Annotated in this window: 115 protein-coding genes, 5 pseudogenes and 1 riboswitch (1 of these 121 running past the window's edge); of the genes and pseudogenes, 73 read left to right on the top strand and 47 right to left on the bottom strand. The window is 32.5% G+C overall.

Annotation, left to right across the window (positions count from 1 at the left end):
- On the top strand, positions 1-45 hold the 3' end of the coding sequence (locus tag ACZDYH_RS15805) for a DUF4181 domain-containing protein (protein ID WP_000501285.1). 339 nt of this gene lie to the left of the window's left edge; only the last 45 of its 384 coding nucleotides appear in the window; its start codon lies beyond the left edge, outside the window; it ends in the stop codon at positions 43-45.
- A 76-nt stretch (positions 46-121) separates the two neighbouring features.
- On the opposite strand, the gene ACZDYH_RS15800 is transcribed toward ACZDYH_RS15805, so the two are convergent.
- Complete coding sequence (locus ACZDYH_RS15800) at positions 122-631, bottom strand: GrpB family protein (protein WP_000901214.1); 510 nt, start codon at positions 629-631, stop codon at positions 122-124.
- A gap of 40 nt (positions 632-671) precedes the next feature.
- Positions 672-1,517 carry an oxidoreductase gene (locus ACZDYH_RS15795; protein WP_025709460.1) on the bottom strand — a complete coding sequence of 282 codons (846 nt, stop codon included), beginning with the start codon at positions 1,515-1,517 and terminating at the stop codon, positions 672-674.
- Positions 1,518-1,682: 165 nt separating this feature from the next.
- On the opposite strand from ACZDYH_RS15795, the gene ACZDYH_RS15790 reads away from it, so the two are divergent.
- The 5 genes from ACZDYH_RS15790 to lpdA all read left to right on the top strand — a co-directional run bounded on the left by ACZDYH_RS15790 (position 1,683) and on the right by lpdA (position 7,003).
- Complete coding sequence (locus tag ACZDYH_RS15790) at positions 1,683-2,162, top strand: DinB family protein (RefSeq protein ID WP_000233792.1); 480 nt, start codon at positions 1,683-1,685, stop codon at positions 2,160-2,162.
- A 168-nt stretch (positions 2,163-2,330) separates the two neighbouring features.
- Positions 2,331-3,329 (top strand): acetoin:2,6-dichlorophenolindophenol oxidoreductase subunit alpha, encoded by a 999-nt coding sequence (gene acoA / locus ACZDYH_RS15785; protein WP_000921272.1) that lies wholly within the window; start codon positions 2,331-2,333, stop codon positions 3,327-3,329.
- A 17-nt stretch (positions 3,330-3,346) separates the two neighbouring features.
- On the top strand, positions 3,347-4,381 hold the full coding sequence (gene acoB, locus ACZDYH_RS15780; protein WP_006924310.1) for an acetoin:2,6-dichlorophenolindophenol oxidoreductase subunit beta: 1,035 nt from the start codon (positions 3,347-3,349) through the stop codon (positions 4,379-4,381).
- A gap of 27 nt (positions 4,382-4,408) precedes the next feature.
- On the top strand, positions 4,409-5,608 hold the full coding sequence (locus ACZDYH_RS15775; RefSeq protein WP_474886595.1) for a dihydrolipoamide acetyltransferase family protein: 1,200 nt from the start codon (positions 4,409-4,411) through the stop codon (positions 5,606-5,608).
- 15 nt (positions 5,609-5,623) lie between these two features.
- Positions 5,624-7,003, top strand: coding sequence for a dihydrolipoyl dehydrogenase (lpdA, locus tag ACZDYH_RS15770; protein WP_166695089.1), 1,380 nt, complete (start codon positions 5,624-5,626; stop codon positions 7,001-7,003).
- An 85-nt stretch (positions 7,004-7,088) separates the two neighbouring features.
- On the opposite strand, the gene ACZDYH_RS15765 is transcribed toward lpdA, so the two are convergent.
- Positions 7,089-7,682 (bottom strand): hypothetical protein, encoded by a 594-nt coding sequence (locus tag ACZDYH_RS15765; RefSeq protein WP_000914443.1) that lies wholly within the window; start codon positions 7,680-7,682, stop codon positions 7,089-7,091.
- A gap of 220 nt (positions 7,683-7,902) precedes the next feature.
- Here ACZDYH_RS15765 and ACZDYH_RS15760 point away from each other — a divergent pair, with 220 nt between their 5' ends.
- From ACZDYH_RS15760 to ACZDYH_RS15750, 3 genes are all read left to right on the top strand, one after another.
- Complete coding sequence (locus tag ACZDYH_RS15760; protein WP_048558523.1) at positions 7,903-8,526, top strand: DUF4085 domain-containing protein; 624 nt, start codon at positions 7,903-7,905, stop codon at positions 8,524-8,526.
- A gap of 85 nt (positions 8,527-8,611) precedes the next feature.
- Positions 8,612-9,013, top strand: a complete 402-nt coding sequence (locus tag ACZDYH_RS15755) for an Rrf2 family transcriptional regulator (RefSeq protein WP_000877650.1) — start codon at positions 8,612-8,614, stop codon at positions 9,011-9,013.
- Between the two features lie 89 nt (positions 9,014-9,102).
- Entirely contained in the window at positions 9,103-9,708 is a 606-nt protein-coding gene (locus tag ACZDYH_RS15750) for a class I SAM-dependent methyltransferase (protein WP_049108040.1), read from the top strand.
- A gap of 58 nt (positions 9,709-9,766) precedes the next feature.
- On the opposite strand, the gene ACZDYH_RS15745 is transcribed toward ACZDYH_RS15750, so the two are convergent.
- Positions 9,767-10,264, bottom strand: coding sequence for a hypothetical protein (locus tag ACZDYH_RS15745; protein ID WP_000838469.1), 498 nt, complete (start codon positions 10,262-10,264; stop codon positions 9,767-9,769).
- 251 nt (positions 10,265-10,515) lie between these two features.
- Between ACZDYH_RS15745 and ACZDYH_RS15740 the strand changes: the two genes are divergently transcribed.
- From ACZDYH_RS15740 to ACZDYH_RS15710, 7 genes are all read left to right on the top strand, one after another.
- Positions 10,516-11,301: a DeoR/GlpR family DNA-binding transcription regulator gene (locus ACZDYH_RS15740; protein ID WP_006924315.1), complete on the top strand. Its 786-nt coding sequence runs from the start codon at positions 10,516-10,518 to the stop codon at positions 11,299-11,301.
- The gene (locus tag ACZDYH_RS15735) at positions 11,298-11,894 is read left to right on the top strand and encodes a GNAT family N-acetyltransferase (RefSeq protein ID WP_166695088.1); all 597 of its coding nucleotides are present in this window, start codon (positions 11,298-11,300) and stop codon (positions 11,892-11,894) included. The genes ACZDYH_RS15740 and ACZDYH_RS15735 overlap by 4 nt, the downstream gene beginning before the upstream one ends.
- Positions 11,867-12,205, top strand: a complete 339-nt coding sequence (locus ACZDYH_RS15730) for an NIPSNAP family protein (RefSeq protein WP_000499992.1) — start codon at positions 11,867-11,869, stop codon at positions 12,203-12,205. The genes ACZDYH_RS15735 and ACZDYH_RS15730 overlap by 28 nt, the downstream gene beginning before the upstream one ends.
- Positions 12,206-12,511: 306 nt before the next feature.
- Entirely contained in the window at positions 12,512-14,362 is a 1,851-nt protein-coding gene (locus ACZDYH_RS15725) for a sigma-54-dependent Fis family transcriptional regulator (RefSeq protein WP_166695087.1), read from the top strand.
- Positions 14,363-14,474: 112 nt separating this feature from the next.
- Positions 14,475-14,732, top strand: a complete 258-nt coding sequence (locus tag ACZDYH_RS15720; RefSeq protein ID WP_000873828.1) for a DUF3977 family protein — start codon at positions 14,475-14,477, stop codon at positions 14,730-14,732.
- A gap of 136 nt (positions 14,733-14,868) precedes the next feature.
- Entirely contained in the window at positions 14,869-15,108 is a 240-nt protein-coding gene (locus ACZDYH_RS15715; protein WP_001080079.1) for a DUF3953 domain-containing protein, read from the top strand.
- Between the two features lie 148 nt (positions 15,109-15,256).
- A complete protein-coding gene (locus ACZDYH_RS15710) occupies positions 15,257-15,715 on the top strand; it encodes an SRPBCC family protein (protein ID WP_166695086.1) in 459 nt (152 codons plus the stop codon).
- Between the two features lie 27 nt (positions 15,716-15,742).
- On the opposite strand, the pseudogene ACZDYH_RS15705 reads toward ACZDYH_RS15710, so the two are convergent.
- Both ACZDYH_RS15705 and ACZDYH_RS15700 read right to left on the bottom strand, forming a co-directional pair.
- A pseudogene (locus ACZDYH_RS15705) lies at positions 15,743-15,970 on the bottom strand (hypothetical protein); the annotation flags it as partial.
- A 69-nt stretch (positions 15,971-16,039) separates the two neighbouring features.
- Entirely contained in the window at positions 16,040-16,651 is a 612-nt protein-coding gene (locus ACZDYH_RS15700) for a TetR/AcrR family transcriptional regulator (protein WP_078993734.1), read from the bottom strand.
- Positions 16,652-16,810: 159 nt separating this feature from the next.
- Here ACZDYH_RS15700 and kynU point away from each other — a divergent pair, with 159 nt between their 5' ends.
- The 5 genes from kynU (at position 16,811) to ACZDYH_RS15675 (ending at position 21,278) form a co-directional block, all read left to right on the top strand.
- A complete protein-coding gene (gene kynU, locus ACZDYH_RS15695; protein WP_000276298.1) occupies positions 16,811-18,097 on the top strand; it encodes a kynureninase in 1,287 nt (428 codons plus the stop codon).
- A 2-nt stretch (positions 18,098-18,099) separates the two neighbouring features.
- On the top strand, positions 18,100-18,729 hold the full coding sequence (gene kynB, locus ACZDYH_RS15690; RefSeq protein ID WP_000858074.1) for an arylformamidase: 630 nt from the start codon (positions 18,100-18,102) through the stop codon (positions 18,727-18,729).
- Positions 18,730-18,761: 32 nt separating this feature from the next.
- On the top strand, positions 18,762-19,601 hold the full coding sequence (gene kynA / locus ACZDYH_RS15685; protein ID WP_000661957.1) for a tryptophan 2,3-dioxygenase: 840 nt from the start codon (positions 18,762-18,764) through the stop codon (positions 19,599-19,601).
- 119 nt (positions 19,602-19,720) lie between these two features.
- Positions 19,721-20,638 carry a serine hydrolase domain-containing protein gene (locus tag ACZDYH_RS15680; protein WP_086388211.1) on the top strand — a complete coding sequence of 306 codons (918 nt, stop codon included), beginning with the start codon at positions 19,721-19,723 and terminating at the stop codon, positions 20,636-20,638.
- A 16-nt stretch (positions 20,639-20,654) separates the two neighbouring features.
- Entirely contained in the window at positions 20,655-21,278 is a 624-nt protein-coding gene (locus ACZDYH_RS15675) for a Pr6Pr family membrane protein (RefSeq protein WP_166695085.1), read from the top strand.
- Positions 21,279-21,330: 52 nt separating this feature from the next.
- On the opposite strand, the gene ACZDYH_RS15670 is transcribed toward ACZDYH_RS15675, so the two are convergent.
- Positions 21,331-21,663 carry a DUF3889 domain-containing protein gene (locus ACZDYH_RS15670; RefSeq protein WP_000749106.1) on the bottom strand — a complete coding sequence of 111 codons (333 nt, stop codon included), beginning with the start codon at positions 21,661-21,663 and terminating at the stop codon, positions 21,331-21,333.
- A gap of 145 nt (positions 21,664-21,808) precedes the next feature.
- Here ACZDYH_RS15670 and sleB point away from each other — a divergent pair, with 145 nt between their 5' ends.
- The 7 genes and pseudogenes from sleB to ACZDYH_RS15635 all read left to right on the top strand — a co-directional run bounded on the left by sleB (position 21,809) and on the right by ACZDYH_RS15635 (position 26,483).
- Complete coding sequence (sleB, locus tag ACZDYH_RS15665; protein ID WP_001249053.1) at positions 21,809-22,588, top strand: spore cortex-lytic enzyme; 780 nt, start codon at positions 21,809-21,811, stop codon at positions 22,586-22,588.
- A 15-nt stretch (positions 22,589-22,603) separates the two neighbouring features.
- Positions 22,604-23,944 (top strand): germination protein YpeB, encoded by a 1,341-nt coding sequence (gene ypeB, locus ACZDYH_RS15660; RefSeq protein ID WP_000943727.1) that lies wholly within the window; start codon positions 22,604-22,606, stop codon positions 23,942-23,944.
- 26 nt (positions 23,945-23,970) lie between these two features.
- Positions 23,971-24,567, top strand: coding sequence for a YhcN/YlaJ family sporulation lipoprotein (locus ACZDYH_RS15655; RefSeq protein ID WP_000854053.1), 597 nt, complete (start codon positions 23,971-23,973; stop codon positions 24,565-24,567).
- Between the two features lie 106 nt (positions 24,568-24,673).
- The gene (locus tag ACZDYH_RS15650) at positions 24,674-25,030 is read left to right on the top strand and encodes a hypothetical protein (RefSeq protein WP_000976446.1); all 357 of its coding nucleotides are present in this window, start codon (positions 24,674-24,676) and stop codon (positions 25,028-25,030) included.
- Between the two features lie 11 nt (positions 25,031-25,041).
- Positions 25,042-25,554, top strand: a complete 513-nt coding sequence (locus ACZDYH_RS15645) for a GNAT family N-acetyltransferase (RefSeq protein WP_116269174.1) — start codon at positions 25,042-25,044, stop codon at positions 25,552-25,554.
- A gap of 96 nt (positions 25,555-25,650) precedes the next feature.
- A pseudogene (locus tag ACZDYH_RS15640) lies at positions 25,651-25,722 on the top strand (hypothetical protein); the annotation flags it as partial.
- A gap of 224 nt (positions 25,723-25,946) precedes the next feature.
- Positions 25,947-26,483 (top strand): DUF1697 domain-containing protein, encoded by a 537-nt coding sequence (locus tag ACZDYH_RS15635; protein ID WP_016122631.1) that lies wholly within the window; start codon positions 25,947-25,949, stop codon positions 26,481-26,483.
- A gap of 44 nt (positions 26,484-26,527) precedes the next feature.
- On the opposite strand, the gene ACZDYH_RS15630 is transcribed toward ACZDYH_RS15635, so the two are convergent.
- The gene (locus ACZDYH_RS15630; protein ID WP_001093141.1) at positions 26,528-26,932 is read right to left on the bottom strand and encodes a hypothetical protein; all 405 of its coding nucleotides are present in this window, start codon (positions 26,930-26,932) and stop codon (positions 26,528-26,530) included.
- Between the two features lie 208 nt (positions 26,933-27,140).
- On the opposite strand from ACZDYH_RS15630, the gene ACZDYH_RS15625 reads away from it, so the two are divergent.
- Entirely contained in the window at positions 27,141-28,310 is a 1,170-nt protein-coding gene (locus tag ACZDYH_RS15625) for a ParM/StbA family protein (RefSeq protein ID WP_000025623.1), read from the top strand.
- 11 nt (positions 28,311-28,321) lie between these two features.
- Positions 28,322-28,657: a hypothetical protein gene (locus tag ACZDYH_RS15620; protein WP_001257761.1), complete on the top strand. Its 336-nt coding sequence runs from the start codon at positions 28,322-28,324 to the stop codon at positions 28,655-28,657.
- Between the two features lie 118 nt (positions 28,658-28,775).
- Here ACZDYH_RS15620 and mleBCA read toward each other — a convergent pair whose 3' ends face one another.
- A complete protein-coding gene (mleBCA, locus tag ACZDYH_RS15615; protein ID WP_166695084.1) occupies positions 28,776-29,630 on the bottom strand; it encodes a BCA family alpha/beta fold macrolide esterase in 855 nt (284 codons plus the stop codon).
- Positions 29,631-29,886: 256 nt separating this feature from the next.
- Here mleBCA and ACZDYH_RS15610 point away from each other — a divergent pair, with 256 nt between their 5' ends.
- Positions 29,887-30,813 carry an NADP-dependent oxidoreductase gene (locus ACZDYH_RS15610; protein WP_166695083.1) on the top strand — a complete coding sequence of 309 codons (927 nt, stop codon included), beginning with the start codon at positions 29,887-29,889 and terminating at the stop codon, positions 30,811-30,813.
- 121 nt (positions 30,814-30,934) lie between these two features.
- Here ACZDYH_RS15610 and pdxR read toward each other — a convergent pair whose 3' ends face one another.
- Entirely contained in the window at positions 30,935-32,368 is a 1,434-nt protein-coding gene (gene pdxR / locus ACZDYH_RS15605; protein WP_006922681.1) for a MocR-like pyridoxine biosynthesis transcription factor PdxR, read from the bottom strand.
- A 148-nt stretch (positions 32,369-32,516) separates the two neighbouring features.
- Here pdxR and ACZDYH_RS15600 point away from each other — a divergent pair, with 148 nt between their 5' ends.
- Positions 32,517-33,434, top strand: coding sequence for a DMT family transporter (locus tag ACZDYH_RS15600; RefSeq protein WP_000234337.1), 918 nt, complete (start codon positions 32,517-32,519; stop codon positions 33,432-33,434).
- 85 nt (positions 33,435-33,519) lie between these two features.
- Here the strand turns inward: ACZDYH_RS15600 and secY are convergent, their stop codons facing one another.
- Positions 33,520-34,824, bottom strand: a complete 1,305-nt coding sequence (secY, locus tag ACZDYH_RS15595; protein WP_000490135.1) for a preprotein translocase subunit SecY — start codon at positions 34,822-34,824, stop codon at positions 33,520-33,522.
- A 549-nt stretch (positions 34,825-35,373) separates the two neighbouring features.
- Between secY and ACZDYH_RS15590 the strand changes: the two genes are divergently transcribed.
- From ACZDYH_RS15590 to ACZDYH_RS15555, 8 genes are all read left to right on the top strand, one after another.
- On the top strand, positions 35,374-35,895 hold the full coding sequence (locus ACZDYH_RS15590; protein WP_166695082.1) for an AraC family transcriptional regulator: 522 nt from the start codon (positions 35,374-35,376) through the stop codon (positions 35,893-35,895).
- Between the two features lie 83 nt (positions 35,896-35,978).
- Positions 35,979-36,494 carry a DinB family protein gene (locus ACZDYH_RS15585; RefSeq protein ID WP_025709449.1) on the top strand — a complete coding sequence of 172 codons (516 nt, stop codon included), beginning with the start codon at positions 35,979-35,981 and terminating at the stop codon, positions 36,492-36,494.
- A gap of 542 nt (positions 36,495-37,036) precedes the next feature.
- Positions 37,037-38,989 carry a bifunctional metallophosphatase/5'-nucleotidase gene (locus tag ACZDYH_RS15580; RefSeq protein ID WP_001171052.1) on the top strand — a complete coding sequence of 651 codons (1,953 nt, stop codon included), beginning with the start codon at positions 37,037-37,039 and terminating at the stop codon, positions 38,987-38,989.
- A 341-nt stretch (positions 38,990-39,330) separates the two neighbouring features.
- Entirely contained in the window at positions 39,331-41,034 is a 1,704-nt protein-coding gene (locus ACZDYH_RS15575; protein ID WP_166695081.1) for a M4 family metallopeptidase, read from the top strand.
- A gap of 483 nt (positions 41,035-41,517) precedes the next feature.
- A complete protein-coding gene (gene pulA, locus ACZDYH_RS15570) occupies positions 41,518-44,076 on the top strand; it encodes a type I pullulanase (RefSeq protein WP_166695080.1) in 2,559 nt (852 codons plus the stop codon).
- Positions 44,077-44,947: 871 nt separating this feature from the next.
- Complete coding sequence (locus tag ACZDYH_RS15565; protein WP_016122625.1) at positions 44,948-45,925, top strand: SagB/ThcOx family dehydrogenase; 978 nt, start codon at positions 44,948-44,950, stop codon at positions 45,923-45,925.
- 32 nt (positions 45,926-45,957) lie between these two features.
- Positions 45,958-52,974 (top strand): amino acid adenylation domain-containing protein, encoded by a 7,017-nt coding sequence (locus ACZDYH_RS15560; RefSeq protein ID WP_474886582.1) that lies wholly within the window; start codon positions 45,958-45,960, stop codon positions 52,972-52,974.
- A gap of 55 nt (positions 52,975-53,029) precedes the next feature.
- Positions 53,030-54,484, top strand: a complete 1,455-nt coding sequence (locus ACZDYH_RS15555; RefSeq protein WP_102956049.1) for a pyridoxal phosphate-dependent decarboxylase family protein — start codon at positions 53,030-53,032, stop codon at positions 54,482-54,484.
- 111 nt (positions 54,485-54,595) lie between these two features.
- On the opposite strand, the gene ACZDYH_RS15550 is transcribed toward ACZDYH_RS15555, so the two are convergent.
- Complete coding sequence (locus tag ACZDYH_RS15550) at positions 54,596-55,552, bottom strand: alpha/beta hydrolase (RefSeq protein ID WP_000857943.1); 957 nt, start codon at positions 55,550-55,552, stop codon at positions 54,596-54,598.
- A 631-nt stretch (positions 55,553-56,183) separates the two neighbouring features.
- A complete protein-coding gene (locus tag ACZDYH_RS15545; RefSeq protein ID WP_102956050.1) occupies positions 56,184-57,185 on the bottom strand; it encodes an alpha/beta hydrolase in 1,002 nt (333 codons plus the stop codon).
- A gap of 570 nt (positions 57,186-57,755) precedes the next feature.
- Here ACZDYH_RS15545 and ACZDYH_RS15540 point away from each other — a divergent pair.
- On the top strand, positions 57,756-59,180 hold the full coding sequence (locus ACZDYH_RS15540) for an ABC transporter permease (protein ID WP_166695077.1): 1,425 nt from the start codon (positions 57,756-57,758) through the stop codon (positions 59,178-59,180).
- An 11-nt stretch (positions 59,181-59,191) separates the two neighbouring features.
- On the top strand, positions 59,192-59,869 hold the full coding sequence (locus ACZDYH_RS15535) for an ABC transporter ATP-binding protein (RefSeq protein ID WP_000447851.1): 678 nt from the start codon (positions 59,192-59,194) through the stop codon (positions 59,867-59,869).
- A gap of 295 nt (positions 59,870-60,164) precedes the next feature.
- Here ACZDYH_RS15535 and ACZDYH_RS15530 read toward each other — a convergent pair whose 3' ends face one another.
- The 3 genes from ACZDYH_RS15530 to ACZDYH_RS15520 all read right to left on the bottom strand — a co-directional run bounded on the left by ACZDYH_RS15530 (position 60,165) and on the right by ACZDYH_RS15520 (position 62,259).
- Entirely contained in the window at positions 60,165-60,347 is a 183-nt protein-coding gene (locus ACZDYH_RS15530) for a hypothetical protein (RefSeq protein WP_000273238.1), read from the bottom strand.
- A gap of 201 nt (positions 60,348-60,548) precedes the next feature.
- Positions 60,549-61,085, bottom strand: coding sequence for a DinB family protein (locus ACZDYH_RS15525; RefSeq protein WP_046392780.1), 537 nt, complete (start codon positions 61,083-61,085; stop codon positions 60,549-60,551).
- Positions 61,086-61,836: 751 nt separating this feature from the next.
- A complete protein-coding gene (locus tag ACZDYH_RS15520; RefSeq protein WP_000349584.1) occupies positions 61,837-62,259 on the bottom strand; it encodes an Lrp/AsnC family transcriptional regulator in 423 nt (140 codons plus the stop codon).
- Positions 62,260-62,416: 157 nt separating this feature from the next.
- On the opposite strand from ACZDYH_RS15520, the gene ACZDYH_RS15515 reads away from it, so the two are divergent.
- On the top strand, positions 62,417-62,617 hold the full coding sequence (locus ACZDYH_RS15515; protein ID WP_000522150.1) for a DUF1272 domain-containing protein: 201 nt from the start codon (positions 62,417-62,419) through the stop codon (positions 62,615-62,617).
- A gap of 403 nt (positions 62,618-63,020) precedes the next feature.
- On the top strand, positions 63,021-63,158 hold the full coding sequence (locus ACZDYH_RS15510) for a hypothetical protein (protein ID WP_003274441.1): 138 nt from the start codon (positions 63,021-63,023) through the stop codon (positions 63,156-63,158).
- Between the two features lie 68 nt (positions 63,159-63,226).
- Here ACZDYH_RS15510 and ACZDYH_RS15505 read toward each other — a convergent pair whose 3' ends face one another.
- Together ACZDYH_RS15505 and ACZDYH_RS15500 are read right to left on the bottom strand one after the other, a co-directional pair.
- On the bottom strand, positions 63,227-64,699 hold the full coding sequence (locus ACZDYH_RS15505; protein WP_166695076.1) for a sensor histidine kinase: 1,473 nt from the start codon (positions 64,697-64,699) through the stop codon (positions 63,227-63,229).
- A complete protein-coding gene (locus ACZDYH_RS15500) occupies positions 64,692-65,357 on the bottom strand; it encodes a response regulator transcription factor (RefSeq protein WP_000800727.1) in 666 nt (221 codons plus the stop codon). The genes ACZDYH_RS15505 and ACZDYH_RS15500 overlap by 8 nt, the downstream gene beginning before the upstream one ends.
- Positions 65,358-65,804: 447 nt before the next feature.
- Between ACZDYH_RS15500 and ACZDYH_RS15495 the strand changes: the two genes are divergently transcribed.
- The 4 genes from ACZDYH_RS15495 (at position 65,805) to ACZDYH_RS15480 (ending at position 68,626) form a co-directional block, all read left to right on the top strand.
- Positions 65,805-66,497 (top strand): HAD family hydrolase, encoded by a 693-nt coding sequence (locus ACZDYH_RS15495; RefSeq protein WP_434714535.1) that lies wholly within the window; start codon positions 65,805-65,807, stop codon positions 66,495-66,497.
- A gap of 203 nt (positions 66,498-66,700) precedes the next feature.
- Positions 66,701-67,069, top strand: coding sequence for a DUF4180 domain-containing protein (locus tag ACZDYH_RS15490; RefSeq protein WP_061457311.1), 369 nt, complete (start codon positions 66,701-66,703; stop codon positions 67,067-67,069).
- Between the two features lie 87 nt (positions 67,070-67,156).
- Positions 67,157-67,681 (top strand): MepB family protein, encoded by a 525-nt coding sequence (locus tag ACZDYH_RS15485; protein WP_080353311.1) that lies wholly within the window; start codon positions 67,157-67,159, stop codon positions 67,679-67,681.
- Positions 67,682-67,858: 177 nt separating this feature from the next.
- Positions 67,859-68,626: an arylamine N-acetyltransferase family protein gene (locus ACZDYH_RS15480; RefSeq protein ID WP_000202756.1), complete on the top strand. Its 768-nt coding sequence runs from the start codon at positions 67,859-67,861 to the stop codon at positions 68,624-68,626.
- A 19-nt stretch (positions 68,627-68,645) separates the two neighbouring features.
- Here the strand turns inward: ACZDYH_RS15480 and ACZDYH_RS15475 are convergent, their stop codons facing one another.
- Positions 68,646-68,828, bottom strand: a complete 183-nt coding sequence (locus ACZDYH_RS15475) for a hypothetical protein (RefSeq protein WP_001147159.1) — start codon at positions 68,826-68,828, stop codon at positions 68,646-68,648.
- Positions 68,829-68,971: 143 nt separating this feature from the next.
- Between ACZDYH_RS15475 and ACZDYH_RS15470 the strand changes: the two genes are divergently transcribed.
- From ACZDYH_RS15470 to ACZDYH_RS15455, 4 genes are all read left to right on the top strand, one after another.
- Positions 68,972-69,625: a YdeI/OmpD-associated family protein gene (locus ACZDYH_RS15470; protein WP_000110841.1), complete on the top strand. Its 654-nt coding sequence runs from the start codon at positions 68,972-68,974 to the stop codon at positions 69,623-69,625.
- A gap of 126 nt (positions 69,626-69,751) precedes the next feature.
- Positions 69,752-70,867 carry an NAD(P)/FAD-dependent oxidoreductase gene (locus tag ACZDYH_RS15465; protein WP_000844396.1) on the top strand — a complete coding sequence of 372 codons (1,116 nt, stop codon included), beginning with the start codon at positions 69,752-69,754 and terminating at the stop codon, positions 70,865-70,867.
- Positions 70,868-71,083: 216 nt separating this feature from the next.
- Entirely contained in the window at positions 71,084-71,524 is a 441-nt protein-coding gene (locus tag ACZDYH_RS15460; RefSeq protein WP_016122617.1) for an NUDIX hydrolase, read from the top strand.
- Between the two features lie 355 nt (positions 71,525-71,879).
- On the top strand, positions 71,880-72,542 hold the full coding sequence (locus ACZDYH_RS15455) for a protein kinase family protein (protein WP_006929730.1): 663 nt from the start codon (positions 71,880-71,882) through the stop codon (positions 72,540-72,542).
- Between the two features lie 189 nt (positions 72,543-72,731).
- On the opposite strand, the gene ACZDYH_RS15450 is transcribed toward ACZDYH_RS15455, so the two are convergent.
- Both ACZDYH_RS15450 and ACZDYH_RS15445 read right to left on the bottom strand, forming a co-directional pair.
- Entirely contained in the window at positions 72,732-72,911 is a 180-nt protein-coding gene (locus ACZDYH_RS15450; protein ID WP_000026325.1) for a hypothetical protein, read from the bottom strand.
- 91 nt (positions 72,912-73,002) lie between these two features.
- Entirely contained in the window at positions 73,003-73,260 is a 258-nt protein-coding gene (locus tag ACZDYH_RS15445; RefSeq protein WP_000587700.1) for a hypothetical protein, read from the bottom strand.
- Positions 73,261-73,395: 135 nt separating this feature from the next.
- Between ACZDYH_RS15445 and ACZDYH_RS15440 the strand changes: the two genes are divergently transcribed.
- From ACZDYH_RS15440 to ACZDYH_RS15425, 4 genes and pseudogenes are all read left to right on the top strand, one after another.
- The gene (locus ACZDYH_RS15440) at positions 73,396-74,826 is read left to right on the top strand and encodes a PQQ-dependent sugar dehydrogenase (RefSeq protein ID WP_166695073.1); all 1,431 of its coding nucleotides are present in this window, start codon (positions 73,396-73,398) and stop codon (positions 74,824-74,826) included.
- Between the two features lie 182 nt (positions 74,827-75,008).
- A pseudogene (locus ACZDYH_RS15435) lies at positions 75,009-75,597 on the top strand (hypothetical protein).
- Between the two features lie 32 nt (positions 75,598-75,629).
- Positions 75,630-76,193, top strand: coding sequence for a GNAT family N-acetyltransferase (locus ACZDYH_RS15430; RefSeq protein ID WP_006929726.1), 564 nt, complete (start codon positions 75,630-75,632; stop codon positions 76,191-76,193).
- A gap of 77 nt (positions 76,194-76,270) precedes the next feature.
- Positions 76,271-76,651: a nucleotide excision repair endonuclease gene (locus tag ACZDYH_RS15425; RefSeq protein WP_001048941.1), complete on the top strand. Its 381-nt coding sequence runs from the start codon at positions 76,271-76,273 to the stop codon at positions 76,649-76,651.
- 57 nt (positions 76,652-76,708) lie between these two features.
- Here ACZDYH_RS15425 and ACZDYH_RS15420 read toward each other — a convergent pair whose 3' ends face one another.
- Positions 76,709-76,915, bottom strand: a complete 207-nt coding sequence (locus ACZDYH_RS15420; RefSeq protein ID WP_000265477.1) for a hypothetical protein — start codon at positions 76,913-76,915, stop codon at positions 76,709-76,711.
- A 132-nt stretch (positions 76,916-77,047) separates the two neighbouring features.
- Between ACZDYH_RS15420 and ACZDYH_RS15415 the strand changes: the two genes are divergently transcribed.
- From ACZDYH_RS15415 to ACZDYH_RS15395, 5 genes are all read left to right on the top strand, one after another.
- Positions 77,048-77,827: an undecaprenyl-diphosphate phosphatase gene (locus tag ACZDYH_RS15415; protein ID WP_016122613.1), complete on the top strand. Its 780-nt coding sequence runs from the start codon at positions 77,048-77,050 to the stop codon at positions 77,825-77,827.
- A gap of 82 nt (positions 77,828-77,909) precedes the next feature.
- On the top strand, positions 77,910-79,232 hold the full coding sequence (locus tag ACZDYH_RS15410) for an FAD-dependent oxidoreductase (RefSeq protein ID WP_086388194.1): 1,323 nt from the start codon (positions 77,910-77,912) through the stop codon (positions 79,230-79,232).
- Positions 79,233-79,295: 63 nt separating this feature from the next.
- Entirely contained in the window at positions 79,296-79,823 is a 528-nt protein-coding gene (locus ACZDYH_RS15405; RefSeq protein ID WP_434714527.1) for a GNAT family N-acetyltransferase, read from the top strand.
- A gap of 16 nt (positions 79,824-79,839) precedes the next feature.
- Positions 79,840-80,361: a YfiT family bacillithiol transferase gene (locus ACZDYH_RS15400; RefSeq protein ID WP_006929720.1), complete on the top strand. Its 522-nt coding sequence runs from the start codon at positions 79,840-79,842 to the stop codon at positions 80,359-80,361.
- 1 nt (position 80,362) lies between these two features.
- Complete coding sequence (locus ACZDYH_RS15395; protein WP_000406651.1) at positions 80,363-80,836, top strand: GNAT family N-acetyltransferase; 474 nt, start codon at positions 80,363-80,365, stop codon at positions 80,834-80,836.
- 120 nt (positions 80,837-80,956) lie between these two features.
- On the opposite strand, the gene ACZDYH_RS15390 is transcribed toward ACZDYH_RS15395, so the two are convergent.
- Positions 80,957-81,334, bottom strand: a complete 378-nt coding sequence (locus ACZDYH_RS15390; RefSeq protein WP_000522476.1) for a PH domain-containing protein — start codon at positions 81,332-81,334, stop codon at positions 80,957-80,959.
- 179 nt (positions 81,335-81,513) lie between these two features.
- Between ACZDYH_RS15390 and ACZDYH_RS15385 the strand changes: the two genes are divergently transcribed.
- The 6 genes from ACZDYH_RS15385 to ACZDYH_RS15360 all read left to right on the top strand — a co-directional run bounded on the left by ACZDYH_RS15385 (position 81,514) and on the right by ACZDYH_RS15360 (position 85,989).
- A complete protein-coding gene (locus ACZDYH_RS15385) occupies positions 81,514-82,365 on the top strand; it encodes a patatin-like phospholipase family protein (RefSeq protein ID WP_016122609.1) in 852 nt (283 codons plus the stop codon).
- A 12-nt stretch (positions 82,366-82,377) separates the two neighbouring features.
- Entirely contained in the window at positions 82,378-82,749 is a 372-nt protein-coding gene (locus tag ACZDYH_RS15380) for a YxiJ-like family protein (protein WP_000765936.1), read from the top strand.
- Positions 82,750-83,030: 281 nt separating this feature from the next.
- A complete protein-coding gene (locus ACZDYH_RS15375) occupies positions 83,031-83,396 on the top strand; it encodes a hypothetical protein (protein ID WP_102956059.1) in 366 nt (121 codons plus the stop codon).
- 93 nt (positions 83,397-83,489) lie between these two features.
- On the top strand, positions 83,490-84,617 hold the full coding sequence (locus ACZDYH_RS15370; protein ID WP_434714523.1) for an alpha/beta hydrolase-fold protein: 1,128 nt from the start codon (positions 83,490-83,492) through the stop codon (positions 84,615-84,617).
- Between the two features lie 70 nt (positions 84,618-84,687).
- Complete coding sequence (locus tag ACZDYH_RS15365; protein WP_033687745.1) at positions 84,688-85,095, top strand: DnaJ family domain-containing protein; 408 nt, start codon at positions 84,688-84,690, stop codon at positions 85,093-85,095.
- Between the two features lie 78 nt (positions 85,096-85,173).
- Entirely contained in the window at positions 85,174-85,989 is an 816-nt protein-coding gene (locus ACZDYH_RS15360) for a YwqG family protein (RefSeq protein WP_434714521.1), read from the top strand.
- A 722-nt stretch (positions 85,990-86,711) separates the two neighbouring features.
- On the opposite strand, the gene ACZDYH_RS15355 is transcribed toward ACZDYH_RS15360, so the two are convergent.
- Positions 86,712-87,107 (bottom strand): RidA family protein, encoded by a 396-nt coding sequence (locus tag ACZDYH_RS15355; RefSeq protein ID WP_001169711.1) that lies wholly within the window; start codon positions 87,105-87,107, stop codon positions 86,712-86,714.
- Between the two features lie 152 nt (positions 87,108-87,259).
- Positions 87,260-88,255 (bottom strand): LAGLIDADG family homing endonuclease, encoded by a 996-nt coding sequence (locus ACZDYH_RS15350; RefSeq protein WP_434714518.1) that lies wholly within the window; start codon positions 88,253-88,255, stop codon positions 87,260-87,262.
- A gap of 293 nt (positions 88,256-88,548) precedes the next feature.
- Here ACZDYH_RS15350 and ACZDYH_RS15345 point away from each other — a divergent pair, with 293 nt between their 5' ends.
- Positions 88,549-89,511 (top strand): MBL fold metallo-hydrolase, encoded by a 963-nt coding sequence (locus ACZDYH_RS15345; RefSeq protein ID WP_326303762.1) that lies wholly within the window; start codon positions 88,549-88,551, stop codon positions 89,509-89,511.
- A 63-nt stretch (positions 89,512-89,574) separates the two neighbouring features.
- Here ACZDYH_RS15345 and ACZDYH_RS15340 read toward each other — a convergent pair whose 3' ends face one another.
- The 15 genes and pseudogenes from ACZDYH_RS15340 to ACZDYH_RS15270 form a co-directional block, all read right to left on the bottom strand.
- Positions 89,575-90,498, bottom strand: a complete 924-nt coding sequence (locus ACZDYH_RS15340) for a hypothetical protein (RefSeq protein WP_000721081.1) — start codon at positions 90,496-90,498, stop codon at positions 89,575-89,577.
- Positions 90,499-90,717: 219 nt separating this feature from the next.
- A pseudogene (gene dnaN / locus ACZDYH_RS15335) lies at positions 90,718-91,843 on the bottom strand (DNA polymerase III subunit beta).
- 30 nt (positions 91,844-91,873) lie between these two features.
- Positions 91,874-92,317, bottom strand: coding sequence for an NUDIX hydrolase (locus ACZDYH_RS15330; RefSeq protein ID WP_000757601.1), 444 nt, complete (start codon positions 92,315-92,317; stop codon positions 91,874-91,876).
- A gap of 279 nt (positions 92,318-92,596) precedes the next feature.
- Positions 92,597-93,022 carry a GNAT family N-acetyltransferase gene (locus ACZDYH_RS15325; RefSeq protein WP_000706904.1) on the bottom strand — a complete coding sequence of 142 codons (426 nt, stop codon included), beginning with the start codon at positions 93,020-93,022 and terminating at the stop codon, positions 92,597-92,599.
- A gap of 179 nt (positions 93,023-93,201) precedes the next feature.
- Positions 93,202-93,501 (bottom strand): annotated as a pseudogene (locus tag ACZDYH_RS15320) (cadmium resistance transporter); the annotation flags it as partial.
- A gap of 138 nt (positions 93,502-93,639) precedes the next feature.
- Positions 93,640-94,848 (bottom strand): L-lactate MFS transporter, encoded by a 1,209-nt coding sequence (locus tag ACZDYH_RS15315; RefSeq protein ID WP_006929696.1) that lies wholly within the window; start codon positions 94,846-94,848, stop codon positions 93,640-93,642.
- A gap of 279 nt (positions 94,849-95,127) precedes the next feature.
- A complete protein-coding gene (locus ACZDYH_RS15310) occupies positions 95,128-95,271 on the bottom strand; it encodes a hypothetical protein (protein ID WP_000653680.1) in 144 nt (47 codons plus the stop codon).
- A gap of 31 nt (positions 95,272-95,302) precedes the next feature.
- On the bottom strand, positions 95,303-96,319 hold the full coding sequence (locus tag ACZDYH_RS15305) for a serine hydrolase domain-containing protein (protein ID WP_006929688.1): 1,017 nt from the start codon (positions 96,317-96,319) through the stop codon (positions 95,303-95,305).
- 101 nt (positions 96,320-96,420) lie between these two features.
- Complete coding sequence (locus ACZDYH_RS15300) at positions 96,421-96,666, bottom strand: heterocycloanthracin/sonorensin family bacteriocin (RefSeq protein ID WP_001071385.1); 246 nt, start codon at positions 96,664-96,666, stop codon at positions 96,421-96,423.
- A gap of 199 nt (positions 96,667-96,865) precedes the next feature.
- The gene (locus tag ACZDYH_RS15295; RefSeq protein WP_000836823.1) at positions 96,866-97,312 is read right to left on the bottom strand and encodes an NUDIX domain-containing protein; all 447 of its coding nucleotides are present in this window, start codon (positions 97,310-97,312) and stop codon (positions 96,866-96,868) included.
- A gap of 16 nt (positions 97,313-97,328) precedes the next feature.
- On the bottom strand, positions 97,329-97,676 hold the full coding sequence (cutA, locus tag ACZDYH_RS15290; RefSeq protein WP_001160789.1) for a divalent cation tolerance protein CutA: 348 nt from the start codon (positions 97,674-97,676) through the stop codon (positions 97,329-97,331).
- Positions 97,677-97,706: 30 nt separating this feature from the next.
- Positions 97,707-98,165: a GNAT family N-acetyltransferase gene (locus ACZDYH_RS15285; RefSeq protein WP_139849368.1), complete on the bottom strand. Its 459-nt coding sequence runs from the start codon at positions 98,163-98,165 to the stop codon at positions 97,707-97,709.
- A 76-nt stretch (positions 98,166-98,241) separates the two neighbouring features.
- A complete protein-coding gene (locus ACZDYH_RS15280) occupies positions 98,242-99,165 on the bottom strand; it encodes a nucleoside hydrolase (protein WP_139849369.1) in 924 nt (307 codons plus the stop codon).
- 162 nt (positions 99,166-99,327) lie between these two features.
- Positions 99,328-100,689, bottom strand: a complete 1,362-nt coding sequence (locus ACZDYH_RS15275) for a family 8 glycosyl hydrolase (protein ID WP_006929679.1) — start codon at positions 100,687-100,689, stop codon at positions 99,328-99,330.
- A 138-nt stretch (positions 100,690-100,827) separates the two neighbouring features.
- Positions 100,828-101,742, bottom strand: coding sequence for a DMT family transporter (locus ACZDYH_RS15270; RefSeq protein ID WP_006929678.1), 915 nt, complete (start codon positions 101,740-101,742; stop codon positions 100,828-100,830).
- A gap of 152 nt (positions 101,743-101,894) precedes the next feature.
- On the opposite strand from ACZDYH_RS15270, the gene norG reads away from it, so the two are divergent.
- Positions 101,895-103,328 (top strand): efflux pump transcription regulator NorG, encoded by a 1,434-nt coding sequence (gene norG, locus ACZDYH_RS15265; protein WP_326304305.1) that lies wholly within the window; start codon positions 101,895-101,897, stop codon positions 103,326-103,328.
- Positions 103,329-103,373: 45 nt separating this feature from the next.
- On the opposite strand, the gene ACZDYH_RS15260 is transcribed toward norG, so the two are convergent.
- Positions 103,374-103,904 carry a DUF4269 domain-containing protein gene (locus ACZDYH_RS15260; protein WP_048656837.1) on the bottom strand — a complete coding sequence of 177 codons (531 nt, stop codon included), beginning with the start codon at positions 103,902-103,904 and terminating at the stop codon, positions 103,374-103,376.
- Between the two features lie 174 nt (positions 103,905-104,078).
- Here ACZDYH_RS15260 and ACZDYH_RS15255 point away from each other — a divergent pair, with 174 nt between their 5' ends.
- A complete protein-coding gene (locus tag ACZDYH_RS15255) occupies positions 104,079-104,540 on the top strand; it encodes a DUF2306 domain-containing protein (RefSeq protein ID WP_000021727.1) in 462 nt (153 codons plus the stop codon).
- A gap of 271 nt (positions 104,541-104,811) precedes the next feature.
- Here the strand turns inward: ACZDYH_RS15255 and ACZDYH_RS15250 are convergent, their stop codons facing one another.
- Both ACZDYH_RS15250 and ACZDYH_RS15245 read right to left on the bottom strand, forming a co-directional pair.
- The gene (locus ACZDYH_RS15250; protein WP_000725523.1) at positions 104,812-105,675 is read right to left on the bottom strand and encodes a glycerophosphodiester phosphodiesterase; all 864 of its coding nucleotides are present in this window, start codon (positions 105,673-105,675) and stop codon (positions 104,812-104,814) included.
- 45 nt (positions 105,676-105,720) lie between these two features.
- The gene (locus ACZDYH_RS15245) at positions 105,721-106,521 is read right to left on the bottom strand and encodes a GNAT family N-acetyltransferase (protein WP_474886565.1); all 801 of its coding nucleotides are present in this window, start codon (positions 106,519-106,521) and stop codon (positions 105,721-105,723) included.
- Between the two features lie 496 nt (positions 106,522-107,017).
- Here ACZDYH_RS15245 and ACZDYH_RS15240 point away from each other — a divergent pair, with 496 nt between their 5' ends.
- A complete protein-coding gene (locus ACZDYH_RS15240; RefSeq protein WP_058839778.1) occupies positions 107,018-107,731 on the top strand; it encodes a hypothetical protein in 714 nt (237 codons plus the stop codon).
- A gap of 39 nt (positions 107,732-107,770) precedes the next feature.
- Here ACZDYH_RS15240 and ACZDYH_RS15235 read toward each other — a convergent pair whose 3' ends face one another.
- Complete coding sequence (locus ACZDYH_RS15235; protein WP_152121957.1) at positions 107,771-109,066, bottom strand: MFS transporter; 1,296 nt, start codon at positions 109,064-109,066, stop codon at positions 107,771-107,773.
- Positions 109,067-109,313: 247 nt separating this feature from the next.
- Positions 109,314-109,413, top strand: a riboswitch (purine riboswitch).
- 58 nt (positions 109,414-109,471) lie between these two features.
- On the opposite strand from ACZDYH_RS15235, the gene ACZDYH_RS15230 reads away from it, so the two are divergent.
- Positions 109,472-110,656: an MFS transporter gene (locus tag ACZDYH_RS15230; RefSeq protein ID WP_001009821.1), complete on the top strand. Its 1,185-nt coding sequence runs from the start codon at positions 109,472-109,474 to the stop codon at positions 110,654-110,656.
- An 87-nt stretch (positions 110,657-110,743) separates the two neighbouring features.
- Here the strand turns inward: ACZDYH_RS15230 and ACZDYH_RS15225 are convergent, their stop codons facing one another.
- The 3 genes from ACZDYH_RS15225 to ACZDYH_RS15215 all read right to left on the bottom strand — a co-directional run bounded on the left by ACZDYH_RS15225 (position 110,744) and on the right by ACZDYH_RS15215 (position 114,013).
- A complete protein-coding gene (locus ACZDYH_RS15225; protein ID WP_326304358.1) occupies positions 110,744-111,967 on the bottom strand; it encodes a methyltransferase domain-containing protein in 1,224 nt (407 codons plus the stop codon).
- Positions 111,968-112,343: 376 nt separating this feature from the next.
- Positions 112,344-112,976 (bottom strand): type 1 glutamine amidotransferase family protein, encoded by a 633-nt coding sequence (locus tag ACZDYH_RS15220; protein WP_474886563.1) that lies wholly within the window; start codon positions 112,974-112,976, stop codon positions 112,344-112,346.
- A gap of 74 nt (positions 112,977-113,050) precedes the next feature.
- Positions 113,051-114,013, bottom strand: a complete 963-nt coding sequence (locus ACZDYH_RS15215; RefSeq protein ID WP_474886561.1) for a helix-turn-helix transcriptional regulator — start codon at positions 114,011-114,013, stop codon at positions 113,051-113,053.
- A gap of 723 nt (positions 114,014-114,736) precedes the next feature.
- Here ACZDYH_RS15215 and ACZDYH_RS15210 point away from each other — a divergent pair.
- Positions 114,737-115,309 (top strand): DJ-1/PfpI family protein, encoded by a 573-nt coding sequence (locus tag ACZDYH_RS15210; RefSeq protein ID WP_368935897.1) that lies wholly within the window; start codon positions 114,737-114,739, stop codon positions 115,307-115,309.
- The last annotated feature ends 34 nt before the right edge of the window (positions 115,310-115,343 follow it).

The raw sequence follows: 115,343 nt of genomic DNA, 5'->3' as shown, positions 1-115,343 counted from the left end.
TTTATGACTTCGATACTATTTTACTTCTTTCCACCTGCTGTATAATAAAAATTTGATAGTACAAATAATGAAATAACTAATAAACAAGAAACCATTTACTACTAAATGGTTTCTTGTTTATTTAAACATTTATTTTAGTTAATATAGATGTAATGAAATTAGTTTTATCCTCTGCATACTTATGTTTATCAGTAGGATTAGCTTGTGAAAGTTGAATTTTTAACTGTTCATACTGCATGCGTGCAGTTTTATTGTCTATTAAGTAATCACGAAATTGTAATTGTTCTATTAAATATGTATTCCCTTGTTCATACATATGAATTTGATGAGTTCTTGGTTCACCTTTATTAAAATAGTATCTTTCGGGTAATACTTCTTTTCTATATTTATAGTTTAGTAGTTCTAACTTTTTAATACAATGTATACCGTCCGTATAATTTTCTAATTCAATTGCTATATCAATAATGGGCTTTGCACTTAAATATGGAATAGAAGTACTACCAATATGGTGTATCGCTAAAATATGTTCGCCAATTTGTTCCTCAATGAGTTGTTTCTCTTTCATAAACTCAATTTCCCATTCTTCAGTCCACGGCACTAAAAACACTTTCCCATACGGTAAACCTAACATTTAATTAGCATCCCTTTCAAAATAGTTTTCAAAAAGTTGATTACATCTTCTTAAAGCTTCTCAAAACAAGGTATTCCCACAATTTCCAAGGAAGAATCTTCTTCGCAAAAATCATAAATTTCACACCTTTACCGATTGGGTATCGTAAATTTGTACGCTTAGATTCAGCAATTTCAACAATTTTATTAGCAACATCTATCGGATTACCAAATGTATTACTACCGCTATTAATATGTTTTTGTATTTTATCCATATACTCTTTGTAAGGAGATGTTGTATCAGATTGGTTTTCAGCTAGTTGTTTCCCAACCTCCCATATGTTTGTGTTATAAGAACCTGGTTCAATTAAAGCAACATCTATTCCGAAAGGTTTTACTTCTAAGCGAAGCGATTCACTCCAGCCTTCTAATGCATATTTTGAAGATACATAAGGAGATAAACCAGGGAATCCAACTTGACCGCTAATGCTGCTTATATTAATGATTTTTCCACTTCTTTGTTTTCTCATATACGGTAAGACAAGCTGGGTAATTGATATAGCTCCAAATAGGTTTGTTTCAAATTGTTTACGGTATTCCTCTACTGGAATTTCTTCTACAAAGCCGCCATTTGCATATCCTGCATTATTAACAAGAAGGTCTACTTTTTGTATTTCTTTTAAAAATAATTGGAAGTTATGTATAGAATTTTGATCGGTTACATCTAATTGTTGAACTTTTATATTTTGCTGTAAGTTAAGTTGAGTAACTTGAGATATTAAGCGCACTTGTTTTTCAAGGTTTCGCATTGTAGCGATAACTAAATAATTTTTTTTTGCGAGTTCGAGTGTAGTTAATAGTCCAAATCCACTTGAGGCTCCTGTAATTATTGCGATTTTTTTATTCATTTTTCGCCAGCTTTCTTTTTCTTTTATCATAACGAGTTATGATAAGAAAATCTATTATTCTTACATTCAGTATGAAATCAATTTGTATGCAAAAAAGGGGATTATAGGGAATGAGCGTATATAGAGTAGTGTATATTAATATGATAATGAAATGAGGGAAGAAAAATGGTCCATGTGAAAGATGTATTAGCAGATCAGTTATTAGCAAATGCGAATGATCCCAGTTGGTATATGCCATTTTCAGATGCAGTTAAGGATTTATCTGAGAGGGAAGCTTTCTGGAAACCGAATGAAGAGTGTAATAGTATAGCCGAAATCGTACAACATTTACTGTATTGGAACTCTACGTGGCAAACTAGGTATAAAGAATCACATGTTAATGCAGTACCCGCTATAGGAGATAATAATAAAAGTTTTATGCTTTCAGATAATCAAACTTTCGATGAATTACGGGAAAAACTACTAGAAAAACTGCTACAATGGCAAACTCTCATAAATGAAGAAAAGGTTGAAAGTGATGTAGTGGGATTTCCTGTTTCTGCAAAATGGTGGGAAGTGTTAGCGAATGTAACAACTCATAATGCATATCATATTGGGCAAATTATTTACATCCGAAAATTACAGCAGAGCTTTGATAATAAATAAGATAATAGTTCTCAAATTAGGTGAACAAAAGTGGACAAAACGAGACAAATGTCTCATTTTGTCCACTTTTTATTATGAAAGAAAAGCGAAAACCTATTAAAGCAAGGATTAGAATTTGGCACGGTACTTGCAATATAAAAGACGAACAAGAAAATAGGAGGGCTGGACATGTTAAAAACAACTGAAAGTAAAGGGAATGAAATTACGAAAGAACAAGCTCGTTGGATGTACGAAAAAATGTTAGAGATTCGTAAGTTTGAAGATAAGGTGCATGAATTGTTCGCGCAAGGCGTTTTGCCTGGTTTCGTTCATTTATACGCAGGTGAAGAAGCAGTAGCAGTTGGTGTATGTGCCCACTTAACGGATAGTGACAGTATTACAAGTACACATAGAGGTCATGGACATTGTATCGCAAAAGGTTGTGATTTAAATGGTATGATGGCTGAACTTTTCGGGAAAGCGACAGGATTATGTAAAGGAAAAGGCGGTTCCATGCATATTGCCGATTTAGATAAAGGAATGCTAGGTGCGAATGGCATTGTAGGCGGCGGTTTCCCACTTGCTTGCGGTTCAGCATTAACAGCTAAATATAAAGGAACAAAAGATGTAAGTGTTTGCTTCTTCGGTGACGGAGCAAATAATGAAGGGACATTTCATGAAGGGGTTAATTTAGCGGCGATTTGGAAGTTACCAGTTATTTTTATCGCAGAAAATAACGGTTACGGTGAAGCAACTACATTTGAATATGCTTCAAGTTGTGATTCTATTGCTGATCGTGCAAAAGCTTATAATATTCCAGGTGTTCAAGTAGATGGAAAAGATCTTCTAGCTGTATATAAAGCTGCTGCAGAAGCAGTGGAACGTGCGCGTAATGGTGATGGTCCAACAATTATTGAATGTATGACATATCGTAATTACGGTCATTTCGAAGGTGAAGCGCAAACATATAAAACATCAGAAGAAAAAGAAGAACATTTAAATGAAAAAGATGCAATTGTGAATTTTCGTAAGCATTTAATTCATGAAGCTTTATTAACTGAGTCTGAACTTGTGGATATGGAAAAGGCAGTAGATGAGGCAGTACAAAGATCAATTGAGTTTAGTGAAAATAGTCCGTATCCAGATGATGAAGAATTATTAAAAGATGTTTATGTTTCTTATAAATAAGAGGAGGGTGAAAAATTATGACTAGAACAGTAAGTATGTCAACTGCAATCAATGAAGCGATGAAAATATCAATGCGCCGTGATGAAAATGTAATTTTAATAGGAGAAGACGTTGCAGGTGGTGCACAAGTTGATCATTTGCAAGATGATGAAGCATGGGGCGGTGTTCTTGGTGTTACGAAAGGACTTGTACAAGAGTTTGGCCGAAATCGTATATTGGATACACCAATTTCTGAAGCGGGTTATATGGGAGCCGCGATGGCAGCTGCTGCAACTGGGTTACGTCCGATAGCTGAGTTAATGTTTAATGATTTTATCGGTAGTTGTCTTGACCAAGTATTAAACCAAGGTGCGAAATTCCGTTATATGTTTGGAGGTAAAGCAAAAGTACCTGTTACAGTACGTACGATGCATGGCGCTGGTTTTAGTGCAGCAGCTCAGCATTCACAAAGTTTGTACGCATTATTTACGAGCATACCAGGTATTAAAGTTGTTGTTCCTTCCACGCCGTATGATGCAAAAGGCTTATTATTAGCAGCAATTGAAGATGATGACCCAGTAATCTTCTTTGAAGATAAAACACTTTACAACATGAAAGGTGAAGTGCCAGAAGGATACTATACAATTCCATTAGGGAAAGCCGATATGAAACGTGAAGGTTCTGATGTAACAATCGTCGCAATTGGAAAACAAGTTCATACGGCGCTTGCAGCTGCTGAGCAATTATCGAAAAAGGGGCTTGAAGTAGAAGTAATCGATCCACGATCTTTATCACCACTTGATGAAGATACGATTTTAGCATCTGTTGAAAAAACAAATCGTCTTATCGTCATTGACGAAGCAAACCCAAGATGTAGTATCGCAACAGATATCGCGGCAATTGTAGCGGATAAAGGATTTGATTTGCTAGATGCACCTATTAAACGAATTACAGCACCACATACACCTGTTCCGTTTTCGCCACCACTTGAAAAGTTGTATTTGCCAACGCCAGAAAAAGTAATTGAAACTATATCAGAAATGATCGGAGACCAATCTTTATTACATGTGTAATGAAACGATGAGAAGGGAGAGAGCAGTATGGCTGTAGAAGTTGTAATGCCAAAGTTAGGTATGGCGATGAAAGAAGGTATTATTACGAACTGGAATATTAAAGCAGGCGATAATGTAGCAAAAGGAGAACTAATTGCTAGTATTAATTCAGAAAAAATTGAAACGGAAATTGAAGCGCCAGCTGATGGTACGGTGCTTGATATAGCTGTAAGTGAAGATGAAGGGGTGCCGCCTGGTACTGTAATTTGCTACATCGGTAAACCGAATGAAAAAGTAGAAATGCAGGAAAGCACACATGTGGTAGAAGAAAAAACATTTAATATAGAAGTACAAAATGTACAAAATCAAGAACCAAATGGGAAAGAAGTAGCCAAGCAAAGAATTAAAATTTCACCTGTAGCGAAGAAAATTGCAAAGTCTGAAAATTTGGATATCAAGGTATTAGTTGGTACAGGTCCTGGCGGAAGGATTACAAAGGCAGATGTATTAAAAGCACTTGAGGTAAGAGGAATCGTTCCGGAAATATCTGAACAAGAAGAAAGTAACGTGATTCCTGTTACTGGTATGCGTAAAGCGATCGCAAATCGTATGCACGCAAGCTTACAAAATAGCGCACAATTAACGTTAACGATGAAAGTAGATGTAACAGATTTAGTTGCTTTACATAAAGAAATAGCGAAAGTTGTACAAAAAAGATATGATAATAAATTAACCATTACGGATTTCGTCTCGCGTGCTGCTGTATTAGCACTTGGAGAGCATAAAGAAATGAACAGCGCTTATATAGATGATGCAATTCATCAATTTGAACATGTGCATTTAGGCATGGCAGTCGCATTAGAAAAAGGGTTAATCGTTCCAGCTATTCGCTTTGCAAATAATTTATCTTTAGTAGAATTGTCTAAAGAGATTAAGAATGTGGCACAAAAGGCGCGAGCAGGTAGCTTAAGTAGTGATGATATGCACGGAACGACATTTACAATTAGTAATTTAGGTAGCTTTGGTATTGAATATTTCACACCTGTATTAAATACATCTGAGACTGGCATTTTAGGTATTGGCGCAATTGAACATGTTCCTGTATATAAAGGGAAAAAATTAAAAAAAGGTAGTATGTTACCTTTAAGTTTAACATTCGATCATCGTGTACTAGACGGTGCACCAGCAGCTGCATTTTTACGCACAATTAAACATTATTTAGAAGAACCTATAACAATTCTTTTATAAAGAGAAGGTGAGAGAATGAGTAAACTAGTTGTAATTGGAGGCGGACCAGCTGGATATGTAGCGGCAATTACCGCGGCTCAAAATGGCAAAGGTGTCACTCTTATTGATGAAGCTGAACTTGGCGGAACGTGTTTAAATGTTGGTTGTATGCCTACGAAATCACTATTAGAAAGTGCTGAAATACATGACATTGTGAGAAAAGCGAATGATTATGGAGTTACGCTTAATACAGGAAGTATATCAATTGATTGGAATCAAATACAGGCGAGAAAATCACAAATCGTAATGCAACTCGTCCAAGGAATACAATATTTAATGAAGAAAAATAAAATTAAAGTTGTAAAAGGAAAAGCGAAATTCGAAACGGATCATCGTGTGCGAGTTGTACAAGGAAATAAAGAAGAAGTAGTTGATGGAGAGAGCTTTATTATCGCATCTGGTTCCGAACCTACAGAATTACCATTCGCTCCGTTCGATGGAAAATGGATTTTAAATAGTAGCCATGCCATGTCTCTTGAGAGTGTACCATCTTCATTGTTAATCGTTGGCGGTGGTGTAATAGGATGTGAGTTTGCAAGTATTTATAGTAGACTTGGCACAAAAGTATCGATAGTTGAAATGGCACCGCAATTACTACCTGGTGAAGATGAAGATATCGCGAATATTTTAAGAGAGAAATTAGAAAAATATGGTGTGAAAATTTTTACGGGAGCAGTTTTAAAAGGATTAAATAACTATAAGAAGCAAGCTTCATTTGAGTACGAGGGAATTACTCACGAAGTAACTCCAGAATTTGTTCTTGTTTCTGTAGGAAGAAAACCACGAGTGCAACAATTAGGATTAGAAAAGGCAGGGGTTCAGTTTTCAAATAAAGGGATTTCTGTGAATGAACATATGCAAACGAACGTATCGCATATTTACGCAGCTGGTGATGTAATCGGTGGAATTCAGCTTGCTCACGTTGCCTTCCATGAAGGAACGACAGCAGCATTACACGCAAGCGGAGAAGACGTGAAAGTAAATTATCACGCTGTGCCCCGTTGTATATACACAGCTCCAGAAATAGCTAGTGTAGGGTTAAGTGAAAAAGGTGCAAGAGAACAATATGGTGATATTCTCATCGGAGAATTTCCTTTTACAGCGAACGGAAAAGCTCTTATTTTAGGAGAACAAGTAGGTAAAGTAAAAGTCATTGTAGAACCTAAATACCAAGAAATTGTAGGGATTTCTATTATCGGTCCTTATGCAACTGAACTTATTGGTCAAGGAACCGTAATGATTCATACAGAAGTTACCGCTGATATAATGAGAGATTATATTGCAGCACATCCAACTTTATCTGAGGCGATTCATGAAGCGTTAATGCAAGCAGTAGGACATGCTGTACATGCTTAAATAGAAATATGATAAACCACTATTCTCTAAATGAAAGAGAGAATAGTGGTTTGAATTTTTATAGAAGAAATTAAATATCTTATTACTATTTAATTTCAATCGCTGAAGTAATATCGTTCCAATCAGCAGCTAAATTAGCAGTTTTACCGTACCAATCAGCATGTTTAAATAAAACGCCTTTTCCATATCCTTGTGTTGAAGTGTGCTCCCAAAGTGTAGTTGAATAACTTGCAGAAGGTGACGCTGTACTTACAGAAGAAATTCTGTCATTCCAGCTAGATGGTAAGTTTTTAAAGCCGCTACTCCAGTAAATATATTGTCCACCTTTATCTTTATGTTCATAAAAATCAGTACTACCAGCACCGCTACCTAAAGGATTAATTTTATTTTTAATTGCTTTTTTATCCTTTTCAATATACGCATCTAATGTTTCACGGCTAGTAAAACCATAAGCTAGCCAATCTCCATTTTCATTTTGCTCTGGTAATACCATAGTAATTTGGATATCTTTCTTATCCTGCTCACTTAATTTTGCAAATGAATTAACATTTTGTTCATCCACTTTTAAATAATCAAATGACTTAATTGTGTTACTTTTTTCTTCAGCACTTACCGCACCTAGTCCTCCAGTTAGTGCAAAACCCGCTACTAATGTCCCTGCTACTAATTTCTTCAACATATAACCATCCCTTTTTGTTTGAATTTTTGTACAGGTGAATCTTGTACAGCTAAAATGTATTCTAATTTTATACTTTTGTAAATATTCTGAAGTTTTAGAAATAATAGGCGGAATATTTACAGTTTTACATTTTTTCTTTAGAAAGAATGGTTATTGGAATGATATAATAAGTGGATATATTGTTTTTACTGGATGTAAAGATGTTTTAGGAGAGGTGTCATTGAAATATTTTACAAGAGATTGGTATAAAGAAATGCAAGTTTTAGAATTTGTAAGTTTTATAGATTCTATAAAAGAATGGTCGGAAATGGATATAGAAAGTTTAAAGGAGGAAATTGAGAAAAGGAAAATAGATTTATTAAAGTTCCTTCCTGAATCGATATACTCAATTATACAAAACATCACAACTAATTCAGAATACCCATCAGGTGAACTGAAAAAACGTATGCGAAAGTGGTCAACAGATTATGAGAAAAGAGTGGCACAATTAGATCAATCATACGTTGAATATTTTAATTCCATTGAGAAAAAACTTCCGTCAAATGTCGTTCAGTTACACAAGACATCATTACACGACAGTGTAATTAAAGTAGTAAAGAGAAAGTCAGAAGATACTTTGTCTATCGTATTAGATTGCAGTGGTACTTTTAGTGAATTTGATAAATTTGAAGTAACCTTTATAGGAGTAGCAAAGTGTTCTATGCCGGAAAACTTTGAAAATGCTTGGTGGTTATATCATGAAATAGCTCTTACTGAAGATGGTTTTGAACTAGGTGTTTTATTCGACTGTCCATTTAGAGAAGTGACGATTTGTGCGACAGATGTATTACTTGTGAAGAAATAATTTTTTATGGAGCATTACAAACGTTTGACATAATAAAAAAATAAAGTTATTGTAGATACATGAAGTCTACAATAGGGGCTGTACTATGAAATATTCTAAAGCTACAAATTATGCTCTTCATACAATGCTTTTTCTGGCAAAGGCTACACCAAATAAGTTAGTTAGTGTTCACCAATTAGCAGAAATGCAAAATGTTTCACCAACGTACTTGTCTAAAATACTAACTAAGTTGACGAAGGAAGGGATGATACATTCATCATCTGGTCCAAAGGGCGGTTACTCGCTTAGTAAGAATTGGGAAGATATTTCATTTTTAGATATTATACATGCAATTGAAGGTAAAACATCATTGTTTGAATGTTGTTTACATGACAAACCTGGATGTTTAATTAATGAAGTAATGCTTGCAGCAGAAGAGAAAATGGAAGAAGAGTTACGAAATCAAAAAATCGTAGATCTTGCGAAAAAAATAAAAGTGGATTTTTAATCTGCTTTTATTTTTAAATTAATTAAGGATAAAAAGACTCTTTGATATCTTTAATTGTAGTTAGAAAATGATATGAAGAAGGAGAGAAGATGATGACTAAATTTTGGAATGATCGATATAAATCAGATGAATATTTTTACGGGGAAGAACCTAATACATTTATTAAAGAACAAGCATTTCGTTTAGCAAATCACAATAAAGTAATAGCTTTCGCGGAGGGAGAAGGTAGAAATGCTGTATTTCTAGCAAGACAAGGGAACGAAGTAACAGCTATTGATTATTCGGAAGATGGATTAGAGAAGACAAAAAAATTGGCAGAGAAGCATAACGTAAACGTGCATACAAAAAAAGTAGATTTATTAGCTGATAGTTTGCCAGAAAATGAATATGATGCAGCAATTATGGTATTTGGACATTTTCATGATGATTATAAAAAAATGATATTAGGTAAAATGATACAAACGATAAAGCCTGGTGGTTTAATTATGTTTGAAGTTTACTCAAAAAAACAAATAAACTATGGTACTGGTGGACCAAAAGATGTTGATATGCTGTATGATCCAATTGATATCCTTACTTGGTGTGAAGAGCATAAGGTAATTCATTTCTTTAATGGCGAACAAGAGCGAATTGAAGGGAAAGGGCACACTGGTTTAGCTGATGTTATTCAAGTTGTTATTAGAAAATTATTATAAGTGTTAATGAAAGTTAAATGTATGAATGTAAAAGACCAGTCATGTAAGACTGGTCTTTCTATTTAGATACTAAATTATCAAGCTTCCAATATGTATCTGTTAACGGCGCTGCTTTGCTATCTATGTATAAATACATATTATTTAAATCTTTTGGTGAAGTTTTCAGTTCAAACACAACGTCAGTAGTTAAAGAGAATTCGTGTGGAACATTTTTATAGTGCTCGTCATCTATCGGATGAGCTTCACCTTCATATTTCTGACCAGTTTTTTCATCTTGTATGAAATATTTTATTTCCGAAAGATCAATAGTTTGTCCATCGTCCCGAACATTATTAATCATAACACGAGTAGTAAGGCGCCGCTCTTTGTCTATTTTTTCAAACTTTGCATTTTCAACTGTCGCTCTATAGTATTCGTTTTTAACTATTTCTCCATAGTGCATTGCATTCTTTTCGAGAGCGCTCTTTTCTTGTTTTGATGTAGTATTGCTATTACATCCTGTCAATATTCCAGTAAATAATAATGCTGTACATGTCGTTTTGATTAATGATTTCATAGTAATCCCTTTCTGTGTTAAAAAAGTAAAATATAGGAATAATTTTACATAAATAGGAAGGTGAATGGAAGTATTTTTGCGTAATATACAGATATATATTTATTTGGTTGTCAAGTTAACAGGATAGAAAGAGGGAGAAGACTGTATAAAACGGAATAAATAAGAATTGAAAATATTGTAAAATGGAAGAGGCATGCATATAATTAAAATAAAGTTTAAGTTTCTGAATCTTCAATAACGGTGGTGATAACATGTTTACTGAAGAGCGTCGAGAGAAAATTTTAGAACTACTTAATACAGATGGAAGAGTAATCGCAAAGGATCTTGCGGAAAGATTTGATATGTCTATTGATTCTATAAGAAGAGATTTGTCTATTATGGAAAAGGATGGTTTATTAAAAAGAACGCACGGAGGTGCAATTGAACTTACGCGAGTGAGAAATTTAGCCGCGGAACCAGCTAAACGTTATAGTGATAGCTCAATATATGAGGACACAATTGCAAGAGTTGCGGTATCTTATATACAAGAAGGTGATTCAATTTTTATTGGTGGGGCTTCCGTTCATAATGCGATGCTGAAATATTTACCAGAAGTATCATTTACGGTTATTACGAATTCTATAGAAATAGCTGGTTATCTACGAGAATATAAGAATATTGATACGTATTTAATTGGCGGAAAAGTAAAACCTTCAGGGAATATTACTGATACACTTGCCTCTGAATTGATAAGTAGATTTTCTATTGATCTTTATTTCTCTACAGGTGGAGGCATTTCATTACAAGGTATTAGTACTGCAACACCTGAAGTTGCTTATTTTAGTAAAAGAGTAAGTGAAATTGCTAGAAGAAATATTTGTTTAGTTCCGCATAATAAACTTGGAATAGATTGTTTTATAAGAGGAGAGTCTCTAAAAGAAATTGACATTATTATAACTGACGAAGAGGCTAGTAAAGAAACTGTTCAGGACTTTGAGAAACAAGGTAAACAAGTTGTAATAGCGCCATTATATTCATTTGAAAGGAGTTTGACATGATTGTAAAAGAGCAAGAGTTTTATATAAATGGATTAACTTATACAATTCGTTCTGCAGCTGAGAAAGATGCTGAGCAGTTATCGAAAATTAGAGTTCAGATTGATGGAGAAACTGAAAATATGGATAGAGATGCTGGAGAGGGATTTATAGATAATCTAGGGTTTCAAAAAATAATAAAAACAGATAGTGAAGAAACGAAGAATCTCTTTTTAGTTGTAGAAGTGCACAATCGAATTGTTGGATTTTCAAGATGTGAAGGATCAAATTTTAAGAGATTATCTCATAAAGTGGAGTTTGGCGTTTGCATTTTAAAAGAGTTTTTGGGATATAGAATGGGGAAGAGCCTATTACAACAATCTATTAAATGGGCTGACGAAAATGCAGTGAATAAAATATCTTTACAAGTATTAGAGACAAACGAGAAAGCTATTCATCTTTATAAAAAATTAGGTTTTGAAGTAGAAGGCATTTTGAAAAATGACAAAAGACTATCGGATGGAAAGTATTATAATACGGTAGTGATGGGAAGATTTACTAATACTTTTCATGAAAGAGGTGAAGAAGTATGTTTTACAGAAGGAAGTACTATGTAGTGAAAAATGAATTTATAGAAGTATTTAATGATCATTTCAATAATACGAACTTACCTAATCAATTAAAGCATGGTTCTAGGCTAATAGGACGCTGGATGAAAGATAATAAGAATGGTACGTCTGAAGTATTTGCCATATGGGAATATGATAGTTATGAACAGTATAATGAAATAGAATCGAAAATTAGAAGTGACGAGAGGCATATTAAAGGAATACATGAATGGTATGAAAACCATGGCGGGAAAGAATATGTTTTACAGGAGTACATAGTAGAGATGAAAAATGAAGAGTTAGTATGTACTGTAAAGTAACAGAGGGATAATAGAAATTAAAACAAAATTATATTTTAGTTTAGCATCCGCTATTTTATTTGCAATAGCCGTGATTGTTTTCTTTATAAATGGTAATCCACAAAAGTGGTTTTGGTTATGTATTTTCTTTGCGTCCATTATACAAAATATAGTGCTACTAAAAAAGAATAAAGAAGTGCATTAGGATATTCAAATTATTAACATATTTGTGTCGTATTGCTAGTTGTATTGAAAACGCTTTTATTCAGTTTTATAATAAAAGTATGTTTTATAAATCTCCAAAACAATTAAAAGGGAGATGATACAATGTTAGCTTCACCGTTTTACTTACATACATGGAAAAAGTTTGTTAATGAAGGTGTTCTTGATTCAAATCGCATAAATCAAAGAATTTCAGAATCGTGGCATCGATGTAAACAGGCTAATGTTAATCCTCATATGAATAAAGGTCAGAAAGTTTTGTCTTCTAATATTTTTCGAGAACAAAAGAAAAAGAGTGAAATTTTCCTTGATATAGCATTACCCCAAATACAAAATATGAGAAAAACCATTGATGAGCTACAAATGATGGCATTATTAATCGATCCAGATGGTTATGTCCTATCCTTAAGTGGAAATAAACAAACGTTAAAGCGAGCGAAACATATTAATTTTATTGAAGGTGTAAAATGGACGGAAGCAGCTGTGGGGACAAACGCAATAGGAACAGCGCTAGAAATTGAAGAAGCTATTATGATAAGTGGTACTGAACATTACTCCGTGGTATCTCATAGCTGGAGTTGTGCGGCTGCTCCCATTCATAACGATGACGGGAAATTAATTGGTATTCTAGATTTCTCCTGTCCAATTGAATTTTCACATCCATATATGCTCGGTATGGTAACTTCAATTGCACATGCGATTGAACGTGAATGTAGCATAAGAGTTCATCAAAATGAATTACACTTAATCCATCGTTTTTTAGATGTCATTGATAGTGATGAACAAGTAGTTATTTGTAATCATCGTGATGTTATCGTTTCTGCGAGTAAGAGCGTTCGGGAACGAGTAACTAATTGGTCAAGAATGAAACTTGAAGATTTAGTGCACCATGGATTGGAAACTAAATTAGAGATACCGGTATATAGTAATGAAAGAATGATCGGGAAATGTATGTATTTAAAGGAAAACAAACAAATGAATACATATTCTGCTTTCACATTTATAAAAGGAATTACTTTTCCAGGAGTTACCGGGACAAGTAAAGCATTTCAACACACACTAGAAGAAATTAAGCTTGTTTCACCGACTGATGCTAGTGTGTATGTATGTGGTGAGACAGGAGTAGGAAAGGAATATGTCGCGAGAGCGATTCATGAAAATAGTCCAAGAAAAGACGGACCCTTTATAGCTGTTAACTGCGGTTCTTTGCCTAAAGAATTAATGGAAAGTGAATTGTTCGGTTATGCTGAAGGTGCGTTTACAGGTGCGCGACGTCAAGGATATAAAGGGAAATTTGAACAAGCGAATGGAGGAACACTGTTTTTAGATGAAATTGGCGAAGTACCACCAGAGATGCAAGTAGCCTTATTGCGTGTTTTACAAGAACGCACAATAACTTCAATAGGAAGTTCAAAAGAGGTACCAGTAAATATTCGTATTATTACTGCCACACATAAAGATTTACTAAGGTTAGTAGAAGAAGGGAAATTCCGTCAAGATTTATATTATCGTTTGCACGTTTATCCGTTATATGTTCCATCGTTAATAGAAAGAAAAGAGGATATCCCATATTTTATACAACACTTTTGCGAACGGAAGAATTGGAATGTTGTATTTCCAAAGAGTATATACAATCAATTTTTACAACATACATGGCCCGGAAATATTCGGGAACTAGTAAATGTATTAGAACGTATTTACATTTTGTCGCAAGGACGGGAAATATGCGAAAAGCAAGTCGCTTTTTTGATACAAACAATGACGGGAAATCAACAACAACTTGAGTTACAAGTTGAAAATAAAACAGAACATACATTGAATTTTCGCGAAAAAATACAGCGTGATAGCATGATTGAAGCGTTAGAAAAGACAAACGGAAATGTTTCGTTAGCCGCAAAACTGTTAAATGTTCCTCGAAGTACATTTTATAAACGAATGCAGAAATATAAGCTATAAAGTAGATTTTTGTAATCTACTTTTTCTTTGTGGGCTCATGTTCTGTCGGAATGTGCGCTTACCGGGGAAATAATAGAATTGTTAGAAAATAATTCCCGGAAGGGGGACTTATGTGAAGTATATTGAAATTGGCTTCGGAAATAGGTGGTTCGTTCGAACAGAAACCGAAAATAAAGATGGAACTGAATTTGAAGAACGAGGAATTATAAAACCTATTTATTTTGAGTCACTATATGTACGAATGTGGTTTCGGAAAACGTGTTTAATTTTTGATACGAAAGAAGGATTTAAAAAGATTAAGAAGAAGAGGATTGAATATAAATTTATAGTTGGAATTGTAAGTAGACTGAATAAAGAAAAAGTGTGCTAACATACATAGTTATATTGGCCAGGAAATTCTATTGACTTATATCAAACTCATAAAAAGTAATTTTACTAAATATAAATTGTTAATAAAACCACTAAGGAAACTTAGTGGTTTCTTTTTAAAAAGGGAGGGTTTGCGTATGAATAGGATCGTAACTGTTTTACTTGCAATTATTATAATGGGGTATTCCATTTATAGTTGGAATGATACTTCGGAAATGAGTATGCTAATTTTACAAACGCTTTTAGGGTTTATGTTAGTTAGCTTAGGCGTGCAAAATTTAAAAAATAACGAAAAAGAAAATAGAAGTATAGGGATTGCTTTACTACTCGTGGCTTTGTTTTTAATTGTTGTATCTTTAATAAAATATTTTGTATGAATAAGTTTTTAAATTAATAAAAAATGATTATTTATTGAATCCCCCTCACAATAAAAAGTTAAAATTCTACTTGTATTTCACTATATAAAATATGGCATAATGATTTAGTTAAATAGAAATGGATAGGGTATTTGAGAGGGGCAGTATAATGAGTTTTGCAATTGAAATAGTAATAAAAGCACCAATGGATATTGTATGTGACTATATAATAGAAGATGAAAAAATAAAAGAATGGAATACGTTTATAATAGAAAATCGCTATCCTTCAAATATGGATAAAGAGAATCCACGTGTAGGAGATAAATATATTACTGTTCAAAAAGTCGGTAAGAAAATATTCGAGGCTGAAGTAGAAATCCTTGAATACGATGCACCGCATATTATTTCACTTGGTAGTGAAATGAAGCAAGGATATTCAGCAATGACTTATATGTTAGAAGAAGATGAGGAAGGTACAGCACTAACATTAATTTCAGAATATGAACCTAGTAATTTTTATTATAAAATGATGTATAAGTTAACAGGCTGGATATCACGAGGTTTAACTATGAAACAAATGGAGCGTCTAGCAGAATGTGTAGAAGCTGCTTATCATAAAGAAGATTAATATTAAAAATATATTAAGGTAAAAGCGTTACTCAATCTCATGAGTAACGCTTTTACTGTTTGAAGATTTTTCATTGAAAATCTCAATAGCTCTTTCATATATTTCTTTATCAACACAAAATCTTTCTGTTATCCAATAATTAAGTTCAGAAGATGTAATGATTTGTTCTCTTTTCTTACCTTGGAAATATTGTTTTAAAACATTATCATTTATAGAAGTCGGAATGCCATCGATATAACCGAAAATCTGAATTTTAGCACTACCATACCCAGATAATATATTTTTATAGATGTAAAATAACACACCTTACTTATTGAAGGTGTGCTATTTATATAACCCGGTCGTATACATCTCCGTTAACGTATACACAATTTCCTCTAAGTTAATCTTTTTGTCATTTTGCGTAATAGTCCAAAGAAACGATTCATTCATCGCGAACCAACCGCGTGCTACAATCTCTTTATTTAAATTAGGTTGTGCTAATCCACTTTCTTGAGAGTAAGTAATATCCTGTTTAATGCTTGTTATAAAACGTTCCCGAATCTCATCCCATTTTTGCCGTATTTCTCTTGATAATCCTATCGCTTCCTCTACAACTTGCAAAATAGCGCGTTCTTCATTTGCTAATTGCAGGAATGCTCTAACTTGATTTTGGATCATTATACGTGCTTCCTCTTTTGTTTGTGGAGAAAAAGAGCGTTCAGCGATATTATAAAAACGATTCATAACATCTTCCATTAAACTAATTAGGAGATCATCTTTGTTTTTGAAGTATACATATGCTGTTCCGTAACCAGTTTCTGCATGTTTAATAATTTGTGTAATTGTCGTTTTTTGAAATCCATTATTTATAAAAATAGTGTAACCAGAGTGTAATAGTTTCTTCTTCGTTTCTAAGGAGCGGTGTTTTCTTGATGAAAGAGTAGAGTTTTTCAAAGAATCACCTCTTTATACTGAAATATCTGAAAATATAACTGTATTGTAAAAGAAGTTCATATATAAAGTCAACTGATATAATATCATTGACGTTGTATCAATTAAGGTGATATATTTCAATTAGTTAGAATAAAAAGAAAATTAAGAGAAGGTGACACCATGTATAAAGAACCATTTCAACCAACTTATGAGTATGCGCTTGAATGTGATAAACATGATGAACTGAAAGATTTTCAAACTGAATTCTATAAAAAAGAAGGTACTATATATTTAGATGGAAACTCATTAGGGCTACTTTCAAAAAGAGCAGAGAAATCATTACTTACGTTGCTAGATTCGTGGAAAGAGTATGGCATTGACGGCTGGACAGAAGGTGAGCACCCGTGGTTTTTCCTTTCAGAGAAATTAGGTAAACTTACAGCCCCTCTTATTGGTGCTTTACCGGAAGAAACTATTGTAACCGGTTCTACAACTACAAATATACACCAAGTTATTGCGACGTTTTACGAACCAAAAGGAATACGTACAAAAATACTTGCGGATGAATTAACTTTCCCATCAGATATTTATGCACTTCAAAGTCAAATTCGTTTAAAAGGATTAGATCCAGAGGAGCATTTAGTAAGAGTGAAAAGCCGAGATGGTAGAACACTTTCTGAAGAAGATATTATCCATGCGATGGAAGATGATATCGCTTTAATTTTATTACCTTCTGTTTTATATAGAAGTGGTCAAATTCTTGATATGAAACGTTTAACAACGGAAGCTCATAAACGCGGCATTCACATTGGATTTGATTTATGCCATTCAATAGGATCTATTCCGCATCATTTCAAAGATTGGGATGTCGATTTTGCTGTTTGGTGCAATTATAAATATTTAAATGCAGGACCGGGTAGTGTTGCAGGCCTTTATGTAAATAGTAAACATTTTAATAGACTGCCAGGATTGTCTGGATGGTTTAGTTCTAGAAAAGATAAACAGTTTGATATGGAGCATACATTAACAGCTGCTGATCATGCAGGTGCTTATCAAATTGGTACACCGCACGTATTAAGTACAGCACCATTAATTGGTTCACTTGAAATTTTCAAAGATGCTGGTATTGAACGTTTACGTGAGAAATCTTTACATATTACGAGATACATGCTGAATTTAATTGGACATGAATTAAAAGATTTCGAATTTACAATTGGAAATCCATTAGAGGATGAAAAACGAGGCGGGCACATTTATTTAGAGCATGCAGAAGCAGCACGTATATGTAAAGCACTAAAAGCAAATGGAGTAATCCCAGATTTTAGAGCGCCAAATGGGGTGAGACTTGCGCCGGTCGCTTTATATAACACATACGAAGAAGTGTGGAAATCTGTACAAATATTAAAGAAAATTATGAAAAATGAAGAGTATAAGCAGTTTGAAAATAAGCGAGAGGTTGTGGCATAAATATGAAAACATCAGAGTGGATTGATATTTCACAACCGCTAAATAATAATATTGCAACGTGGCCAGGAGACACACCGTTCTCGTATGAAGTTTCATGGTCAAAAGAAGAAAGTGGCTCAGTAAATGTCGGAAAGTTAACGATGAGTATTCATACAGGCACTCATATTGATGCACCATTTCATTTTGATAATGATGGAAAGAAAGTATTGGATTTAGATGTTCAAGTTTATGTTGGCCCAGCACGGATTATTGACGTTTCTAATCTTGAAAGCATCGGGAAAAAGGAATTAGAAAGCTTTCATTTAGAAGGTGTAGAACGATTATTATTACGTACATCTTCACATGGAAAAGCTGAAGAATTTCCAGAGGTGATCCCTCATTTACGTGCAGACATAGCGTCGTTTCTTTCAGAGAAAGGTATTCGTTTAATCGGAGTAGATGTACCATCAGTTGATCCGCTAGATGATAAAGAATTAGCTGCGCATCATCAATTATTTAAACATGGAATTCATATTTTAGAAAATGTCGTACTAGATCATGTAGCAGACGGTGATTATGAACTTATTGCATTACCACTTGCATTAACTGATGCAGATGGAAGTCCAGTTCGAGCCGTTATTAGACCAATATAAGTAGAATCATATAAAAGGGGCGTTTGGCTAATATGAAAGAAAATGAAAAAGTAATTATGGAAAAAGGGATTCATACGGATTTTAAAGAGAATATGACGTATGGGGAGTATTTACAATTAGATAGTTTACTATCTTCTCAAAAAAGATTATCGGACCATCATGATGAAATGTTATTTATCGTTATTCACCAAGCAAGTGAGCTTTGGATGAAGCTCATTTTACATGAGCTAAATGCGGCGATTGAATCTATTAAACAAGATAAATTACAACCAGCTTTTAAAATGTTAGCACGTGTATCAAAAATTCAGTCTCAAATTATTCAATCTTGGGATATTCTTGCGACATTAACACCATCAGAATATATTGAGTTTCGTGATTCACTCGGTCAAGCTTCAGGTTTTCAATCGTATCAATATCGTATGATTGAGTATGCACTTGGCTATAAAACGCCACACGCATTAAAAATTTATGAAAAGGATCCCGAATTACATGCACGACTTCATAAAGCGCTACATGCACCAAGTCTATATGATGTCGCGATTCAAGCATTAGTAAAAGAAGGATTCCCTATTCATAAAGATGTGTTAAACCGTGATATTACGCAGCCTTATGAAGAAGATGCAACAGTAGAAGCAGCATGGTTGGAAGTGTATGCGGATGTGAAAAAATATTGGAATTTATATCAGCTTGCTGAAAAATTGATTGATATTGAAGACTGGCTACAACAATGGCGTTTCCGTCATATGAAAACAGTAGAAAGAATTATTGGACATAAAATGGGTACAGGTGGATCCTCCGGTGTTTCTTATTTAAAGCGAGTACTTGATCAACAATTCTTCCCAGAGCTTTGGAATGTTCGTACGAAATTATAAAAATAAACCTGTCAGTTCATTATGGCTGACAGGTTTATTTTTATTTGAGCACAATTATGTTTAAAATGAAGGAACAAGATATAATAAATGGAGTAACTATTTAAATGGAGGTAAAGTTTTTGGATTTCAAGCAACTAGAAAATAAATTCGAAAAGAAAAAAGTGAATACATTTCTTGTTTATCAAAAAGGGGAATTAACAACTGAGTACTATAAAACACCCGAATGTGCAAATAACTTATATAAAATAAATTCGATTACAAAAAGTATCGTATCTTTATTAATTGGTATTGCAATTGATAAGGGCTATATAAATGATATACATACATCAATTACAGAGTGGATTGAAAATGTACCTGGGGAAAAACATGATTTAACGCTATATCACTTATTAACAATGACTACTGGTGAGGACTGGAAAGAGTTTGGGAATGGAGTAGTATTCCCAAATGACTTTGTAGAATCAGAGAACTGGGTACAGTACATATTAGAGAAGCCAATAATTGAAGAACCTGCTACAAAAATGAATTATAATTCAGGTTCTTCTCATTTACTGAGCTATATTATTCAAGAAGCTACTGGAATGTCGACAGAGCGATTTGCAAAGAAATATTTATTTGATCCATTAAAAATTAACGAATACGAGTGGCAACAAGATCCGCAGGGTATATATGTAGGTGGCTTCGGTATGAAAATGAAATCTACCGATTTATTAAAATTAGGAAAATTATGTTTGCAAAATGGATATTGGAATGAAAAAGAAATTGTATCAGCGAAATGGTTAGAAGAGTCAAGTAGGGCGCAATTTGAAACATATGAACATGTGGGCGCATATGGATATCACTGGTGGGTATTACATAACGAAAGATTTCACATACCGTATTGTATATATTTCGCTATGGGATACGGCGGACAATACATCGTTATCATTCCTCAATTAGAAGTAGTAGCTATTATAAGTAGTCATATGCCAAAACGTGGGCTCGTTCCATTAAAACTATTTATTGAGCATGTACAGGGAAACTCCAATTATATATAAGAAAAGGAGGGAATGTATGAGGGATGAAAAAACTTTATCTTTATTTAGATTCTGTTTAAGTCTTCTAGTATGTAGCGCCATTATTACGCAATTCATAATTAGGGCACAAGTGAAGCCGTTTAATCCAGTTAACTTTTTTAGTTTCTTCACCATTGAAAGTAACATTTTAGTTGCATGTATTCTCCTTTTAAGTAGTATCGGAACAGCTACATTTGGTCGCTCAGAGCAGTTTAGTATACTTCGTGGTGCGGCGACGGTATATATACTTACGACAGGACTCGTTTATTTTTTGTTACTAAGAGGGTTAGAAGAGTCACTTCAAACGGCAATACCATGGATAAATACTGTGCTACATTATATCATGCCGATTACAATGCTTTTAGATTGGATTTTAAATCCACCTATTAAGAAAATCACTTGGAAACAATCTGCAAGTTGGCTTTTATTCCCGTTTTTTTACGTTGTATATAGCTTAATACGTGGTCCAATCGTGAATTGGTATCCATATCCGTTTTTAGATCCGAGAATAGGTGGATATGGTAAAGTACTTTTATACAGTATAGGGATAGCAGTTGTAATTGGCACTATTTGTATATTGGTAAGATTTTTAGGGAATCGATATTTTAGAAAAAAATTTTAGAAATGAAAGAAACCCGGCTGTTATGAATTTAAATAGCCGGGTTTCTTTCATTTTATCTACTCGTCTTCTGAAACGACAACTTTATAAATTTCTCCGTCTTCGTTTCAAATTCTACATCAACAAAAACACCGTATTCTTTTCCGTTCTCACGTAACCACAATTTAAATTTTTCAACAGTTATTTGAACTGTTTTTGGTTTTCTACCTATATGAAGATAGTCAATAATTTCTGCTTTTGGGTATTGTTCTTTCGTCTTTTCTACGGCAAGTTTACCCCATTTGGCATACGGTGGCTGCGCATGAACAATTGATGAGCCTGTATATATATTTGAACATGTTGTTAGGAACAGAATGACGAGTGCGACGTGTTTTAAAGATTTCTTCATGATGAACTCCTTTTATCCTTTTTTTATATTGTTTACATATTTTTTCAACGATATTAGTTTGGATTTTTTTGTCTTCTTTACATAAAAGCGAGGCTTTTACAAAACATAACCAAGAAATCATTTCCGTAATTAAGGAGGGAAAATTATGCGCCAAAAAGCTATTTTTAAAATAGCAGTTTTACTTGCGTTCATAGGACTGTCTTTAATGGTCAGTAGTATACAACTAAAGAATGTAGAAGCTTTTTCTAATCAAGTTATTCAAAGAGGAGCATCTGGCGAAGATGTCATTGAACTGCAATCTCGTTTGAAATATAACGGGTTTTATACGGGAAAAGTGGATGGTGTTTTCGGATGGGGTACATATTGGGCACTTCGGAATTTTCAAGAGAAATTCGGATTACCCGTTGATGGTTTAGCTGGAGCTAAAACGAAGCAAATGCTCGTGAAGGCAACGAAGTATGACAAGTCAACTGCTAATAAAGGGACGACAACAAATAAAGGAAATAGCGGCGGAACTGCACAAGAGAATAAACCACCTCAAAATAAAGGGACAAATGTTCCGAACGGTTATTCTCAAAATGATATTCAGCTTATGGCAAACGCAGTATACGGAGAATCACGCGGTGAACCATATTTAGGACAAGTTGCAGTAGCTGCCGTTATTTTGAATCGTGTTACAAGTGCGTCATTCCCAAATACTGTTTCAGGTGTAATCTTTGAACCTAGAGCATTTACAGCGGTAGCCGATGGACAAATATATTTAACGCCAAATGAAACAGCAAAAAAAGCAGTTTTAGATGCGATTAACGGATGGGATCCAACAGGAAATGCTTTATATTATTTCAATCCAGATACTGCGACTAGTAAATGGATTTGGACTCGTCCACAAATTAAAAAAATCGGTAAACATATTTTCTGTAAATAGAGCGGAGGTGGGACAATGTTACGAGGTATTATCATTGTATTATTAACAGTCGGTGTAGTAGGAACAGGCTATTGGGGCTATAAAGAGCACCAAGAGAAAAATGCAGTTTTAATTCGAGCGGAAAATAGCTATCAACGTGCATTCCATGATTTAGCATACGAAGTCGATTTATTACACGATAAAATTGGCACAACACTTGCGATGAATTCACGATCATCTTTATCACCTGCATTAGCGGATGTATGGCGTTTAACATCTGAAGCTCGCTCGGATGTAGGGCAACTTCCTTTAACATTAATGCCATTTAATAAAACGGAAGAATTTTTAGCGAATATCGGTGATTTCAGTTACCGTGCAGCCATTCGTGATTTAGAAAAAGAGCCGTTAAATGAGCAAGAATATAAAACGCTACAAACTTTATATTCAAATGCAGGAAATATACAAGATGAACTAAGAAAAGTACAACATCTTGTTTTGAAAAATAATTTACGCTGGATGGATGTAGAAATGGCACTTGCATCAAATCGCGATCCAGCAGATAACACAATTATTGATGGATTGAAAACTGTAGAGAAAAACGTAACATCATATTCTTCTACAAACTTCGGACCGACCTTTACAAGTGCGCAAAAAAATAAAAAAGGTGGATTTGAAGCGGAAGGAAAGGCAATTTCTAAAGATGAAGCGGCGAAAATTGCCAAATCATTTTTGAATTTAAAAGGAAATGAAAAAGTAGATGTTGAGAAAAGCGGAAAAGGTGCGAAAGAATCCTTCTATAGTGTGAAAATTAAAGATGAAGCAACGAACAATGAGTTCTATATGGATATTACCGGAAAAGGCGGATATCCAATTTGGGTTATGAATAACCGCGAAATTAAAGAACAGAAAGTTAGTTTAAACGATGCAGGTAGTAAAGGTTTGAAATTTTTAAAGGACCATAAGTTTAATAATATGGAGCTTTATGATAGCTCTCAATATGATAATGTTGGTGTATTTACGTATGTAGTAAATGAAAATGGAGTACGAATTTATCCAGAAGCAATCCAAATGAAAATTGCTTTAGATGATGGTTCTATCGTTGGGTTCTCCGCAAAAGAATACTTAGCGTCACATCAAAAGCGAACAGTTCCATCGGCAAAGCTAACTGCAGCAGAAGCAAGAAAGAAAATCAATCCGGATGTAAAAGTTATGGAAGAACGTAAAGCTTTAGTAGTCAATGATTTGCATAATGAAGTACTTTGCTATGAATTTGTAGGCACTTTAGGAAAAGATACGTACCAAATATTCATTAATGCTAATAGCGGGGCCGAGGAAAAGGTAAAGAAAATGCAAGCTGTTGAAAAAATTTATGATTAAACCTTAATAGTGAAGTGGTGAAAATAATGAAAACTCTAATATATATATTGATGCTTTGCTTCGTTATAACTGGATGCAGTATTGGAAAAAAAGACAATCCAAACGAAAAGCCGGAACAAAAAAATGTTTCAATGAAAAATGTTAATTATACGAATAAATCAAATAAGCCAAATGAAAAAGCAGCAGATCATTTAGCATCTTTAGCAGCAAGTGTGCCAGGTGTGAATGATGCAACAGCGGTCGTTGTTGGAAAATATGCTATTGTAGGTATTGATGTAAAAGCAAAACTTGATCGAACTCGAGTTGAATCAATTAAGTACTCTGTTGCAGAAAGTTTAAAAAATGACCCTGACGGTGCTAATGCAGTCGTTGTAGCAGATGTTGATACGTATGAACGCCTCAAACAAATCGGAAAGCAAATTAAAAAAGGAAAAACAGGTGAAGGTATACTAGATGAATTAGCCGCTATTGTGGGCCGAGTAATGCCACAAGTTCCAAATGATATGATAGAAAATAGAGAAACGAACCCAATTAAAGATAATGATAAACAATTACCAAAAGATGAAGAACAAGAGTTAAGAAAAGAACAGGATGATCAATCAAATAATCATTTGAATAAATGAAATTAGCCTCGTACTTAATTGTACGAGGTTTTTAAATATAATATTAAATATTCAGTTTATTTTTAAGGGAATATATGGTTTAATTATGATGGGAGGGACAACTGTTATGATGAAAAAAAGCGCATGTATATTGTTTAGTTTATGCTTAGGTTTCAGTATGACAGCGTGTGAACAGAGAAAAGAAGTGAAAAACCAAACAGCAACTTCTTCTACTGTGATGGAAAGGCAACAGAAAGAGTCTATCAATATAAATCATTTCTCGAGTATAAATGAAGGAATGACTTATACAGAAGTGAAAGATTTAATTGGTTTTGAAGGAGATTTACTTATAGAAGAAGGGGTAGAGCATTCTACACAAATTAAACAAATTTTTGCTTGGAAAGGGAACGATCCAAATTCATTTGTTGAAATTACCTTTTTAGATGGAAGAGTGCATTCAAAAGCACAGCAAGGTATAAGTTAATAAGCTAAAAAATGGGAGAGTTTAGCATGAACATACACACAGGGGAAATTCAATTAGCTCCGTATAAGGAGAAATATAAAGAAGTTATACAAACATTTACTTTACCAAGTGAACAAGTTCAGTTTACATCAGATCCAAGCGCATTACTGGAGAAAGCAAAAAGTGATCATACAAAAAATGTGATTGTTATTTTAGATCGCAATGGGGTACCGGTGGGTCTTTTCGCATTGGAAACGGGAGATAGAGTAAAGGAGTTCACAGATAATGAGGATGCTTTACTTTTAACTTCATTTTCTATAAATCACAATAGACAAGGGAAGGGATATGCTAAAAAATCACTGTCACTATTACAAGAGTTTGTAAAACGTTATTTTCCAATAAAAAATGAAGTTGTACTTGCTGTGAATGAAAGAAATATTCCTGCACAAAATTTATATGCAAAAGTTGGTTTCCAAGATAAAGGTTTTAGAAGAATGGGGCCAATTGGCCAACAAATAATAATGCATTTACCTATAATGAAATAGAAAACTTACTCTTGAATATTCAAGTAGTAGGTTTTTTTATTTTAACAATATATAATATATGTATATAAAATGAAACAGGAATGAAGGATATAAAAAATGAATCAAGATAGAAAATGGAATATCGTTGGAGGAAGAGTGATTAAAACTGGGATTGCAGTTTTTCTTACAGTGTTAGTTTGTGATTTTTTTAACATCCCAACTTGGAGTTATAAAAATGATTTAAAAGATTATAAACCAAATCATTATCATCACCATTTTTCAAGTGAATCTATTATTTTATTTGAGGTATTATCTATTCATGATATGTTAGAAGAATTAAAACAAATATCCGAGAAATATGAGTGGGAAAACCGATTCAATCGATAAGTTCATTTTACTGTGGGGGGGATAATATGACACTTTATATTGCATTACTAAGAGGAATCAATGTCGGTGGCCATAAAGTAATCAAAATGGCTGATTTAAAACGAGTGTTTGAATCAATAGGGTTAAAACAAGTGAAAACATATATACAAAGTGGTAATATTGTGTTCGAATCTGAGGAAGGTATAAACTTTCTAAAGGACCGAATACAATCTGAAATAAAAAAAGAATTTGATTTCGATGTTCCAGTCATGCTAAGAACACATGATGAATTTATAAATATTATTAAACAATGTCCATATGAAGTTCATTCATTGTTAGAAGGAGAAAGTGTTCATATTGCTTTTTTAGCTAATGTACTTTCTGAAGAAGAGAGTAGTCAATTGCTTACATTTAAAAGTGAACTTGAAGATTGCTATATAGATGAGAAGGTCGTTTATTTATTTTTCAAAAATAGCATTCGAAATTCTAAATTAATGAACCAGTTTCAGAAGTCACATACACCAGCTACAGTTAGGAATTGGCGGACTGTGAATAAATTAAAAGCAATTGTAGAGAGTATGTAAATATAAAAAGATGAGGTTTTCTACATGTAGAAAACCTCATCTTTTTACTTATATTGTTTTGCAACTATGAGTTCGACAATAGGATAAATAAAGAATGAAGAGCAAATTGCGATGAACAGGGGGAGGTTTTTTACTCCATCTAAATTAGCCCCCATAGAAAATCCTTCGGAGAAGATTAATAAAAGGAACATTACAACTACAAGCACAAAATACGCAATTTTAAAGCTTTTATATGTAATTTGTTGTCCCATCTCATCTTGACTTTCTTCTGACACACCGTGGGGATCTCCCCAAGTAATGTGATTAATTAAATTACTAAGTATTAACGAAATAGCAAAAATCGTACCACCTAAAATAGAACCTTCAGTTATGTATTTATATGTGCCATGTACTAGTATTGCAATTAATGCTAAAACAATGATTATAAAAATAGTTTTTTTAGTATTCAATAAATAATTGCCCCCTCGATTGTAAAAAACTTTTTACAAATATAAGTATAAAATTGGAAAAGTATCATGTCAAATACTTTTTACACGAAATATGTAAGTATGCAATATTTTGGTTTTATGATAAATAAAAAATTACAATACATTTGAATGTAAAAGAATGGGCTCGCATATATTTGGAAGGGATGTCAGATTAATTTAGGGGGTAGTTATGTCTATACTTTTAAAAGCTGGTGCAGATGCAGGAAACAACGGTTTGAAGTTAATGGTGAAAGGGCAAGACCCTATTTTTATTCCGAGTATTTATTCTTTATATATAGGTGAGCCTACAGGACTCTTAGATGAGGTAGATGTTTCATTATCTGAATTAGAAAACCACATTGATGTGACTATAAGTTCGCCATCGTTAATGCTAAATAATGTACGATACATCGTTGGAGAAAAAGTTATTCAAGATCAATTAAAAGGTACTGAGGTAGAGAAGAAATCAAATAAGTCAACGGATGAGTTAATGGTTATTACAATACTATCAGGTTTGGCGGTAAGCGCTATGCGTCAAAGTCCAACTTCTAGCCATATTAATATTCGTTATGATTTATCTGTCGCTCTTCCTATGCAGCTTATTACACAAGAAATAGCTGCTGAAAATGCAAAACGTTATATGGGAAATCATAAGGTTATTTTCCATTATCCGAACGGACGCGATGTGACAATTAATGTTTCAATTGAGTATTGTAAATGCCTGCCTGAGGGTGCTTCTGGGACGTGGGGCATTGTATACGATGAAGAAGGAAATGTTGTGAAACATAAAATAGAATGTGAGCAAAATCAAGTTTCTGAAATTGATTTTGTAGATAAAACTCTACTCTCTTTTGATATTGGTGCAGGGACGACAGAAGAAGTTGTTTCATTAGGGGTAAATTTCCGTCCGCAACTAAGTAAAGGTTTATCTTATGGTGTAAAAGAGACGTTACTACAAATCATTACGAGATGGAACCGGAAGTATCCAACTAAGACGATTGATAGTATTACAGAATTCAATCAAATTTATTTAAATGATACGCATCCGAGAAATACCTTATTAGTTGAGGAATCACAGCCGGCACTATTAGGTTTAGCAGCGCGTGTCGCAACAGATATTATAAATAAAATTGATGATATGAAAGACGATCCATACGTGTTTATTTATGGCGGGGGTGCAGTAATTATTAAAAATAGTTTAAAAATGATTTTAAAGCAAAAAGGACGACTCAAAAATGTAATCTTTGTAGATAATCCGTTATTTACAAATGCACGAGGATTATTAGTATATACTTGTTCGCCAAAATATAGAGAGCATAAGCAAAAAGAGTTAGGATTTACAAACTTAACGATAAGTTAGTTGGTGGAAGTATGCGATCTAGGCGATATAAACGTGGTGATCGAGTAAAAATCAATATTCATAAATCGGTATCACCTGAAATGCTTGCGTGGCTGAATAAACAATCAAATCCAACTAATTTCTTCTTTTTTGCTGCGCAGCAATTATTTAAACAAGTAGGAGATATTGACGTTTCAAAAGCTTTACCAAGCAGCCATGTTTTCTCATTATATGTGGAGCCTTCATCCTTATTAAAAGTCGAAGTAAACCCTTTTAAAAACATGACACTAGAAGCAAATACATCCACCGAAAATGCAAAAAAAAAATTATGGGAATCTGTTGATCAATTAGATTGTCCATTTTTTTAAACATAGAAAAATATAAGAAGTCCCATCACTATACATACGAATACAGTGATGGGTTTTTGTTTGTAAATGGAAGGGGGCACAATACAATTTGTGCCCCTTCTGTTAATTATTTGTTTGTCTAAATTTCAGATGTATGTTTAGAAACAGCGTTAATTATGCTTTCCCAATCATTTGGATGATTTTCATGACCTGCCCCTTTAAGAGTTAATAGTACTGAGCTTGGAATTTCATCAATTAGTGCGAGGCCATGTTCAAATGGGAGTGCTGTATCGTCTGTTCCATGAATAACCAATGTTGGTGCTTGTATGGAGTGAAGTACACCTTCATATGCATCATCACCTTGAAGTAAAGCGTGATTAAACATACTTAATAAATTGTTTGCGCGTTCTATTTCTTGTTTTACTTGTGTATAAACTCTATTTTCATCAAATATTCGTTCTGATCCACATAATAGACGAGATCCTGAAACTAAATACTCTGCCACATCATTTTTATTTGTCCAATCAATACTTGCGCTCTTTACATGATGTGTTAAAATCCTTTCATCCATTGGGGGTAAATCGCGAGTATTATTATCAGATCCTATTACACTAGTCGCTAGTAAAGTTAGCGTCAAAATTCTTTCGGGATGTTTTACAGCGGCAATTTGAGCAATCATACCACCTAATGACATACCAAAAAGATGGGCTTTATCAATATGATAAGCGTCTAATACCCCGATTGCATCTTCAGCCATATCTGTTACTGAATAATTTGAAGTGCCAGGTTCATATGTAACAGAGCGTCCAACATCGCGATTATCAAAGCGAATAACAAATTTTCCTGTGTTCGCCAACTGTTCACAAAATTCTTCATCCCAATATATCATTGAACAAGTAGCTCCCATAATTAATAAAATAGCGGGATCATTAGAGTTACCGAAGCTTTCTGTACATATATCAATACCGTTTATTTTAAATATCTTTTCACTCATAAAGTTAGCCCCATTTCTTTTGAATTTAATTAATAATACAGTTTTGAATAATTCTAAGATGTGTGTAAGATTCTTTTTGAAATTCATCCCGCTATTTGCCGGGCAGTAAGAGCCCGATTGGTGAGGAATGATTAAAGTTTTACTTTATAATGCTTTTTGCATAATTACCCCCAAAAATAAGTATATGGTAATTCAAGGCAAAAAATTTTGAGAAATAATTGTATGTTATTAAAATAAACAGTAAGGAGGAGAGGAAATGAAAGCAATTGTTATTGATCGATATGGCAGTGTTGAAGAATTAAAAGAAAGACAAGTTTTAAAACCGGTTGTTAAGAATAATGAGGTATTAATACGTATTCATGCAACATCTGTTAATCCAGTTGATTGGAAAATAAGAAAAGGTGAGTTACAAGAACAGTTACGCTTTTCATTTCCAATCACTTTAGGATTAGATGTAGCTGGAGTTATTGAAGAAGTTGGAGAAGATGTAGAGTGTTTCAATATAGGAGATAAAGTGTTTACGAAACCTGAAAATATAGGAAGCGGCTCTTATGCTGAATTCATTGCAGTACAATTAGATTTAGTATCACATATGCCTAATAATATTAGTTACGAAGAAGCAGCTTCTATTCCTCTTGCAGGACTTACAGCGTGGCAAAGTCTTGTAGATTACGCAAAAATAAAAGAAAATGACCGTGTATTCATTCATGCTGGAGCTGGTGGCGTTGGAAGTTTGGCAATCCAAATCGCAAAATCATTTGGAGCTTTTGTTGCCACGACTGCTAGTAGAAAAAATAAAGAATTTTTACAGTCTTTAGGAGCGGATCTCGTTATTGATTATAAAAAAGATAAATTTGAAGAACTAGTATCAGATTTTGATATTGTGTTAGATACAATAGGTGGCGAAGTGCAAGAAAAAAGTTTTCGAATTATTAAACCTGGTGGTGTTCTAGTTTCCATTGTTCATGAACCACTACAAAAAGTAGAAGGAATAAAATCAGGATTTTTATGGCTAAAACCAAATGGAAAACAATTAGAAGAATTATCAGCTTTAATTGTAAACGGAAAAATCAAACCAATCATAAGTAAAGTGGTGCCATTTAATGAAGCAGGAGTTCGAGAAGCTCATATTTTGAGTGAAGGACAACATGTTAGAGGAAAGATTGTAGTTAAAGTGGAATGATAATCAAGATTACAGCTTATAGAGTAACTAGATTTGAATAACGAAAAAGCTCAACAATAAATAGTATCCCATACTATACATTTTCGGGTATTATTTATTGTTGGCTAATGTGATATTGCTTCTAACAAATACTTTTTCGTATTGTATCATGTAATTTCTCTAATCCAATTTCCATATCTTTCTCGTTTAACATTGAATAGCTAATTCTTAATTGGTTATCATTTGTTTCGTAGTTTAATAGACAAGCTGTTCCTGGTAAAAAAGAGACATCTACTTCATTTGCTTTTTGTAATAAGGTAAAGGGATCTATCGAATCAGGTAGTGTCACCCATAAATTAAAACCTCCATTTGGTATTTCAAAGTGTAGTTCTTTTAATGGCGATAATATATCAATTGTTAAATCACGTCTCATTTGTAAAGCTGTACGTAATTTTTCTAAATGGTTTTTCATACGTTCTGCACGTAAAAACGGTAGAAGTGCCTTTTGTGTTAATAAAGGACTACCGATATCCATTGAACCTTTTACTGCATATAGCCATTCAAAAATAGGACCATCGGCAATAAGTGCTGCAATACGCAGTCCTGGTGCTAACGTTTTACTAAATCCTTTTATATATATTACGTGGCCATCCTTATCAAAACTTTTGATTGGGGGCGGGATTATAGCATCCTCAAAATATATTTCTCCGAAAGAATCATCTTCAATAATAAAAAATTGATATAGCTCCGATAGTTCTATAAGTTCCATTCTTCGTTCTTTACTCATTACTGTACCTGTCGGATTCTGGAAGGTGGGATTCGTATACAATAAAACGGGATTTTTACTTTGACAAATATCATCAATTAAGTCGGAGCGAACTCCATGATTATCAAGAGAAACGGGAATGATTTGAACACCTTTATTGATGAAAATATCAAGCGCAGCACTGTAACATGGACTTTCTACCAATACAATATCTCCAGGTTTTAATAATGTTTGAGCAATTAAATCAATTCCTTGTTGTGCGCCGCTTGTAATTAATAATTGAGATGGGTCTGTCACTAATTTCTGGTGTTCATGTAAGTAATTTGCTATTTCAACTCGCAATTCATAATCGCCTTGAACTGGCCCATAAGTTGCTAACAACATCGGATTTTTATCCAGCAATTTATGCATTTCATCTGCCAAAAATGGATTTGGTAACAGACGAGGATACAGAATTGCTTGTGAAAAATTATAATATTTACGGTGCTTATTCATTGCATATTGAGAACGCATAACATTAATCGTTTTCGTTTGTTGCCATTTATACGGAATTGGTTTGAAATCTTTCTTTACCCGTTTATATATGTAAGCACCTTTTCCTTGTTCGATGCGTATATACCCTTTCGTTTCTAACTGTTTATACGCTTTACGAACTGTTAATACATTGATTTGTAAATCTGTGGCCATACAACGTAAAGAAGGAAGAGATTCACCATGTGAAAGCATACCACTTTGTATTCTGTCAACAATTTGCATATATATTTGCTTGTAATACGGTATGTTTGTTTCTTTACGCAATACAATTTTCATAGGTTCACCTATTTTTCTTTTTAACTTAATTAAAGCGAAAAATATATAGGGAATCAACTACAACTTGAAGTAACTGTTATATGTACCGATACACTGTTATACACCATAGCCTCTATACTCATTCTAAGAGTAAAAAGGAGGAAGCAAAATGGTCATTTTTAATTACATTTTAGTATGTATTATTTTCGGGACAACATTTTTAACGATAAAAATTGGAATTGAAGCAGGGGCGCCACCGTTGTTTTCAGCAGGAATTCGCTTCTTTTTAGCGGGCATAATCCTTATGATTATTTTTAAATTAAAGCGAAAAGAAATTATGCCACATATATTTTCAAAACGCATTATGTATGCTGGATTTTGTTTAACATTTATGACATTCGCAAGTTTATATTGGTCAGAACAATATATTTCTTCGGGATTAGCTGCTGTTCTTTCTGCTACGGGACCAATGATGATTTTATTAATACAAGCAAAGAGGAATAGGGAGAAATTACAAAAGGAACAACTCGTTGCTTTAGTTATTGCACTAATAGGTGTTATATTTGTTTCTTTACCAGGAATGCATCAACAAGTAAGTTTCATATGGAGTATTGCTTGTATTGTTTTAGTTATAGGGGAGTTATTTTACGGAATAGGCTCTATTCGTTCGAAAGAAATACTGTCAGATTTATCAAATGTATCACCATTTCTTATTAACGGTATTCAAATGTTTTATGGAGGGATTTTACTACTAATCGCATCTATTATTGTAGAACAACCAAATGTAACCGTATTAACTTCATGGAGTGTGCAATGGCCTATTTTATATCTCATATTTATCGGATCGATTGGTGGACACGGATTATATTACTGGCTCTTATCAAAAACAAATCCAGTATTTCCATCGACGTGGTTATATGTATCACCATTAATTGCAATAATTGTGGGATATATCATTTTAGGAGAACCTTTAAATCCTACAATGGGAATGGGGGCTTGTCTTATATTGATTGGTGTATTTTTGGCCAATCGTTCAACACTACGGACTTATTTCAAAAAAGGGCGGTTATTAGAGAAGGAGATGTAGTTTAATAAAGCAACAGCCCTGTATATTACAGGACTGATAAAATCAAAAACACAGTTGAAAAAATAACCAACTGTGTTTTTGATAATTAATTCACTTTTTTAATAAAGCCTTTATAATGACGTTTTACAAGCTGGCTTTCTAACGTCTTCATAGTTTCTAGTGCTACACCGACAATGATAAGTAAGCTTGTACCACCAATTTGAGCAGAAGGTGGTAACGTAGCAATTTTCGTGAATACGAGCGGTAATATAGAAATAGCACCTAAGAAAATTGCACCGATAAATGTTAAACGGTATAGAATTTTAGTTACATATTGTTCAGTTGCTTTACCAGGACGAATACCAGGAACATATCCATTTTGCTTTTTCAAATTCTCAGCCATTTGTTCAGGATTTACTTGAATAAATGCGTAGAAGTATGTGAAAGCAACAATAAGACCGACATAAAGTGTCATTCCAATTGGATGTGCGAAATCAAGATTTGCAACTAACCATTTTGATACGCTTGAATCAGGGAAGAGCTGCGCAATTGTACGCGGCGTCATTAAAAATGCAGAAGCAAAGATAACTGGTATAACACCAGCACTATTTACTTTAAGCGGTAAATGAGTGTTTTTTGCTCCTTGATATTGATTGTTTCCTGAAACAGCTTTTGCATATTGGATCGGTATTTTACGTACAGCTTGTTGAATGTAAATAACACCAACAACTATCGCTAAAATTACGAGTCCAATTAAAACAATTTTTATTATGTGCATAAATAGCTGATCGCCAGCATTTTGGAATTGTTGTAAATAAATTTGATTTGCAACATTTGGAATCGCAGCAACAAGACCTGCGAAGATAATCATCGAAATACCATTACCAACTCCGTTAGCGGTAATTTGTTCGCCTAACCAAAGTAAAAATGCAGTACCTGCAGTTAAAACTGTCGCAATAAATAAGTATGTAGTCCAGCTTTGATCTGTTATTAATTGTCCACCTGCTATATTATTAAAGCCATAAGACATTCCGATGGCCTGTATGAATGCGAGAATGATTGTAAAGTATCGAGTGAATTGAGCTGATTTCTTACGGCCCATTTCTCCTTGCTTTGCCCATTCCGAAAATTTAGGTATAACATCCATTTGTAGTAACTGTACTATGATGGAAGCTGTAATATATGGTGTAATACCTACAGCAAAGATTGAGAAGTGTTGCAATGCTCCTCCGCCAAATACGTTTAACATACCTAGAACGTTAGCTTGATCTTGTACTTTTAATACCTCTGCGTTAGTATGAGGAACTGGAATAAACGTGCCAATTCGAAAAACGATTAACATCGCTAGTGTAAAAAGGATTTTCCTTCTTATCTCAGCTACTCTCATGAAATTTGAAATCGTACGAAACATTATGTCGCCTCCTATATTTTTATCAGTAAAAAACTGATTATTATACCCTATGAAGTAACCACAAACCTCCTTCCGCACTAAATTCATTTGACAAATGGATTTTCATACACTTTGTAGTTTTCACGGATATAAAAATATAAGGTGTTATATAAGCGACCTATACACTTCACGTAATCATTCAATACCCATAATATATCGAATAAATTAACAAATGTACATACATACGCATTAAAAATGAATAAATAGGGTCATTTTTTACATTTATTTAATGATAAATTGATAGGACATTATACTGGTAAATGCGCTTCGTATATTCCTTTAATCAATTAAAATCCTCCACCTTTTAAAAAGAATGTAAAATCAAATAAAAGTATGAAAGTACATACTACTTTAGTAGTAATAGTAATCAATTATATTTCAATTCAAATTCATCTCCCGCTGATTAAAGTTTCACTTTATATGATTAGAGAATTCTTTTTATTTAAGAAGGAATAAATGTTAAAGAAAGCTAATTAAACAGTGTACATATTTATAGGGGAGAAGATATAAATGAAAGTTGTTATAAAAAAATTACCACCATTAGAAGTAGCGTATATAAGACGAACTGGTAGCTACTTTGAACCGCAAGATCACTGGGGAAAGTTACTGAATTGGTCAATTGAAAATAAACTGTATCCACCAGAGCAATCATTTATCGGAATATCATTGGATAATCCTGAACTTGTTGCAAGTCATAAGTGCCGGCATGATGCATGTATTACGATTCCTGAAAACTTCGATAAAGAAAAGTATCATACTGTGCAATTTAAAAGATTAGATGGAGGTACATATGGTCTATTCCAGTTCTATGATGAACCTCATAAATTAAGTGAAGCGTATCAATACATGTATGCAGAGTGGCTACCAAATAGTGAGTATGATGCAGATTATGATAGAGATAATTTAGAGTTTTGCTTAAATAATGTTGCTGAAGATCTAGAAGGAAAGTTAAAGGTTGATTTATTTGTGCCAATTAAAAATATATATAAAACAAATAACTTCATTTGTGGTTTTAAAATGAAATTGGAATAGTAGTGAAAGAAAATCTTTTTTCGAAGATAATATTTCTAGCGTAGAAATTTAAGTATGTAGGCTGCAATGAAAGGAGAATCCACATGGATACAATTGTAAATGACAAGTTTTATGAAACGAGAAATCAATTAGTTGAGGAAATTACTTTGTTGAGTAATGCTCAATTTAATAGGAAACCAGATAAGGATAAATGGAGTATTGCACAAGTTTGTCATCATTTAGTTTTATTAGATGAGAGAGTGATAACAGTTATTTCGTCAGGATTAAAAAAGTTAGATAGTACCCAAAATGAGCGTAAAGAAATTCACACTATTTTATTAGATAGAACGAAAAAGTTTATAGCTCCAGAAATGATTGAACCAAGTATAGAACCATTTGAAGTGCAGCAAATGCTCAATATGCTAAGCAAATCAAGAAAAGAATTGATGCGTTTCCTGAGTACAATAGAAGATGAGTCTGTATTAGCGAAAAAATCAGTGATGCATCCAGCTCTTGGAGAATTGCCCCTTGATCAGTGGATAGAACTGATCTATTTGCATGAACAGCGTCATATGTTACAAATCAAAGAGATAAAATTGCTTTGTGAAATTGAAAAGTAAAAATTATTCCCTATTTATTATCGATACGTATTATAAACAGGGAAAACGGTTGATTCTTATTGATTCAGAAGAAACCAAAAATAGAATGAAATTAGTTGAAAGTAACCAATAAGCTTAAGAAAATATGAAACTATCCGATTTTCTGTATAAGTGTAACCCCCGTCTTAAATGAAGAGCGGGGTTATTTTTTTGAAAGTGTTTTTATTTAGAAGGAGATAAATCAGTAACGAAATTCAAAAAATTAATCATCATAACATATTGTATATGCCCGTTTTAATAAATTGAAATGATGATTTTTATGATGATAAATGATATGTCCTTATTTTGAAAGTACACTTCACACTCTTAAGAAAGGGGTATTCTGTCAGGACATGATAAAATACAATTCTGTTAGAGGATGTATGCAATTTATTCTCTTTATTTTTGCAACAGAACCACCTTCAAAATTATCTTTTGTAGTTGAAGTTTCCTGAATAATAAGTTACATTTTTAAAGTTCAAGCAACTTTATGAAAGTACAAAAAGGGGAGAAATATTATTATTATGCAAAAAATGAAATGGAAGAACTTTGTATGTTACTTTGTAATTCTATTACTGCTTGGAACAGCAGTAATAGTCAAACCACCTATCTCTAAGGCTGAGGAATCTGAAGTTAATATCACATTGTTAGGTACTGCAGATATTCATGGTAGATTTATGCCTTGGGATTATGCGCTTGATGGAGCAAATATGAGTGGAAGTTTGACACAGCTTTATACGGTTATAAAGAAGGTCCGTCAAGAAAATCCAAATACCATATTAGTAGATGCCGGGGATACAATTCAAGGAAACTCAGTAGAATTATTCAACGATAAGCCACAATCGCCAATGATGGTAGCGATGAATACAATGGGATATGACGCCTGGGCATTTGGAAATCATGAATTCAACTTTGGATTAGATACATTGAAAAAAGTTAGTGAGCAATATAAGGGAAAAACGTTAGCAGGAAATATTTATAAGGAAAATGGAGAGCGCTTTCTTCCTGCATATACAATTGTAGAAAAAGGTGGAATTAAAGTTGGGATTATTGGTATGAATACACCAATGATTAGTGATTTTGAAAAAGGGACAGATCACTTAAATGGTTTAGTGGTGAAAAATCCGGTAGAAGAGACGAAAAAGGCAATTAAGGAATTAGAAGGTAAAGTAGATGTAATGGTAGGAGTTATGCATATGGGATTAGAAAATGAGAATGGTATCCCTGGTACTGGTGTTCAAGATATTGCAAATGCTTGTCCGGAACTAAGCGCTATTTTTGCGGCTCACATGCATAAACTTGTAAAAAAAGAAGTTGTAAATGGCGTAATTATTACAGAACCAGATAAATATGGAACACATATTTCACGTATTGACCTTACTTTTACAAAGCAAGATGGGAAGTTGGCTTTAAAAAATAAAACTGCTACCGCTATACCTGTAAAAAATGCTGATGGAACAACGATATTATCTGATCCTACACTTGAAGAAACATTAACACCTTTTCACGAATATGCGAGAGGAGATGCAAATGTTGTAGTCGCTCAATTAAAGGGTAGAAATCTTGTTCCTGAAAATGAAATAAAGGGTATTCCAAGTGTTCAGATTCAAGAAACACCTTTATCAGATTTCTTTCATGAAGTCATGCTCTACTACAGTAAAGCAGATGTAGTAGCCCATCAAATTGATAATGATTATGCCCGTTTAGATATAGGTCCTATTAAGAAAAAAGATATTGCGTACAATTACCAATATGCCTTGGGAGAAATTACAGTATATAAGATTTCTGGAAAAGATTTAAAAGACTATATGGAATGGGCAGCAGGATATTTTAACTCATCTCGTGCCGGAGATGTAACCGTTAGCTTTGATAAAACCCGCCGTGCCTCTAAATACAGTACGAACGATTTCTTTGGAGGCGTAAAATACGAAATTGACTTAACAAAACCATATGGAAGTAGAATTACAAATTTACGCTCTATTCGTACAAACAAACCAATCAAAATGAGCGATGCTATGACGCTGGGAATGAATGCATATAGAATGGAGGCTCTTCAGGCAAAAGGAGGAGCTTTAGAGGGGCGTAAGTTTGAACAAATTTGGTCATCTAAACAAGAGAATGCATTTGGAGAAACAGGTGGGACCATTCGTAACCTTGCTATTACATATTTAAAAGAGGTAAAGAACGGTGTATACACGCCAAAAGTTATGCGTAATTGGAAAATTACTGGTGTAGATTTACATTCTTCAGAGCATAAGGCGGTAGTTGATCTTGTGAATAAAGGGATTTTAGAAATTCCAAAAACAGAAGACGGAAAATACACAAATATAGCATCTATAAATACGAAAGACTCAATTTCAAAAGAAGAGATTATATTACTCTCACAAAAAGCAAATATTAATCCAAATCAGTTTAATCATGTAAAGACAAAAGGTGAATTTTACAAAAAACTTAGTAGGATTACTAAAAAAATATAAATTATAAAATTTCTTATAGTAATTGTTATTTTAATAGCATGAAACCCACTCTTAAAATAGTTAAGAGTGGGTTTTTATGTTGTTATTTAGATATAAGTATACTTTTATTAGAATGAATATAGATAATTAATAACTAACCAATTGGATGAGCGTCTTAGGGAGCTCTTTTTTATTGAAATTAATGCATTTATATGAGTTGTTCTTTAATTGTAGCATCATCCTTAATTTATGTAATTTTGCATAATGTTACATAAATTGTGTATTTTCTCTTTTTTTTAGACATTAATAGACAGTATACTTTGTACAAGCTTTCTATTTCAAAAATTATACGAGGTGAAATAATGAAAAACAAAAAGACATTAACTAAGGTAGCATTAACAACAGGATTAGCTTTAACAGCTGTGGCACCATATGGGGTAGGTCATGCAGAGGAAACAGATCAACTACAAGTTCAAATTCAGGAGGAATCGTTCCGTTCGGGTGAACTTACACAGCCGTCACAAAAGGCACCAGAAAATGTAGTAAAGGATGCACTTAAGGAGAAAACAGAACAAGCTCTGTCCCAAAAACAAGTCAATGGAGAAGCAGGAGTAGATTATAAAGTCCTTCAAAAACGTGGTTCGTATGATGGAACTACACTTGTGCGTATGCAGCAAACATACGAAGGAAAAGAAGTATATGGACATCAATTAACTGCACACGTAGATAATAAGGGTGTTATTAAAAGTGTTTCAGGCGATAGCGCGCAAAATTTAAAACAAGAAGAATTGAAAAAAACTATTAATCTATCAAAAGATGAAGCAAAACAATATATTTATACGAAATACGGGAACAATATCAAGTTTATTTCTGAGCCAGAAGTTAAAGAGGTTATTTTTGTTGATGAAAATAATGGACAAGCTAGCAATGCATACCAAGTTACCTTCGAAGCTGCAACACCAAACTATATTTCTGGTACTTATTTAGTAAATGCACAAAATGGTGATATGTTAAAAAATATGGTAAAAGAATCTAACTTAAAAGCAAGTGAAAAACTAGTTGGAGCCTTAAAGAAAAGTAAACAAAGCAGTCTTACATCATTAACCGGAACAGGAAAAGATGATTTAGGTATTAATCGTTCATTTGGTATCTCTAAACAAAGTAATGGCAAATATGCTCTTGCTGATTATACAAGAGGGCAAGGCATTGAAACATATGATGTGAATTACAGAGATATTACTAAAGAAGAAAGCTATTATCCTGGTACATTAGCGACAAGTACTTCGGCAACATTTAACGATCCAAAAGCAGTAAGTGCTCATTACTTAGCAACAAAAGTATTTGATTTTTATAAAGATAAATACAAGCGTAATAGCTTTGATAATAAGGGACAAAAGGTAGTTTCAGTTGTACACGCTTGGGATTCTGAAGAGACGAATGATCCGAAAAATTGGCAGAATGCATTAAGTGCTAATAATGGAAGTATGCTTGTATATGGCGATCCTATTGTTAAAGCATATGACGTAGCTGGACATGAATTTACACATGCTGTTACTTCTAGCGAATCTAATCTTGAATATTACGGGGAATCCGGTGCGATTAATGAGGCGCTATCTGATATTATGGGAACATCTATTGAGAAATACGTAAATAATGGAAACTTTAACTGGACAATGGGAGAACAAACGGGATCTGTTTTCCGTGATATGGAAAACCCAGCTTCTGTGCCATCTTCACTTGGAGTGCCTTATCCAGATGATTACAGTGAATTTAACGATTTTAATGGATGGGATCAAGGCGGTGTTCATTTTAATTCAAGTATTATTAATAAAGTTGCGTATCTGATTGCAAAAGGCGGAACTCATAACGGAGTAACTGTTAAAGGAATTGGTGAAGATAAAATGTTTGATATTTTCTATTATGCAAATACAGATGAGTTAAACATGACTTCTAATTTCAAAGAATTGAGATCAGCATGTATTCGAGTGGCAACTAATAAATATGGTGCGAATACAGCTGAAGTTCAAGCAGTTCAAAAAGCATTTGATGCAGCAAAAATTAAGTAATTTAGAAATATAGTTATCATTCATATATTAATACATTATGAAAAACAGCTAATGTCATTTTAAGGATATTAGCTGTTTTTTACGTAGCAATGTATTATTGAAAATAAACTGACTAAGCAATAATGAGGCACTTTACCTGTAAGAAGTTGTGACAAATAAATAAGGTTTAAAATATATAAAAACAGAAAATTAATAATATATTGACCTCTTGATAGAAAGTCTATAAAATGAAAGCGATAACAAACGATTGCTTTAAAATGATTTCCCTGATCTTTTAGCATTTACAAACATATGAAGGCATAAACAAATCTATTTTTTTAAGTACTAATGCAAACGTTTTCGTATTAAAAGGTCATTGAAATACATACGTGAAAATAGCCAATATGGAGGTGAAGTAAAAGAGATTTCTAGATTAATTTAAGCAGTGTTATGTAGTGAAAGCATAATAAATCGTTAGTAATATTTGAAGAAAGGGTGTATGTGGTGCAAATTATAAAAAGATTAATTAACAAAACAGTTTTATTACTTACTTTAATCGTTATGTTATCATCTGTTTTCTCCTTTCAGAGTGTGAAGGCAGTTTCAAATTCGAAAACAACTGAAATTATCATTCATTACAAAGAAAAGCTTGGAAATACAAAAGACTGGAATCTTTGGTTATGGGGAGAAAATGCAAATGGTACATCTTATGAATTTACTGGTGAAGATGAATTTGGAAAATACGCTAAGATAAAAATAGACGGTGACTATAATCGTGTAGGATTTATAGTTCGAACAAATGAATGGGAAAAAGATGGTGGGGATCGTTGGATTGAAAATATAAAGGACGGTCGTGCTGAAGTATGGATTCTTTCGGGTGATGAAAAAGTATATAATTCTAAGCCATCATCGGATCTCTCAATTCAAAAAGCAACTATTGATAGTTTCCATGAAATTACTGTAACGACTAATGTCCCGTTTCATATTAGGGAAAAGAAAATTGAAATTGAAGGCATTAAAATTAAGAATATTACTCCTTATGATATAAACAGTGGAGATATTACTAATAAGGTCAAAATAATTACGGAACAGAAAATTGATTTAAAACAAACATACAAAGTTAAAATAGAAAACTTAGCTGATACGAATACTGAAATTGGTAAAGTCATTCGTAGCGAAGAATTTGATAATTTATTTTATTATGGTGGTAACGATTTAGGAAATACATATACTCCGCAACATACAAAGTTTCGTTTATGGGCTCCTACTGCAAGCGAAGCGAAGTTAGTTACATATAAAAACTGGAACGATAAAATAGGTGCTGAAATAAACATGCAACAAGGTGAAAAGGGAACTTGGACAGCAGAACTAAAGGGGAACCAAAAAGGGCTCTTTTATACGTATAAGGTCAAAATTGGTGATAAGTGGACTGAAGCGGTTGATCCATATGTGCGTGCTGCTTCTGTAAATGGGGATAAAGGTGCAGTCGTTAATTTAGAAGAAACAAATCCTAAAAAATGGAAAGCAAACAAAAAGCCAAAATTTAAAAATCCGGAAGATGCTATTATTTATGAGTTACATGTACGCGATCTTTCCATTCAATCTGAAAGTGGTATTAAACAGAAAGGGAAGTATTTAGGTGTAACAGAAAAAGGAACAAAAGGGCCAGAAGGTGTAAAAACAGGACTTGATCATATAAAGGATCTTGGTGTTACTCACGTTCAGTTTTTACCGATATTTGATTATGCTTCTGTAAATGAAGAGACTTTAAATGAACCGCAATATAACTGGGGATATGATCCTAAAAATTTCAATGTTCCAGAAGGCTCCTATTCTACAAATCCTTATGAGCCGACTGTGCGAATAACTGAATTAAAGCAAATGGTTCAAACACTACATGATAATAATCTTCGAGTGGTGATGGATGTAGTATATAACCATATGTATAACGCTGCTGAATCTAATTTCCATAAGTTAGTTCCAGGTTATTATTATCGTTACAATGAAGATGGAACATTTGCAAATGGAACTGGAGTAGGAAATGATACTGCTTCAGAAAGAAAAATGATGAGGAAATTTATGATAGATTCCGTCACATATTGGGCAAAAGAATACAATTTAGATGGATTCCGTTTTGATTTAATGGGTATTCATGATTATGAAACGATGAATGAAATACGTAAAGCTGTTAATCAAATTGACCCTTCTATTATACTACACGGAGAAGGATGGGATTTAAATACACCTCTTGCAGCTGAGCTGAAAGCAAATCAAAAAAATGCAGAGAAAATGAAAGGGATTGCTCATTTTAACGATAATATACGTGATGGGTTAAAAGGTAGTGTATTTGAGGAAAAAGAAAATGGTTTTATAAATGGAAAGGAAAACATGGAAGATCGTATTAAAAAAGGTATTACGGCAGGTATTGACTACGATACAAATTCGTCTACCTATCAAGATCCAGAGCAGGTGCTAACTTATGTGGAAGCACATGACAATCATACATTATGGGATAAACTTGAGTTAACTAATCCAGGTGACAGCGATGAAGTGCGAACACAAATGCACAAATTGTCTTCTTCGATTTTATTAACATCACAAGGAATTCCATTTTTACATGCAGGGCAAGAGTTTATGCGGACGAAATACGGTGATCATAATAGTTACAAATCTCCAGACTCAATTAACCAGATGGATTGGCTGCGCCGTGCAACGTTTAATAATGAAGTAGATTATATGAAGGGTTTAATAGAATTACGCAAAAAGTACTCAGCTTTTCGAATGACATCTGCAGAGCAAATAAAAACACACGTATCATTTATTGATGCTCCAAAAAATACTGTAGCTTATATAATAGAGGGGAATAAACATGAATACTTTACAGTGGCTCACAATGCAAATAGAGAAGCTGTTGAAATAACACTTCCATCGAAAGGGCCTTGGAAAGTACTAGTAGATGGCAAGCAGGCGGGAAGTAAACTACTTTATGTTGTCCATGACAATAAAATTAAAGTTCCTGCATTAAGTTCATTTGTCTTAAAAACAGAGAAACCGATTAAATAAAAGCGAAGAATGTGGAAATAAATACTGCATTGAGCAAATTTAACAAGGATTGCAAATGAAAAAAGCGAAGTGAAGATTATTCTCACTTCGCTTTTAAAGTTAATGTAATATAATTTCACATACTGTAATTATATTACAATTTAATAAAAGAAATAAGCAATAGATTATTTCTTTTATGACAGTAGGAGGAGAAGATATCTTTGAGTTTATTTATAAAATTACCTGAAATACATTCGTAATTCATATAATGTTTATTATATATTCGAACATATAACGAACTAGATGTTCGAGTTGTATTAACTCCTACAAATCGTTTAAAAATAACAAAGGCGTAAAAAGTATATGGAATTAAAATAGAGAAAAGACACCATTCAAGGTGTCTTTTCTCTATTTTGAATATGAAATGTAAGTAACTCGATTGTATGTAATAGTATGTGATATTTTCACACTAACTGATTAAGAAAAATTTAAAACTCTTTTCTTAATCTATTTGTAATAAATTACATCATAAAATTTTATCGATATAATAAATAAAACTTTCTCAACATTATTTGATTTAATAACTATATTCAACCGCTCTCCAATCCATTACAATAATTTCACATTGGAAATACATGAATATTCTCAATGTTACAAATGGTTTATACCTTATAGGATTACTATGGGAAAGGATGTGAAATATCCAAAAAGAAATCATTTTTTATGATGAAATAAAAAATTTTAATGAAGAAAAAGTTATTTCATTATTTTCAAGTTTCGTTAAAGTGCATGTATTTATAATCACTATGAGACAAGGAGCAGAATCCGAAAAAATTTTTGTAAATTAGAAAATTGCATTTCAAAAATAAGTTAAATGTTTATGGAGGGTTATATGAGCGAGAAAATTTATTACTGGTCTCCGATTAAGCATTGGGAGAAGTTGCATAATGAAGTTTTGATAGGGGAAATGAGATTTACAGGTATTCTGTCTGAGTGGTTTCCAGATTTTTATTTTATGGCTCAAAAAGGTGTGAAAATTAGTGAACTAGTAGAGCGCTTTTCGTTAGGAAATGTAGAAGAGACACAAAAAAACATAGAGCTCATGATAAAAAATCGTGTGTTAGTAAGTAATATATTACACCCAAGAGAAGTATTTTCTTCACAAGAAAAGATTTTTTCAAATCCATATAGCAACCAGATTCGCTTTTCTAAAGAAAAGTTAGATAAGTATATGAGTAAACAATTAAATCGCACGCACGTTGCTGCACGGTCGACCGAAATTCAACTTGAAACAACAAATGAGCTACCTACTATAATCAAGGAACGTAGGTCTTGTCGTCAATTTGATATGGAAAAACATATTAGTTTTTCGGAATTTTCCCGATTCTTATCAACTCTAAAACAGGTTAGGGAAGAAAAAATATACTATCATTACGCAAGTGCAGGCGGGCTCTATCCCATTGATATCTTTGTTTATGTAAAACCAAAACGTATAGAGGATATGAAAGCTGGATTTTATTATTATAATCCATCAAAAAATAGTCTTGTGATTGTAAACAACATTGATCAAGTAATCAAAAGTGATCATGAGTTAATTAATCAGGATTTATTTACTCAATCTGCCTTCTCAGTTTATTTGGTTTATAATGCGAACGCTTCCATCCCGAAATACGGTTCAGATGGATATTTATTTGCTTGTATTGAGTCAGGCATTATCACTGCTACCTTAAATATGGTTGCTGAGACATTAAATTTAGGGGTTTGTTCAGTCGGTCATATGAAATTTGAAGATATTCAGCAATTTTTATGTTTGGATAATCATCAAGTGTTTCTTCATGGGCTTGAAGTTGGCTTGAAAATTAACGAGTAGAAGAAATGAATATTAGGGGGATAAAGATAAAAATGCACATTAAAGATCGAAGTTCGATTCATGAAAATAAAGAAGTAGAAGCGTTTTGGAAGGAGCAATTATCTTCCGAGATTCTCGATTTTTCTGTATTTAAATTTAATAACGATTACCAACTAAATAAAGAAACACCTTGTGAATACGTTCAAGTCATAGTGAATGTAGAATTTAGTAAAAGTATACAAAAAATAAGTAAGTCTCAAGATTTATTATTATTTAGCTGGTTTCAAGCCGCTTTAAGGGTTTGTTTGGCACATTATACAGATCAAGAAAGAATTACTATTGGTATTCCTATAATTGAAAAGAATCTTGAACAAAGTGAGAATCTTAATAAGTTGATTCCTTTAGGAAGTGAAATCCAGCCGCATCACACCTTTAAACAATTAGTAAATGAGATTGAACAAACGACTTTATTCGGGTATGAAAATCAGGAGTATCCGCTCTCTGAATTATTAGTTAAACACAATTTAACTCCTTTTCAAATTGTAATCGGGATGGAAGGATTACATAATGAAAATTCGCTAGAAGAATACGCAGAGAATAATGTAGCCCTATGGATACGAAGAAAATGGAATGAAATACATAATGAATTTGAATTTCAAATTTCTTGCAAGTCCCGTTCATTCTCTTCTTTGCAACAGTTTGCCAATTCGTATTGTTATGTTTTAAAGCAAGTTTCACAAAATCCGAATTTGGCATTGAAAGATATTTGTATTATTGCAGAAGAAGAAAAAGAGTTGTTAGAAGGATTGAATACTTTTCAAACGGGCATAGACTTGTTTCAATCATTTCAAGATTTGTTTGAAGCGCAAGTATTAAAAACTCCAGATCAAATTGCTGTTGTTTGTAATGATCAATCTTTGACATATAGAGAATTGAATAAGAAAGCGAATCAATTGGCTTCTATTCTTCAAAGTAAAGGTGTTTCAAAAGAAAGTATTATTGGCGTTATGGTAGATCGGTCATTAGAAATGATTATTGGTATGATGGGGATTTTAAAAGCAGGAGCAGCGTATTTACCAATCGACCCTAACTACCCAACTGAACGAATTGAATATATGTTACAAGATAGTCAAGCAAAATATTTACTTAGTAAGCGAACAGAGGAAGTATTGCCGCAATTTGCAGGTGAAGTACTGTATCTTGATAAAGAATATCTTTTTCAAGGTGAAGAAAGTAATTTAGTACGAGAACATAATCCTAATGATTTAGCTTATGTTATTTACACATCAGGATCGACAGGAAATCCAAAAGGGGTAATGATAGAACAAAAATCGCTAGTTCATTTTTTAAATGTAATGAGAGAAAAAGTAAAAGCTAATCAATCATTCTTGTTTCTTGCTAGTGTATCTTTTGATATTTCCTTGTTAGAAATATGTCTTCCTTTAACGCAAGGTTCAAAAGTAGTAATTGCTACAGAGGACCAGTTTGCAACAAAAGAATTGGCTCATTTGGTCAAAAAACATAAGGTGGATTTATGGGAATCAACGCCATCGCGAATGGAAGTGATTTTGAGTGATCCAGAAGGGGCGATTTTTCTAAAAGATTTAAAATCTATTTTATTAGCAGGAGAATCATTTTCCATTGATTTGGTTGAAAAAATTCGTTGTATCAGTGAAGCAACAATTTTAAATATTTATGGTCCCACAGAAACAACCATTTGTGCAACAGTAAAAGAATTGAGCACTTCCAAAGAAGTTACGATTGGCAAACCTAACCCGAATTATCATTCCTATATATTGAATAAGTATGGCCAATTAAAACCATTTGGAATTCCCGGTGAACTCTGCATTGCTGGCGTAGCGGTAGCACGAGGGTATCTTGGTAAAAATAAACTGACAGATGAAAAGTTTGTACCGAGTCCTTTTGCGGCAGGGGAAATGATGTATCATACAGGTGATCTCGTTCGTTGGTTGCCTAATGGAGAACTTGAATATTTAGGTAGAATGGATCATCAAGTGAAAATTCGGGGGTATCGGATTGAATTAAGAGAAATCGAAACTCAATTAAGGGAATATCCAGAAATAAACCAGGCTATCGTTGTTGATCAAGTGTATGGAAATAGGAAATTATTAGCTGCCTACTATGTATCGGATAACAAGGTGTCTTTTGATGAAATCAGAAAATATTTAAGTGATAAATTACCTGAGTTTATGATTCCTGAAAAAATGATTCAGGTAGAAGAGATTCCATTGAATCCAAATGGAAAAGTGGATAGAAAAAGATTGTTGGATATAACACAAACGGATTATGTATCAATTCCATACGTTGCTCCGCGCAATGAAATTGAACAAAAATTAGTGCGTGCATGGGAAAAAGTTATGGAGATCGAGGGAATCGGTATTCATGATAATTTTTTTGCATTAAAAGGAGAATCTATTAAAGCACTTCAGGTAATTAATTTATTAAGAAAAGACGGCTTAAAAATAAGTACAACAGATTTTTTTAAGCACCCCACAATCGCTCAACTGAGTTCTTGTGTAAAGCTAGAGCATAAAGAGGAAAACCTTGAAAGTAGACCAACTCATGTTAAAGATTTGTCTAAGCCATTTTCCTTAACAGAAGTTCAGACAGCGTATATGATAGGACGGAATTCACAGTTTGAATTAAGTGGTATTTCCCCTCAAACATATTTTGAATATGAAACAGCTTTGGATATCAATCGTCTTTCAAAAAGTTTTCAAAAGGTAATTCATCGTCATCCAATGTTGCGAGCTGTAATTTTACCAGAGGGAAAACAGCAAATATTACAAAGCGTTCCTGATTACGAGATTGAAATAGTGAGTCTCATAGATTTAGATGATAGGAATCAACATGCTCGCTTACAAGAAGAGCGTTCTCGAATGACTAACCATGTATTCCCTTTGGGGCAATGGCCTTTGTTTGAATTGAAAGCTTTTCTTTTAAAAGAAGACACGTATTTATTATGTTTTCGATACGATGCTTTATTAATGGACGGAGCAAGCATGAACATTGTTGGACAGGATTTGTTGCATTATTATTATAAACCAAATCAAAAATTAGAATCTTTATCTTTTGATTTTCAAGATTATATGTTTATCTATGATGAAATGGAACAAAGCGAAGAATATAAAACAGCAAAAGATTATTGGACAAGTAAGCTTCCTGACTTTCCGTTTGCACCTTCTTTGCTGTTAAAAAAGGATCCAGCAGAGATTGCTACTCCTAAATTCCAATCACTTACAAAAATCCTGGATAATAAAAAATGGACAAAGCTACGAAAGTTAGCACAAGAGAAAGAGGTAACGCCTTCCGCTCTACTTTGTACAATATATGGTGATGTGTTGGCATATTGGAGTAATCAACGTCGATTAGCAATTAACTTGACTGTATTTAACCGTTATCCTGTTCATGATGAAGTAGAACAGATTGTTGGAGATTTCACATCACTTATTTTATTGGATGTTGATGTAAAACCAGAGCAAACTTTCTTTACTAGAGTAAAAGAAACGCAAGCTACTTTATTAGATGGCCTTGAACATCGTCATTACGATGGAGTTAACTTTATTCGAGATTTTACTCGATATCATCAAATGACGCCAAAAGCAGTTATGCCAATCGTTTTCACCTCGATGTTAGCAGGTGCAGGTGCTTTCTCTTGGGAACAACTTGGTTCTCTTCGCTATATTCATGCTCGGACTCCACAAGTGTATTTGGATAATGTAGTAATTGAAAAAAATGGAGAGTTATTAATTAGCTGGAACTATGTTGAAGAGTTGTTTGATGTTGATGTAATAGAAGCAATGTTTTCCCAATTTGTTGACTTATTGGAACAATTGGTGAAACAAAGCGATATAACATCTTTGCAGATGAAAGAATCGGATCAAACTTTAATTAAGCAATACAATGAAACAACAGAAAAAATACCTTCAACTACTCTGTATCAATTATTTACAGACCAAGTAAAACGTACACCGGATGAAGTAGCAGTGGTATTTGAACAAGAATGGTTAACATACTCGGAACTTCATAAACGTTCTAATCAAATTGCCCACTTCTTAAAAGAGCAAGGTATTGGTCTAGGTGACAAAGTGGGTCTTTTAGCAAAAAGGCGAGTTGACACAATTGTTAATATGTTAGGTATTTTAAAATCAGGTGCCGCTTATGTTCCGATTGATCCCGATCATCCTTTAGATCGCCAAACATATATTTTAAAAAATAGCTCATGCAAGCTTTTATTAGAACCTAGTCTTTATGAAGAAAATCATTTGTCATTTTATACAACAGAAGATATGCCCGCTATTGCTGGTCCAGAAGATATTGCCTATATTATATACACTTCAGGAAGTACAGGAAAACCAAAAGGAGTAATTATTACTCACCAAGCGGTTACAAATACTATTCAAGACATAAATCAAAAATATGAGGTGAATGAAGATGATCGTATTATTGGTATCTCTTCCATGTGTTTTGACCTATCTGTATACGATATTTTCGGAGCTTTAAGCACAGGTGCAATGTTAGTAATGATTCGTGATCCGAGAGACATGCAAGAATTAATCCGCACTGTCGAACGTAGAGGGATTACAATTTGGAATACAGTGCCTGCAATCATGGATTTGGCATTGGAGCAAGTAGGTTCTCATTTTGAATATCCTTCTTTACGTTTAGTTTTACATAGTGGAGATTGGATTCCGCTTTCTTTACCAGAAAAAATAAAACGACATTTTCCGATTGCAGAAGTAGTCTCACTAGGAGGGGCAACAGAAGCATCGATTTGGTCAATTTATTATCCGGTCAAACAGGTGGAATCACATTGGAATAGTATTCCATACGGGATGCCCTTGGCAAACCAAACGTATTATGTGTTGAACTATGAAAAGAAAATGTGCCCTGTTGGTGTAATTGGAGATTTATATATCGGGGGAGTGGGCCTTGCTAAAGGATATTTAAATGATGAAAAGAAAACAAATGAAGCGTTTGTGTCACATCCTGATTTTGGTCTTATATATAAAACAGGGGATTGTGGAAAAATGCATTCTGAGGGATATATTGAATTTTTAGGCCGCCAAGATTACCAAGTGAAAATTCAGGGATATCGAGTAGAGTTAGAAGAAATCTCTCATTGTCTTCTAACTTATAAACAAGTCGAACATGCTGTCGTAATTGATCAAACAGATGAGAACGGAATAAAATTTTTAGTTGCATATGTGGTAACTGAGCAAAATATTAGTACAACAGAACTACGAAAGCATTTGCAAGATCACTTGCCAGATTATATGATTCCTTCTTATTTTGTTTATTTGGACCAATTACCCCTGACTCCAAACGGTAAATTAGATAGAAAAGCGCTCCCTACTCCGGAGAAACAAAAAAATGAAGTATTTATTGCCCCAAAAACTGAAATGGAAAAAATATTAACTAGTATTTGGCAAGAAGTACTCAAAATAGATCAAGTTGGAGTAAATGATCATTTCTTCGCCTTAGGTGGAGATTCGATAAAAGCGATTCAAGTGTCCGTCAGACTGTATCGACAAGGATTCGAGCTTGAACCAAAAAATATATTTTCATTTCCTATATTAAGGGACATGGTTCAATTTGTTAAAAAGCTAGACCAGTTTTCAAGTTCACAAACAAATGATGTAAACATAATGAACGATAATAAAGCTACATTACTAAATGTTAAAGATAAACAACTTAATCAACATACACTTAACAAAATACAAGAAAAAATGCCGGATATAAAAATAGAACGTATTTACCCGTTAGCACCTTTCCAGGAAGTTATTTATGAGCATGCTACGAATGAACCTGATACAAATGCATATTTTGAACAAACAATTTGGGCACTTGAGGGGGAGCTGGATATTAAACTCTTTATTCAGTGTTTCCAACAATTAGTTGATCGTCATGATGCTTTAAGAACAATAATTGTGCAAGATGAACAAGCAAAACCTTGGCAAGCTGTTCTATATGATGTTCAAATAAATTCAGAAATAAAAAACTTGATTGAGATGACGAAACAAGAACAGCAAGAATTCCTAAAACAGTGGATGAATGAAAATTTAAGTCGAGGATTTAAAAATGATGAACTTATGACACGTCTCTGTATATTCCAACTAGGTAATAACGAGCATAAAGTAATTTGGAGTTCCCATCATCTATTATGTGATGGTTGGAGCGTCAGCATTTTGATAGACGAATTATTCCAGCTCTACGAAACTACAAATGCCGGAACTACGGCGGGGTTACCCATGGTAAAACCTTTTGAAACATTTATAGATTGGACTTTGGCACAAGATCATGAGAAAGCACGTCATTTTTGGCGAGATTATTTATCAGGATACAATCAGAAAATTAGTATTCCTAAAAAGAAAGTCCCATCTAAAAGTGAAGGGTTAAACTTCACTTTTATGGATTTAACATTAGACAAGGATTTGACTGATCAGTTACAGACATTTGTAACTAAAAATAATATAACTATGAATACGGCATTACTAGCTGTATGGGGAATATTGCTTGGCAAATTCAACGGAACGAGAGAAGTAGTATTGCCTAACCTAGTATCAGTCAGACCCCCCGAAGTAGAAGGAATTGAAAATATGTTCGGTCTGTTCACAAATGTTTTGCCTATCCGATTAGCATGGACAGAAACGCAATCTTTTGTGGACTTCCTGCAAAAGGTACAACTAGAGACATTGAAATGTAATGAGTATGCATACTATTCATTTGTTGATATACAAAAGCAAAGTGAATTAAAAACTGAGTTGACTGACCATCTTTGGGTTTTTGAAAACTATCCAACTAATCCAGCAATCTTTTCTTCAAATGAAAACAGACATTTTGCTATCACGGATTACGAAGTTGTTGATGAGCCACATGTAAAGTATGGAATTATGTGCTTCCCTGAAGAAAGACTTACAATAAAGTTTGGATATGATCAAACGGTATATGAAACAGAGAAAATACAGGAAATATTAAATCACATCCAGGGGTTAATCAACACGATTCTTCAAAATCCAATACAAACAATTTGTGATTACAAATTATAAAAAATGAAAAGGCGAGCAAGAACTCGCCTTTTTAAATAGAATAGGAGTAAATCAAATGACAAAAAAATTACAGTTATCAGCCGAAGAAATGCGTCAGTTAGGATATCAAGCGGTTGACTTAATTGTTGATCATATGAATCATTTAAAAAGTAAACCAGTTTCAGAAACGATTGATAGTAATATTTTTAGAGACAAGCTAATTGAAACGATTCCGGAAAACGGATCTAATCCAAAAGAATTACTTCATTTTCTTAATAACAATGTGTTTAATCAAATTACTCATGTGGATCATCCTCATTTTATGGCTTTTGTGCCAGGTCCTAATAATTATGTTGGTGTATTAGCAGATTTTTTAGCAAGTGGGTTTAATGTATTTCCTACAGCTTGGATAGTAGGTGCAGGTGCCGAACAAATTGAATTAACGACAATTAACTGGTTAAAATCAATGCTAGGATTCCCTGATTCAGCTGAAGGATTATTTGTCAGTGGTGGTTCCATGGCTAATTTGACTGCACTTACTGTAGCGAGACAGGTCAAGCTGAATAATGACATAGAAAATGCGATTGTTTATTTTTCTAACCAAACTCATTTTTCTGTAGATCGAGCACTTAAAGTATTAGGTTTTAAACAGCATCAAATTTGCCGAATTGAGACAGATGAAGACTTAAAAATTTCAGTTAGTACTTTAAGAAAACAAATAAAAGGAGATCGATTAAAAGGGAAAAAACCATTCTGTGTTATTGCTAATGCAGGGACAACGAATTGCGGAGCGGTGGACTCCCTCGATGAATTGGCTGATGTATGTGGTGATGAAGATATATGGCTACACGTGGATGGGGCTTATGGGGCTGCAGCAATTCTCAGTGAAAAAGGAAGGGAGTTATTAAGTGGAATTCATCGTGCCGATTCTTTAACGTTAGACCCGCATAAATGGCTTTTTCAGCCTTATGATGTTGGTTGTGTACTTATTCGAAATAGCCAATATTTAAGTGAAACATTCCGTATGATCCCAGAGTATATTAAGGATACAGAAACTAATATAGAAGAAAAAGTGAATTTTGGGGAGCGTGGAATTGAACTTTCTCGTAGATTTAGAGCATTAAAGGTATGGCTTTCTTTTAAAGCATTCGGAGTTACAGCTTTTCGTGAGGCAATTGATCATGGCATTATGCTAGCTGAACAAGTTGAAGAGTTTTTAAGGAAAGAAAAAGATTGGGAAGTAGTAACACCTGCCCAATTAGGAATTGTTACTTTTCGTTATATTCCATGTGAGCTAACATCTACAGATACAATTCATGAAATAAACAAAAAATTGGTGGAAGAAATTAATCAAAGAGGATTTGCTATGCTAAGTACGACTAAATTAAAAGAAAAAGTAGTAATTCGACTTTGCTCTATCAACCCAAGAACAACAAAAGAAGAAATACTTCAAATCATGATGAACATAAAAGCATTAGCAGAGGAAATAAACACATCGCCTAAACATCTTATATCTGTTTCTCAACCTTGATATATTAGGCGGATTTTACATATTAATAGCCGATTCTTATTTAGAATCGGCTATTATATTTAAATGATAAATACATATATACTATTTATAAGTGTTTCTCTTGTAATGGGATTAAGCCTCAACTTTGGATACTCGTTTAAAACCAGTCTTTATTGCTTGTACTATTTCGTTCACAGCATAAATAGATACATCGGCATTTGGATTTAACCCTTCAAACCAGTGATAGGCATTTGGATATAAATGAAACTCCACATCAACACCAGCTTGTGCTAGTTTGCTTACATAGGTTAATGTTTCGCTGCGGAATGGATCTAATTGACCAACAAATGTGTAAGTATACGGTAAGTCACTATAATCCTCAGCTCGAGAAGGTGCTGCATAGGCAGGGATTTGATCCGTTCCATACATTTCTCCTAAATACATTTTCCAGCCAGCTTCATTTGCCTTTTGGTTCCAAACAAATCCCTCTTTAATTTCATTCGCTGAAGGTGTATCATTTCTGTCATCAATCATTGGATATAGTGGCATTTGTAAACAAATTGAAGGATATTTTCGATCTCGTGCTAATAATGATAATGCTGCTGTTAGTCCACCGCCAGCGCTTACTCCTGCAACCCCAATTCGATTCGAATCAATGTTTAATGACTTTGCATTATCAGCAATCCATTTTAAAGCTGAATAACAATCCTCAATTGGTGCTGGGTAAGGGTGTTCAGGTGCTAAGCGGTAGTCTACAGACACGACCACACAGCTAGCTTCTTTTGCAAACCTCATACAAGTATCATCGTTATCATCTATAGACCCTAAGATATAACCTCCACCATGTATCCATAATAAGACAGGTAAAGATTCATGATTTGATTTTGGACGATAAATTCGTAATGGTAACGGATTATCATCAGGCCCAACAATGACTTTATCTGTTAAAGAAAGAGAGTCATCAACAACGGTAGGTGGTCTCATTTGAGCTATTCCTTCTCTGATTGATTGCAAATTTTCTGGGCGTAAATCGAGATCCGGAAACATCTCTAACCCTTGTAATAATTCTGGATTTACTCTAGTTTTCATTTTAGCACCTCTATTTGTAATTGTTTTCAAATAAATGAAGTGTATTCTAAGTAGTTTAATTGTGAAAGAACACCACAATTAAATTGTAAATTGGATATGTTATAACGGTCAACAGAATATTCGGAAATTAAAACCTTTCTCAAGAAGGAGTTTCATGCAATCAATAATACAAGTAGTGGATTTAAGAGCAAAGTGTTTTAATGTCGTTGTAATTATGTACATTAGAAAAATTTCTTTTCTAGACTCATGAAGAATTATGAAAAGCAAAATTTTATAGATGGTTATCTTAAAAATAAACAAAGAGAGAAGAACTAACCAATGTTTTTCTCTCTTTTTCATATGTAATTAGGGTATCCATAACTGTAAATATGGATGGTATAGATTAATGGATGAATAATTTATTTTTAAATTAATAACGTAATACATAAAGATTTTTGTATGTAATATTTCATATACAGGGACCACTGGTGAAAATGCTGAGCAATGTTTTTCCATATGGTAAATTAGTTCCTTAGTTATTTATTTTATTTCATTTTCAATCGTGTAAGGCTTGGGGCTAAGATTTACAAAGGTGACTAGTAAAAAATATAACAATACAAGTATAAGATTTTGTACTTAGTAATCTCGCGATTTAAGGCATGACATTGGATAAGTGTGGGGAGTTCAATCGATTTTGAATAAAATCAATAGTATCAGTTGCAATTTTTTTACGTTTAAGAACGATCCCGGCATGCCCGCATGTATAAATATATCGTGGAGGTCTTTCCCAAGATTCCCACAAGTAGTCTGTATCCTCAGAATGCACATATAGATCATGCTTACCTGAAATTAATAAAATATTTTCTTTTTTTACTTTTGGCAATGCTTGACTCGGTTCAGTGATTTTCCAATAATCTATTAAATCATCATACGTAACACCATGATGTTCCAAGTCTTCTCTAATAAATTTACCTGGAGTTGTATTCCAAATCGAATAAGAAAGTCGATTTGCATAGAAAATGGATGCTAACACATCAATTTCTTCTTCAACAAGAGAGGTTAAGTTAGTAATAAATCCGCCTAAACTAATTCCTATTAGAATCAGGGGCCCCTTTTTATTTGCTTTAATCCATTTAATCAAAGCTCGTAAATCAGCTACCGCTTGTCTAGTTGCTTGTAATGTTCGTTCAATATTTGCACTTACCATATACTCTCCACTGAATAAGGATTGATCGGGTTTTCTTTCAAAATGATAGGGTAGAGTGAAATAATACATATTCCACTTCAGGCTGGTCATATGATCGTGGAATATTTTTTTCACACGTTCGTTAGAATCCATTCTCCAACCGTGAACAAAGATAACATGAGGTGCATTTTCATTTTTATGTAAGAATAATTCCCCAGTTACAGAGTCGTTGCGTGAATCACCGGATTGAACCGAGCTTTTATATTTGAATTGCCCAACCATGTATTCCTTTTCCTGTTTTGAATGCTTAATGTCAAAATGATTATAGGATGGTTTTACTTTATAAAAAGATTCTATGTCCTTTATATTTAATGAAGTGTTAGATAGGGAAGTATACTGAAACGCTACACTTCTTTTTTTGTGTAAATCATATAAGGCGTACCGATCAATGAGTTTTGAAAAAATCAAATTAACCTCCTCCAAAATACATATTGTTTAAAACATGGACAAAATTTATGTTGTAAATTAATTATAAAATATTCTCTTTTCCTAATAGTAGGTGCTTGAATTATAAAAACAGGTGATAAATTTGCATATTATATTATAAAGCTTACAATAAATAATTTATACTAAAATTTAAGAAGCAAGTTAATATTCTTATCCATATAAAAGAATGTTAACTTGCTTCTTTTCTTATTAAAAGATGTAATTTCTATGAGGAACTACTTACAATTCTCAAATAAATATTCACAAATAGCTTCTCTATATTTATTGTATAGAAATTATACAATAAATATATTTTTTATATTATATACATTAAATTAAGCTTAACCTCTCTTTTCTATAAGTCTCTTAAATTGACTAACTCCTTACCGAAATTCAAAAACGACTGAGTTTTTGAATTTGTGTTCTAGCTTTTTTGGAACAGGTAAATAACTACACATAAACTCCTTGTATCTCTAGTTAAACTACCGATTAGCTCCATATAAACTCTAGATAACCTATATAGAATACAAGTTATCAAGGAGGTAAGAAAAAATGAATTTTATGAAACGAGCAATTCTCAGTATGAAAAAAAGGATAGGAACATCATTAATTTTGATGGCAGTTTTTCTGATTGTTACAAATTTGGTTCTTTCAGGTTTCACAATCCAAAATGCGTCAAAAAAAGCAGCGGATGCTGCGAGAAAAAAACTTGGTGCAGATGTTACTTTAGGTCTTGATTTCGACAAATTAGGTCAAAAAGCTAAGGAAACTGGAGAAATGCCAAATCCACCGCAGCTCGATACAAAAGAAACAGATCAATTAGCGAAATCCAAGTATGTAAAAGACTATAATTACATAGCTAACACTTTTGGTATTTCTGATGGACTTAAACTAGTAGGAGCTTCAGAAGAAGAAGGAAAAGGTAAAGCCGGAATGGCGGCTGTGCGAGGCGGTTCAAGCTCTGGTACAGAAATAGATATGAATGCTTCTTTTATGATTGAGGGAGTTCGCAAGACTGCATTACAAGAAAGCTTTAAAAACGGAAAAAGTAAAATCATTGATGGAAAACCAATTACAGAGCAAATGAAGGATCAGAATGTAGCTTTAATGGAAAAACGATTAGCGGAATTAAACAATTTGAAAGTAGGAGACAAAGTTAAAGTACAATCAGGGGATAAGAAGGAAACTCTTGAGGTTGAAATTATCGGCATTTACGAAACAAATGAGCAAGCAATGGGTCAACAGGCTCCTCCTATTATGGATCCAGCTAATAAACTATATATGCCGCATTCAACTATGAAAAAATTAGAAGTAGACCAAGGTATAAGTAGTGGTCAAGTCGTGTATTTCTTGAATGATCCACAATATATTGATTCATTTAAAAAAGAAGCAAAAAAATCTAACATTGATTTTAATTATTATAAATTAGATGCGCATGATTCATTGTACAAGCAAATGATTGGTCCTATCGAAAATATCTCTTCGACTTCTCAAATGATTATTTATATTGTATCGATTGCAGGTGCGATCATTTTAGGATTAATCATTATGCTATCAATTAAAGGGCGTCGTAAAGAAATGGGAATTCTATTGTCTATTGGAGAGAAAAAGTGGAAACTGATGGCGCAATTCGTAGTAGAAGTAGTGTGTGTCGCTATTTTAGCATTTGGATTATCCATAACAACAGGAGCTAAAGTTTCTCAATATATCGGGGATAATTTACTTTCGAATGAAATTGCTACTGCAAGCGAAGAAACAGATACTTCGCAACATGGTACTGTAATGATGGCTGGACCCGGTGGTACTCTACAAAATCAAAAAGAAGATCCAATTGATAAAATTGATGTAAGTGTAACAGGAGAAGATGTAGGGAAAATGGGTGGAATTGGACTAGCTATTGCTATAATAGCAACGCTTCTTCCAGCATTATCTATTCTACGTTTAAACCCAAAACAAATTCTTTTAAAAGATGAATGAGGAGGCTCGATATGGAGACGATTTTACAGTTTAAAAATTTGGATTATTATTATGAAAGTAATGGGAAAAATGTAGCGATACTAGATAATGTTAACTTTTCTTTTCAAAAAGGACATTTCTACACGATTTTAGGGCCATCTGGATCTGGTAAAACCACAACTCTGAGCTTAGGTTGTGGACTGGATGTCCCTAAAAATGGTTATGTACTGTATAATGGCAAAGATATTAGAAAAATTGGTTTGGATCGATACCGTAATCAAAATGTATCTGTAATTTTCCAATCTTATAACTTAATTACCTATATGACCGCTCTTCAAAATGTCTTAACAGCAATGGAAATTACAGGTGTTAAAGTGCAAAATAAAACAGCAAGAGCATTAGAATTATTAGAGAGGGTAGGACTCTCAGAAGCTGAAGCGAAACGAAACGTCCTGCAACTAAGTGGCGGGCAACAACAGCGTGTAGCAATCGCTCGAGCACTATCTTGTAATGTTGATTTACTAATTGCAGATGAGCCGACAGGAAATCTCGACGAGGAAACCGCAATGGATATAATAGAACTGTTTCAAGAACTTGCACATAAAGAGAATAAATGCATTATTGTTGTGACGCACTCACAGGAGGTTGCTAAAAAATCAGATCGTGCAGTGTATTTAAGTAAGAAGAAGTTAGTCATAAATGAAATCTAATATAAACATCGTAGCTGTTTAATTCACATATTTTTCAAAAACTAGACCTTTCAAAAGCTTATATTTGATTTATAATAAAATCAAGCCATAATCAAAATGGTCTCCCTGTACTGAATGTTAAAATAGTTTGTCGTTCCCGTTTTAATAATATTTGAAAAAGAACTTGTAGAATATCCTACAAGTTCTTTTTATTATAATTGGTTACCTATATCATGGGATAATTACACATAAAAAACGGGACATTACCTAGATGTATGATCTAAATGCTGTCCCGTTTCCCTATGTATCTGTATAGTTATTGCAGAATTAAACCTACAATCATAATTAAACTAAATACTATCATCCAACCAAACGCGCAATAGCCAAAAATTCTAATCCATTTAGGTAATTGATTCATGTTAATTTTATTTGTGGGAACTCCTTGCATAGAAAACATCATTTTTTGATCTCTATCTCTATTATTTTGTTGTTCATACATAATATCATCACCTTTCCAGAACTATTGTGTTTATAGTATATCAGCCTAAAGAAAATTATGTACAGAATAAGAGGGGATAACATATATATTATGTGGTGAATTTTATAAATAAAGACATTTAATTGCCATGGTTCTAAGCGCTAATCCGTTATAAATTCTGAAAAAGAGCCCTACATAAATAGGAATCTTTTTCTTCAAATATTAAGTTGCTGGATATACATCAGAACCAAGGTAACGTTCTTTTATAATTTGAAGATGATGAAGCTCATGACCAGCAATGATGTATGCTAATGCACGAACTGTAACTTCAGAATTATTCGCATTTCCTCTTTGTGACCAAGCTTCTTTATCTAAGCTTCTAAGTAAACACAGGGTAGATTGGCGAACAACAATTAAATTCTCAAGAAGATTTTGCATAGATTGCTTATCAAAAGCAGCTCTAAGAACATACATATCATCATTATAGCCTGGAAGTTCTGCTGTCTCGCCTCGAGCGATAGATAGCAATCGATACGCCATAATCCGTTCTGTATCTGCTATATGACCCATTACTTCTTTTATACTCCATTTAGTAGGAGCATACCGGAAAAGTCCCTCACTATCAGAAATTTCCTTTAATAAGAGATTCGTTTCCTTCATTTGTTGTTCTAGAATATGTATGATATTTCCGTCTGATACCAAGTTGGTATACGTTGCATAATAGGAGCTATATTCACTTACTTGTGGTCTTATTTGCATACGAATCATCCTTTATGTTTAATCTTTACATATAGCTTATCATAAAAGAATTCCAAATTAATCTGAAAGTTTGAAATTGAAATCAAAAATTATGCTTACTACCGTAGGTGAGCTATAAATATTGTTTCACATATATAGGAAGGTTCAAGTCGAATGTTCTGCATCCGCTAAATGAAGGGACTACTTCATCATCAAAATAATAAAACTTGTTTATGACAAAAAGATAAGTTTTTTAAATATTATTATGTTTTATTAGATCTATTCCAGTTCATTCTAGTAACTATATATTCAATACGAAACACAAATGAAACAAGTAGAATGAACTTAATAAAGACAAGAAACTATCCCGTTAGGGCTTTCTGAGGCTGCATCAATTTTTTAGCGTGGAAAACACACCTAGATTTCATCGTAGCAAACTAGAAGAAGGGGATTAAAGTTCATCCGTTTTTCTCTCTTGAAAACTAGGATTCAACCCTTTGGAGAGTGAAACACAACCATATTTTATAGCATAAAAAAGCAAGAGGGATGAAGCATTACCATATTAAAACATCAAAATCGGATAGTGTCATAAATGTATTTACTACATTCAAAATGTGAACACTTATTATTCTTTAGCGTGGTCTCAATTTATTGAAAAAGCTATTCTTTCCTATTATTGTATAGAAAGAATAGCCTGTTTTGTCCGTTATATTTTTTTATGTTAGTTCAATTGCTATATGCAGCATGACGTAAAAATCCTTGAAATCCCAAATTAAGAAATACTTCTATATTGAACTGGTGATGATAAGTTAATTAAAGTTGATGGATAGCCGAACTCCATAGAATCATCGATAAATTCTTCTAACTGATGCACGGATTCAGTGATTATTTTCACCAAATAACTATATTGTCCAGCTAATCTGTGGCACTCAAAAACCATGGGATTTTCTTTGCAAAAATCCCTGAATTGCTTACATTTTTTTGATTCAAACAATACAAAAGCCGTTACATTCTTATTCAACTTTTCTGGGTTTATAACTGCCCTATAGGCGGTAATTATACTTTTATCTTCTAACTTTTTAACTCTTTCTTTTACAGCAGGTGTCGATAAGTTAACCATTTTTCCGAGCTCAGTCATAGATACCCGTCCATCTTCTTGCAGTATATATATAATTTTTTGGTCAATGTGATCCATTCTCAATAACTCCTTTTTATTTAATGTAAAATACGTATAATAAATTAAATTTTTAAGTTTACCAGATGAAATAACTCATAATTTGTATTTAAACAAAATTATTTAAAATTTATAATTTTAAGTATATCATGAAAATAATGTTATTGGAGGAATTGAAATGGGACTTGAGATGAGAAAACATTGCGAGAAATGCAATAAGAAGATTGAGGCGCAATCATTAGCCTTTATTTGTACACATGAATGTACATTTTGTGAGGAGTGTACAAAATTAATGAACAATGTATGTCCTAATTGCCAAGGAGAACTTGTTAAAAGACCTAGAGCCCTGTCGAATAGTGTCTGTCCTATTAGTTTATAACAATATTACTTATTAAGTTTATAGTGAAATAGTTTCTAAAAATACTAGATGGCGACATTATGATTGTAAAAATGAGAAAAGCTATGGATAACATAAATATGTTACATAAAGGAGTTTTTATATTGAAACATGCCTTGCGTATTATTGATGTACAACAAGAATTAAATGTAGATAATTTTTCTGTTGTTCGAACTAGCCACGAGGATTTGTTTCAACCCATTCATAATAATTACAGATAAATCTATACCAAGGGTACAACTCTTACTGAATAATTATCGGAAAGGATTGTACTTTTTATTTAATATACAATAAATCGATGACTTTAATATCATTGGGTTTGAAACTGAAAAATTACTTTCTCAGATACACAAAATCAATGGATTGTGAAATAGATTTTCACGAAATGTTTGATAATCAAATTGCAATTGTAGAGGATGCTTTAATACACCGAAATACAAAAGAAGAGCAAATTCAGGCTGCGAAGAGTGCCTATGATGATTGTATATTAAAGAATCGTAAACAAGAATATCGTTTCATTTAAAACGAAAAGCCAGCCTATTAGTTCCTGATAAGTCTATAGTTACTACAAAAACAAACAAACTCGTCCTACTAAGAGGGGAGGTTGTTTGTTTTTGGTCTAGATAATGGAATCCTTATGCAAAATTGCACACTATGTTCCATATTTTTTATTGAATACTTTATATCTAGCGTTTCAAGAATTTGTTTAACAATATATAGCCCCAAACCACTTCCTCCAGTATTTCGATTCCTTGATTTTTCAATACGATAAAATGGTTTGAAAATTTGTTGTATATCTTCATCTTTAATATTGATACCTGTATTTGTAATTTGTATTTCGATTTGATCTTGTTTAGAATTCTCGCTTAACTTTATATAGACTTTTTCATTATGTGGTGAATACATAACCGCATTGTGAATAATATTTTTACATGCTTTTTCTAAAAGAGCACAATCTGTATAAATAGAAAGATCAGAATCAATTTCTTTTATTATTTCGATGCTTTTTTGAGAAGCAAAAAATTCGAGATCTTTTGTGATTTTACCTATTAACTTTGAAGGATTAACTTCCTCTACTTTTAGTTTGAAGGTGTGTTGTTCTAATTTCGATACGCTTAAAATTTCACGAACTAATTGTTCCATACTTTCAATAATTTGATGATTTTTCTTTAAATATTGATCGCGATTTTGATAAGGGCCAATATTGTAAATCATCCCTTCTAAGTAGCCTTTCATTACAGTAAGAGGGGACTTTAATTCATGTGCTACAATCGCAAAAAACTCTCTGCGTTTTGTTTCTATTTCTCTTTCTTTTTCAATATCATTTTTTAATTGTTCATTTGCTTTTTTTAAATCAAACATAGCTTGTTGTAAGTTAATAGACATGTCATTCAAACTATTAGACAATTCTCCTAACTCATCTGTAGAGCGAACCTCAATTTTTTCGGAGAAATCTAAATTTGCCATCTTTTGTGCACCTTCATTAATATAAATAAGTGGCTTTGTAATAAACCTGGAATAAAAATAAGCACTCCCTATACCAATTACGAGTACAATGATACTAATATAGGGGAGAAAGCGTACTAAAACCTGTGAAGCTTCATCAATCGGTTGAAATGTAGCAAAGACTATAAGCGTTAAACTACCATCTTGGAATTGAATTGGTTTCGTAACGTTATATGAATTGCTAAGGGTACTTGCATTCTCGAATCGTGTTGCTTTAGTAGTTACTGTTTTTTGCGTACCACTTTGAATAAAAGAAAACGAAGGAGAGTAAATAATTACCCCTTCTTTATTTTGAAGGTAAAGCATCGCATTATTTTTTTTTGCGTATTCATCAAAAAGTGGTATCGCATCTTGAAACGTAAGATTTTTAGACTTATCAATGATTTCGTTTATCCCTGTTTGAAGTTGATCTGTTTTATATTGCTCATAAAATGTAGGGAGAAAGAAGTATAAAGTTAAATAAATCAATACTGCAAAGGATAACAAAATGAGAGATGTAGTCATAAAGAGTTTATAAGTGATTTGCTTCATCTTCATAAGTTTCACAATACTATTCATCAATTTTATAACCAATACCCTTTATTGTTTTAATATAAGGGATAGCTAATTTTTTACGTAGATTTTTAATATGTGTATCAATTATTCGTGTTTCTCCAAAATAATCGTACCCCCAAACCTTCTCTACGATATTTTCTCTTGTAAGTACTTTTCTCTCATTTTGAAATAGTAGTTGTAGAATTTCAAACTCTTTTGTCGTTAATATAATTTCAACGTCATTTACATACACTCTATATGCATCCACATCGATACGAACTTCTTTAAATATCAAATGATTATTTACATTTTTATCATAACTTCTTCTAAGTACAGCTTCGACTCGTCTAATCAAAACATGAAATGAAAAGGGTTTTGTTATATAATCATCGATCCCAAGATCGAATCCTTTCATTTGATCTTCCTCTTCTTCCAACGCAGTTAGCATAATAATTGGTACGTTTGACTGACTTCGAATCATTTTAGAAACTTCAAACCCATTAAGATTGGGCATCATAACATCTAGAAGAATTAAATCAAAGGATTGCTTATTAAATTGTGTCATACCCTCTAGTCCATCTGAAGCGACTACCACTGTATAATGCTGTGTCATTAAAAATTGTTTAATTAATTCCTGAATTTCTTGATCGTCCTCTACCACGAGGATATGATAGTTTTTCATAATATCACCTCTGGTAGTCATTATAGCCGTACAATCTGGAGTTTATGTGGAGATACAGTAGTAAACTTCATAGAACGCTTACTACCAAAAAGTATTATTAGCTTTATTACTTTTTTATGGAGAAATAATTGCTTAAAAAAACTTATTGTATGAATTGGTGTACGATTAATATTTACGAAAAACTAATGTATAATAATGTGAATTGTATGTAGTTTCTTAAAATTTGTGAAAATATACTTTTGCTTCTTTACCAAAAGAGGAAAAGGAATTTCAATATAGAAGAAACTACCGTAATACTAGAGTGTGTGCCAAGAACTTTGGATTTCTTTCATCTAGTTTCTATTTAATCGTTAATCACTACATAATAATGTTCTTGCTAAACCAAAAGTTTAAAGGTACAAACTTGGAGAGATTTATATAATGCTAGAAAGGTTGTGAAATGATTTGATGGGTTATAAAGCGATGCTGTTTGATTTAGATGATACATTACTTGATAGGGATAAAGCAGTAGAGGCATTATTTTTAATTGTTTTAGAAAAGTGTTATGAAAATGTAGATGGTGCGGCTAAAAGCAACATGTTACAGAAATTCAAAGAATACGATAAAAGAGAATATGGCATAAGTAATAAAACGACAGTTTTAGAATCATTGTTTGATGAATTCACGCCAAGGTATAGATTGCCACGCAATTACATCCAAGATTTTTGGAATAATAATTTCCCTAGATGTTTTTCAATAGACCAAAATACTATTCATTTCTTAAATCAAATAAAGAAGCACTTTAAAGTTGGAATTATAACAAATGGCTCAACTCAGAGGCAAAAAGCTAAAATATTTAACACGAATTTAAATAAGTATTTTGAAACAATCATTATTTCTGAAGAAGTGGGATTTAGTAAACCTGATAAACGTATATTCGAACTAGCATTAAATAAGTTAAATTTACAACCGGAAAATACTTTATTTGTTGGGGATGACTTAGAAAAGGATATTGCTGGTCCTCAAAATGCAAATATAAAAGGTGTGTGGTTTAACCCTCAGAAAATCAAGAATACTACCAAAATACAACCATATACCGAGATTAACACTTTGAATAGTTTGTTAAGTTATGTTACTCCACAATATTTTTATAACAAGTAAAGGCAATTCCATATATATATTCAAAAATATAAAAAAAGAGAAACTATCATTAATTTCATTGACCGTATTAGTACTAAAAAATATATACTTACAATAAAAAATAGGGGCGATTTTAATAGCTGTGGCTAATTTAATCTATGATTAATACAAAGTTTTGTAAAACAATTTTACTCATACTGTGTAAATTATAAAGGGGTGGGACTATGGAAATAAAGAAAGTAGTAATCGATGGAATCAATATTGCGGTCATTAGAAATGATAAGGTATTAATATCGGATGTTCAGTCTGCATTAGATACTATGGCAACAGTTCAATATGAGGTAGATGCGAAACATATTATTATTCATAAATCTTTAATAAGTGAAGATTTCTTTGACCTAAAAACACGGCTTGCGGGTGATATCCTTCAAAAGTTTATAAACTACAAGGTAAAGATTGCTATTGTTGGAGATTTCTCTATGTATACTAGTAAAAGCTTAAAGGATTTTATTTATGAATGTAATAAAGGGAATGACATTTTTTACTTAGCAACTGAACAACAAGCAATTAAAAAACTAAGTACATTAAAGTAATAATTATATCCTGCTAAATTCCCCCATTTCACTTAGTTCATAATTATATACGATATAGAAGAACTGATGTTTGTGGTAAACTAAGAGATGAATAAAGGGGGAGTTTTTTTGAACAATTTTAATAATATAATCCAAGATTTAAATAATATAGTTTACAAACCTAACAACTTAATGATTACGAATCTAAAAGAAGAAAAGCAAAACGCAGAATATGCCGGATGTTTATTCCACTTAAATAACAAAACCATTCGTTTTAGAAAATCAAAAGTTACACCTAATAAAATTGGTCAATTCGTTTCTTTTTGGGCGAAAGATGAAAATATGCGAAATAGAGCTTTCTCTTATGAAGCTGCTCCTGATTTATTAGTAATCACTTGTATTGCTGATAATAAACTAGGGCAATTTATTTTTCCTAAAGAGATTCTTCTTAAAGAAAAAATATTGAGAACACAAAGTCAAACAGGGAAAATGGCAATGAGAATTTATCCTGTTTGGGATACCACTGTTAGTAATCAAGCTAAAAAGAGCCAAGCATGGCAACTTCAATATTTTGTTGATTTAAGTGATAGTAATAGTTTGCCTATAGATAAACTATTAAATTTATATTCGTAGCTTTTGGTTTGCCACAAAAAGAAGTGATTACAAAAAACACGTGTAATGACACCTCCTATGTGAATCGTAATTTTTGTACCGGTACAGTTTAATGAAATGTACGTTGTTACAGTGCCCCTTAAAATTTACAATCAGCATATATTATTTAAACTTATAAATTTTTAAGGGGTGCTAAATATGACAAGTTTACAAGATCAGCTTTTCACAAGATTAAATCTTAAAAAACGTAATGAAGTAACGTTTGAAGAATTACCTACCATACTCTTTTCGTTTGCGCATACTATACCATTTGAGAATTTAGATGTTATAGCACGAAATACGAATCAAATCTCTCTGGAAAACTTACGAGAGAAAATTTTAACTAGTTCCCGTGGTGGACTTTGCTACGAATTAAATACTCTTTTTTACTATTTCTTAAGAGACTGTGGCTATGATGTACAACTGGCATTAGGTACGGTTTATAAAAACGATATAAATGCATGGGCACTTGAGGATGGCCATATAACAATTATTTTAACTTATGATAATGTACAGTATTTAATTGATGTAGGTATAGCTTCGTTAGTACCTCTTGTTCCTGTACCTTTTACTGGTAAGTCTGTCTCTTCAAAAAATGGTTCGTACCGGGTGAGACGAAAAGATACGAGTAAAGGAAATTATGTTTTAGAAAGAATAGATACTGATGGAGAATGGAAAGTTTGTCATGCTTTTTATAAACATAATATTGATGAGATAGTAGTAAACGATGTTCAAAGAAGAGTGATAGAAGATGAGAAGTCTATTTTTAATAAAGGACCAATTGCAGTAAAGTTGACGAACTCCGGTCATATTTCATTAACGAATACAAGTTTAACTGAAATTATTCATGGGGAAAAAACTAAGCTTGAAATTACAGAAGATCAATATAGAGAGTTTTTATATACTTTATTTTCTATTAAGTTATGAATAAACAAATAGCCGGTTCTTATTCAGAAGCGGCTATTTTTATTATTTTTGATGTAAATGGTTTTCTTCTAATACGTTTCGGAAACTGCGGTATAGTTAATGTTTTTAATGTTTCCTCAGCTTCTTCATATGTATGAAAAATTGGTTCTTTTCCATCATCCCCTTGTAAAACTAGCCCTTCATCCCGGATTACATATGGCATAAAACCACCCCATCTATTAAAGAATTCTGTTCTTTTGCAGCAGAATAACACGATTTAAAGTTTGATTTTCTTAATACATATAATACACTAGAACAGTACGAAAAAGTATGTACAATGAATTTTGAATGTAAAGGAAGATTATTATGTCAGTTATTGATAAATTGAAACTTAATAAGTATACAAATATGGTCGTTATTAACGAACCAAGTGATTATGACATTTTTACAGGTAAAGAAAATGGATTCTCAAAAGAACACGATGCTATCTTTATATTTGTAGAAACGCTTGATGAAATGGTGAAACAAACGAATTTTATTATTAGTAATGAAGAATTACTAATTGAAAAAGGTTACCTATTCTTCGCATATCCGAAAAAAGGTAATGCTCGTTATAGTACGTTTATTCACCGTGATGAGATGTTTCCGGCATTAAACGTTGGAGAAGATGGTTATGTGGGAGAAAGCGATATTAAATTTGCACGAATGGTAAGTATGGATGAAGTCTTTACTGTTGTAGGTTTAAAACGTGAAAAGAAAAAAATAACGAAAACATCTGCTATGAGTCAATGTGTTGCCGATTATGCAGATCGAATTAAAGATGTTGAAGCATTACTAGCTAATCATCCGAATGAACTTAAGTTTTATCAAAGTTTAACGCCTGGATACCAAAAAGATTGGGCACGTAATCTTTTTTCTGTGAAACAAGAAAAAACTCGTGAAAAACGTCTAGAGAAAATGATAGAAATCCTTTCACAAGGCTATAAAACAATTGAATTATTCCGTAAGAAGAAAAAATAATGATTAAGGAAGTCACAATGCTGCAACAATTAATTGTGATGAGTACATTGAAAAAAGCATTCCTTCCATTATACTAAGGAATGTTCTTATATTTATATAATTAGCAAAAGAGAAAAGGTGTTTGAAATGAAATCGTATATTGTAGTTGGATCTGGAATTTTAGGAGCGTCTACTGCTTATCATCTTGCTAAGACAGGTGCGAATGTTACTATCGTGGATCGCCAACAATTAGGGCAAGCAACTGATGCAGGAGCAGGAATTGTATGTCCATGGTTATCACAGCGTCGTAATAAAGCATGGTATAAAATTGTTAAAGGCGGTGCACGTTACTATTCTTCGTTAATTCAGCAATTAGAAGAAGACGGTGAAACTGACACAGGATATAATCGTGTAGGTGCAATTAGTTTACATACTGACGAGAAAAAGTTAGATCAAATGGAAGAGCGAGCTTATAAACGACGTGAAGATGCCCCGGAGATTGGTGAAATCACTCGCTTATCAGCTGAAGAAACAAAAAAATTATTCCCAGCATTATCAGACGAATATAGTTCTGTTCATATTAGTGGTGCTGCACGAGTAAATGGGAGATTATTACGCAATGCATTAATAAGTGCTGCGAAAAAACATGGTGCAACTTTCATAAAAGGCGATGCTATATTAGTCCGTGAAGGAAATCATATTACGGGAGTTACAGTAAACGATGAAACAATTTTAGCAGAAAAGGTTATTGTAACTGCAGGCGCATGGGCGAATGAAATCTTGAAACCATTAGGAATTAATTTCTTAGTTACATTCCAAAAAGGACAAATTGTTCATCTGCAAATCGAGAATACAGCAACAGAAAATATGCCAGTTGTTATGCCACCGAACGATCAATATATTTTAACGTTTGACAATGGGCATGTCGTAATTGGTGCAACACATGAGAATGATACTGGTTTTGATCATCGTGTAACAGCAGGTGGTTTACATGAAGTATTCCATAAGGCATTAACAGTTGCGCCTGGCTTAGAAAATGCTACAATGCTTGAAACGAGAGTTGGATTCAGACCATTTACACCAGGATTCTTACCTGTTATCGGACCGCTACCTAACTTTGAAGGAATTCTCGTTGCGAATGGATTAGGGGCTTCGGGTTTAACAGCTGGTCCATATCTAGGAGCGGAACTTGCTAAACTAGCGCTCGGAAAAACGATTGAATTAGATTTAAATGATTATGATGTTGCTGGCGCAATTGAATAATATAGGGTACTGCTAACATTTAGGAAAAACCATGCTAAACAAATTCGACAAGAAATAATCAGTTTTTCCTCTGTTAAGAGTAAGCCTGTTTATGAAAAATAAAATTATTTAAAAATAGAGGGCCGACATTATAAACCTGCATTAATAATGTAGAATTGTGATGGCGGCTCTTTATTCATATTGATTTAAAACTTATTTTCGAGAGGAGGTTAAGTAATGAGGGCGTCATATCAAGTATTGATATTTCCTTATATAAAAACTGCCGATTCTATTCAATATGCCATTTTTAACCGAAGTGATTATGGTTATTGGCAAGGAATAGCTGGTGGCGGAGAAGACGGTGAGATTCCTATTGAATCAGCAAAACGGGAAGCGTTTGAAGAGGCTGGTATTACAAGAGAATGTCCATATATACAATTAGATTCTGTGTCTTCACTACCAGTAGAGGATGTAGTTGGAGGATTCCTTTGGGGAGAAGAGGTTTATGTAATAAAAGAATTTTCTTTTGGAGTTAAAGTCCCTACAAAAAACATATCATTATCTAAAGAACACTTTAATTATAAATGGTTATGCTTTGAGGAAGCAGTAACGCTTTTGAAATGGGATAGCAACAAAACAGCATTGTGGGAATTAAACAAAAGACTATTAAAACAATAAAAGTTTTTGCTAACAAAAATAGTTGTGGAAGAAGAATTGAACCATTAACAAACCCTTGCTACACTTCTAAACAATGTTTTATAGATTTGGCATGGGTAATGAACGAACAGAACTTGTACTAAGAAAAGCCCTATACACTTGCCTCTGAAAAAATGAAAATAGTTAGAAATATTTTTATATCGTACGGTTTTTGGCTATGAATAACGGAATAAATATTAAGTATTCAACAGTTCAAATAAAACGAGTTAGCTTTTTATTTTAGGAAGAAAGATGACTCGTTTTATGCTAAAATTCGCTTAGTGTATATTTTCGTTAAAATGTGGGTGGGCCCCCTTTTAGCAAAACCGGAGTGGGAATGATGAGTATAAATAGTTTTGTGGGATTGATAAATAACGAATTATTAAAAGAGGTAAGTATCAGAAGTGAGGATGAATTCGAGCCTGTAGTAGTTAAAGATATTCCTAGACTTTGGAAGTGTTTAGGAACAGGTAATTATGCCGCAGTATTCATGCACAAAGAATACAAAGATTGGGTAGTGAAAGTTTACGTGCGAGAAGGAGAAGGAATTGAAAAAGAGTCAGAAGTATACCGAAGAATCGGAAATCATCCTTCTTATTCAAAGCTTATATATAAAGGAGAAAATTTCATAGTATTGAAACGTTTAAAAGAAATTACCTTATACGATGCTATTCATAAGGGGATTAAAATTCCTAAGCAGGTAATACTTGATATCAATAAGGCTTTAGAGTATGCGAGGGAACAGGGATTAACTCCTTGTGATGTTCACGGGAAAAATGTGATGATGGAAAAAGGAAGGGGATATGTAGTCGATGTATCTGATTTCTTAAAAACAAAAGAAGATAGTAAGTGGAGAGACCTAGAAAAGGCATATTTTACCTTTTATTTTCCTTTCATATATAAATTGCCTTTCCCTATTAAAGTACCGTATTTTATGTTAAACATTGTTAGACGTTCGTATAGAAAATATAAGAAGCTTAAAAAGAAATTCAAATTGTAAAAGGATCACATATGTTCCTGAAAACGAGTTAAATTCACATAAATAACTTTAGAAAAATTTCAAATTTTGTTTAGGGGCTACTCCAAGACCTTAGCTTGCTGGGCATGTGGTGTTACCTCAAAAAATAAAAAGATTAGGAGTGAATCCTAATCTTTTTATTTATACATATTTTTGTTAGTTATATCACTATCAATTCCAAAACGGGATATTTTGAATAAATGAAACCGTCAAAATAAGTGTTGATGCGGAACCAGCAGTTACTAAAGTTACTATTTTTCGTCCATTCTGTTCTTTTGAAGGTTTTATAAGTTCTGTAATTAACACAATCCATATTATGATAGATACTATTGAAATAATATTTATAGACATATGTAACACATCTCTTCGTGTTTTTACATAAATATTTCTTCTTTTATAAAATAAAAGCAATTTAACAAGAAAATATGTAACGCATTAAAAATCAATATTTTCCTGTTAAACCACCTTTTTTAAATAGAAATACGACTGATAAAACGATAACAACAGCCTTCAAACTGCCCCAATATGGATAAATAGCATGATCTGTTAGACTAGCATATTGAAAGATATTCTCTAAACCGAAAATTCCTATCATGACTGCTAAAATGAATGAAGCTGATCCATACATCCCTTTACGATAGAGGGTAAATAAATAGACTGCGAAAATTAGTGGTAAGATGATTTGTAGTACGATTATCATAGTTCGTCCCCCAGATTATTTATAATTATATTATATACAAAATTGTAATAAAAAGGAATACGACTTATTTGATACTAACAGAACTACTCTAATCATATTCTTCTATAAAAAGAAGAAAAAGGGGTGTACAGTTAATTGACAAAAGTTAAAGTTAGTTTACGACCCATTGTTCATAATATAAATTTACCAACCGTATTGAAAACAACAATACTTCCAGGTGAATCGACCGAAAGACTATTTATCGCAACTCAATTAGGGGAGATTTTTTACATAGGGGACGGAGTTATAAAGACATTTTTAGATATTCGTCACCTAATTATTAAATTAGGTACATTTGAAGAAGGTGTTTCTAGTAGCGGTTATGATGAACGAGGATTGCTTGGACTTGCGTTCCATCCACAATTTTATCAAAACGGTTTATTTTATCTTCATTATTCCGTCGCTGGAACTCAAGGGCCAGGTGCACTTTCTGAACAATTTAAACCGAATCCTTGTGACCCGAAAACTTTAAATTTAAAATGGCTAAATAGAGATACGCAATATGATCATATCGATACAATTGAAGAATGGATTTTACAATCAAACGGGCACCCTCAAAAACGTAGAACATTACTTAATATAAAACGCCCATTTTTTAATCATAATGGAGTAAATACTTTAAACTTTTCTCCAGAGACGGGGAAACTTGTTTTTACAAATGGAGATGGTGGCTCGGGTTATGATCCGTTCAATTTAAGCCAAGATGATTTAGAAATAGCAGGTAAAATTATTGAAATCGATGTAAGTAAAAATACATTCATAAATAATCCTCCATTCGTTACACGCTTTAATGAACTTCCTCTATCTATACAAGAAACACTTACAGTAATTGCGAAAGGTGTTCGTAATATAACCGGTATTTCATTTCAAAGGTTTTATAATCAATATATCAAATACGCCGGAAATGTCGGACAAGATATTGTAGAGTCTATTTTTTCATTTATTCAATATAAACCTATACCGGTTACAGAACTTGTTCAAATGCATTTTATGAGGTTAACTCCCAATCAAGATGGGGTTATCAATTTTGGGTGGCGAGGATGGGAAGGGGATTTACCTACTTCTTTTATACGACATTGTTCTGAGAATCAGACTTTGGATGAGAGAACAATGGTTTATTATGATGAAACAATACAAACTTCAGTCAAGCGTATTCTGCCTCTACTTAGTTATTTTCATAAAGATTCTAGAACAGATAAGTTTGGAGGAACTTCACTTACAGGAGTTCAGCCATATATGGGAAATGCAATTCCAAATTTAACAGGTAGCGTTGTTTTTACTGACCTTGCCAAGAAAGGAGAATCTCAGTCTCCAATTAAGGGTGTTTTAGCCTATACTAGAGCAGGTACAGACGGTAAACATGCTGACTTTCATGCTATTGAAACCAATTATGATTTTGGTACGCAACCAGCTTATTATATGAGTTTAGGAACAAATTCGGATCAAACTAAATTATATTTAGGAGTTTACAGTTCTATGAAAGTAACTGATTTTAACAAAGGTACCATTTTTGAAATTATTCCCTGATACGATATACAATCGTAGTTTAATAATCCAAGGAATTTATTTTGTTTCAAAACGCACAATTTATCCCCCTAAAAGTCTTTTATTATATAGTAATTCATAACAAGTAGAAAGCAGCTCATAAACCACTACTGTATGAATAATATAGAAAGTAATGAATGAGGCATCTTTAGGGGGAGATATTGATGAATCGGTTTGTACGTTATTGGTATCAACTGATGATAGAACATGATACGAGCTTTGTTCATAAAAGAAAATTGTCCCTTGCGAATGAGTTAGTACTTACAGCTTTGATGAGTGCATTGGCCACCATGTTTCAAGCAGCTGGGAACTTAGTTCCTGGTATAGGTTTGCTCATTAGTCCATTTTCGACATTACCGATTTTTTTTGCTATTTTCTATTCTATTCGTGAGGGAATACTTTCTTATATTCTTACTATTTTTCTATTATTTATTATTGAGCCCAGTGAACTAATTGTCTTTCCTTTTACTACAGGCTTATTAGGTCTAGCCTTAGGAGTATCTTTTTTAAAATTAAAGAGGAGAATTTGGATTGTTTCCTTTTCAGCAACTTGTCTACTTATTGGTATTATGATCGTTCTCGATGTTTTCCGTTTTCCGGTACTTGGTCCTGCTGTTCATACAACTATGGATATAAAAATTATTTTATCAATATTTATAATGAGTTTTCTATACTGTTGGATTTCTATACTGTTGGATTTATGCAGGTTTTTGCAGAATAATGATGAATAGATTATATAAAGTGTTGTATTGACAATGGCATAATGAGGATTGGAGATTGAATTCATGACTAACGTTGCAGTTAGAAGACCGAATTTGAATGATATAGATGAACTATATTTATTTTTCCGTATAGTTATTACGAATACATACAAAAATGAAGGATTGTCACAATTATTAGATGACATAGAAAATGAAATTAACTCAAAAAAGCAGTATTTGAAAAGTGATTTTGATAGTAACGGAGAAAGTCGTTACTTTTTATTAGCAATTGATACAAGTAACGATAAAATCATTGGAACAATCGAAATCGGTCCAGCAAGTACATTGATTAATAGTTGTACAGGTGGTGTACTTAAAAATTTGTATGAAATAGGAACTGTATTCATACTTCCGGAGTATCAGAGAAAGGGAATAGGGAGTTTATTACTACATACAATGTTTCTTACATTACTTAGCAGAGGGATAACAGAATATTGTTTAGATAGTGGATATAAAAATGCGCAAAGTATATGGATGAAAAAGTTTGGAAAACCTAGCTATGTATTGAAAGATTACTGGGGAGAATCCAGTGATCATATGATTTGGAAGAAAAGTTTACATGATACACCTATAATATTTGAATTATAAAATGAAATATGCCTCTGAACATAGCTTTTCTTACTTATGTATGCTATTATTTATCTTTATAATAAAAGAGGACGTGAATGAACTTGATTAAAATTAATATTCCTGAAGCTGATGTTTCAATTACTGAACGTAAACAAGTTATTAAAGGAGACGAGCCAATCATTACTCCAATTAATGGATTTATCGATTTCCACTTGTTCCCTAGAGATAAAGGCGGCATTTTTATGTTTTACAATATTAATGACGAACTTCTTTTCGTAGGTAAAGCTCGTAAAATTAGACAACGTATTAAGAAGCATTTTGAAGATAATGTTTCCCCAATTAAAAATCACCGTGATGAAGTATACCGCATTGATGCATGTATCGTAGAAGATCCAACAGAAAGAGAAATTTACGAAACATATATCATTAATGAATACAAAGCGAAATATAACGTTGATAAAGTATTCTACAAATAATCAACATTAATAAAAAGCAATCCTAGCTAATATGCCAGGATTGTTTTTTATTTAGATTTATTCTTCATATCTTTCTCCTTTTTTCAAATGATTAGCAGCAACAAAACAGATTACACCTATAAATATAAGTACAATACCAACCGTTTTATGTTTTCCCTCAAAGAAAGGAATATCTGAAATAACATTTGTCATACATAGTCCTAAAAATACAAGGATAGGGCCCACCCAAAGTAATACATTACCGAATTTTGTGTGCTTCCACATAATAACCCTCCTTAACCCTCTTTACATATATATCCATAAATGAAAAGTAAATTCATAGAGAAATATAGTTTTTTTCATATCGAAAATTTAACTCTCATATATTGGTACAAGCAAAAGAGAAAGGAGACCATCATGAATTGGTTAGAAGCTTTCATGCTAGGTATAATTCAAGGTTTAACAGAATTTTTACCAATCAGTAGTACCGGACATCTTTATTTAGGAAGGCATTTGTTCCGATTAGATGAGGCTGGCTTATTTTTAGATACGATGCTGCATATTGGGACTTTACTTGCGGTTTTTATTTATTACAAAAAAGAATTTATATATTTAATTAAAAACCCATTTTCAAAGCTCATGTTATTACTTATCGTTGGGACAATACCCGCAGTTGTAATTGGTTTATTGTTTAAAGATTTCTTTGAAGATATTTCAAAAACAGGAATCACGATCGGTTGGGAGTTTTTAGTGACCGGATTCTTTCTCTACACGGCAGATAAACAAAAGAATGGTCGTAAAAAAATGGATGACATAACATATAAAGACGCATTAATTATCGGTTCATTTCAAGCTGCTGCTATTTTTCCAGCCATTTCCCGTTCTGGAATGACAATTGTCGCTGCATTATGGAGAAAATTAGACCGTGAAACTGCTGCTTACTTTTCTTTTTTACTATCGACACCAGCCATTGTTGGAGCTATCATTTTGCAATTTATAGACGTTTTTCAAGGGAAAGCAGAATCTATTTCTAGTACATCTTTAATTATCGGAACGTTATCAGCAGCGTTTTTTGGATACATAGCTGTTTCATGGATGATTCAATATTTAAAACGTCACTCCTTAAAAGTATTCGCGTATTACGTATGGGGATTAGGTATTTTAATTTTAATGTTGCAATTTACTGATGTATTTTAAGTATAATGATAAAGAAGTTAATTAGTTTAAGATCCTGTTTCATTCATACAAGGCAGGATCTCTTTTTATTAAGGGGGAAAATATGTTTAATAAGGCTATCGTTATTGGTGGAAGTATGGCAGGAAAGTTTGCAGCAAAAGCATTATCAACTTCTTTTAAAGAAGTAATCATTATAGAAGCTGGTGAAAGATGGGATGGAAAGTCTTTGAGAAAAAGAGTTCCACAAAGTAATCATCCTCACGTGTTATTAAAAGGTGGAGAAAACGCAATTGAAGAATTGTTTCCTAATATTACGAACGAATTAATAGAAGCGGGTAGTATTATAAACAACTTTACGCGTGATTTGAAATGGCATCAATTCGGTCTATGGAAACAGCCATTCATAGGGGAAGTACATATGATTCAACAAAGTCGTCCTTTGCTAGAATGGCATATTCAAAAACGAATACATCAAATTTCAAATATTACTATTAAATATGAAACATTGGTTAAAGGGTTATTGGTAGATGCAAAGCTTAACAAAGTGTGTGGAGTAAAAGTTAAATATCTAGAGACAAACACACAAGAAGAAGTTCATGCGGATCTTGTAGTTGATGCGAGTGGATTTGGCTCAAAAAGTATAGAGTGGCTACGAGAATACGAAATTGAAGTACAAGAAGAGAAAGTTCGTATTGATTTATTTTACGCAACGAAAATGTTCAAACTTAAAGAAAATGAGAAATTAGACTGTTGCAATGTGCTAATGTCTCCGAGTTTCCCTGATAACCCTTATGGCGTTCTTATTCAAACGATAGAAGATAATCGTTATTTTGTTACTTTCAGTGGATACGCAAACGAGAAAGCACCACAAACAGATGATGAGTTTTATGATTTTGCTGAAAACCTATCAATTTCTAATGTTACAGATTTCTTAAACAAGGCCGAGGGAATTACTGATATAAAGACATACAAAATTCCTTATCAAGTACGCCGGCGATTTGATTTAGTGAATAATGTACCAGAAGGATTATTAGTTGTTGGAGATGCGCAATGTCGTTTTGATCCCGTTTTCGGCCAAGGCGTATCAGTTGCTGCTATGGAGGCTCACCAATTGCAATTACTTTTGCAAGATAGAAAACATCTTGATAAAACATTTACACAACAATTTTATAAAAAGGCAGCTACTATAATAGAAACCCCTTGGGATATGACAACAACAGAAATATCACGTCACCCGCAACTAAAGAGAGAATTAACTACAAAACAAAAATTTCAGCTATGGTATACGAAACAAATATATCGACTATCTGCAAGTAATTCTGATGTTTATATTCGGTTAGTACGAGTGATGAACTTAATTCGTAATCCATTTCATCTTTTTCATCCGAAAGTGTTACTATCTATATTACTTAATCGAAAGAAATAGCAGGAATATAATTGATTAAAAAAGAATGTATAACAGTTAGTAAATCAAGAAGGAGAATACGGGATGGAAATATACATAGAGCAACTAAAGGAACAAGATGCTAAGGATTTATTTATGTTTGAACTTACGAATAAATCTTTTTTTGAAACAATGGTACCAAATCGTGGCTCAAAATATTTTGAATTTGAATATTTCCAAAAACTACTAGACGATTTATTAATAGAACAAGCGGATGGAGATTCTTATTTTTATTTAATTCGTAATGAAGAAAAAGAAATTGTAGGGCGAATTAATTTAGTAGATATAGATACGGAAACTCGAATTAGTTCCCTCGGGTATCGGGTCGGAGAAAAATTTACTAAAAAAGGAGTTGCAACAGCAGCCGTAAAATTAATTTTAGATGTAGCGAAAAATAATGAAATTACTGAAATTCATGCTAAAACAACGACTAATAATCTCGCATCACAAATTGTACTAGAAAAAAGCGGATTTTCTTCTTATCAAAATGAATCAGATATAACATCTGTAGAATTACATGGAGAACATGTGAAGTTTGTACACTATATTTGGAGAAATACTTCGCGCTTATAATAAGGAGGACTTATTCATGAATGATTTACGTTATCCAATTGGCCAATTTACATACAAACGTCCTATAACTGAAGAAATGATTGATACATGGATTCAAGAAATTGAAGATTTACCTAATGAACTAACAAAGGCAATTAAAGATTTAGATCAGAAGCAGTTAGATACACCATATCGCGTTGGAGGGTGGACTGTCCGTCAAGTTGTTCATCACGTTGTTGATAGCCATATGAATAGCTACATACGCTTCAAATTAGCACTTACAGAAAAGAATCCAACTATTAAGCCGTATAAAGAAGAGAAGTGGGCAGAGTTACCCGATTCAAAATTACCGGTAGATGTTTCACTAGTAATGCTAGATTCATTACATAAAAGATGGGTTAACCTTTTATATTCTCTAGAAATTGAAGATTTAGAAAAGACATTTAACCATCCTGAAACTGGTGAAACAGAACTTGCTGTTGCAATAGGACTATACGCATGGCATGGTCGTCATCATACCGCTCATATTACCTCGTTAAGAAAGCGACTTAATTGGTAACATGGAGATTACATTAGAGAAGGCGACAGAAAGTGATGCAACAGATTTATTTCAAATGCAAATAGACTCATTTAGCCCTTTATTACATAAATATAAAGACTACGAAACAAACCCAGCAAATGAAACTATCGAAAAAACTATTTTTAGAATAAATAATCCCAGCAGTAATTTTTATAAGGTGATAATAGATTCGAAACTTGTTGGAGCAATATGTATATCCGCAAAAGAACTACCTTATAAATTTTGGATTAGTCCAATGTTTATTCATCCAATCTATCAAGGGAAAGGAATTGCTCAGAAGGTACTTATTTTAATTGAAGAAATGTTTCCAGAAGCACGAAGTTTTGAACTTGCTACGATTTTAGAAGAAGAAAGAAATTGTTTTCTATACGAGAAAATGGGGTATAAAAGAACAGAAGTAATAAAGAAATTAAATGATAAAACTACACTTGTTTATTACAAAAAAGAAAGGTAAAGCATTTAAAATACGCTTTACCTTTTTATGTTATTTCAGATTAAATATACAAAAATAATGTATGTTCTTCCAAAATACTCGGGTTAGTAATTTTGAAAATGAATAAAGATACAAAAACCACTACTTTGTCGTAAAGGTTACTAGCGCTTTTTGAATGCTTAAAATACTATCGTCACCTTTAAATTCTTTCGTAATTGGTTCCTCCATACTAGACACCCAAATTTTAAGTTCTGCATCTAAATCAAAATGCCCAGCCGTTTCGATGCTATATTGTGTAATACTTTTATAAGGAATAGAATGGTATTCTGTTTTTTTGCCAGTTACTCCTTGTTTATCTACTAATATAAGACGACGATTTGTAAATACGATTAGATCACGAATTAATTTATAAGCATGCTCTACTTTTTCATCGTCTAGCATAATCTTCTCTAAATCACGTTCTACACTTTCAGAACTCGTATTTGATGCATTTCCTAAAATACCGCTAAATAAACCCATATTAAATTCCTCCTTTAATATATGTGGAATGAATTACTTATATTGTAACATGTTACTCACAAAGATATTATGACATTACTTTAGTAGTTTCTGGTTATTGTTGTAATTAGTTTATATAACCTCATCTTAAAATCTTATGCTAATATGAAATTAAGAAAAAAGAAGCAGAGGGATATAGCATGAAGAATATTGGTTTAGTATTAGAGGGCGGAGGAATGAAAGGTTTATATACTGCAGGTGTACTCGAATATTTCATGGAAAAGAACTTATTCTTTCCATATGTAGTCGGCGTATCAGCTGGAGCCTGTATGGGAGCAACCTATTTGTCACGTCAAAAAGGTAGAAATAAGAAAGTAAATACAGAGCTAGTATCAGATTACAGGTATATATCTTATCGAAACTTAATTCGAAAACGTGAATTATTCGGAATGGATTTTTTATTTGATGAAGTACCTAATAAAATTGTACCATTTGATTTTCAAACTTTCTTAAACTGTAATGAACAGTTTGTTATAGGGACAACTGATTGCGAATCAGGACAAGCCATTTATTATAATAAAGCAGAACACGGAAATGATATTTTAAAAATCATTCGTGCATCTAGCTCTGTGCCGTTTATAGCACCTGCTGTAGAATATAATAATCGAAAATTATTAGATGGAGGGATTATAGACCCTATACCTGTTTTGAAAGCCCAAAAGGATGGTTATGAAAAGAACGTTGTAATTATGACAAAGCCAGAAGGATATGAGAAGCAGCGAAATAAATTTTCAGGCCTGGCTAAAATTTTATATAGAAAATATCCGAAAATCGCAGAGAATTTAGTAGACCATTATCGTTTTTATAATGAGACGATATCTTATATGAATCGAGAAGAACAAAAAGATAATTTTTATGTAATTCAACCAAGTGTACAGCTTCCTATAAGCGGAATAGAAAGAAATAAGGAAAAGCTCGTTAATCTATATAATCTTGGGTATATCGATGCTCAATATCATTATGAAAACTTATTAAATTGGATAGAGAAATAAAGGGGTGGAAAGTTGAAGTTAGGAAAACGAATTATTTTTAAGGAATTGCAGAAAATGCATAGTCCACTTCATAAACCGTTTCCTTATCGTGCTACAGCAAAATTGCAGCGAGATTTAAAAAGTAAATTTACCGAAGATGACTGTATAAACGCTGATTTTAATCATTATTGGATGCATACAGCAGCTACTTTAAATTCTGTACTAAATGGAAACGAACAGAACATTACGTTTCAACAAATAAAGTGGTTAAGAAAATCGTTTTTCGAGTGGTTTCCGCAATATCGTTTTCTAGAAACAGAAATTGTGAATTATCCCATTTTGTATAGAGATTTCATAAGTTATGAGAAGACCAGAAAGCTATTACTTTATTACCTTACTGAATAAAAGCGAAAACGTACAGGTTACATTACTTGTACGTTTTTTTGTTCATAAAACATTCAATATTAACAACTAGTTTATATAGGAATTCTAATGAGAAGAAAGAAGTACATATAATAGAATGATACAGGGGAGGAGAGAGGAATAGCTGTTTTACTTTAAGTTATTGTCCAACTCGAATACAGTTAGTTATTTATGTTAAAATATTTCGAGTGAAATCAAGCTTTTAAGGATTTCATTAAACATTAAACAAAACAAGTTAGCAACATAGAAGGGATAACATTAACATGAAAAACGTATCAAATATAGATAAAGTAGAATCAATAAAATCTTTACAGTCAACAATTAGTAAACTTGAAAATGCCTTATCACAGATGACTCAAAAAGGATCAAATACTACTTTAGTGAAAAAAAGACTCAAAGCAGCTAGTATCGGCTTAGCTATGTTAGAAAGTGTTTGGAAGCAAGAAACTCATCATTATACTCAGGAAGATTTAGCAGAAGCTCGTAATGTTCTAATTGGTTTGCTTCCATCAATTGAAAAGATTTACGTTAGGTCAAAGCTTGGGAGTCCTCAAAGAACGCTTTTAGAAAGAAGAATAAAATCATTAGAACTTTCTATTCAGGCAATTGATTATTTTTCTAATAAATAACTTCGCTAAACAAATAACTTACGACTACTTTTATATAGGGATTCTAATGAAAAAAACTACATATAGAATAAATACTACAAAGGAGAAAGAGAGGTGACTACAATAATCAGTCCTAAGTTAGAGAAGCTTAAAAATCAATTAAAGAATGGAAACAAAAAAGCTCTTTATACTTTTTTGCATGAAATCAAGTCAAATCACACGCCACTAATAGAACAATGCCCTGCAGATAATCAGTATAAACTTATAACGTATATATGGTTAGGCGATCAAAATACTGAAAATGTTTATGTATTCGGTAGTTTTCCTGGTTGGGATCTGTCTGTAAATCAATTACAACGATTGTTACAGACAGATATTTGGTATGTAACGTTTAGGACGGATAAGAGTTTTATTTCAACGTACTATTTTTCAGTAAACGATGTTTTCGAAAATGATTGGATAAAGCGTAGTGAACAGTACGAAATAGACCAATTTAATCGAAATACATTTGGAGAAGGTACCAATAAAGCGTCTGTGTTAAACATAGGAATGGAGGTGCAATATAGCAGTCGTTTTCCTTCAAATGATTATCCATCCGGAAAGATTGAAACATATTCTTTTTATAGTTCGATTTTAAATAACACACGCAAAATTCATATTTATACGCCTCATGATTATTCTCACACTTCACATATTCAAGAACTTCTCATTGTATTTGATGGGAATTCATTCATTAATGACCTTTCAATCACAAAAACACTTAATTATTTAATTTACGAAAAAGAAATCCCATCGTGTATTGCTGTTACTATAGATCCTGTTGATCGATTAGAAGAGCTAACTTATAACGATAAAATGAATACATTTTTAACAAAGGAATTACTTCCGTGGATTCAATCTAATTATCACGTTTATCAAGAAAGGAATCATACAACAATTGCTGGTTTCAGTCTTGGTGGCTTAGCAGCTTTTTATGCAGCACTTCAAAATCCACATATTTTCGGAAATGTGTTGTCAATGTCTGGATCCGTACATTGGAAAAAGGACGATTATGAAAATGCAATTCCTTGGATTGAAAATCAAATTTCATTAATAGATTCTAATGCAACTCACCTCAATACTTACATAGCAGTAGGTGAACTTGAAAACGAACCTCTTTTAACGGCTAATAGACGGCTATATAAAGCTTTAGAAGAAATGAAACACCAAAACCACTTACGAAGAGTTTCAAGGCGGACATGATAGCGTATGGTGGCGAGAAAAGCTATTCGATGGGTTAAGGGCATTAGAAAATAAAAAGGAGAGAGAATCTATGAATCAAGAAGAACTAGATAAAAAACTAAAAAAGCAAGAGATTTTAGTAAAAGATGAGAAAGTTTGGTCCTATACGTATGAAGATCATATTAGTTCTATCGTTAAAGAAGCAGAAAAGAAAGGGTCTTTTGATCATTTACCTGGTAAAGGGAAACCTCTTAATCTTGATAAAGATCTTTCGTACAATCCTGAAAAGCAACTTTATAGAACTTTAGCAAATAATCATGTTTTACCTAGGTGGATTGAGCTTTCAAAAGAAATTGACGATTTAAAAGAAAAGCTAAAAGAAAATACAAATACTGCAGAAGCAGCGGATTTAATTCGAACTATTAATAAAAAGGTATTAGAACATAATCTACTTTGTCCACCAAGCGCGCAAAAAATGAGGGTGAAAATGGATTTTTAACGATTTTCAATTAAGCTATCGCTTGCTATATAATTAAGTTAGGCATTTTCAATTCATTACTAAAGGGAGGCAAATGTAGTGAAGAATACGTATCAACTTCAAATTCCGAAAGAACTAGAACAGTATCGTAGTATTTTAGAAGAAAGTGTGAAACCGTATGTTAAAGTGTCTGGAACGCAAGCTGAGACAACTCTTTTTGAAAGTAAGTTTGGTGGATATCCGTATTTACCTATAGACCAAGAGCATCCTAAAGACTCAAACGGACAACCTATGATGCTACTTGCGCAGTTAAACCTTGAAGAAATACCAAATATTGAACATATGCCTCAACATGGAATGTTACAGTTTTTCATAAGTGCTGAAGAAGATCTTTTTGGAGCAGATTTTGATCATCCAACAGTCCAAAAAGACTTTCGAATTGTTTATCATTCTACAATCACAGCGGATTTAACTAAGGTGATTACTGATTTTAGTTATTTAAACACTTTAGATTTAGAGAATTTTATCATACCCAAAGCAGCAAAACTAAAGTTTGAGTTGGCATATCAACCAGTAACACCAAGAGATTATCGATTTGAAATGATTTTTAATGATAACATTGATTGGGAAGAAATTGTTGATGAAGAAAATAATACAGAATTAGGCGAACTGTATGATGATTTATGTAAGGATCAAGGACATAAAATTGGTGGTTATCCATTTTTCACACAGACAGATCCAAGGGAATGGGAAGAAAAATACCAGCAACATGACATATTATTGATGCAAATCGATACAGACGATTCATTAAATATTATGTGGGGCGATTCTGGGGTTGCTAATTTCTTTATACGTAAGGAAGATTTGTTAAATCTAGATTTTTCCAATGTCATTTACAATTGGGATTGTTACTAGAAGATATAAATAAAATAATAGCAAACAAAAAATCTTCCTGAAGGTGAGGAGGATTTTTTTATGTTAAAAATAAGCGTTATGTTAACTAGAATAAAAAACAATGAGTGTAATGAAAGTCAAGCCTAAATAACAGAAATAACAACAAATAATGTAAAGTTGTAAAACATGTGCAAATAGCAATTAATTCATTAAGTAAAACATAAAATAAAATTATTAATTTATATTTTGTATAGAAATAATTTTTCTGTATAAAAATTTCTTGCCAATCAAAAATGTTTTTAATTCGTTAAATCTTAAGCGATTATTGATTAAGATTTGCTGTGATGAATTTATAACAAATAAAAACGATAAAAACTGAAGAAATTTGTTTAGATAAGATTTAATGTAAATCTCACCAAAAATCTCCGTTTCGTCTCATTAAGTATAGTTTACTTGGGTTTTGATACCCGGTATTGCTTTGTTTCTATAACTGCCTATAATATATATTATGTTAACTAACTTTAAATAATAAACTTATTATAGGTAAGTTAGTTTTGTGATTAGCCTCCCCTCGTTCTTTTTAATCATTCTGTGTGATGGATTGTTTAGTTGTTTGTTTTATAAGTTGTTGATGAAAATGTCTCCAGATATAAATTATATTTAAGACAATAAAAAATGCAATTCGTTTTAACTGAACGCATTAAACGAATTGCATTGATATGATTACGAATAAGTTCTTAAAATTAGTTTGCTACAGCAATTGCTTCGATTTCAATTAATAAGTTATCGTTAATTAACTTTCTAACTTCTACAGCTGAACTTGCTGGTGGATTATTAGTGTCAATGTATTGATCTCGTATATCTCTAACAGTGGCCATTTGAGAAATATCTGTTAAGAAAAATGTTAATTTTATTACATCATTAAATTGTAATTCTAAAGTATCTAATGCACTTTTAATGTTTTCGAATACTTGTCGCGTTTGTATAGCTATATCACCAACACCAACTATTTGACCATCAGTATTGATTGCTACTTGTCCAGATATGTAAATTGTTCGTTTAGCGTTACTAACTTCAACTACATGTGAATATCCAAAAGTTGGTGGCATTGTTTCTGGATTGATAAATTTCTTTTGCAAGGTGTCTCTCTCCTTTTTTATCAAGACAATTGTAAAATCTATGTATTTACTATATTCAATCAATAAAATTAAGAATCCTTTATGATTTAAAAATTAAAAACCTTAGAATAACTATCTTCATACCTATTCTAAGGTTTTTTAGGATTTTATATTCAGTTATCGCTAGTGGACATTGTTAAATTAATCTTTTCATAATCTCTTTTAAATTGATTATCATTTTTTAGCCAACGTTTGAAAGCCGATTCGCTTATTTCTAAATTTGAACAAGTTGTAGCATTACATTTATTTTTCATATATTCTTCAAGAAAATTTTGTTTTCTTTGTTTAACGGCAGTTTGAGTTTGTTTTAATTTTCGATCTTGTAATTGATCTAAACTCAGACTTTCTTTCTGAAACACTTCATATTTTCTATGCAAATAAATACCTTTATCTTTATAAATCCACTTTGAAAATAATTGTATTGATTTTCTTCCAGATAAAATGACACGATAATGTGTATTTTGATTTATTAAATAGGAAGTTAAATTGTGATTTTGTAGTACCTGATTTAAAGAATTCATAAAGTTATATGATCCTCCTACAAAGCTTACTGTATAAGTTTCATACTTGACGTAACCATCCCCATCAAAATACCCACGAACAAAATGATGCAAATATTCTTCTGGTACTAAAGGAAATTCAATGTTAAAAGATTTACATGGCATGATTCCGTGAATATTCATTAGATCGTCTTTTATTACTTTGCTATTAATATTTAGCATATATACGTTTGTTTTTTTATTTAGATATAGTGGCTGGTTGGTGTTTAGTTCTTGTTTTATATCTTCTAAAATGTAATTTTCTTTTTGAGATATACTGACACATTGATTTTCTTTCTGTATAACACCATCTGCTGCTATAAACCCTAAAATATAAGCCATATTGTTTGACCACGTTTTAAAATAATCTTCTGTTATGTCATACTTTCTCTTCCAACTCCCTATAGCGCGCCTTGGTACGTTATTGTCTGATAAAACCATACGAATATACCTTGCAGACACATTAGCAAGCATGGCGATTTCTGAGGTGCTCTTCCCTTCTGCATACAAATGAATGATTTCCGATTTTGATAGTTTACATTTTGAGTTCTTTTTTCTCTCTATTTGCACTTACGTCCTCTCCTTCCTTTCTTTTATTAGAGATATATTTTCTTCTATAACATACAACGAAACATATGTTCTTTGTTACGTATAAGAAGGAATTTACTAAATAAAAACAATTTACATGTACTTAATATTTGTCTTAGCTGCTGTAGGATTTACATTTTATATATACAAATAATGAATTTGACAAATTTATGAAATGTACTGCATTTAAGGTGAAAGGTAAAATGATTTCGTTTAAACTACAAATAGCCACAATAACAACATACGTGAATTGTTAATCGTAAAAAGGAGAACGAATGAATAAGAAATATACAAATCAAATTCATACTGATATGAGTTTTAAACCGAAAGATATTATAAGTTTAATGACGGATTACTTTAAAATAAAATCAAAGCTGCGTCCTATAAAGGATTTGCCTATCGTTTTATCAAATAAAGATAATGAATCGTTAGAGAGTGTTACATGGTTTGGCCATTCTGCTTCTCTTTTGAAAATAGAAGGTAAAAAACTATTATTAGACCCTATGTTTGGAGATGCCTCTTCCCCATTTCCTTTGTTTAATAGTAAACGCTATAGTGGTACTTTTTCTTTAGAACGTGATGACCTTCAAGAAATTGATGCGATTATCATTTCTCATAATCACTATGATCATTTGAATTACAAAAGTATTATGCAGTTAAAAGATCGCGCAAAGCACTTTTATGTTCCAACTGGAGTTGCACAATATCTTATTAAATGGGGTGTTTCACCTAGTAAAATTAGTGAGCATAACTGGTGGGACGAAATTACATTTGATAATATTAAGTTAGTTTGTGCTCCTGCAAGGCATTTCTCTGGACGAAGTATGACAGATAGAGATTGTTCATTATGGTGTTCATGGCTTATTCTTGGTCAAGAGACTAAAATTTTCTTTAGTGGCGATAGCGGTTATGCCCCTCACTTTAAGGAAATTGGTGATAAATATGGTCCATTCGATCTTACATTGATGGAATGCGGACAATATGATCCGAGGTGGTCTGCGATTCATATGTTGCCTGAAGAAACTGTACAAGCTCATATTGATGTACAAGGAGAATTACTTCTTCCGATTCATTGGGGTGCTTTTACATTAGCATTACACGAATGGAGTGACCCGATAGAACGTGTTACGAAAGAAGCTAACCGTTTAGGAGTTAAAATTACAACGCCTCAAATTGGTGAATCTATTACGTTAAAATCTACAAATTATCCTTCATCCGCTTGGTGGAAGGAAATTTAATTTTAAAATATAAAAAGAGCGAATCCTCTTATAAAGAATTCGCTCTTTTTTCTGTATTTAAACTTATTTCACAATATTGGATTTCCCACTATCTAAAACTCTATTTGCTGGTACACTGGACATTTCAACCACTGTATTCATACTCTTATCAGTCAGTTCAATGAGTTCGGTTTCATGTTTTATTTTATTTAAATCCCACACCATCCCATGAAATTCATTATGCTGACCACTTACCTGTATAATGCTTTTTGTTTTATTTGAAGGCTGTATTTGAAGATTTGTAAATTGATTCCCACTAATTTCATTTGGCGTAGTTACTTGACTATCCATATAAATCATATTTACACAGTCTTCTAAAGAAAAGTTCATAAAACGATTGGCATTTATCCAAGCTTGTCCGGTGCTCGGTTTTTTTGCTACTAATTTTAGTCCGGTTTCCATTCCTACAATTTTAATGTTTTCGAAGTTAACAAACGAAATTTCATTTTCTTTTCCAGCAGAGTATAAAGAAATTCCGGTACCTTTATTCGTTTCCGTCCAATTAATAATATTTATATCTTTTATTTGTGTTTTGTTCCAAGTGTTATAATATTTATTTTTACCGTCTAAATAAATAACTTCAGAGTTAAATTTAGGGTCGTCAATAGCTATATACGCTCCTTCAATGGATGCGTTGTTCTCCAGTTCTAGAACTCTAAAGTTTCCCTCAACTACAAATTGGGATCCATAACCAAATAATAATTTCACACCTTTTTTAACAATGATTGGTGACGTAATTTTATACTTCTTATCATCAAGTAATACCGTTTTAATTTTACTAGATTCTGCTTTATTAATAGCAGATTGTATTTTTATTGAATCATTTTCCCCTTTAAAGTTTTCTACATACAAGTTAGTACTTTTAGCTGCATAGTCTTTTTTATTGTATTGATAAAAAGCAAAAGTAATTAAAACTATACCAATGAGTAAAACAATTATTTTCTTCATCATACTCACCCCATATCGATTAATCTATGGCTTTTATATTGAGGTTATTATTATTTTGCTTTGTATTTCAGATTACCATTGCTGCTTTGTCTATGAATTATATTATGTAGGAATTAGTAAACTGTTTGCTTTACTAATACATCATTCTTATAATGTATTGATTTATGATTTCATAAAACAAAAGTCTGCTTGTACATAATGTAATCCCTTCCTCTATCCCTAATAAGCTCTTACTGGTGATATAAGATGTACTGCTGCAGATTTCTGCTTCAATCAATATCGGTCTCATAGAACCACCAAAGCTTAAAGTAATCGTTTCTTCTTTTATTGCTCTTAAAGCATCAACCATAAAACGCCCATCGAAAGATATATTTAATTGTTTTTCACCTTGAATCGCATCTATTTGTTGCGTTTCGGATATTTGCCCAATTTGAGAAGCATTTGAAGAAATTTTAATTGTAGATTCGTTTATGATTTCTAAGTTAACATTGTTATTGGCCCATTCACTTGCTAATAAACTTGATCGGTCTACACCTTGTAATATCTTTTTTCTATCTATGTTAATAATCGTTTTAAAGTCGTTCGGAATAAGATTAGAAATATTAGGATATTTCCCTTCGATTAGTCTTGAATATAATGTAGTTGTTCCGAGCGTAAATATAATATGACTCTCTGAAAGATAGATATATACGAATTCTGAATTGCTGTTCATTAATTTTAGAAGTTCACTAATGGTTGCGCTTGGTACAATACAATTTGCTTTTACATCTGAGGAAAGCAATGTTTCACGTATCGCTAGTCTATGTGAGTCAGTTGCAGCACAAATTAACTTATTATTAGATAACTCTATATGCACCCCAGTAAGAACAGGTCTAGATTCATTTTTCGCTACCGCAAAGACTGTTTGTTTAAATACTTCAATCAATTGCTCTGTCTCTACTTTGATTTCTGCATGATTGTCTATAAGCGGTACATTCGGAAACTCATCTGCAGGAAATCCATTTAAACTTAATGTGATTTCTTCTGATTGTATCGTAATTAATTGCTCATTCTTACTTTTTATTGCTATATCACTTGGCATTTTCTTTATTATTTCAATGAAATACTTTGCAGGTACAACAATAGTTCCTGCCTTTAAAATAGTTGCAATCTTTTCGTCTTCAATTGAAACAGGAATGAATTTTTCGATAAAAATATTCGAGTTACTTGCGATTAAAGTAATTCCAGATTGATCTGCAGTTATTTTTATACCAGATAATATAGGAATTAAAGATTTTGTTGATATTGCTTTACTTACTTCTGAAAGTGCTTGAGTGAATTGTTTGTGATTAACGATAAACTCCATGTTTTCCCCGCCTTACATGAGATAATATTTTTATGAAGATTGATGAACGATTGTTCCGTTAAAAAAATAAGGTACTGTTTCTTTCTTTTGTAATAAATCTAGTAAATGTTCTGGTATGCGTAAATATGGAGCTGCTATATGTAATTCCATCCAAGTAATCTCTTCAATTTCTTTTGGCCTTGATATATATGTCTCTCCGCCAATTATTTCACCTAGAAAATTAAAGAAAATTGCATGATGATCTCTTTCCTCGAAAAAGGCTTCGCTGATAGAACAAATCCCTTTTACGTTTATATGTAACCCTGTTTCTTCTTTTACTTCTCGAATTACTGCTTCTTCCAATGTTTCTCCTAATTTAACTGCGCCACCTGGTAATGTATAATAAGAACCATTTTCCCCTTTGTTTTTTACCATTAAAATCTTTTCATTAGTTTTATCGTACAAAATCGCGTATGTAACATTAACTTTTTTCATATGTACCTCCTCTATTTTTAATAAAAGGAATTTTCTGTCTTCTATTCATTCTACCATTAACTCCTTTTAATATATATAAGTTAGTTAAGTCTTGCCTTTACCACTATTGGTGGAGTTAATAAGAATAGGCTACTGATATAAAAAAAGAACGTACCTTAGGAAGATTATCCAAAGTACGTTCTTGCAGTTTTAGAATAAAAATTGATTCAATTAATACTGAAATTAATAATAACCTCGCCCTTATTGCATGTGTATTCCAAATACTAATGTTAACAAATTCTATATACTTTTTAGCCGTTTTTCTAAATAATAATGATTATGTCCTTTCGGATGATCTTCACTTACTCCGATTACTTTATATCCATGCTTCTTATAAAAATCAGGCGCCTGAAAACTAAAAGTATCTAAATTGATTAACCTGCACTCTTTTTCAATTGCAAATTCTTCAATAAGTTTTATTAACTTGGTTCCGTAACCTTCATGTCTATATTCTTCAGAAACCCATAGAAAGTCAACGTGTATATGGTGCCAAAAAGTTATTGCTGTTACCCCACCTACTATTTCTTCTTTTTCATTTCTTACTATGAAACTAACCTTTTCTGAAGGTGTTTTTTCTTCATCTGCAAGATATTTTTGATTGTATTCAATTACTTTCTCTCTTATGTAATCACTATCTTCTTGTACCCACTGCTGTACTATTTTCATTTTAAGTGTCACGCTCCTTTTAAAGTATCTATTCAATTTAATAATCGTAATATCCTGTCTAACTCAATAGTCGTAGTGCACTGTTTCATTTCACTAAAATTTTAAAAAACCGCACTACATTTTATCTGTAGTATGGCTTTTTACCGCGTTTGATTCTTTTTAATTCAAGTTTCAACATATTAGTACAATAATTCAATTGTATCACTGCGAAAAAGAATGAACATTCCTAAACCAATTAGAACAATTGGAACAATAATATGACAATTGTTCTCAAGTACTTTAACTAGAATAGGAGCTCTTATCAATTTGTAGCTAATAAAACACCATATCGCTATCATGGAAAAAAAGATCATTAATGTAACGATATTTGCTTCCAAGGATTGACTAGCGAACATTGGTATATAAATTGAGATATTGTCAGCTCCATTAGCCAATGTAATCGTAGCTACTTTAAATAATGACTCAGAAGTGTTATCAATATGAATATTCTACGTATCTGCTACTTAGTTCATCAAGAAATAAACAACTTTATTGCTTCTCAAATCATTTCATTTTAAATTAAATAACTCTATTCTCTCTATACTAAAAAGAGCCCTATATTAGGACTCTTTTTAGTATTAAGCTACTTTCCGATGTAAATGTTTTAGTTCCTTTTTCTTTTCTACATTTGGTGGACGGATTAATATTGAAATAATGAAGGAAATAACACTTAAAATACCGATTATAATGAAAGTTGGTTGAAATCCCCCAAGTATCGCTCCAATAAATGATCCTGCAAGCGCACCAAATCCAAAACCTTGGTAGACAATCCCGTAATTTGTACTATGGTTTTTTAATCCAAAAAAATCTCCGACAATAGCTGGGAATATAGTTATATTACCGCCGAAGCAAAAGGCGACACTTGCTACACAAGCAAAATAGATTCCGTAATTTAGCGGAATAAAACTTAAAGTAAAGACTGACAAACCTATAATAATAAACGTTGCAGAGACAATTTTCATTCGGCCGATTTTATCTGATAACGTCCCAAGAATGATTCTACCTACTGTATTAAAGATCGCAATCATAGCAACGGCGTTTGCAGCGGTTGCTGCGCTAAGTCCAACAAGTTGTACGCCGATATCTTTTACCATACTGATTAAATACAAACCACCCATACACGAGGTGAATAACATAAAAAATAGCAGATATACTTGTTTCGTTCGCATCATTTCACGCGGAGTATAGTCATTGTGTAATGTTTCAGTTACAGCATTACTTACAATTGCCTCACGTAAGAAGAACGATCCGATTAACACTAAAAGTAACACGATAATACCCCAATATAAAAATGCTTGTGATACACCAAGGTTATCGATAAGATTTCCGTTTATATATCTAAAGATTAAGCTGCCCATTCCATACGCTGATACAGATATACCTGAAATAAGCCCTTTCCGATTTGGAAACCATTTAATTAAATTAGATAGTGATGTAATATAAGCTGTTCCATCCGCATAACCAACAACGACACCAGCTAATAAATATAATAGTGGTAAAGAAGAAACTTGTGAACTAAGTATTAAGCCGAGTCCTAAAACAATTCCTGCAGTAGCAATAAGTTTTCGAAGTCCTAATTTTTTCTGCAACTTGGCTGCAAATAAAGTTGAGAATGATAAAGAAAAACTTGTTATGGAGAAAGTTATCGCTACTGAATTAAGATTCCATCCAAACTTACTTACAAGGGGTTGATTAAATAAACTCCATGTATAAATTGTTCCAAGGCCAATTTGAACAATGATTGTACCTAGAACAATTAGTAACGGATTTATAGAAGTTTGTTTCATACTAACTGTCCCCTTCTTTTATCTTGACATGAATTTTCACAGTTAGTATATCCATCATAAATTGCAAGATACTGTACGGAAAATGGTAATTAAGTTCATATACACAAAAAGACACTTCATAAAGAAGTGCCTTTTGCAGGTTATATCAGATGTTTCTAAAGAAAGCTTTGTTAAGATAAGCCATTTTCAAATGCTTATGTATATATGTTATCAAATAATTTCTTATATGTGATGAGACTTAAGACGTATTTTTCATTCATCATATAGTCGGATGAAAAATTAATATTCGATTTCATCAAAATCTTTCGGCTGCGGTACAGTTTGCATATTAGCTGCATCTTTAGGATCGCTATAAATCGCATTTTGCTCTGTATTTACATCTTTTATATTTTGTTTTTTATTTTTGTTCACTTTATCTTTCACTTTCAATCACTCCTTTTTGTTATAGGAGTAATTATGCCCTATTACCGTTACTAAATGTATCAGCGACTAAATTACTAAATTCACGTAAATAATATAAGTAATTATCACCGCCGTAGTTATATCTTTTGTTATACATTTTTGCAACAACTACATTATATTCAGGTATTACTAAAATGGTCGGTCCAGTAATCCCTAATATTTGATACGACCCTTTTGGAACACGTTCACCAAGTTCGCTTAATTGCGCAGGCTCATTTTGGATGAACCAAAACAATCCATTTTGTGGTAGCTCTTTGTTTATATATGTTGGACTCTGCAAACTCGTAGCGATTTTTATAACTTCTTTTGGAACAATTTGTTTACCATCTATCCCACCTTGATTTAAATGAAGATTGCCCCACTGCGCAAATTCTCTAGCTGAGACAAACAAATTTTTTTCAGTACCGTCATCTACCGTACCAATTTCACTAATTGCGTCTTCATTTGGATTATTAACAACGTCAACTAAATTTTCATCTCGCTGAACTCTCCAACCTGTTTCTTGAAAATTAGCAGGCTTAAACACACGCTCCTTTAACAATTCAGGAAAACTTTTGTTATATAGCTGATAAATAAGACGTGTCATCATTCTTACATTAATATCTCTATACGCCCATGATTGCCCCGGTGCAAATTCACGAAAAATTGTCCTGTCATTCGTTTCTTCTAATCCGTGCGAATGTGTTACTAAATGTCTTATCGTCGTTTTACTAAGCAATGCAGGATCAAAGTCTTTAAAATATTTTATCGCTTCATCATCAATAGAGTTTATTTTCCCCTCATAAAGCGCATACGCTATCATTAATCCTAAATAACTTTTTCTAGCAGAAGCAACGTTAAATTGTGAAGATGCTGTTACTTTCTTGCTTGTAGATGTATTTGAGTGATAACCACTATAATGCTCTAGTACGATTTTATTATCTTTTATAATACAAAGTGCTGTAGCAGAACTATGATTTTTTTCTTTTATATCCTCTACCCAAGAAATCAACTTATCATATGTATACAAATAAATCCCCCTTAATACACATCAAAATTACAGCATGAAAGAAAAGTGCAAAATAATTTTCACACCTTTCTTTCAAGTAAAATAGCTTTGATGTTCTATACTTAAATGATCCACCAGTTCCAGCAATTAAAGCAACCAAAACATCCAGCGCAGCCTACACATCCGCCACATCTGCCGCCGCAACCACCGCAGCGTCCACCACAACCTCCGCATCCGCCGCAACGACGTACATCGCCTTGAATGTAATAATATGGATATTGATTTTGTTGTTGATCCCAATACACAACATTGCCAGTTTGATAATCATTAAGGTTTAATGATTGTAGTTCTTGTTGAAACTGATTCATTATGAAACCCTCCATTTATAAATGTAAATTCCGTCCAAATATTAAAGTTAATAAATTCTTGTAAACAAAGTAGAAACAAGACTATAGACTAAATACGTACATCAACAAAATATGAACTTACACTAGGTAATGTACCTTGTTTTTTAGCCTATTTTCTTTATATTCATTTGATGGACATATTTACTATAAATAAAGTGATTTAAAAATTACTAATCCAACAATTTAGTAGTTCATCACTTAACTTTCTTTCTAGTAATTCCTTCACTAAAGGCATTGGCATGATTTCATAATGATTTAAGGCTTCTTTATTATAATCTATCCAGTGAAATGCTAAATGAGACTCGCTAGATTTCGGTGTTAAGTCCGTATGTAAATCTTGTGACTCTACTTCAAAAATGTGGTTAATTTCATGATGAAGCACTTCTTTATCTTGCCATTGATTTTCTATGACTCCTAAAAATTGTTGTATACTACAGTTTACTCCAAGTTCTTCTCTTAACTCTCTTATTAATGCATTCTCTGCTGATTCTCCAATTTCAATATGGCCACCAGGTAAAAAATAATGATGGCCAATATATTCAGCAACTAATAATTTTTCATCTTTTATCATGACTGCTCGTACAATATGATGGAATTTACTTTTCAATTGATATCCCTCCTAGTTATTCAATGTATAGTTGCTCAAAATAGTCATTTAGTATTGGTATAATATAAATCATAGGTGTTTCATACGGATGAATATCATTAATAACTTCAAGAGCATCTTTTACAAGTTCTCGTTTACACTTTATTTCAACTTTACATTCTTGCCCTTCGCATATTCGCCCAATTTCTCCATTAAAAGGAGATGCCTCGTCTAAAGGTCTCCAATATCCTTTCACTGAACTATAGGAAAGACAATGGTCATATTCGCCCGTTTTACATGCTCCAATTTTATTTAATTCATCCCTTAACGTTTCAATATATTCTTCAGGAATGAACACTTCAATTTTCACTTCAGTAAATTGCATATTTCATTTCACACCTTTACTTCCTAATAGTTAAACAAATAAACGATATACTTGCTCACCATCATACTCCTGTCCTAATGATATGAAACCATATCGTTCATATAGTTTCTTTGCAGAGATATTATCTTTATGTACTGTTAATCTAATTTCTTTACACGCCTTAAACGTATTTTTTATTATATTAATACTTTCTTGTAATGCTGCTTTTCCATAACCATTACCTTGCTGCGATTGATCAATAATAAATCCGTTAATCCAATACATATCCGATGTCTCTCTTACAACAGCATGCATAACAAAACCAACCATAAGGTCACCATCGTATATAGCGAATGGTATGTACTCTACATTGTCACCATCTGGTTTTATATATACTTTAGCAAGCGAAACTGCTACGGATGGCACAAAATTCAACTGATTTCCTTTAACTTGTAGCTTTAATGCTGCTTCCCAATTTTCTCTCGTAACAACCTTTAACTGGACATTCAATATTGTAAGCTCCCTTATATAGAGGATGTATGTTTATATTCAACGTAGCGAAATAATTCCCTTTTTCGACAACAACTTATAACATGATTTTTATAAAATCTTGAATGAATTTTTGTTCATCTATTTCTAGTGCTATATGGGCTCCATCAGATATAGAGCTAGGGCGAAAATCAGCAAATGTTTGTCCTTTCGTATCTCCGTATGTATCTACATTTACTGTACGATGCACAAATTCAAAAAAACTTGGATTTACTAATCCGCTTATTGCAACCACATCATGTAGCAAAGGTCCTTCCATAGATGGATTAAGTTTTTGGTATGCGGATAGATAGTAATCATACATTGGTTTCATTATCATATGAAATGGATTCTTTGTATTAGCTTGAATATAGTTAAATACATTCGGTGTTAACACAGCTTTGTTTGTTACATTTAAAGGGAATATGAATAAATTCTTTGCTTGATGGAAAACAATTTTACTTGCTATCGGATCTCCATACACGTTTGCCTCTGCTAATGGCGTAACGTTTCCTACTTCTAAAAAAACACCACCCATGAAATAGATTCCTTTTACATTTAGCATTAAATTATTCCATAAATTAAAAGCAATTGCTAACGAGGTAGATCTTCCTACATCAACAATCGTTAAATCTTTTCCGTACTTTATAAGAATCGCAGCAATACTGCCGAAATTATATATTGGAATAGATAATACATTTTCTGGAACATGGATGGGCCCTAATCCTTCTGCTCCGTGAATTTCAGGGTAGTACGTAGTAATTTCTTCTGTAAGTGGTTTTGTTGCACCACTAATGACAGGAATATCTTGTCTATTTGCTAACTGTAAAATATAAGCTGCATTATGTGCAGCATGTATATGCTCAACATTTCCGTATCCGGTTACAATACCGACAATTTCAATTTCGGGATGCAGTAAACCATACATAATGGCAAATGAGTCATCAATACCTGGGTCTCCGAAAAATAATACTTTTTCCAAGAAATACTCTCCCCTCATAAAAACATAGAGTCATCAATAACTATGTATATGAAAAAAGCAAGTATATCTATGCGAATTTTAGGATGGATAATGTTTTACAAAATATTAAAAAGGAACTAGCCTATGCTAATTCCTTTCTTAAGTAACCATTCTCAAATTTAATTAATTATCGTATCCTTCATAAATTGCATCATTTATTTGATTTTGTATTTTTTTATCATCAGGTACAGGTTTCCACCAATTTCCTGTAATAAATAACATAGTTAATAAATTATAACTATCACTAAAATAACTTTCTTTCTTATTCTTCATCCAATCCCAACCGCTATTTACCCACTTTTGATTATTGCTACTCGTTATACTTGCAGCAATAAACGGTGAAACAAATACAGCAGTTGAATAACTACCAATATTGGATCCGTTTAATTGATAACCATCCACAATTTTAGAAGGATTTCCATTCGTTTTATTTTGAATCCATGAAGAGACTTTATCAGAAATGACTTTACTTCTTTTCTCGCCGTACATCGCATAGTCCATTACAATTCTCAATGGTACCCGACTAGCATTGTAATAATATGCATTTGTATATTCTGACTCATCTAAGAAGTCTTTAGGTGCGGGTTGTGGTGGGTTTTTTACAACGAAATCTGAAATAAGTCCTGTATTTGGAGAGTACTTATTACTAAATTGCGTATAAACATCGTACAAATTATTAATAACAGTAAGCCAAGTTTTATCACCTGTAAATTCATAAAATGCTCTAAGGTGTGACATCATCCAATCAGATGGTCTCGTATCAAGTGAACTTTTAGAATCCCAATCTCCTAAATTTAGTCGGTTATTATTTGTAACATTACTAGCTTTAATACCTTTTGTAATCATGTCTTGTGCTTCTTTCAAATAATTAACTGTTCCATTAGATCCCCACTGCTTATGAGCAAGAAGAAGAGAATACGCAATATCTAAATCTCCATCAGTAGCAGAATCAAAATGACCTTGTGCTTTTTTACTATCTGCGACAACCCATCCCATTAAATTAGGATTTTGAGAACTTTTAAAAGTTCTTGCTGTTTTAAATAAACCGTCATAGATTTTTTGAGCATTCGAATCATAACCAGCCATTAATACTGTAATTATCATCCCATACCCTTGACCTTCTGAAGTTCCAAGTGGCTTAAACCCATCAGCATCACCTGTAATCTCTCCTTTTACATAATAACCACCAGGTAAAGAAGATAAATCATTTTTCAAATATTTCTTTTTCCAATTATCGTAGTAACTTCTTACAGAAGCATTTAAACTTTCCTGTGTAACATGATTCGGTTTTATAACACCTGCATAATTAACTTGCTGGGGAAATGGTTTCATCTCCTTTGCAGCAGCTACTTGTTGATTAACTACGGGAATAGAATTTTGTATTGAATTTTCCGTTACACTTGCTGCGAAACTAGAATTAGAAAAACTAGCTAGTCCGATTCCTACAATAGAAATACATGTGAAAATTTTTCTTTTTCCATTCATTATGTTGTCAGCTCCTTTTAAAATGCTTACTACATAAAATGTAACATACAATATTTAACTGAAATACAAAATATTATATTTATCAACATAAGAAAGAAACTATATAAAAAAGTATCATAAAATTATTATTGAATTACATTATACGGATTGATTATTTGCTAAATTCCTATGTTTTTCTTTTCTTAATACTGGTATATGAGCAATCACAATTCCAAGTATAGTAATTCCTCCGCCAATTATCGAAACTAAAGTTGGCACTTCTCCTAACCATATCCAAGCAATGAAACACGCAGCTATTGGCGTTAAATATAGAGAACTTGTTGCTTCAGAAGCACCAGCACGAGATATAATATAGGCCAATGCAATATACGGGAGTACTGTTGGAAAGACACCTAAATATATAACGCTCAAGTTAACTTCAAGAGGAGCTGCTAGTACTTCTTGATAAACTCCGGGTAAGAAAATAAGCATACATACAGTACTAGACAAAATTGTATATATGGTAAATGGTAAGAAACCGTATTTTTTTAAGTAAGATGTTTGGAAAACGAAAAATAGACTTTCTGAAATCGCCGCTAATAATATAAATAATCCCCCGCTATTCAATTGAATAGCATCGCCTTGGCTAAATGAAATTAAGGCAATTCCTGCAAAACTAATTACACCACCAAGCCAACCATTTAATTTCATTTTGTCATTCAAAAAAACAGAAGCAAGAATTGCCGTCACTATTGGAGTGACTGAAATTATTAAACTTGCAGATCCAGCATTTACTGTTTTTTCGCCGTAGTTTAATGCGATGTGATAAATAGTAAACCCTAAAGCACCAAATATAAAAATTGCTGGGATATCCTTTAAATCCGGTAATCGTAGTTTGTATATAAATGAAAATAACAAAAGTATAAATGAAGCGATTAATAAGCGTAGTAAAGTAAGGTGTTCAGGCGTATAAGATTCAAGCCCCATACGAATTGCTGGAAAAGCAGTTCCCCATATAAGAATTGTAAAAGCGTGAGCACATATAATGCGTAAATCCCATTTTTTATTATGCATATTTTCTCTCCTTCCCTAAAAAACCAACCATTTTTAAATTACCAATTATTTCTTTTCATCATATTTAATAGTTGATACAATGTCTTCAACCAGTTATTTATCGGAAAAACCAACCACTTTGAATCTTTTAAATAAACGAAGGAGTTTTTTATATGACAACCGATAAAAAAGTGCCCAAATATCGGCAGATAATAGACTATATGAAAGAAAAAATTGAAAACGGAGAATGGCCAATTGGAAGTAAAATCCCTAGTCAGCGGCAGTTAGCAAAATTATTTCATGTAAATCGAAGTACTGTAATAAATGCGCTAGATGAACTTATGGCAGATGGTTTAATTCAAGGACAAATCGGAGCAGGAACAATTGTAACAAATAATACATGGTCATTATTAGCAACTAATCCCCCGCCCGATTGGAGTGAATATGTAAAGGCCGGTATTCATAAACCAAGTAAGTTAATGGTGCGAGAAATAAATGAAGCAGAAGCAAATAAAACGCTTATCCATCTTAGTAAAGGCGAACTTGCACCGCACCTTTTCCCGCTCGAAACTATGCAATCTATAATTAAAAACGTCAGTGAGGAATTAGATTATTTCGGATACGAAGAACAAAAAGGTTTTTATCCGTTACGTGAAGCAATAAGCAAATACGTAAAATCATTTGGAATACATGCATCACCGGGTTCTATATTAATAGTCTCTGGTGCACTCCAAGCATTACAATTAATATCAATTGGTCTTTTACATAGAAAATCAACTGTTTTACTTGAACAACCTTCTTACTTATATTCACTTCATGTTTTTCAATCAGCAAATATAAATTTATCCGGTATATCAATGGATCACCACGGTATTTTACCTAACGACTTATTAAAACGAATTAAATATAGTCAAAAGAATAATATTTTATATTCAATCCCTTGTTTTCAAAATCCAACGGGGATATTGATGTCCAAAGAGCGAAGAAAAGAAATATTAAAAATATGTGAAAAAGAGCAATTGCCTATCATCGAGGATGATATTTACCGAGAGTTATGGCTTGATGAATCACCTCCAGCTCCTTTAAAGTCGATGGATAAACATGGACATGTATTATATATTGGTAGTCTCTCTAAAACACTTAGCCCAGGACTTAGAATTGGATGGATAATCGGACCAGAACCTGTTATTGATAGATTGTCAGATATAAAAATGCAAACAGACTATGGATCCAGCTCTTTATCTCAAAGAGTAGCTGCTGAATGGATAAATGAAGGTTTTTATGAAGAACATGTAGCAAACGTAAGAATGCACCTGAAAGAACGAAGACAAATAATGATACGAGCTTTAAATAAATATTGTGCAGATATTGCATCATGGGATATTCCTAGTGGTGGATTTTTTATATGGCTAAAGGTTGTACATAACATTCCGATGAAAAAACTATTTTCAGAGGCACTATCAAAAGGAATTCTTTTAAATCCGGGACGTATTTATGAAGAAGAATCAGATCAGTACATTCGTTTATCATATGGATATGCTACTCCAGAACAAATGACTAACGGAATTAAATTGCTCAGTGAATTAATTCGGAAGTTAACGGCATAAAAAAAATCCTCTTTTGTTTTTGGAGGATTTTTTTATGTATCTTATTTACCACAATTTCATTTCCTGCCCTAATAAAATAAGTTCTTCATAAGGATCTCCGTCAATATTTAATACTTGAGCAAAAGCAGGTTCTGTTTTTAAACCTTGTTCCTTTAAGTGAATAACTTCTTCCCTTATATGGGGATGCTGCATTAATAACATGTGCTCCACTATCATATGTCTATATGCATTTTGATTACGCACTGGCTTAGGTTGAGCAAATAATTCAAATTCAAAACCTTCGAATTCAAAATTCACCTTTATCGATTCAGTACCTTTAATTTTTTTCTTTTTAATGTTGAACCCTCCATAAGAACCATATAAAGATCTCATTTCCTGCTCAAAAACATCAAAATTATATACTTCCATTACAATATCTAAGTCAGATTGAGGAGTATCAATTCTTATAGGGATTGTCCCGCAAAGAACGGGATTATATAAAGCTAAATCCTCCATTATGTTTAGGCTATTCAAAACATCATATATTTTTTGTTGTTTCTCATTGCCCGATTGTAAATATGTAATAGATGTAAACATAGAAGTCTCTCCTTCATTTCACGTAATACGTGTCTCACTAAACTCAAGAAAAATTTGTCCGTTTAAACTTGTTCTTGAAGTACCTTTACTTCAATATATTAAAGTGAATAAACAATATGTTTCAACTTTTCTCCTATGCTGCAATACTATAAAAATAAAAAGGGAGGAATTATGATGAGCATTTTCAACATTCTTTTAACCATCCACATATTATTTGGAACGATATGTTTAATAACTGGGATAATAGCGATGGTTGCTCAAAAGAAGAAAGGTAAACATACGGAATGGGGTGAAATATATCACGCATCCTATGTCGTTATCACCGTTACTGCCATTATATTATCCATTATAAACTGGGATAAAATCGCATATTTATTTTATGTAGCAATCTTCTCTTATTCATTTGCGATTTATGGATACCTTGCACGAAAAAAACGTTGGAAAAATTGGCTCCATCACCACATTAGAGGTATGTTAGGTTCTTATATAGGTGCAGTCACCGCACTTTTAGTAAATGTCGGCATCCATATTCCCATTATAAATTTACTTCCGCCAATATGGTTTTGGTTTTTACCCACCTTAATTGGTATCCCCCTCGTAGCCAGTGTATCAAAAAAATATAAAAAGCGTAGTTAAACTTCATTACATTTTCGTTACTTTCTGATGATTATTATGAAAAATCATACTCAATGTAATATTTTATTTATAAATTCAAGATCGTATTGCTTTAAGTTAGTCACTTAGCGCTAAATAAGAAGAATCCAATAACAGTATTGGATTCTTTTTCAAATTTCATTTCAATATCGGCTTTATGCATTCAATGATGTTACCATTTGGACCAAAAACCATCTTTGTATACTTGTGGGTACTTGTTTTATTGGTTCAGTGATAATTACACCATTATAGTTTAAGATTGTAATAACGAATGTAAACGATCCGGGTAATTCGTAAACATCCCATCAACGCCCCATAAAAGTAACTTTTTCATATCTTTTTCATTATCTACAGTAAATGGATGAACTTCTAATCCATGTTTCTTTATTCTCTTTACATAAGCGGAATCAATATATTTATAGTTCATCCCAAGACCGATGCAGTATGTTTTATACTTTTTTATCTCTAATTCAGTTAATTGAACTGACTTTTTGTAAGGTAGTAATTGTACTAGCGGTAAAGTAACATCTAAACTATGAATTTTTTGCAGACTTTCTTCACTAAATGATTGAATAATAACGTTATCACTTATTTCGTAGTGCTGTATAATTTCTAATAGCTTCTCTTCCATACCAGCGTATTCATCTGGTGATTTTGTTTCAATATAATAGTTTGCACCATTCCCGAACGTTTCAATAATTTCTTCTAGTGTTGGGACTTTAGCATCTTCAAAGTCTTTCTTTGCTAAACTTGGATGCTTTTCATTGAAAAAAGAACCTGCATTAAGTTTCTTTATTTCTTCTAATGTATGTTCCTTAACTAGACCCGTACCATTTGTAGTGCGGTTTACTGTTTCATCATGCATAGCTACTAAATGTCCGTCTTTTGTCATTTGAAGATCAATTTCTATATAATCTCCTTTTAATTGTTGTCCTAATTTATACGCTGCTATTGTATGTTCCGGCGCATACGCAGAAGCGCCTCTATGTGCAATGTTTTTTATATGATTTGCTTGATTAATAGCTTTCGTGTACTTACGTTCATCTACTTTATGTAAAACGAAAGTACCTAGTAATATAATGGTGCAAATGATTGTAATGATATATATCTTTTTCATAATGATGTATTAACTCCTACATGAAAGCAATTTGGATCGAATACTTTATTCAATTAAATGTCGATTTTCAAATACAGTCATTTGTCCAACAGATTGAAAACCAGCCTTTTTATAAATATTAATCCCATCAGGTGAAGCTTGTAATACGCATTGAGAAACTTTCAATTGTTTTGCTTCTTGCAGCAAGTAATTAAACATAGTGGAGCCAAATCCTTGCCCTCGCATTTTTTCTTTAGTTGCTATATCATAAATACCAATACTATCTTTTGTACATACTAATGAACCAACAGATACGACTTCATCTTTAAAAATCCCTAAATATAGTTTCATTTTTTCACTATTCCATAAATCGAAAGAAGCAGTTTCATTATAAAATGTTTGCACATGTATACCTTCCTCTGATGTACCAAATAGATTAGCTAACGTTTCCCCAAACTTTTTAATTTGTCCTAACGAAGATGCTCTTTGTATCGTAAAACCTTCTGGCATTTTTATTGTTGGTTGAATTGTCTTTAAGTCTGCTACCATCGCAATATTTTGTTCTGCTTCTTTTAAGCCAAGTTTTATTAATTGGTTTTTTATAGCCTGTTCATAGCTATTATCCCAAAACCAAACACACATTGGAAACTTCTTTTTATTATAGTTGTTTATCACTTTATATAATTTCTCAATGTCTTCCGTTACATCATTGTTTAGTAAAGTAATGATATTAAATGTATCTGCAGGTAAACCACAATCTACAGCAATGTAGTCCTTCGTTTCTTTTACATTCATTTCATGTACATGACGCGCAATATATGACATTTTATATGTGAAGTTATCTATTAATAACTGTTTATAATTCATTCTTTTTTCTCCTTTCATAAAAATTCGTATTCAAATCGTTCAGTATTAAATATAACATATACGAAATGTAACTATTTCTATAAAAATATCTCTATAAATCACTCTATACGCTCTGAAAGAATTAAAAATGATATAACGTTGTCGGAATGAAAAAAGTGGTATATAATAAATATTAACATTACTAGTAATTATTTTAGGTATTCCTAGAATAAAGGAGCGATACATATGAAAATTACTATTTATTTCGGAAGTCATGAAGATCAAGATGTTCGTACTATGGACTGTCATTTAGATGTAGAAGATACAGAAGAGATTGTTTCTGTATCATAATATAAATTGTAGGGATGAACCCTCTTCCCTACAGCGTTTAAGGCACCCTTTACAGGTGTCTTTTTTGTTGTTTTTTTCGTCAAAAACCCTTTACTTTATAGCGTTTTAATAGTAAAATATAAATATACGAACAAATGTTCTTTTTATTTTAATTGTACATGAAGGGATGATTTTAACAATGGCTCCATTAAAGCGCAGAGGAAGAAAAAAGCAAGCACCTATTATTTCAAATACAGGCTTTATCGGCTCTGTCTTTATTGATACATTGGAGTTACAAAAGAAATCCTATTATTTCGCTCGTAAAAAACTTCAAATTGTTCATCACGTACTTGATGGCCTCTCTGGGGCAACAAGTTCTCTATTTAAAGAACATAACATTTCAGCATACATGTCATGTGTGTATTTACATAAACAAAAGAAAATCGGCTTTGTTCTTTCAACGAAACCATTTGAACAAAGTGATGGTATTGCTTATTTTGTAAATTATTTAATCGAAAAGAATTTTTACGGTAATGATGAAGAAGTAGAATATCAAGAAGTATTTAATACAGGTTTTATTGGTGTAGTATTCGCTGATTTATGTAGTATAGATCGCTTTAATTTCGAGTTTGAAATGGGTATGTTAACGAAATTAATGAAAGATATGATTATTCCGGTTAAAGAACTCTTTTTACGCCACAATGTACCGGCTTACATCTCCACTTCTCATTTAGAAGAACAAAACAAATTAGGTTTCGTTTTATCTGTAAAACCGTATGATGAACGTGCAGAAGCAGATTTATATTTTGAAGCGTATTTAAAAGAGCGCGGGTTATTTATTGGTGATGAAGAAGATGATATTGATAAGATTGTTATTAGAAAAACAGCTGAATTACGATAGAAAAGCGCAGGATGCTGATCCTGCGCTTTTTAAGTTACGTTAAACACTATAATCTTTTGAATGAATTTCTAAATTTAACTTAGTTGCTAAAATTTTATTCAAAGTAAAAAATACAACCCCTCCTGCAATGGGAAGCGTGTAGGCTGGAATGAAATTTAATAACAGTCCTGATATTGCAAGTGCTATTGGCTGCATTATTTTACCTAAGCTTAATCCAATACTAAGAACTCTTCCTCTATATTCTTCAGGAATCTCATTTTGCATGAAATACATTAAAGGAATATCAATTTGTGCTATCATAAATCCTAAAAAGAACATAATCATGCAATACGTAGTAACATATACCAAATTATTTACTACAATAGGTTTAAATAAAACAGGTATTCCTGAAACTATCATAAAAATTGCCAACATAAAACTTATTTTTTTCAATAGATAAGAATAAGAAAAACAATCAGTTATCTTTTTTACTAATATTGCACCAACTATCATACCTATCGGAAAAGTCCCTTGAATCATACCAAATTGCTTAGAATTAAGATTGAGAACTGTGTTAATAATGTATGGCAACGGAACGGTTACAGCAAAGCCTAAAAAGAAATTAAGAGAAATTAAAATACTAAAAGTATTTTTTAAGCTTTTCCGCTCCAATAAGTAAGAGTATCCCTCCTTTATATCTTCAATAAAATTAATTTCTCTAATTGAACATTCCTCATTTATGTTTTGCTCAAACAATTTAAAGTTAATAAACAATATAGAAATAGCCGAAAGGATAAATGAAATACCATTTATAATTATAAAAATTTTAATATCAAAGACTGCAAAAACAATCCCCCCTAACATAGGCCCTAAAATTAAAGATATAGAATCGATAATTTTACTTATAGAATTAATACTCATTAACCGTTCTTTAGTAACCATATTCGGTTTTACGGCCTCTAATCCTATTCCAAAAAACGTTGTAAATACTGTCATAAGAAAGGTAGTAGTATAAATAATGAATAAGTTTAATCCATAATAGTTGCTTAATATATAAACAGTTATTAATAAGCACCCGCTTAGTACATCCATGCAAACGACGAGTTTCTTTTTATCAACCTTATCAGCAATGACACCAGCAAATGGATTCATAACAATCATTGGAATCGTTCCTAATATGAGCGTAATCGCAAAATGTAACGCAGATCCGGTTATTTGTAAAACATACAATCCTAATGCAAAACTATAAATTGAGCTACCGAATAGTGATACTGTTTTTGCAATTGAATATAAACAAATATTTCTTAGTTCTTGGTTTCTTTTTTTATTTTCTATATGTAATCGTAAACTTCCCATCACTTTTCCCCCACTTTTCTTTGTATTACATAAAGTGTAAATTCTCGGGTTAACCCAATATCAATACACTGTGTTTAAAAATTACTACAAAGAAATGAAAAAAGATGGGGTTAACCCCGTGCACATCAACTGAAGATATTAGTGCCTCCTACAACGATAAAAAATAAAATGATTAATAAGATCACATGTACAAATGCAAATTTTTTATTGAAATCTAAAAAATAATATGGTATCTTCTATTACGTTGATTAATTACATATGAGAATCATGTATAACTCCAAGAATATGGCTTGGGGGTCTCTACCAGGAACCAACAACTCCTGACTACAAAATGCGTCTTTTAGCGTTTGTAGTCAGGAGTTTTTTTGTTCTACGGTAAATAATGCAGAGAAGGGAATATAAAAAATGAATTTCAAAGTATTTATATTAGCTTTAGCAACGATAGCGGTAGGTCTTGTAGAGCTTATCGTTGGAGGAATATTGCCAGACATCGCTAAAGATTTTAATGTTTCATTAAGTTCTGCTGGTCAATTAATTACAATTTTCGCCTTTACTTATGCAATAGCAGGTCCTGTATTATTGATTTTCACAAGTAAAGTGGAAAGAAAAAAATTATATATTATTTCACTTTACATTTTTCTAATTGGTAATCTACTTACTTATTTTAGTCCGAACTTTACTTTTATGATGATAGCAAGAATTTTAACTGCTATGAGTACTGCTTTAGTTGTAGTACTTTCCCTAACAATTGCAGCTAAAATTGTTAATCCCGCTTATCGAGCAAAAGCATTAGGATTAATTTATATGGGTATTAGCTCTTCACTTGTACTAGGAGTACCACTAGGCATATTAATTTCAAACACATTTGGCTGGAGAATTATTTTTTTATGTATAGCTATTTTATCATTGGGGTCTATTATCTTAATTTCAGTATTTTTAGATAAAATACCTGGAGAGGAAAACCGAACTCCTTTATCTATCCAATTAAAGGCCGTTTGTAGTCTTAAACTAGGATCTGCCCATCTAGCTACCATGTTTATGTTAGCAGGACACTATACTCTATATGCTTATTTTACTCCTTTTTTAGAAAATAAGTTTCACCTAAGCCCTTATTGGATTAGCATATTTTATTTAGTGTTTGGTATAGCTGCAGTAAGTGGCGGTGCGTTTGGCGGTGTATTATCAGATAAAATAGGCGCTCAAAAAAGTATTTTAATAGTTATTACTCTATTTGCTCTAATCTTATTTATATTACCGTTTACTGCAGTTTCTATTATCCTATTTATTCCTGTTATGATAGTTTGGGCTGCATTGAGTTGGGGGCTTGCACCACCTCAACAAAGTTATTTAATCCAAACTGCCCCGGATACGTCAGATATACAGCAAAGTTTTAATAATTCAGCCCTACAAATAGGAATTTCACTCGGCTCTGCAGTTGGAGGTATAGCTTTAAAACAAGTACATAATGTCGCCAATATGGCCTGGGTTGGTGGATCTTTAGTTTTATTATCTTTAGGTTTGGCTATCTTTTCTCTTACTAGACATACACCGACAAGAGACTGTCCAGTGAGTGCTAAACATTTAGATTAACATTCTCTTTTTCTTTTCATCGTAAAAAGTATAGATAGGAATCGTCATAAATAGTCCCGTTATAAAAACGGACTTTTTATGACGGGGTTAACCCCATCTTTTTCCGAAAAATGAATATGTATAAATTTCTTCTCCTTGAACAAAGAAATCCTCGTACTTTCCCCCTCGTATCAAATAATTTGAAGTACTTTCATCAATCGATTGAAACTGTAGATTTTGGATTTCTTTCGTTACTTTTGAAAGTGAAAAATTTGCTCGAAAGTTATTTGTAATTTGACTATTTGAGCTGAAATTTTTAAATAAAATAAATAAACTTAATAAATAACAATCAGATTTAAAAAGTGGATTTAATTCGTGAAGTAAAAAATTCTCATGCTCAAAACTATAATTGCTCGTACCAGAGTGATCAATTACAATATCAACAGACTGATTTTGAATAGGGATGTTCAAAAAATCAGCACAAATAAAGAGAATGTTTCTTTTAGGATTTTTTCTCGCTAATACATCTTTTAAAAATAAAAGTTTATCTAAATCTCGATCCACTGCAATGTATAGGCAATCTTCTGGTAGTTCTTCACAAATATTTCTCAAAAAGAATCCGAGTCCCGATCCTATATCTAGTATTAATTTGTTATTTAAATCTAAATGTAATAGTTTCTTTTTCGCCCATTCCCCTTCTCTATGCATATTTTCCAAATAAGCATTATCAGTTTCATGAATATAATCCGCAATAGTATCATCAAGTGACGTCCGCTCATTTGCTTTAAATAATTTACCAGCAATTACAACTCCTGAAGTAATCATGTATTCTTCACCACAATTACAAATTAACTTCCCCTCTGTAATTTGATTGTTAGTAATAATTCCATCGTGAAGAATTAATTTTTTGCTACACTTAGAACATGCGAGTAAATGTAGTACACTTAAATCTATCCCTATAATTGAATTAGAAGTTTCATTTATTAATAATAAATCATGTAATACTCCCTTTAATTTATCCCGTTTCTTCTCCAAAAGTTCTATTTCCTGTTCCATTTTGTCATATTTTAGTTTAAATAAAGATTGGTAAAAGGTATTTTTTTCGTAATTCATAGATTTTGCTAAATTTTTATAAAAAAATAGTTCTTTAATTTCATTCAAGCTAAATCCTAAATCTTTGTAATGTAATATAAGTTCTAAATCTGTTTGACAATACTCATCAAAAAAATAGTGTCCTCCTTTTTTTTCAGGAATAATGAGACTGAGATCCATATAATGTCTAATTGTATCAATACTTATGTTATTTACTTCTCCAAACTTACCGATTTTCATAATATCCCTACCATTTAGATATTTTTTTATATAGATTTCTATTTTTATCTTTAAAAATCCTTTCACCTTTTTTATCAACATTATTTATATTGTTGTGCCTAATAATATAACATGCAACTTTTGGTTTTATGTATGTCAAATTATCAGTATTAAAATTATTAAACCTCAATAAATTTATTACTTTCTACTTAATGAAATGTACCTATAAACGGACATTATAGCATCGATTTATTGAACTATTGGGGTAGGATTACTATAGAAGGTTACATAGGGATAGCATCAGGAAAATGCCAATTTACAACGATAAGGGAATTCCAAATTAAAAAGCGCAATTTCTCTGCAAATCAAAACAGAGAAATTGCGCTTTTTAATTATTTCATTTTTTTATTGAATTCATTAACTGGAAGAAGTATTCAGGTTTATGAGTCTTATTTAGGTTATACCATGAATGTAATGCATCTGGTGTAAATACATCTATTTTTTTCAGTACCTCCCTTGCAAATTCCAGAGGAGCTATTCCTGATGCAGTAACTAAATTCGCATCAGATACAGCAGATCCCAACTCATAAAACTTTTCTCCTTTATAGTTAGGACATACCATTTTAGTATATTCTAAGTTATTACTTGTATGCTTTCTAGTATCCAAGTATCCCATATTCGCTAGGGCATCAGTTGCACCACAAATTGCAGCAACAATAGTGCCAATCTTTAGAGCTTGGTCAATTCTTTCCAAGATAGGTTGATGAATTCCTTCGCTCCAAGTAGTCCCTCCTGGTAAAATTAAAAGATCTTTACTCTCAAGAGTACATTCATCAAGGGAAATATCTGGTTTTATGCTCAGTCCTCCCATAGTAGTAATCATTTCTTTATTAGCTCCTACTGTAATTACTTTTAAAGGTGCTAAATCTTTTTTGAAATATCTTCCTGAGTTTAGTTCAGCAATTAAATATCCATATTCCCAGTCCGACATTGTATTAAATACATATAGAAAAACTTTTTTTGTTTGCATCCAATAACACTCCAATCACAATTTATATAGCTATTATAATATAACTTCCCTGACAGTTAACGTCAGGGAAGTTATCATACTTGATGAAATTTTATTAATTCCGACAGAACTTCAATAAGTCTTTTCTTAAGACTTATTGGCTCAATAACTTTAATAGATTTATTGTACGGTAAAAGTAAATAAGGTACATAGGTATGTATCATATCTTTTTCAAGAAGAAAAACAGCTTGATTTGAAGTCCGTTCTTGTAAATAATGTCCTAAAAACCAATGTTGGCAAATATCAGCTAATACATTTTTATCCCCATTAATAATCAAAGAAATAATATCTTTCTTATCTTCTATAGTTGGAAGAAGACTTTTTATAAAAAAGTCCCGTGCCGAAAAATTTTCTGGCCGGTTAAACTTATTTTCCGTTAACATTAAACTTTCAATTCGATCTACTCTAAAACTACGGATATCATTCCTAAGATGACAAAATCCAATCACATACCATTTATTATTCCAATAGATAATTCTGTATGGATCGACCAATCTATAATTTAATTTCTTTTCACCATTTTTATGGTAAAGAATTTTTACTGAGTACCCGTCAGCTACGGCCTGCTCCAACTCCTTCAAAAAAGTTTCTATAGAGAGCGGACTTAATCGACTTATTACTTCAAGACTAGTTAAATGTTGATTTATCTTTGTTTCCTGCTCTTGATTTGAGTATTTACTTAGTTTTGAAATGGCCCTATTTAATGCTTCACCTCCATAATACCCGGCTTCTTCTGCAAAAACAGCAGCATGAAATAGTGAAGTTTGCTCCTCAAAATCAAAAAAAAGAGGGGCTTCAATAAAATTGTTCAATAAAGTGTATCCGCCGTTATGTCCTGGTTCTGAAATTATAGGTACTCCACTAGTTGAAATTGTATCAATATAACGATACACAGTCCTTATATTCATCTCTAACTTTTCTGAAATTTGTTTCGCAGTAATTTTTTCACCTGAACGAAGCATCCAAAGAATTGCTAACATATTGTCAATTTTAGGCATATAATTTCACCTCTATATGAAACTTATTTTCTATTATAAATTTCCGATTTTCAGTATAACTCATCAATTGTTCCTTAAACTTTTTCTTCAAAAATAATATCCATTCTGATTTCGTTCAGTTGCTGAAATTGCCTTGAAGAATTCTGGTTAATTGAACTGACACGTATAATAGCATAAATGGTACTGCAAGCGTAACTAGTTTCCTTACTTTTATATTAACCTTTCCCCTTGAAACTAAAGATATATCTTTTATATACTATTGGTTAAATTTGGATGGATGAATATTATTTTATATTGAAAAAATAAATACGTCAAAATTATTTTACGGAAATTATAAAAATCATATTATATATAGATTAGTAAACTACTGAAATAATGCCCCCTAAAAGCGAAAAACGTGTTTCTATCTGTGAGTTTATAAGAAAGGATGACGTTTTTATTTCTATTTGTATGTGTGATAAATTACACCTATTTCCCTGAGAATTTTAAAAATCCTCATCCCCAATACCATACGAGTTGTTGCTACGGGTCTTGGTTTTGTACAAAAAATCGATAGAAACCAAGAAAATGATTTTATATCTTTTTATGTTTAGAGGAATTAAAAAATCACTACACCCCCTTCATATACGTGTAATATACAGGGATTTATAACTTGATATAGAACATAAAAAGGAGATGTTTATATTATAAATAAAATGATATATATAAGTGGAGGGTTAGAAAATGAAAATTGCAATAGTCTGCTTCGATAACTTTACTGATATAGATGTTTTTCTACCATGGGATTTATTAAATCGTGTACGTTTAGTCGGTGGTCTTTCTGATTGGGATGTACAGCTTTTAGGAACGGAAGAAACTCATATATCTATGTCTGGCTTGCGTATTTCCATGACAGGAAGCATATCTGATATCCCTTTTGCCGACGCTGTAATATTTGCAAGTGGTAAAGGTGTAAAGGATTTATATAAAAACCAACAATATATTAATAGCATTCATGTAGATCCTCAAAGACAATTAATAGGATCTATGTGCTCTGGTTCACTACTATTAGGAGCTAAAAAATTACTAACTGGTAAAAAAGCTACAACATATCCATCCGCAGTAGAACAGCTAAAACAATTTGATGTAGACGTTATTGAGCAAAGTTTCGTAAACGAAGGAAATATCTCGACTGCTGCGGGTTGTTTTGCTGCTCAAGAACTCTCAGCCTGGATTATAAGGACCCTACTTAATGAAGAAATGGTTGATATTGTACTAGAAACTGTTCAGCCAGTAGGAAAAGGTTTATATTTTTAATCTCAAATCAAGTCAAGGAATTGTGGTTGCTCCC

The sequence above is a fragment of the Bacillus sp. EB V-12 genome, assembly GCF_056158125.1.
Note: the sequence above shows the minus strand (reverse complement) of the source record. Positions and strands in the feature narration are given on the sequence as shown.

What these genes read in the sequence shown, in the direction of transcription:
- ACZDYH_RS15800 (WP_000901214.1), bottom strand. Translation starts at nt 631, where the DNA reads ATGTTAGGTTTACCGTATGGGAAAGTGTTTTTAGTGCCGTGGACTGAA.
- ACZDYH_RS15795 (WP_025709460.1), bottom strand. Translation starts at nt 1,517, where the DNA reads ATGAATAAAAAAATCGCAATAATTACAGGAGCCTCAAGTGGATTTGGA.
- ACZDYH_RS15790 (WP_000233792.1), top strand. Translation starts at nt 1,683, where the DNA reads ATGGTCCATGTGAAAGATGTATTAGCAGATCAGTTATTAGCAAATGCG.
- acoA (WP_000921272.1), top strand. Translation starts at nt 2,331, where the DNA reads ATGTTAAAAACAACTGAAAGTAAAGGGAATGAAATTACGAAAGAACAA.
- acoB (WP_006924310.1), top strand. Translation starts at nt 3,347, where the DNA reads ATGACTAGAACAGTAAGTATGTCAACTGCAATCAATGAAGCGATGAAA.
- ACZDYH_RS15775 (WP_474886595.1), top strand. Translation starts at nt 4,409, where the DNA reads ATGGCTGTAGAAGTTGTAATGCCAAAGTTAGGTATGGCGATGAAAGAA.
- lpdA (WP_166695089.1), top strand. Translation starts at nt 5,624, where the DNA reads ATGAGTAAACTAGTTGTAATTGGAGGCGGACCAGCTGGATATGTAGCG.
- ACZDYH_RS15765 (WP_000914443.1), bottom strand. Translation starts at nt 7,682, where the DNA reads ATGTTGAAGAAATTAGTAGCAGGGACATTAGTAGCGGGTTTTGCACTA.
- ACZDYH_RS15755 (WP_000877650.1), top strand. Translation starts at nt 8,612, where the DNA reads ATGAAATATTCTAAAGCTACAAATTATGCTCTTCATACAATGCTTTTT.
- ACZDYH_RS15750 (WP_049108040.1), top strand. Translation starts at nt 9,103, where the DNA reads ATGATGACTAAATTTTGGAATGATCGATATAAATCAGATGAATATTTT.
- ACZDYH_RS15745 (WP_000838469.1), bottom strand. Translation starts at nt 10,264, where the DNA reads ATGAAATCATTAATCAAAACGACATGTACAGCATTATTATTTACTGGA.
- ACZDYH_RS15740 (WP_006924315.1), top strand. Translation starts at nt 10,516, where the DNA reads ATGTTTACTGAAGAGCGTCGAGAGAAAATTTTAGAACTACTTAATACA.
- ACZDYH_RS15735 (WP_166695088.1), top strand. Translation starts at nt 11,298, where the DNA reads ATGATTGTAAAAGAGCAAGAGTTTTATATAAATGGATTAACTTATACA.
- ACZDYH_RS15730 (WP_000499992.1), top strand. Translation starts at nt 11,867, where the DNA reads ATGTTTTACAGAAGGAAGTACTATGTAGTGAAAAATGAATTTATAGAA.
- ACZDYH_RS15725 (WP_166695087.1), top strand. Translation starts at nt 12,512, where the DNA reads ATGTTAGCTTCACCGTTTTACTTACATACATGGAAAAAGTTTGTTAAT.
- ACZDYH_RS15715 (WP_001080079.1), top strand. Translation starts at nt 14,869, where the DNA reads ATGAATAGGATCGTAACTGTTTTACTTGCAATTATTATAATGGGGTAT.
- ACZDYH_RS15710 (WP_166695086.1), top strand. Translation starts at nt 15,257, where the DNA reads ATGAGTTTTGCAATTGAAATAGTAATAAAAGCACCAATGGATATTGTA.
- kynU (WP_000276298.1), top strand. Translation starts at nt 16,811, where the DNA reads ATGTATAAAGAACCATTTCAACCAACTTATGAGTATGCGCTTGAATGT.
- kynB (WP_000858074.1), top strand. Translation starts at nt 18,100, where the DNA reads ATGAAAACATCAGAGTGGATTGATATTTCACAACCGCTAAATAATAAT.
- kynA (WP_000661957.1), top strand. Translation starts at nt 18,762, where the DNA reads ATGAAAGAAAATGAAAAAGTAATTATGGAAAAAGGGATTCATACGGAT.
- ACZDYH_RS15675 (WP_166695085.1), top strand. Translation starts at nt 20,655, where the DNA reads ATGAGGGATGAAAAAACTTTATCTTTATTTAGATTCTGTTTAAGTCTT.
- ACZDYH_RS15670 (WP_000749106.1), bottom strand. Translation starts at nt 21,663, where the DNA reads ATGAAGAAATCTTTAAAACACGTCGCACTCGTCATTCTGTTCCTAACA.
- sleB (WP_001249053.1), top strand. Translation starts at nt 21,809, where the DNA reads ATGCGCCAAAAAGCTATTTTTAAAATAGCAGTTTTACTTGCGTTCATA.
- ypeB (WP_000943727.1), top strand. Translation starts at nt 22,604, where the DNA reads ATGTTACGAGGTATTATCATTGTATTATTAACAGTCGGTGTAGTAGGA.
- ACZDYH_RS15655 (WP_000854053.1), top strand. Translation starts at nt 23,971, where the DNA reads ATGAAAACTCTAATATATATATTGATGCTTTGCTTCGTTATAACTGGA.
- ACZDYH_RS15650 (WP_000976446.1), top strand. Translation starts at nt 24,674, where the DNA reads ATGATGAAAAAAAGCGCATGTATATTGTTTAGTTTATGCTTAGGTTTC.
- ACZDYH_RS15645 (WP_116269174.1), top strand. Translation starts at nt 25,042, where the DNA reads ATGGGAGAGTTTAGCATGAACATACACACAGGGGAAATTCAATTAGCT.
- ACZDYH_RS15635 (WP_016122631.1), top strand. Translation starts at nt 25,947, where the DNA reads ATGACACTTTATATTGCATTACTAAGAGGAATCAATGTCGGTGGCCAT.
- ACZDYH_RS15625 (WP_000025623.1), top strand. Translation starts at nt 27,141, where the DNA reads ATGTCTATACTTTTAAAAGCTGGTGCAGATGCAGGAAACAACGGTTTG.
- ACZDYH_RS15620 (WP_001257761.1), top strand. Translation starts at nt 28,322, where the DNA reads ATGCGATCTAGGCGATATAAACGTGGTGATCGAGTAAAAATCAATATT.
- mleBCA (WP_166695084.1), bottom strand. Translation starts at nt 29,630, where the DNA reads ATGAGTGAAAAGATATTTAAAATAAACGGTATTGATATATGTACAGAA.
- ACZDYH_RS15610 (WP_166695083.1), top strand. Translation starts at nt 29,887, where the DNA reads ATGAAAGCAATTGTTATTGATCGATATGGCAGTGTTGAAGAATTAAAA.
- pdxR (WP_006922681.1), bottom strand. Translation starts at nt 32,368, where the DNA reads ATGAAAATTGTATTGCGTAAAGAAACAAACATACCGTATTACAAGCAA.
- ACZDYH_RS15600 (WP_000234337.1), top strand. Translation starts at nt 32,517, where the DNA reads ATGGTCATTTTTAATTACATTTTAGTATGTATTATTTTCGGGACAACA.
- secY (WP_000490135.1), bottom strand. Translation starts at nt 34,824, where the DNA reads ATGTTTCGTACGATTTCAAATTTCATGAGAGTAGCTGAGATAAGAAGG.
- ACZDYH_RS15590 (WP_166695082.1), top strand. Translation starts at nt 35,374, where the DNA reads ATGAAAGTTGTTATAAAAAAATTACCACCATTAGAAGTAGCGTATATA.
- ACZDYH_RS15585 (WP_025709449.1), top strand. Translation starts at nt 35,979, where the DNA reads ATGGATACAATTGTAAATGACAAGTTTTATGAAACGAGAAATCAATTA.
- ACZDYH_RS15580 (WP_001171052.1), top strand. Translation starts at nt 37,037, where the DNA reads ATGCAAAAAATGAAATGGAAGAACTTTGTATGTTACTTTGTAATTCTA.
- ACZDYH_RS15575 (WP_166695081.1), top strand. Translation starts at nt 39,331, where the DNA reads ATGAAAAACAAAAAGACATTAACTAAGGTAGCATTAACAACAGGATTA.
- ACZDYH_RS15565 (WP_016122625.1), top strand. Translation starts at nt 44,948, where the DNA reads ATGAGCGAGAAAATTTATTACTGGTCTCCGATTAAGCATTGGGAGAAG.
- ACZDYH_RS15560 (WP_474886582.1), top strand. Translation starts at nt 45,958, where the DNA reads ATGCACATTAAAGATCGAAGTTCGATTCATGAAAATAAAGAAGTAGAA.
- ACZDYH_RS15555 (WP_102956049.1), top strand. Translation starts at nt 53,030, where the DNA reads ATGACAAAAAAATTACAGTTATCAGCCGAAGAAATGCGTCAGTTAGGA.
- ACZDYH_RS15550 (WP_000857943.1), bottom strand. Translation starts at nt 55,552, where the DNA reads ATGAAAACTAGAGTAAATCCAGAATTATTACAAGGGTTAGAGATGTTT.
- ACZDYH_RS15540 (WP_166695077.1), top strand. Translation starts at nt 57,756, where the DNA reads ATGAATTTTATGAAACGAGCAATTCTCAGTATGAAAAAAAGGATAGGA.
- ACZDYH_RS15535 (WP_000447851.1), top strand. Translation starts at nt 59,192, where the DNA reads ATGGAGACGATTTTACAGTTTAAAAATTTGGATTATTATTATGAAAGT.
- ACZDYH_RS15530 (WP_000273238.1), bottom strand. Translation starts at nt 60,347, where the DNA reads ATGTATGAACAACAAAATAATAGAGATAGAGATCAAAAAATGATGTTT.
- ACZDYH_RS15525 (WP_046392780.1), bottom strand. Translation starts at nt 61,085, where the DNA reads ATGCAAATAAGACCACAAGTAAGTGAATATAGCTCCTATTATGCAACG.
- ACZDYH_RS15520 (WP_000349584.1), bottom strand. Translation starts at nt 62,259, where the DNA reads ATGGATCACATTGACCAAAAAATTATATATATACTGCAAGAAGATGGA.
- ACZDYH_RS15515 (WP_000522150.1), top strand. Translation starts at nt 62,417, where the DNA reads ATGGGACTTGAGATGAGAAAACATTGCGAGAAATGCAATAAGAAGATT.
- ACZDYH_RS15510 (WP_003274441.1), top strand. Translation starts at nt 63,021, where the DNA reads ATGTTTGATAATCAAATTGCAATTGTAGAGGATGCTTTAATACACCGA.
- ACZDYH_RS15505 (WP_166695076.1), bottom strand. Translation starts at nt 64,699, where the DNA reads ATGAATAGTATTGTGAAACTTATGAAGATGAAGCAAATCACTTATAAA.
- ACZDYH_RS15500 (WP_000800727.1), bottom strand. Translation starts at nt 65,357, where the DNA reads ATGAAAAACTATCATATCCTCGTGGTAGAGGACGATCAAGAAATTCAG.
- ACZDYH_RS15495 (WP_434714535.1), top strand. Translation starts at nt 65,805, where the DNA reads ATGGGTTATAAAGCGATGCTGTTTGATTTAGATGATACATTACTTGAT.
- ACZDYH_RS15490 (WP_061457311.1), top strand. Translation starts at nt 66,701, where the DNA reads ATGGAAATAAAGAAAGTAGTAATCGATGGAATCAATATTGCGGTCATT.
- ACZDYH_RS15485 (WP_080353311.1), top strand. Translation starts at nt 67,157, where the DNA reads ATGAATAAAGGGGGAGTTTTTTTGAACAATTTTAATAATATAATCCAA.
- ACZDYH_RS15480 (WP_000202756.1), top strand. Translation starts at nt 67,859, where the DNA reads ATGACAAGTTTACAAGATCAGCTTTTCACAAGATTAAATCTTAAAAAA.
- ACZDYH_RS15475 (WP_001147159.1), bottom strand. Translation starts at nt 68,828, where the DNA reads ATGCCATATGTAATCCGGGATGAAGGGCTAGTTTTACAAGGGGATGAT.
- ACZDYH_RS15470 (WP_000110841.1), top strand. Translation starts at nt 68,972, where the DNA reads ATGTCAGTTATTGATAAATTGAAACTTAATAAGTATACAAATATGGTC.
- ACZDYH_RS15465 (WP_000844396.1), top strand. Translation starts at nt 69,752, where the DNA reads ATGAAATCGTATATTGTAGTTGGATCTGGAATTTTAGGAGCGTCTACT.
- ACZDYH_RS15460 (WP_016122617.1), top strand. Translation starts at nt 71,084, where the DNA reads ATGAGGGCGTCATATCAAGTATTGATATTTCCTTATATAAAAACTGCC.
- ACZDYH_RS15455 (WP_006929730.1), top strand. Translation starts at nt 71,880, where the DNA reads ATGATGAGTATAAATAGTTTTGTGGGATTGATAAATAACGAATTATTA.
- ACZDYH_RS15450 (WP_000026325.1), bottom strand. Translation starts at nt 72,911, where the DNA reads ATGTCTATAAATATTATTTCAATAGTATCTATCATAATATGGATTGTG.
- ACZDYH_RS15445 (WP_000587700.1), bottom strand. Translation starts at nt 73,260, where the DNA reads ATGATAATCGTACTACAAATCATCTTACCACTAATTTTCGCAGTCTAT.
- ACZDYH_RS15430 (WP_006929726.1), top strand. Translation starts at nt 75,630, where the DNA reads ATGACTAACGTTGCAGTTAGAAGACCGAATTTGAATGATATAGATGAA.
- ACZDYH_RS15425 (WP_001048941.1), top strand. Translation starts at nt 76,271, where the DNA reads ATGAACTTGATTAAAATTAATATTCCTGAAGCTGATGTTTCAATTACT.
- ACZDYH_RS15420 (WP_000265477.1), bottom strand. Translation starts at nt 76,915, where the DNA reads ATGTGGAAGCACACAAAATTCGGTAATGTATTACTTTGGGTGGGCCCT.
- ACZDYH_RS15415 (WP_016122613.1), top strand. Translation starts at nt 77,048, where the DNA reads ATGAATTGGTTAGAAGCTTTCATGCTAGGTATAATTCAAGGTTTAACA.
- ACZDYH_RS15410 (WP_086388194.1), top strand. Translation starts at nt 77,910, where the DNA reads ATGTTTAATAAGGCTATCGTTATTGGTGGAAGTATGGCAGGAAAGTTT.
- ACZDYH_RS15405 (WP_434714527.1), top strand. Translation starts at nt 79,296, where the DNA reads ATGGAAATATACATAGAGCAACTAAAGGAACAAGATGCTAAGGATTTA.
- ACZDYH_RS15400 (WP_006929720.1), top strand. Translation starts at nt 79,840, where the DNA reads ATGAATGATTTACGTTATCCAATTGGCCAATTTACATACAAACGTCCT.
- ACZDYH_RS15395 (WP_000406651.1), top strand. Translation starts at nt 80,363, where the DNA reads ATGGAGATTACATTAGAGAAGGCGACAGAAAGTGATGCAACAGATTTA.
- ACZDYH_RS15390 (WP_000522476.1), bottom strand. Translation starts at nt 81,334, where the DNA reads ATGGGTTTATTTAGCGGTATTTTAGGAAATGCATCAAATACGAGTTCT.
- ACZDYH_RS15385 (WP_016122609.1), top strand. Translation starts at nt 81,514, where the DNA reads ATGAAGAATATTGGTTTAGTATTAGAGGGCGGAGGAATGAAAGGTTTA.
- ACZDYH_RS15375 (WP_102956059.1), top strand. Translation starts at nt 83,031, where the DNA reads ATGAAAAACGTATCAAATATAGATAAAGTAGAATCAATAAAATCTTTA.
- ACZDYH_RS15365 (WP_033687745.1), top strand. Translation starts at nt 84,688, where the DNA reads ATGAATCAAGAAGAACTAGATAAAAAACTAAAAAAGCAAGAGATTTTA.
- ACZDYH_RS15345 (WP_326303762.1), top strand. Translation starts at nt 88,549, where the DNA reads ATGAATAAGAAATATACAAATCAAATTCATACTGATATGAGTTTTAAA.
- ACZDYH_RS15340 (WP_000721081.1), bottom strand. Translation starts at nt 90,498, where the DNA reads ATGAAGAAAATAATTGTTTTACTCATTGGTATAGTTTTAATTACTTTT.
- ACZDYH_RS15330 (WP_000757601.1), bottom strand. Translation starts at nt 92,317, where the DNA reads ATGAAAAAAGTTAATGTTACATACGCGATTTTGTACGATAAAACTAAT.
- ACZDYH_RS15325 (WP_000706904.1), bottom strand. Translation starts at nt 93,022, where the DNA reads ATGAAAATAGTACAGCAGTGGGTACAAGAAGATAGTGATTACATAAGA.
- ACZDYH_RS15315 (WP_006929696.1), bottom strand. Translation starts at nt 94,848, where the DNA reads ATGAAACAAACTTCTATAAATCCGTTACTAATTGTTCTAGGTACAATC.
- ACZDYH_RS15300 (WP_001071385.1), bottom strand. Translation starts at nt 96,666, where the DNA reads ATGAATCAGTTTCAACAAGAACTACAATCATTAAACCTTAATGATTAT.
- cutA (WP_001160789.1), bottom strand. Translation starts at nt 97,676, where the DNA reads ATGCAATTTACTGAAGTGAAAATTGAAGTGTTCATTCCTGAAGAATAT.
- ACZDYH_RS15275 (WP_006929679.1), bottom strand. Translation starts at nt 100,689, where the DNA reads ATGAATGGAAAAAGAAAAATTTTCACATGTATTTCTATTGTAGGAATC.
- ACZDYH_RS15270 (WP_006929678.1), bottom strand. Translation starts at nt 101,742, where the DNA reads ATGCATAATAAAAAATGGGATTTACGCATTATATGTGCTCACGCTTTT.
- norG (WP_326304305.1), top strand. Translation starts at nt 101,895, where the DNA reads ATGACAACCGATAAAAAAGTGCCCAAATATCGGCAGATAATAGACTAT.
- ACZDYH_RS15260 (WP_048656837.1), bottom strand. Translation starts at nt 103,904, where the DNA reads ATGTTTACATCTATTACATATTTACAATCGGGCAATGAGAAACAACAA.
- ACZDYH_RS15255 (WP_000021727.1), top strand. Translation starts at nt 104,079, where the DNA reads ATGAGCATTTTCAACATTCTTTTAACCATCCACATATTATTTGGAACG.
- ACZDYH_RS15250 (WP_000725523.1), bottom strand. Translation starts at nt 105,675, where the DNA reads ATGAAAAAGATATATATCATTACAATCATTTGCACCATTATATTACTA.
- ACZDYH_RS15245 (WP_474886565.1), bottom strand. Translation starts at nt 106,521, where the DNA reads ATGAATTATAAACAGTTATTAATAGATAACTTCACATATAAAATGTCA.
- ACZDYH_RS15240 (WP_058839778.1), top strand. Translation starts at nt 107,018, where the DNA reads ATGATTTTAACAATGGCTCCATTAAAGCGCAGAGGAAGAAAAAAGCAA.
- ACZDYH_RS15235 (WP_152121957.1), bottom strand. Translation starts at nt 109,066, where the DNA reads ATGGGAAGTTTACGATTACATATAGAAAATAAAAAAAGAAACCAAGAA.
- ACZDYH_RS15230 (WP_001009821.1), top strand. Translation starts at nt 109,472, where the DNA reads ATGAATTTCAAAGTATTTATATTAGCTTTAGCAACGATAGCGGTAGGT.
- ACZDYH_RS15225 (WP_326304358.1), bottom strand. Translation starts at nt 111,967, where the DNA reads ATGAAAATCGGTAAGTTTGGAGAAGTAAATAACATAAGTATTGATACA.
- ACZDYH_RS15220 (WP_474886563.1), bottom strand. Translation starts at nt 112,976, where the DNA reads ATGCAAACAAAAAAAGTTTTTCTATATGTATTTAATACAATGTCGGAC.
- ACZDYH_RS15215 (WP_474886561.1), bottom strand. Translation starts at nt 114,013, where the DNA reads ATGCCTAAAATTGACAATATGTTAGCAATTCTTTGGATGCTTCGTTCA.
- ACZDYH_RS15210 (WP_368935897.1), top strand. Translation starts at nt 114,737, where the DNA reads ATGAAAATTGCAATAGTCTGCTTCGATAACTTTACTGATATAGATGTT.